Here is a 113,379-nt window from a genome sequence, read left to right as displayed (position 1 = left end):
CGACGCGGGCGACCTGCAGCTCGGCATTGGCCGGGCTGATGTCCGGATCGAGGCCGGAGGCCGAGCTGGTGACCATGTCGGCCGGCGGGGTTTCGATGCCCTGCGCCGCCAGCGCGTCGACATCGGCCTTCACCCGGTCGGCGAGCGCCCGGGCGGTGGGGCCGAGATTGGAGCCGGCCGAGCTGGCGGCGTTGTACGGCGTCGGCGCCGTCGCCGACGGCCGGCCGTGGAAGTACCTGTCGCCGGCGAACTCCTGGCCGATCAGCGACGAGCCGATGACGGTGCCGTCGGACCGCTTCACCAGGCTGCCATCGGCCTGGTTGGGGAACAGCCCCTGGGCAATGCCGGTCATGGCGAGGGGATAGGCGAGGCCGGTGAGGATCGTCAGCAGGACGACCATCACCAGGGCGGGTCGGATCTGGTTCAGCATGGTTGCCTCACGCCAGGCCGAGGGCGGTGACGATCAGGTCGATCGCCTTGATCCCGATGAACGGGACGACGAGGCCGCCCAGGCCGTAGATCAGAAGGTTGCGCCGCAGCAGCGCGGCCGCGCTCAGCGCCCGGTAGCGCACGCCGCGCAGCGCCAGCGGGATCAGGGCGATGATGATCAGCGCGTTGAAGATGATCGCCGACAGGATCGCGCTCTGCGGCGAATGCAGGCCCATGACGTTGAGCACGCCGAGCTGCGGGTAGAAGGCCAGGAACATCGCCGGGATGATGGCGAAGTACTTGGCCACGTCGTTGGCGATCGAGAAGGTGGTCAGGGCGCCGCGGGTGATCAGCAGCTGCTTGCCGATGCCCACCACCTCGATCAGCTTGGTCGGGTCGCTGTCGAGGTCGACCATGTTGCCGGCCTCGCGCGCCGCCTGGGTGCCGGTCTGCATCGCCACGCCGACATCGGCCTGGGCCAGCGCCGGCGCGTCGTTGGTGCCGTCGCCGCACATCGCCACCAGCCGGCCCTTGGCCTGCTCCTCGCGGATCAGCGTCAGCTTGTTCTCGGGCGTCGCCTGGGCCAGGAAGTCGTCGACCCCGGCCTCGGCCGCGATCGCCGCCGCGGTCAGCGGGTTGTCGCCGGTGATCATGATGGTGCGGATGCCCATCCGCCGCAGCTCGGCGAAGCGCTCGCGGATGCCGCCCTTGACCACGTCCTTCAGGTGGATGACGCCGAGCGGCCGGCCGTCCTTGGCGACGGCCAGCGGCGTGCCGCCGGATTTGGCGATGCGCTCGGCGATCTGCTCCAGCGCCGCCGGCATGGCCAGGCGCGGGTTGCCGGCGGCCTCGCGGACATGGGCGACGATGGCATCGACCGCGCCCTTGCGGATGACCGAGCCCTCGACGTCGACGCCGCTCATCCGCGTCTGCGCGGCGAAGGGCACGAAGCGCGCGTGCATGCGGCCGACCTCGCGGGCGCGCAGCCCGTATTTCTCCTTCGCCAGCACCACGATCGACCGGCCCTCCGGCGTCTCGTCGCTGAGCGAGGAGAGCTGGGCGGCGTCCGCCAGCTCGGCCTCTCCGATGCCGGGCAGCGGCACGAACTCCGTGGCCAGGCGATTGCCGAGGGTGATGGTGCCGGTCTTGTCCAGCAGCAGCGTGTCGACGTCGCCCGCCGCCTCCACCGCGCGGCCGGACATGGCCAGCACGTTGAAGCGCACCAGGCGGTCCATGCCGGCGATGCCGATGGCCGAGAGCAGCGCGCCGATCGTGGTCGGGATCAGGGTGACGAACAGCGCCACCAGCACGACGACCGGGATCGCCCCGCCGGCATAGGCGGCGAAGCTGGGGATGGTGACCGTGGCGAAGACGAAGATGATCGACAGGCCGGCCAGCAGGATGTTCAGCGCGATCTCGTTCGGCGTCTTCTGGCGCTGCGCGCCTTCCACCAGCCCGATCATGCGGTCGAGGAAGGTCGACCCCGGGGCCGCGGTGATGCGCACCTTGACCCAGTCCGACAGCACCCTTGTGCCGCCGGTGACGGCCGACCGGTCGCCGCCCGACTCGCGGATCACGGGGGCGGATTCGCCGGTGATCGCGCTTTCGTCGACCGAGGCGATGCCCTCCACCACCTCGCCGTCGGAGGGGATCAGGTCGCCGGCCTCGACCAGCACGACATCGCCCTGGCGCAGCGACAGCGCCGGCACCGGCTCCCACGCCTCGCCGGCCGGGTCGGCCAGGCGCTTGGCGGTGGTCTCGGTCCGGGTCCGGCGCAGGGTCTCGGCCTGGGCCTTGCCGCGGCCCTCGGCCACCGCTTCCGCGAAATTCGCGAACAGCACGGTGAACCAGAGCCAGAGCACGATCTGGAGGGTGAAGCCGATGCCGGAAGCGCCGGCGGCGATGTCGCGCAGCAGCAGCACGCTGGTGAGGGCGGCGACGACCTCGACCACGAACATCACCGGGTTGCGCCACATGACGCGCGGGTCGAGCTTGCGCACCGCGTCGATCGCGGCCGGGCCCAGGATCTTGGCGTCGAACAGCGACGCCGGAGAGTTGGCTTTCATGACGGACAGGTCCGATCAGAACAGGGTGCCGGCGGCGCCGGCCAGGTGTTCGGCCACCGGGCCCAGCGCCAGGGCCGGGAAGAAGGTCAGGCCGCCCATGATCAGCACCACGCCGATCAGGAGGCCGACGAAGAGCGGCCCGGTGGTCGGGAAGGTGCCGGAGGACGGCGGCAGACTGCGTTTTGCGGCGAGCGACCCGGCGACGGCCAGCATCGGCACGATCATCAGGAAGCGGCCGATCAGCATCGCGAAGCCGAGGGTGACGGTGTAGAACAGCGAGGTCGCCGTCAGCCCGCCGAAGGCCGAGCCGTTGTTGGCGGTGCCCGAGGTGTAGGCGTACAGCACCTCGGAGAAGCCGTGCGGGCCGGGGTTGAGGATGCCGGCGAGGCCGGGCTGGATCGACACCGCCAGCGCGGTGAAGCCCAGCATCGAGGCCGGCAGGATCAGGAGGGCGAGCATGGTCATCTTGACCTCCTTCGCCTCGATCTTCTTGCCGACGTACTCCGGCGTGCGGCCGACCATCAGCCCGGCGACGAAGATCGCCTCGACGACGAAGAGCAGCATGCCGTAGAGGCCGGCGCCGACGCCGCCGATCACCACCTCACCCAGCATCATGTTGACCAGCGGCACCATGCCGCCGAGCGCGGTGAAGCTGTCATGCATGGCGATGACCGCGCCGCAGGAGGCGGCGGTGGTGACCACAGCGAACAGGGCCGACAGCGCCTCGCCGAAGCGGATCTCCTTGCCCTCCATGTTGCCGAGCGCGGGGTCGACGCCGAGCGAGGCCAGGAGGTGGCCGCCGTTCGCTTCCTGCCAATAGGCGACGAAGACGCCGGCGAGGAACAGCACGCCCATGGCGGCGAAGATCGCCCAGCCCTGGCGCTCATTGCCGACCATGCGGCCGAAGGTGTTGGTGAGGGCAGCGCCGATCGCGAAGATCAGCACCATCTGGACCAGGTTCGACAGCGCCGTCGGGTTCTCGTAGGGATGGGCCGAATTGGCGTTGAAGAAGCCGCCGCCATTGGTGCCCAGCATCTTGATCGCCAGCTGCGAGGCCACCGGCCCCTGGGCGATCGTCTGATGCGCGCCCTCCAGCGTCGTGGCGTCGACATAGGCGTTCAGGTTCTGCGGCACGCCCTGCCAGACGAAGAAGACCGTGGCGACGACGCAGATCGGCAGCAGCACGTAGAGCGTGGCCCGGGTCAGGTCGACCCAGAAATTGCCGATGGTCTGGGCCGAGCGCCGGGCGAAGCCGCGCACGAGGGCGATGGCCAGCGCGATGCCGGTCGCGGCCGACACGAAGTTCTGCACCGTCAGCCCGGCCATCTGCACCAGATAGCCCATGGTGCTTTCGCCGCCATAGGACTGCCAGTTGGTGTTGGTGACGAAGCTGACCGCGGTGTTGAAGGCGAGGCCCGGCTCGACCGCCGCCATGCCCTGCGGGTTGTAGGGCAGCGCGGTCTGCAGGCGCTGCAGCCCATACAGCAGAACGAAGCCGGCCAGGCTGAACAGCAGCATGCCGAAGGCATAGCCGGTCCAGTGCTGCTCGCGCTCCTCGCGCACGCCGGCGGCGGCGTAGAGCACGCGCTCGACCGGCCGCAGCACGGGGGAGAGAAAGGTGCGCTCGCCGGCGAAGACGCGGGCCATGTAGCCGCCGAGCGGACGCACGAGGAGGATGACGATCGCGCAGTAGAGCGCGATCTGGATCCAGCTGTTGAGGGTCATGGCCGCCTCAGAACTTCTCGGGACGGACCAGGGCGTAGACGAGGTAGCCGAGCAGCAGCACGGACACCACGCCGCCGAGGACGAGGTCGAAGGTCATCGCCGCCTCACAGCCGGTCGCAAAGCAGCACGTAGCCCAGGGCCACGGCGAAGAACGCCGCGGCCAGGGCGAGCATCAGGACGTCGAGCACGAAGTCTCCTTTCCGCAGATGGCCTGCGGACTCGTGTGATCGCGGCCGATCACACGCCCTGAGCGCATAAAAATTCGATCAGGATTTGGGGCCGGCGGGAACGCCTCACACGGGTCTCATGATCGTCATGGCGAGCCCCGAAGGGGCGCGGCCATGCAGGGCCGCTCGCACCGGCCCCTGGGATGGCCACGTCGCTGCGCTCCACGCCATGACGACATAGGGAAGCCGGGTTCGATCTCAATGGCCGTTGATATGGGCCGCAAACGCCGGCTCAGCCCGCCCGGTCAGGCGAGCGTGAGGTAGATTTCGGCCTCGATCACCCAATCCGCGCCGGTCTTGCGCCATTTGGCGGTGTAGGTGCCGGATGCGAGCGGCAGGCCGCCGGCGGCGGTGACGCCCTGCCAGCGTCCGTGCTCCAGGGCGATGGGCTCGACGGGCGAGACCAGGATGGTGTCGGGGGACCGGGTGTAGATCGTGCGCAGGGATGCCGCGAATTCGCGCTCCCATGCCGCGAGCTGGGCCTTTCGGCCGGAGATGACGGCGCTGTCCGTGCCCGTGACCAGAATGGCGCCCTGGGCCAGAAGCGGGCCGATGGCCTCGAGGTCCGCCTCGGCCAGAGCCCGATTGAAGGCCTCGCGCCGCAGGCGGATGGCGTGATCGGCAGCTTGGGTCATCTTGCGGTGTCCGGCAGAAAGATCGATTGCGGGGATATTGCCTCCGCACGCGACGGGGGTCGACGTCCGACTTTCGACGGGGCTGCCGATGGATTGAGGCGCCACGCGATCCTGGCCCCGCGCCACCCAGACCAGCCCGCGCCACGCGGCGCCATCATAGGTCGCGGTGAAGTCGCGCGACGGGTCCCGCTGCAGCCGCAACCGCGCCATCACCGCCTGCGAGTGGAGGTTGTCGGGCGCGGTAAAGGCCAGGATCTCGCGGAAGCCGAGCCGCCCGAATCCGTCCCGCAGCGCCGCCCCGGCGGCCTCGGTCGCATAGCCATGCCCCCAGGCGTGCCGCATCAGCCGCCAGCCGATCTCGACGCCGGGGCCGAGCGGATGGTCCGGCCCCAGCGGCATGATCCCGGCATAGCCGAGGAACTCCTCCGACAGCGTCTCGACCGCCCAACGGCAGAAGCCGTGGCGGTCGAAGGCTGTACGGTAGCGGTCGAGCTTGGCGTCGCTCGCCGCCCGGTCCAGCGGCCCGCCGAGGTCGCGCATGACCTCGGGATCGGCGGTCAGGGCGGCGAAGCCGTCGCGGTCGCCCTCCCGCCAGGGCCGTAGCCTGAGGCGCGGGGTGGCGAGGATCACCGCCTCAGCCCTTCAGCCGCGCCAGCGCCATCATGGCGCCGCCGGCCAGGAGACCCCAGAAGGCGGCGCCGATGCCGAAGGGCGCCAGGCCGGAGACGGTGGTGACGAAGGTGACCACGGCCGGCAGCCGCTCCTCCTCCCGCGCCAGCGCCGTCGACAGGGCGCCGCCGAGGCTGCCGAGCAGCGCGAGGCCGGCCACCGCCTGGATCAGCAGCGGCGGCGAGGCGGCGATGAAGGCGGCGGCGAAGCCGGCGAACAGGCCGATCACGACATAGGCGGCGCCCGCCACCACCGCCGCCGGCCAGCGCCGCGCCGGGTCGGGATGCGCCTCGGCCGAGGCGCAGAGCGCGGCGGTGATCGCCGACAGGTTCACCGCATGGCCGCCGAACAGCGCCGTCAGGCCGCTGGTCGCGCCGGTGGCAACGAAGAGCGGCCCGACCGGCGGCCGGTAGCCGTTGGCGTTCAGCACCGCCAGGCCCGGCACGTTCTGCGACGCCATGGTGACGATGAACAGCGGCACGGCGATGCCGATGATCGCGCCCGTGGAGAAGGCCGGGGCGACGAAGACCGGCGCCGCCCAAGCATGGGCGAAGGCATCCGCGGGCACGGCGGTGGTCAGCGCGATCAGCACGACCGCCGCGGCCACTGCGGCGGGCACGGCGTAGAGCCGGGCGAAGCGCCAGGTCAGCGCCCAGACCAGCAGCACCGGCAGGGCCAGCATCGGCATGGCGCCCACCGCCCGGGCCGGCGCCAGGCAGAGATCGAGCAGCACCCCGGCCAGCATGGCGCCGGCGAGAGGCGTCGGGATCGCGGTGACGAGGCGGCCGAAGGGCCGCCACAGCCCGGCCGCCACCACCAGCGCCGCCGCCACCAGGAAGGCACCGACCGCGACGGGGAAGCCGCCCGCAGGCACACCGGTGGCGATCAGCAGCGCCGCGCCGGGGGTCGACCAGGCGATGCTGATCGGCTGCCTCGACCGCCAGGACAACGCCATCGCCAGCAGCCCTTGGCCGATGCACACGGCGAGCAGCCCGGAAGCCGCCTGGGCCGGGCTGGCCCCGGCCGCCGCCAGGCCCTGCAGCACGATGGTGAAGGCGCTGGCGAAGCCGACGATGGCGGCCAGGAGGCCGGCCGCGACCGGCTGCAGCACCGAGCCGCCGCCGCGCGGCGCCGCGGGCGCATCGTCGAAGGTGGAGGAAGACGTATCGGTCCGCATCGCCGGCTCTCTGCATCGGCCGGAAGACGGCTGCCGCCCGGCGGCTGCCCAAGCTAAAGGCAGCTGCCCAATTCCGAAACGGATCAATTGTTTGGATACAAGCGCCGGCTACTGCCCGATCGCGGGCCGGTCAGGCTCCGAGCCGTCGCAGAAGATCCGGTTCCGGCCGCCCATCTTGGCGGAGTACAGCGCCTTGTCCGCCCGCGCATAAAGGCTGGCGACGGTGTCTCCGGGGCGGCCGTCCGCCAACCCGGCGGAGAAGGTGTAGGTGACGTCGCGACGGTCCGGCAGCGGCTCTGCCGTGCGGATCGTGGCCAGCATCCTTTCGACGATCAGGGCCGCCTGCTCGATCGGGGTGCGCGGCAGGACCAGCAGGAACTCGTCCCCGCCCATCCGGCCGAAGCAGTCGGACCGCCGGACCATTCCGGCGATCCGCTGTGCGAAGTCGCGCAGGATGAGATCGCCGGCCTGATGGCCGTGCCGGTCGTTGACGGGCTTGAAATGGTCGATGTCCAGCAGCGCGACGCAGCCGAGGACGCCGTCCTCGGAAGGCGGCCGGCGCAGCATCTCCTCGATCCGCTCGGTCATGAACCGGCGGTTGGCGACACCGGTCAGCTCGTCGGTGTAGGAAGCCTTGACCGCGAAATCCCTGTCCTGCCGCACGGCGCGTTCTTCCACCCGCAGGCCGGTGATGTCGCTGGCGATGCAGAGCATCCAGCCGTCGCCCTGGACGGTCTCGGTCATCCACAGCCACCGCCCGTCGATCAGATCGGTCTCGTAGGCCCGGAAGGCGGTCTTGCCGCGGCGGGATTGCGTCGAGATCAGCCAGGCCTCGAAATCCTCGGCCTGGATGACGGAACCTCGGCCGGTCCGATGGTTCCGTCGCATGATCTCGGACCACAGCGGCGTCTCGTCCGGCTCGATGAAGAAGGCGGCGCGGAAGGCCGGGTTGGCGTAGCGAAGCCGGTCGAAGCTGTCGTAAACGGCGACGAGAACCGACGTCCCGTCAAGCATCCGGACAAGGCCTTCGACAACATCGTCCATGGTGCCTGCTATCATGACCGAGATCCGGTCGCGGGGCGAGCCTCGTCGATCGCGGCGCGGATGCGGCCTTGCGGAGGACGGCGGCGAGTAGGATCGTAGAACGAGGGGCGATGCCGTCGGACGGCGACGGCCACCAGGAGGAGTGCGGATCATGCGGAATCCGGCGCGGGCGTTCCTTCCGATGGTTCTGGCGGGCCTCGCCATGGCCGCGTGCTCGATGGACGAGGTCAGGGACAATTTCAACCTGTCGGTCCACAACCCGACACCGGCGGCGGAGGCCCGGACCCAGCCGACCCATGAGCCCGGCGACGATCCCTACAACCGGACCATCCCGCAGCCCTGAAGGGCTCTACTCCATCCGTCTGCGGAACATCCATGCGGCCGCGCTCAGCGTCACCAGCGCGATCAGCGCCAGCGGCACCGTGTTGCGCAGCATCTCGTCGACCGGCAGCCCCTTCAGGAACACGCCGCGGACGATGACCAGGAAGTAGCGCAGCGGGTTGGCGTAGGTCGCCGGCTGCAGCCATTCCGGCATGTTCTCGATCGGCGTGGCGAAGCCGGACATCAGCGTCGCCGGGATCATGAACAGGAACGATCCGAGGATCGCCTGCTGCTGCGTCGCCGAGAGCGAGGAAATGAACAGCCCGACCCCGATCAGGGCCAGGAGGTAGAAGAACACGCCGGTGTAGAACATCCCGAGCGACCCGCGCAGCGGCAGGCCGAACCAGACCAGCGCGACCAGCAGGTAGAAGCTGCAATGGGCGAAGCCGATCAGCAGCGACGGGACGGTCTTGCCGAGCAGGATCTCGTGCACCCGGAGCGGCGAGACGAGCAGCTGGTCGAAGGTGCCGAGCTCACGCTCGCGCGCGATGGTCAGGCCGGTGACGATGAGCCCGATCAGCACGGCGATCACGGCGATCAGGTTCGGCACCATGAACCATTGCGTGTCCAGCGCCGGGTTGAACCAGAAGCGCGGCACCGCCGCGTCCGGCCGGGCCGCGACGCCGCTGGGGCTGGCCGCATCGGCCGCCATGCCGCTGACGATCTGCGACAGGTAGTTGCCGGCGAGCTGCGAAGCGTTGGAGCGGCGGCCGTCCAGGATGATCTGCAGGTCGGCCGGCCGTCCGGCGGCGATGTCGCGCGAGAAGCTGGGCCCGATCTGGACCGCGGCCAGCACGCGCTGCCGGTCGACCGCCTCGCGCAGGGCCTCCGGCGTCTCGACCGGCAGGATGGCGCGGAAGGTCGGCGTGCCCTCGATCCGCCGCACCAGCTCCTGGCTCCAGGCGCCGCGGTCGCGGTCGAGCAGCGCGATGTCGACGTTCTTCACCTCCATCGTCGCGGCATAGGCGAAGACGAAGAGCTGCAGGATCGGCGGCACGATCAGGATCATCCGGCTGCGCGGGTCGCGCAGCACGGCCAGCAGCTCCTTGATGATCAGGGCCTTCAGGCGGCGCAGCATTGCATATTCCTCCGCGCCATCCCTGAAATCGTCATGGCGCTGCGCGCCTCGCCATGACGGCTCGGGTAAGAGGACAGGCCCGTTCTGCCCCGGCCCGACATCACGCCAGCCTCTTCCGGGTCAGCCGCGCCGCCAGGGCGAACAGCACTGCGCCCTCGAACAGCAGCACCGCCATGTTGCGCAGGTAGAGCGGCCAGATGTCCCCGGCCAGGAACACGGTCTGCAGCGCCGGCACGTAATAGCGCGCCGGCAGGATGTAGGTGATCAGCTGGATCGGCCGCGGCATCGAGTTGATCTCGAACAGGAAGCCCGACAGCAGGAAGGCCGGCAGGAACCCCGCCACCAGCGCCAGCTGCGACGCCAGGAACTGGTTCTTCGTCGCCGAGGAGATGATCAGGCCCAGCCCCAGCGCCGGGCACAGGAAGGCGGCGGTGGTCAGGTACAGCGCCCCGACCGAGCCGCGGAACGGCACCCCGAACAGGAACACGGCGACGAGCGCGCAGAGGGTCAGCGAGGCCAGGCCGAGCAGGAAATAGGGCAGGATCTTGCCGGCCAGCAGCTCCGCCGCCGTCACCGGCGTCGCCATCATCGCCTCCATCGTGCCGCGCTCCCACTCCCGCGCCACCACCAGCGCGGTCAGGAGGGTGCCGATCATGGTCATGACGATGGCGATGGCGCCGGGCACCAGCGTGTTGCGGCTGACCAGCTCCTGGTTGAACCAGACGCGCTGTTCGACATCGATCGCCGGCGTCCCGTCGGCGCCGGTCCCGGCGGCCCGCTGCGCCTGCCAGGCCGAGAGCGTGCCCTGGGCATAGGCCATGACGAAGTTCGCGGTGTTCGGGTCGGTGCCGTCGACCAGGATCTGGATCTGCGGCGTCCCGCCCGGCCGCGCTGCCTCGGCGGCGAAGCGCTCCGGGATCACGACGATGCCCTTGACCCGATTTGTCACCAGATCCTCGGCGAACTCCCGCCGGTCGGTGCCGATCCGGGCGTCGAAATAGCGCGAGGCCTGGAAGCTGGCGGCGAGGTCGCGCGCCTCCGGCCCCGGGCTCTCCACCGCGACGCCGACCTGGGTGTGGTCGGCGTCGAGCGACAGGGCGTAGCCGAACAGGAACAGCAACAGCACCGGCAGCACCACGGCGATCAGCAGGCTGGACGGGTCGCGCAGGATCTGCCGTCCCTCCTTCCACAGCAGCGCCCCGAAGCGCCGCAGCCGGTCGGCGCGGGAGGAGGCGGCGCCGGCGTCGTGGGCGGCGGCGGTCATGGATGGCCCCCGAAGGGATGGCTGGCTGCGTCGCCCCCTTCACGCCGGGCCCCCTTTTTGTCCCCCCTCCCCTTGCGGGAGGGGGATAGGGGGAGGGGTCTGCGCGCGTCCGCGCGCGAATGCCATCCGAGCGACCCGGCCGCCCAAGCCGGCTTCCCGAGATCCGGGGCAGGCTCGGGCCGAGAGAACCCCCTCCCCCTACCCCCCTCCCGCGAGGGGAGGGGGGACTCGTTTTGCTTGGATCGATGGCTGAGTTCGACCTTCACGCTCACGGAACGGAGACTCATCATGCCGCCTCCTGCCGAACATCCGAGGCCTCGACCAGGGCAATGAAGGCGTCCTCCATCGTCGGATCGGGGCGGTCCGGGCCTGCGACCCGGGCCTTCAGCTCGTCCGGCGAGCCGAGGGCGATCGAGCGGCCGCGATAGATCAGCGAGATCCGGTCGCAGTACTCGGCCTCCTCCATGAAATGGGTGGTGACCAGCACCGTCACGCCCTTCTCGACCAGGCCGTTGATGTGGGTCCAGAACTCGCGCCGGCTGATCGGGTCGACGCCGGAGGTCGGCTCGTCCAGGAACAGCACCTCGGGCTCGTGCATCACGGCGCAGGCCAGCGCCAGGCGCTGTTTGAAGCCGAGCGGCAGGATGCCGGCCGAGCGCGGCAGCAGGTCGCCGAGCGCGAAGATCTCCGTCATCAGGTCGATCTGCCGCCGCGCGCGGCGCCGGTCGAGCCCGTAGACCCCGGCGAAGAAGTCGAGGTTCTGGGCGACGCTGAGATCGCCGTAGAGCGAGAACTTCTGGGCCATGTAGCCCAGGCGGTTGCGCGCTTCGGCGGTGTCGCGGCGCAGGTCGAAGCCGGCCACCCGCCCCTCCCCCGCCGTCGGCCTCAGGAGGCCGCACAGCATTTTGAAGGTGGTCGACTTGCCGGCGCCGTTGGGGCCGAGCAGGCCGAAGATCTCGCCGCGCGGGATGTCGAAGCTGATATCGGCCGCCGCGGTGAAGTCGCCGAAGCGCTTGGTCAGACCGCGCGCCTCGATCACCGGCCCCTCGCGCGGTGGTAGCGGCTCGCGCGCCTCGGCCAGCTTCGACCGGCCGCCGGGGCCGCCGCCCAGGATGTCGATGAAGGCGTCCTCGAAGCGCGGCGCCGCCGGGTCGATCCTGGCGGCCGGGCCGGCCCCCTCCGGCGGGGACGGCGCGGCCGCCTCCTTCGTCACCAGCCGGATCGCGGTTCCCTGGATCACGCCGTCGATCACGCCCGGCCGGTCCAGCGCGGCCGCGAGCACCTGCCGGCGGCGGCCCTCGATGTCGCTCAGCCGGAACACCCGGCCTTCGACCCGCCCGGTCAGCCCGTCCGGCTCGCCCTCATAGAGCAGCTTGCCTTCGTTCAGCAGCAGCACCCGGTCGCAGCGCTCGGCCTCGTCGAGATAGGCGGTCGACCAGACCACGCCGATGCCCTCGCGCGTCAGATCCTGCACCATGGCCCACAGCTCGCGCCGCGAGATCGGGTCGACGCCGACGCCCGGCTCGTCCAGCAGCAACAGGCGCGGCTTGCGCAGCAGGGCGCAGCCGAGGCCCAGCTTCTGCTTCATGCCGCCGGACAGCTTGCCGGCCAGGCGGCCGGTGAAGCGTTTCAGGTCGGTGAAACTCAGGATCTCGTCGAACACCGCCGGCCGCTCACCCCGCGGCAGGCCCCGGAGATCGGCGTAGAGGTCGAGATTCTCCTGCACCGTCAGGTCCTCGTACAGGCCGAAGCGCTGCGGCATGTAGCCGATCCCGGCCTGGATCGCCGCCGGCCCGGCCCGGCTGTCGTGGCCGAGGACCGTCAGCGTCCCTTCCTCCGGCCACATCAGCGCGGTCATCAGCCGGATCAGCGTGGTCTTGCCCGCCCCGTCCGGCCCGACGAGGCCGGTGATCCGGCCGCCGCCGATCGCCGCGGTGACCGCGTCGAGCGCCGGCCTGCCCGGCCCGAACCGCTTGGTCACGGCGTCGATCCGGACGAGGTCCGCAGTTGCCGGGGCGGGGCTGGGATTGCTCGATGGCATGACCCTCACCCCGCACCGGCCGAAAATAACTGAGTCCCCCCTCCCCCCGCGGGAGCTACGGCATTCACACATCGATCGGCGATATCGACGGGGGGCGTGGGAACAGATTGCCTCTCCCGCTTGCGGGAGAGGTCGGACATCCGAAGGATGTCCGGGTGAGGGGACGGCTCGGTCTCGCCGAGGCCGTGGCCTTGCCGTAGGCGAGCGGATGATCCGTTCACACTTTCGGCGCTCCAGCTCTGGTGATCGCGGCCGTAGGCCCTCACCCGGAGCCGCTTCGCGTCTCCGACCTCTCCCGCAAGCGGGAGAGGCAACGCGAACGACGCCCGAGAGATGCGTGAATCCGGTCGCCCGCAAGGGGAGGGGGGACAAGGAAAGGACGGGCTCAACCGGGCGTTTCTGGTCACCTCACCCCCTCCCTGGGTACCCGCACCGTCACCGGCATGCCCTGACGCAGCCCCTGGTCGGCGTCGTCGACGATGATGCGCAGGCGGTAGACCAGGTCGGTGCGCAGCTCCGGCGTCTGCACCGTCTTCGGCGTGAACTCCGAAACCGGAGAGACGAAGCCGACGCGGCCGCGATAGGGCCGGTCGGGTCTCGTATCGGTGACCACCTCGACCGCGAGGCCCGGATGGACGCGGCCGAGATCGGGCTCGGCGACATAGGCGCGGACCCAGACCGGCTTCGTCAGCGACAGCACATAGGCGACGCTGCTCGCCGACATGATCGCGCCCGGCTCCGCCACCCGCGACAGGATGATGCCGTCGGCCGGCGCTTCGAGCGTCGCATCCGCGAGAGAGGTCTCGGCGGAGGCGAGCTCGGCCTGGGCTGCGGCCAGGGCGGCGCGGCCGGCGGCGATGTCCTCGGCCCGGTTGCCTTCCAGCAGCAGCTCCAGCGCCTGCCGCGACAGCTCAAGCCGGGCCTGGGCCATGTCGCGGTCGGCCTGGGCCTGGTCCAGCGCCGATTGCGGCGCGTTGCCTCTCTGGCGCAGCTCCTGCGTGCGGTCGAAGGCCAGCCTGGCGTTCGCCAGATCGGCCTCGCGCTCCGCCACCGTGGCGCGGGCCTGGGCGATCTCGGCGGCGCGCGGGCCGGCGATCAGCTTGTCGAGATCCGCCTGGCGCGCCGCGACATTGGCCCTGGCCGCCGCGACGCTGTCCTGGAACGGCCGATCGTCGAGCCGCGCCAGCACAGCGCCGGCGGTCACCGCCTCACCCTCCTCCAGCTTCATCTCGGTGAGCCGGCCGGAGACGCGGAAACCGAGCTCGGCCTGGCGGATGTCGACATTGCCGTAGAGCGTCAGCGTGCCGTCCTGCGCTTCGCGCCAGCCCAGCCGGCCCGGCAGGTCGAACCACCAGCCGGCGGCGACGGCGGCCCCGAGCAGAAGGACGATGACGATGCGAAGGCCCGCCTTCATGGCTGCGCCTCCGCCGCGATGCCGCGCAGATAGATGTCGAGATGCCGGTCGATGAAGACGCCGAGGTCGAAGCTCTCGTCCTGGCGCACGAAGGTGCTGCCCCAGATCACCGCCATCAGCAGCGGCGCGATCAGCAGCCTGCCGGCATCCGCCGGATCGACCGGCCGGATCTCGCCGGCGGCGATGCCGCGTTCGATCAGCCCGACGACGGTGCCCAGCATCCGGTCGATCACCGTCGCCCGCCAGAACTGCGCCAGCTCGGGAAACTGCGGGGCTTCGGCGATGATCAGCCGGGGGAACTGGCGCAGCGGCGACCCGGCCACGGTGTGCATGATGGCGCGCAGCAGCCGGGCCAGGATCTCCGGCACCGGCATCCCCGGCTGCGCCGTCTCGCCGATCAGCCGCTCGACATTGGGCAGCACCGCCTGGCGCACCAGCGCCTCGAACACCGCCTGCTTGCTGGGGAAGTAGAGATAGACCGTGCCCTTGCTGACCCCGGCCCGGGCGGCGATGTCCTCCATCCGCGTGGCGGCGAAGCCGCGCTCCACGAACAGGGCGAAGGCGGCGTCCAGCAGTTCCGCCGGCCGCGCCTCCTTGCGCCGTTTCCTCGCCGCCTGGGCCATATCGGTCCGCTCGCCTTCGTTAATGACTGACCGGTCAGTTATTATCTGGGCAGGCGGCGGGAGTCAAGGCCGGCCCCGAATGCGAGGGTCGCCCAAGGCCGGTCGGATAAAGGCGAAAGGGCCTCTCCCATCGGGAGAGGCCCTTGATCAGCTTTCATCGGAAGAGGGTTCGGATCGCGCTACTGCCCGATCTCGTCCAGCTCGGGCGGCACGGCGCCGGACTCGATGACCCATTTCGTGCCGTCGAGGCGGGCCACCGCCTGCTCGCTGCGCTTCCGGCCCTTGTTGGTGACGGCGAAGCTCAGCGCCATGCGACCGGCGGCGGGCTTGTCGAGGTCGTAGCGCCCCTCGACCTGGACGATCTCCCCCTCCTGCTCCACCGCCCCGCCGTTGCTGGCGCCGATCCGCAGCGGCTCGGCCGCGGTGATCCGGTCGTTCTCGAGCAGGTATAGGTTGATATCGGTGAAGGAGAAGCCCTGATAGACCGCCACGCTGCGGATGACGAAGGCGTCTCGTCCGTTGAACCTCGCCGCCTCCAGCTCTCCGGGGTTGCCGTAGGTCCCGACATCGGTGAAGTCCGGGATGGCGGTGACGAAGCCGGGCCCGTCGAGAGCCGGACGCGAGGGGTCGGGTCGCAGGATATAGGCCGAGAGGCGCGCCGGCTCGCCATGCCCCATGCCGCCGACGCGGCCCCGGGCCATGATCAGCAGATCGAAGCCGTCATAGGTCAGCGCCTGGACCGGCCACAGGCAGTCCACGCCATCGTCGGTGTCCTTGGCCATGATGTAGGACGAGTTGAGCGCCGCCTCGACCAGGACGCCGAGCATCGCGTCGTCCTGCAGCATCCCGTCGGCCTCCGGGCACAGGACCGGCTTCGTTTCCGCCAGAGCCGACGAAGCGGCAGTCGCGAGCATGCCGGCGGCCAGAACCGCAAACAGAAGTCTCATGACAGATGTCCCCCTTTCGCCCAATCTCAAGCCGGAAATCGCGGCGGCACCATGGCAGCCGCGACCGGCCTGCGGGCAAAGGGCTACACGCTCATGCGCATGGGCGCCGCCACCTGGTCCCGCCCCTCCTCCACCGCGTGGCAGGCGACCAGGGCGTCGCCGGCGGCGAGCGGCCGGGGCACCTCGCTCCGGCAGCGGTCGTTCGCCAGCGGGCAGCGCGGATGGAACGGGCAGCCCGGCGGCGGTGCGATCGGGCTCGGGATCTCGCCTTCCACCATCTTGCGCGGCCGACCGGTCATCTCCAGGTCCGGCAGGGCGTCGAGCAGCATCCTGGTGTAGGGGTGCCGCGGCGCCCGGAACAGCGACCGGGCCGGCGCCAGCTCGACCATCCGCCCGAGATAGACGACGCCGATCCGGCTGGCCATGTGCCGGACCACCGCCAGGTTGTGGCTGATGAACAGATAGGTCAGGCCGAACTGGTCCTGCAGGTCGCGCATCAGGTTCAGGATCTGGGCCTGGACCGAGACGTCGAGCGCCGAGGTCGGCTCGTCGCAGACGATGAACTCCGGCTCCGACGCCAGGGCCCGGGCGATGCAGATGCGCTGCCGCTGGCCGCCGGAGAATTCGTGCGGGAACTTGCGCCCGTCGCGGGGATCGAGCCCGACCCGCCGCAGCAGCTCCGCCACCCGCTCGGCGGTCTCGGCCGGCGACGAGGCCAGACGGAAGGCGCGGATCGGCTCGGCCACGATGCGGTCGACCCGCCAGCGCGGGTTCAGGCTGGCATAGGGATCCTGGAAGATCATCTGGATCCGCCGCCGCAGCTTCTGCAGCTGCGGCTTCTTGGCCGGGTCCGACAGGTCGATGCCGTCGATCAGCACCGCGCCGTCGCTGGGCGGCAGGAGGCCCACCGCCATGCGGGCGATGGTCGATTTGCCGGAGCCGGATTCGCCGACGAGGGCCAGGGTCTCGCCCCGGGCGATGGCGAAGCTGACATCCTGCACCGCCTTCAGCGTCAGCCGGGGCGAGCGGTCCAGGAGCCGCGCCAGCCAGGGCCTGGACAGGTCGAACCGCCGGCTGAGCCCGACCGCCTCGACCAGCGTCTTCGTCGTCATGTGCGAACCCCCTCGGCCAGCCAGCAGGCCGCCGCCCCCTGTCCGGCCGCCATCAGCTCCGGCCGGTCCCGCCGGCAGCGGTCGAAGGACGCGGTGCAGCGCGGATGGAAGGCGCAGCCGGCCGGGATCGCGTCCAGCCGCGGCATGGCGCCCGGAATCTGCTGCAGCCGGTCCGCATCGGTCGCGACCGTCGGGATCGAGCCCATCAGCCCGCGGGTGTAGGGGTGGTGTGGCTGCTTGATCACGGTCCGCACCGGGCCGATCTCGGCGATCCGGCCGGCATACATCACCGCCACCCGATCGGCGGTCTCGGCGATCACGCCCATGTCGTGGGTGATCAGCATCACCGCCGTGCCGCGCTCCCGGCACAGCCGCTTCAGCACCGCGATCACCTGGGCCTGGACCGAGACGTCGAGCGCCGTGGTCGGCTCGTCCGCGATCACCAGCTCCGGCTCCGCCGCCAAGGCCAGGGCGATGACCACGCGCTGGCGCATGCCGCCGGAGAATTCGTGCGGATAGCTGTCGATCCGCTCCGCCGCCGCCGGGATGCCGACCTCCTCCAAGAGGGCGATGGCGCGGCGACGGGCGCCGTCGCGGCCGAGCGGCAGATGGGTGGTGATGGTCTCGGTCAGCTGCCGGCCGACGGTGTAGAGCGGGTTCAGGCTGGTCAGCGGGTCCTGGAAGATCATGCCGATGCGCCGGCCGCGGATCCGCCGCATCGCCTCGGGCCTGAGATTGTCGATGCGCTCTCCCTTCAGGCGGATCTCGCCGCCGGCGATGCGGCCGGGCGGGTCGATCAGCCCGATCACCGCGGTGCCGGTGATCGATTTGCCGGCCCCGGATTCGCCGACCACGCCCAGCACCTCGCCGGGCGCGATGTCGAAGGAGACGCCGTCGATCGCGGTCAAGAGGCCGCGCCGGGTGCGGAACTGGACCTTGAGGTCGCGGACGCTGAGGGTCGGTTCGGTCATGGCCCTCACCGCAGCTTCGGGTTCAGGGCGTCGCGCAGCCAGTCGCCCAGCAGGTTGACCGACAGCGCCAGCACCGCCAGCGCCGCGCCGGGGAAGATCGTGATCCACCACTCGCCCGAGAACAGGAAGCGGTTGCCGATGTTGATCAGCGTGCCCAGCGAGGGCGAGGTCGACGGCACCCCGACGCCGAGGAAGGACAAGGTCGCCTCGGTGATGATCGCCAGCGCCAGGTTGATGGTGGCGATCACCAGCACCGGGCCCGTCACGTTCGGCAGCACGTGGCGGAACATGATGGTCCAGTCGGACAGGCCGATCAGCCGGGCCGCCTGGACGTATTCCTTGCGCGATTCGACCAGGGTGGAGCCGCGCACGGTGCGGGCGTACTGCACCCAGTAGGACAGGCCGATGGCGACGACGATCACCCCGATCTGAACATCGGTGCCGCCGCCCTTGCCGACCAGCGCCAGGGCGATGCCGTTGATCAGCAGCGCGATCAGGATCGCCGGGAAGGTCAGCTGCACGTCGGCGACACGCATGATCACGGCGCCCAGCCAGCCGCCGTGATAGCCGGCGACCAGGCCCAGGGTGACGCCGATCAGCATGGCGAGAGCCACCCCGGCGAAGCCCACCATGAGGGAGATCCGGGTGCCGTAGAGGATGGCCGAGAACAGGTCGCGCCCCTGGTCGTCGGTGCCGAGCGGGAATTGCGGGTCGCCCTGCGCCTCGAAGGCCGGCGGGATCAGCGAGTTCATCAGATCGAGGCTGGCCGGGTCGAACGGGTCCTGCGGCGCGATCAGCGGCGCCAGCACGGCCCCGGCGGCCATCAGCAGCGTGACCAGCAGGGCGAGGATGGCGAGCGGCGAGCGGCTGAAGCGCCAGGCGAGATCGCTGTCGAGGAGGCGCCGCATCGCTCAGGTCCCCGCCCCGACGCGGATCCGCGGGTCGACCACGGCGTAGAGGATGTCGACCACCAGGTTGATGGTGACGAAGATGAAGGCGCTGAGCAGCAGGTAGGCGGCCATGATCGGGATGTCGACATTGGCCACCGCCTGGATGAACAGGAGGCCCATGCCCGGCCACTGGAACACCTGCTCGGTGATGATGGCGAAGGCGATGATCGAGCCGAGCTGCAGCCCGGTGATGGTGATGACCGGGATCAGCGTGTTCTTCAGCGCATGGCCGAAATGGATCGCCCGGTCGGTCAGGCCGCGGGCGCGGGCGAAGCGGATGAAGTCGGTGCGCATCACCTCCAGCATCTCGCCGCGCACCAGCCGCATGATCAGCGTCATCTGGAACAGGCCGAGCGTAATCGCCGGCAGGATCAGCGAGCGGATGCCGGACAGGGTAAGGAAGCCGGTGCTCCACCAGCCCAGCCGCACCACTTCGCCGCGGCCGAAGGAGGGCAGCCAGCCGAGCTCGACCGAGAACACGAAGATCAGCAGGATGCCGATCAGGAAGGTCGGCAGCGACACCCCGACCAGCGAGGCGCCGAGGAACAGGCGCGAGACCCACCGGTTGGGATAGAGGCCGGTGAACACGCCCATCGGCACGCCGACCAGCAGCGCCAGCAGGGCGGAGGTCAGCGCCAGCTCCAGCGTCGCCGGCGCGCGTTCGCCGATCAGGTCCGAGACCGGCTGCTTGAACTGGTAGGAGTTGCCGAAGTCGAACTGCGCGGCATGGCCGGCATAGCGCGCGAACTGGACGATCACCGGGTCGTTCAGGCCCAGGCTCTCGCGCAGCGCCTCGCGCTCCGCCTCGGTGGTCTCCTGCCCGACCATCTGGTTGATCGGGTCGCCGACGAAGCGGAACATGGTGAAGGCCAGCAGGGCCACCACCAGCATCACCAGGACCGCCTGCGCCACGCGCGTCAGGATGAAGGCCAGCATCGCACCCCGCTGCCGTTGCTGCCGTTGGGATGACGGGCGGCGGCTCGCCGCCGCCGCCCGGCGGGACCGCTAGTTCTTCTTGATCCAGTCGAAGATCAGCCAGTTGTCCGGCCGCTGGACCACGGTGAACTTCTTCGACACGCCCCAGGACAGCGCCTGCTGGTGCAGCGGCAGATAGCCGACATCCTGGTTCAGCAGGATGTCGTAGGCCTGGGCGATCAGGTCGTCGCGCTTGGCCTTGTCGCCTTCGACCGAGAAGGCGTCGACCAGCGCGTCGACCTTGGGGTTGCAGTAGCCGCCGTCGTTCGAGACGGCGACTCCGGGCGCCCGGCAGCGCACCAGGTTGTTGAAGACGCTGAGCGAATCGTAGCCGTCCGGGGTCCAGCCCAGCAGATAGAAGCTGGTGCTGTGGCCGCCGGCCTCGCCGATCTGGGTGAAGTGCTTGGCGCGCGGCTGGGCGTTCAGCGTCACCTTCACGCCGATCCGGGCCAGCATCGACACCACCGCCTGGCAGATCGCCTCGTCATTGACGTAGCGGTCGTTCGGGCAGTCCAGCGTGACCTCGAACCCGTCCGGATAGCCGGCCTCGGCCAGCAGCTTCTTCGCCGCCTCCGGATCATAGGGGTGCCGCTTGAACTCGCCGGCCCGGTCGAACAGCTTGGGCGAGATCATCAGCGCCGTCGGCGTCGCCTGGCCGCGCATGATGCGCTGGGCGATCGCGTCCTCGTTGATCCCCTGATAGAAGGCCAGGCGCACCCGCCGGTCCTTGAACGGGTTCTTGCCCTTGACGCTGGAATACAGCAGCTCGTCGCGGCTCTGGTCCAGGCCGAGGAAGATGGTGCGCAACTCGGGCGCGGTCAGCAGCGCGGTGTCGGGATTGTTGGCGACCCGGTCCTGGTCCTGCACCGGCACCGGATCCACCCAGTCGACCTGGCCGGACAGGAGCGCGGCGACGCGGGTGGCCGAGGACGCGATCGGCGTGAACTCGACCCGGTCGATGTTGCCCTCCGGCTTGCCCCACCAGTTCGGGTTGCGCACGAACACCGTCTTCACCCCGATCTCATGGCTTTCGACCATGAAGGGGCCGGTGCCGTTGGCGTGCAGCACCGCATAGCCCGGGTTCTTGTCGGCCGTGGAGGACGGCGCCAAGGCGTTGTTCGCCTCCGACCACTCCTTGTCGAAGATCGGCCAGGAATCCCAGGTGCCGTTCAGCAGCGGGTTGGGTTTCGTCAGGACGAAGTCGACCGTATGGTCGTCGACCTTCACCGCCTTCATGTCCGAGGGGACGCGGCCCTTGATGTCCGAGCCCGGGGCGCGCAGCCGGTCGAGCGAATACAGCACGTCGTCGGCGGTGAACGGGTTGCCGTTCTGGAACTTGACGCCTTCGCGCAGATGGATGCGCCAGCGCAGCCCGTCGTCGGTCACCTCCCAGCCCGTCGCCAGGGCCGGCTCGATCTTCATGTCCTTGTCGCGCCGCGTGAGCCCCTCATAGACGTTGCTCATCGTCGCCGTGGTGAAGGTCTCGTTGTACTGGTACGAGTCCAGCGTGTTCAGGTTGCCCTGGAAGGCGAAGCGGAACACGGTCTCCGCCCGCGCCGTGGCGGAGGCCGCCAGGATGGCCGCCCCCACCAGAAGACCGGCCGCGGCCCATCGCAGCGGCGCGGGCGCCGCCAGGGCCAGGGATCGCCGTCTGCCTCTCTGTCTCACATCCGCCATCGCTGCCTCTCGTTCGGTTCTTGGTTGCGGGGAGCCGAGCAGGGCCGGCCGGGACCGGGCGATCGAAAGCGCGCCCGTCCGGTCTCCGCCGGCGCGATGTGTTGCCTCCCGCCCGGATGATTGCGCGAGTTTCGCTCCGGGTCGAGCCGGATCGGGACGCGATGCCCAATTCGAGGGCAGCGGCCGGCGCGCTTGCCGGCAGATCGGCCTGCAATCCCGTGATTCCTTTCCCGGCTTCGTGCCCCGGGACATCCGACGCAACCGCCGTGCCAAAGCCGCCGGGCTGGGATGCGACTCCGCCTCCCGTGGCCGCGGCCGGCCGGCTTGCGCGGTATCCGCCCAGGCCCTAGGGTACGCCGCTTCTGTCCTGGAGAATGCCGCGGTGCGCTATATCAGCACCCGGGGGAACGCCCCCGCCCTTGCCTTCGACGACGTGCTGCTGGCCGGCCTCGCCCGCGACGGCGGGCTGTACCTGCCCGAGACCTGGCCCACCCGTTCGGCCGAGGAGTGGCGGCGGCTGCGCGGTCTGTCCTATGCCGAGCTGGCGACCGAGGTGATGCTGCCCTTCGTCGAGGGATCGCTGACCCGGCAGGAGCTGGGGGCGCTGGCGGCCGAGACCTATGCCGGCTTCGACCATCCGGCGGTGGCGCCGCTGGTCCAGATCGACCACGACCTGTGGCTGCTGGAGCTGTTCCACGGGCCCACCATCGCCTTCAAGGACTACGCTCTGCAGCTGCTGGGCCGGCTGTTCGACCATGTGCTGACCAAGCGCGGCGAAAGGGTGATGATCGTCGGCGCCACCTCGGGCGATACCGGCTCCGCCGCCATCGAGGCCTGCCGCGACCGCGCCGCGGTCGACATCGTCATCCTGCATCCCGAGGGCCGCACCTCCGAGGTGCAGCGCCGGCAGATGACCACGGTGCTGTCGCCCAATGTCCGCAACGTCGCGCTGAAGGGCAGCTTCGACGACTGCCAGGACCTGGTGAAGGCGATGTTCGCCGACGCCGCCTTCCGCGACGAGATGCATCTCTCGGCGGTGAACTCGATCAACTGGGCCCGGATCATGGCCCAGATCGTGTACTACGCCGCCGCCGCCCTGGCCCTCGGCGCGCCGGACCGGCCGGTGGCTTTCGCCGTGCCGACTGGCAATTTCGGCAACGTCCTCGCCGCCTATGCCGCGCGGCGCATGGGCCTGCCGATCGCCAGGCTGGTGGTCGGGTCGAACCGCAACGACATCCTCGACCGCTTCTTCAAGTCGGGCGAGATGCGGATGGACGGCGTGGTGCCGACCTTGAGCCCGTCGATGGACATCCAGATCTCCTCCAATTTCGAGCGGCTGCTGTTCGAGCTGTGCGACCGCGACGCCGAGCGGCTGGGCGCGCTGATGGCGGAGTTCCGCGGCACCGGCCGCTTCGCCGTGACCCCGGCGATGCACCGGACCGCGACCGAGCTGTTCGCCAGCCACCGCCTGGACGACGAGGGCACGCTCGCGGTCATCGCCGAGACGCGCGCGAAGACCGGCCAGACCATCGACCCGCACACCGCCTGCGGCCTGGCCGCCGCCCGCGCCAACCCGGCCGGCCGCGGCATCCCGATGGTGGTCGCCGCCACCGCCCATCCCGCCAAGTTCCCGGACGCGGTCGAGCGCGCCACCGGCTGGCGCCCGCCCCTGCCGCCGCATCTCGCCGACCTGTTCGAGCGGGAGGAGCGGCTGACCGTGCTGGCCAACGACCTCGCCGCCGTCGAAGGCTTCGTCCGCCAGGCCCGCACCAACGGGGGGCCGCGATGATGCCGGTCCGGCAGAGCACCCTGTCGAACGGCCTGCGCGTCGTCACCGACCCGATCGGCACGGTCGAGAGCGCCTGCGTCGGCCTCTGGGTCGGGGCCGGCACGCGGCACGAGACCGCCGAGGTCAACGGCGTCGCCCATCTGCTGGAGCACATGGCGTTCAAGGGCACGCGCCGGCGCAACGCCCAGGACATCGCCCAGGAGATCGAGGCCGTGGGCGGCCATCTCAACGCCTATACCAGCCGCGAGAACACGGCCTATTACGCACGCATACTGAAGCAGGACGCGCCGCTGGCGCTCGATATCCTCGCCGACATCCTGCAGAACTCGGTGTTCGACGAGACCGAGCTGGGGCGCGAGCGCGCCGTGGTGCTGCAGGAGATCGGCCAGGCGATCGACACGCCGGACGACATAATCTTCGACCAGTTCCAGGAGGCCGCCTTCCCGGACCAGCCGATCGGCTGGCCGGTGCTGGGCACGGCCGAGATCGTCGGGTCGCTGCCGCGCGAGGCGATCGCCGGCTATATCGGCCGCAACTACGGCGCCGAAACCATGGTGCTGGTCGCCTCCGGCAACATCGACCACGACCGGCTGGCCGAACAGGCCGAGCGGCTGTTCACCGCCCTGCCGGCCAAGGCCGAGGCGCGCACCGCCCCCGCTGCCTATCGTGGCGGCGAGCACCGCGAGGAGCGCGACCTGGAGCAGCTGCACCTGGTGCTGGGCTTCCCGGGCCTCGCCTATGCCGATCCGGATTTCTACGCCGGCTCGGTGCTGTCGACCCTGCTCGGCGGCGGCATGTCCTCGCGCCTGTTCCAGGAGATCCGCGAGAAGCGCGGCCTGGTCTATTCGATCTACTCCTTCACCAGCGCCTATCAGGACGGCGGGCTGTTCGGCATCTATGCCGGCACCGGCGAGACCGAGGTGCGCGAGCTGATGCCGGTGCTGTGCGGCGAGATCGGCCGGGTGACGGAGGATGTGGCGGAGGACGAGGTCGCCCGCGCCCGTGCCCAGATCAAGGCCGGGCTGCTGATGAGCCTGGAATCGACCATGGCGCGGGCCGAGCAGCTGGGCCAGCAGATGCTGATCTTCGGCCGCCCGGTGCCGCCGGAGGAGGTGGTGGCGCGGATCGACGCGGTCGACGGCGCCGCGGTGCGCCGGGTCGCCGAGCGCCTGTTCCGCACGGCCCCCACCCTGGCGGCGCTCGGGCCGGTCGGACAGCTCGAGAGCTACGACGCGATCCGGGCCCGGGTCGGCTGACGGCGTTGAGCGGGGCGGCGGTGATCGGCTTCTTCCGGACGGGGCTCGGCACCCTTCCGCCGGTCCGGATCGAGGGCCGGCGCACCTTCCTGCGGCCGCCGCGGCTGCGCGACTGGCGCGCCTGGGTGACGCTGCGCGGCGAGAGCCGGTCCTTCCTGACGCCGTGGGAGCCGACTTGGCCGGAGGACGCGCTGAGCCGCGCCGCCTATCTGCGCCGGCTGCGCCGCCAGATCTACGAATGGCGGCAGGACGAGGGCTACGGCTTCCTGATCTTCGAGCGCGAGAGCCGGCAGCTGGTCGGCGGCATCGGCTTCTCCAATGTCCGCCGAGGCGTCGCGCAGTCGGCCTCGATCGGCTACTGGATCGGCGAGCGGTTCGCCCGGCAGGGGCTGATGACCGACGCGACCGCGGCGGCGGTCGCCTTCGGCTTCAACCAGCTCGGCCTGCACCGAATCGAGGCGGCCTGCCTGCCGCACAACGAGGCCAGCCAGCGGCTGCTGACCCGGCTCGGCTTCACCCGCGAGGGCTATGCCCGAGCCTATCTCAAGATCGACGGCGACTGGCGGGATCACTTGCTGTTCGGGCTGGTGGACACCGAGTTTCACCCGGGACCGTGACCATCCGGCTTGATGCCCTTCGTCTGCGCGCCTAGGTTCAGCGAAATTTCAAGCGGAACGCGGCACGTGGCATTGGACTGGGACACCCTCTCGCGCACCCTGCGCCCCGAGAACAGCCCCGGCTTCCTGCTGTGGCAGGTGGCCAATCAGTGGCAGCGGCTGCAGCGATCGACCCTCGAGCCCCTCGGCCTGACCCATGTCCAGTTCGTGCTTCTGGCCGGCCTCGCCTGGCTGAGCCGGAAGGAGAACGACGTCACCCAGGCCCGGCTCGCCGCCTTCTGCAAGACCGACGCGATGATGACCAGCCAGGTGGTGCGGTCGCTGGAGGCCGGCGGCTTCATCGCCCGGGCGCCGCACCCGACCGACAGCCGGGCCCGGCAGCTCAGGGTCACCGCCAAGGGCGCCGAGGTGCTGAACGCGGCCATGCCGCGGGTGCGCGAGGCCGATGCCCAGTTCTTCGGCGCGCTGCAGGAGAGCCAGGGCTTCGTCGAGCAGCTGCGCCGGCTGTGGGCCAGCGGCGCCAAGCGGGAACCGTAGAGCGTTACGCCAGCAGCCACGCCGGGATCAGGAACACCAGCGGCGCGAACAGGGCGATCCGCATCCGCGGCAGTGCCTCGCCATGCCGCCACAGCAGGGCCAACTGCGCCTGCAGCGCCACGAACAGGGTGCAGGCGAAGACCAGGGCCGCGACCGGCAGCGTCAGCAGGCCGAACGCCTGCAGCACCGCCAGGGCGGCGACCATCAGCGCCGCGCTGGTCAGCAGCCACATCGTCGCCTGCCGCGAGATCAGGGCCCGGTTGATCCGCAGCTCGACCTGGGCCAGCGACACCCACCAGATCGTCTGCATGCAGACGATGGGCAACAGCTGCGACATCTGCGGGAAATAGGCGGTCCAGGCCGGCAGCAGCCTGTCGCCGAACAGCTCGAAGCCGGCCAGGATCACCGCCGCGCCGGCCATCGTGACCGCCAGCAGCTTCAGGTAGTAGCGGTCGAACCACCCGGCGGAGGATTCGTAGAGCTTGGCGAAGTGGACGGTGGTGACGAGCTGGTGCACCAGGAAGATCGCCGCCGCGGTGCGGAGGCAGACGGAGTAGATCGAGACCGCCTCGACCGACAGGAACCAGCCGACCAGGATGCGCGAGCTGCTGACGATGGCGAAATAGACCAGCGAATTCACCATCATGAAGAAGCCCATCTTCCGGGCATCGACATGGGCGGCCAGGAAGCGGGGCCGGATGGTGCGCACCAGGCCGGCCAGGGCGAACAGGGTGAGCCCCAGCGAGACGGCGCCGCAGCCGATGATCACCGCCCACAGCGGCACCTGCCGCAGGGCCGCGAAGACCAGCGCGCCGACGATCAGGAAGACGTAGAGCGCCAGATTGTCCGCCACCAGGATGCCGAAGCGGCGCCCCTTGGCCCGGTAGAACACGCTGGCGGTGAGCTGCGCCCCGGCGCCGGCGATGGCGACGCCGGCGAAGACATGCAACAGCGGGCCCGAGACGGCATAGGCGATCGCGGCGAATCCCAGGCCGATCAGGCCGATCGAGGCGGTGACGAAGAACAGCAGGTCGAGGACATGGTCGTCCTTGCGGATCAGCACCAGCTGCGGGATCGCGCCCGGCACGCCGAGGCTGAGCAGCTGCGCCGCGATGAGGCCGATGCTGAGCCCGAGCTCGGCCGTGCCGTAATCCTGCACGGTCATGATCTGCGACAGCAGCAGCGGTCCGAAGAAGGCCGAGCCCTTGCCGAGGGCGAAGGCGAGCAGGAACAGCATCGCCTGCCCGCTCATCGCCCTCACCCGGGCGAGGTTCATGGTGAACGCCATGTCCGCTCCCGTGGCGCGGTCCGATCCCCCTCACCCTCCCGCCGCCTTCGGCGTCGGGCCCCTCCCTCTCCCCAACTAGGGCATCTACACATCGGTGGGCAGGGCGAGGCAGCGAGCATACGAACAGATTGCCTCTCCCGCTTGCGGGAGAGGTCGGGCTCGCGCAGCGAGACCGGGTGAGGGCGACCCGGCTGCGACACCAGGGCCAGCGTTTCAGGACAAGGGCAGGTCATGTGCTCGCCCGCCGCAAGGCTGTGCTTTCGGCAGCGCCGCCATCCCCTCACCCGGACATCCTCCGGATGTCCTCTCCCGCAAGCGGGAGAGGCAAAGGAAACTGCGCCCCGAAGATCTGTAGATGCCCTCCCTCTCCCAAGGAGAGGGAAAAGGAGCGCCCCCGTTTACCTCTCCCCGGGGAGAGGTCGAAATCGCGTCAGCGATTTCGGGTGAGAGGGTGGCCCCGGCCCATCCACATGGCTCCATAGGCCAACCCTCGATCAGGCCCGGAGATAGACGCGGTTGATGTGCGGGTCGAGCGTCAGGCCCTGGGCCACCCGGCCGGCCTCGACGATCGGGCGCAGCGGGCCGTACAGGATCGGGCCCTGGCAGTAGACCACCTGGAAGATCAGCCGCGGCGTCTGCCGCGCCGGCAGGCCGCGATGCAGGCCGAAGGTGTTCTCCAGGAAGCTGGTGCCGGCCGCCCCCTCGAACTGGACGAAGCGCTCGCGCCCGAAGGCGGTCTCGACCTCGGCGTCGGAATAGCGGCGGATCGGCATCAGCCGGTCCTCGCGGTGCGAGCCGCGGACATAGATGTGCGGCCCGGCCCCGGCATCGACATCGGTCAGGTAGACGAACAGCTTGATGAAGCGCCAGTCGTCATAGTCGCGGTGGAACAGCTCGGCGTGCTGCCCCTGCTCGTGCCCGGCGATCGACCACCAGGCGGCCATGTAGCTGATCGTCGGCTTGCAGCCGAGGGCGCCCTGCACCGCCTCCAGCACCGCCGGATCGTTGGCGATGGCGAAGGCATGCGGCGCGTTCACCACCACATCGGGCCGGAAATGCGCGATATGGGTGCCGGCCGGAGCCTGCTCCGGCGCCTGGAAGGTGCCGTGCTCGGGCTTGTAGGGATTGAAGGACGGATGTCCGGCGAAATAGCGCCGCATCTCCTCGACCCTCTCCGGCGTCATCAGCCACGGCGTCATGGCGAAGCCGTCGGTGTCGAGGGCTGCGGCCGCGGCCTGGGCCTGCGGCGAGCCGGAGATCGGGCCGCGCCCGACCCGGCTGGCGATCCGGTCGGCCACCCAGTCCCGCCAGGCGACGCGCCGGAACCGGCGCTGCAGCAGGAACCGGGTCATCAGGCCGGCCTTGGCCGCGTGTTCGGAAAGGGCTGCCATCAAAATCTCCTCGCGCCGAGCGCTGCACGCCGTCGACGGCGGCCCGGAACGGATCCGTCCCGGGCCGCCAGCGGTGAAATTCCGCTGCGAGTCCTATACCGGTCGTCCCCGTGCGGACCAAGAATGATTTTCATCTCGGTCCGCACGGAACGCCGGCTGCGGTCACTCGGCCGCGCGGTAGATCTGCCCGCCGCCCTCGCGGAACCGCGTCGCCATCTCGGCCATCCCCGCCTCGGCGGTGGCCCGGATCTCCTGCGTGATCTTCATCGAGCAGAATTTCGGCCCGCACATCGAGCAGAAATGCGCCGTCTTGGCGCCTTCGGCCGGCAGCGTCTCGTCATGAAAGGCGAGCGCCGTGTCCGGGTCGAGCGACAGGTTGAACTGGTCGCGCCAGCGGAACTCGAACCGGGCGCGGGACAGGGCGTCGTCGCGTGCCTGCGCCGCCGGATGGCCCTTGGCCAGGTCGGCGGCATGGGCCGCGATCTTGTAGGTGATGACGCCGGTCTTGACGTCGTCGCGGTTCGGCAGGCCGAGATGCTCCTTCGGCGTGACGTAGCAGAGCATCGCGGTGCCGAACCAGCCGATCATCGCGGCGCCGATGCCGGAGGTGATGTGGTCGTAGCCCGGCGCGATGTCGGTGGTGAGGGGGCCCAGCGTGTAGAACGGCGCCTCGCCGCAGGCGGCGAGCTGCTTGTCCATATTGGCCTTGATCTTGTGCATCGGCACATGGCCGGGGCCTTCGATCATCACCTGGACGTCGTGCTCCCAGGCGATCTTGGTCAGCTCGCCCAGTGTCTCCAGCTCGGCGAACTGGGCCGCGTCGTTGGCGTCGGCGATCGAGCCGGGGCGCAGCCCGTCGCCCAGCGAGAAGGCCACGTCATAGGCCCGCATGATCGCGCAGATCTCGCGGAAATGGGTGTAGAGGAAGCTCTCGCGGTGGTGCGCCAGGCACCATTTCGCCATGATCGAGCCGCCGCGGCTGACGATGCCGGTGACCCGCTTCGCCGTCAGCGGGATATAGGGCAGCCGCACCCCGGCGTGGATGGTGAAATAGTCCACCCCCTGCTCCGCCTGCTCGATCAGCGTGTCGCGGAAGATCTCCCAGGTCAGGTCCTCGGCGACGCCGCCGACCTTCTCCAGCGCCTGGTAGATCGGCACCGTGCCGATCGGCACCGGGGAATTGCGCAGGATCCATTCCCGGGTGGTGTGGATGTTGCGGCCGGTCGACAGGTCCATCACCGTGTCGGCGCCCCAGCGGATCGCCCACACCATCTTCTCCACCTCCTCCGCGATCGAGGAGGTGACGGCGGAGTTGCCGATATTGGCGTTCACCTTCACCAGGAAGTTGCGGCCGATGATCATCGGCTCGGATTCCGGGTGGTTGATGTTGGAGGGGATGATCGCTCGCCCCCGCGCGACCTCGTCGCGCACGAATTCCGGCGTGACGTAGTCCGGGATCGCGGCGCCGAAGCTCTCGCCGTCGCGCGCCGCCTGGTCCCTGAGGCGCTCGCGGCCGAGAGTCTCGCGGATCGCGACATATTCCATCTCCGGCGTGACGATGCCGGCGCGGGCATAGGCCATCTGGGTCACCGCCGTGCCGCCGCGGGCCCGCAACGGCCGCCGGTCACCGCGCGGGAACTCGAACAGATTCGCCGCTTCGCCGGGGCGGCGGCCGTCGTCCTCCGGCCGCACGGCGCGGCCGTCATAGGCCTCGACGTCGCCGCGGGCGGCGACCCAGCCGGCGCGCAGGGCCGGCAGGCCGGCGCCGATGTCGATCAGCGCCGCCGGGTCGGTGTAGGGGCCGGAGGCGTCATAGACCCGGAGCGGCGGTTCGCCCGATTCCGGCGACAGCGCGATCTCGCGCATCGCGACGCGCAGGTCGGGGTGACGCTCGCCGGGCACATGGATCTTGCGCGACGCCGGCAGCGGGCCGGTGGTGACGGTTGTAGGGATGATGTCCTTGGGCATCCGCGTCCTCCTCGATCGAACGGATTGAGGGCGTGCCAAGGACGGAAAGCTGGAAAGAAGGCGGCTGAGCGCGCATGTGGTTCCATTCCCTACGCCGGCACGACCCGGATCAGGTTCGAAGGGTTCCCACGTCGCGAATGGTGTGGTGTCTCAGCTCCCTACCGGAGCTCCCCTCGGAACACCCCGATCAGAGCGCGCCCGGGGACGGGATGTCAAGCGGGGTGGCCGAGACGTCTCTCTACCGTCTCGAAAACTCGCGCTCCCACCGCTTCGCCTCGACCTTGACCCCATTCCTAAAAACATCTATATTCCAACGCATTGGGGTGGATTTCTGAGCTTTCGGTTGAGAACGAGCATGCCGCGACGTGCCTGGGTGCTGTCGGCCGCGCTGGCCCTCGCCGCCTGCGGCGGCGGGCCCGACATCGTTCGCAACCCGACCGGAACCGGCGTCGCCCGCTATGTCACCGCCAACGCGCCGGAAGAATGCGTGCCCTATGCCCGCGCCGTCTCCGGCATCCAGATCCGGGGCGACGCCTGGACCTGGTGGGACCAGGCCGACGGGGTCTACGGCAAGGGCAGCGCACCGCGCTCCGGCGCCGTGCTGGTGCTGGGGCGGTCGGATCGGCTGAGCGCCGGCCACATCTCGGTCGTGGTCTCGGTGCGCAATTCGCGCGAGATCACCGTGTCGCACACCAATTGGGGCAATGACGGGCCGACCCGGCGCCGGATCTACCGCGAGCAGTCGGTGATCGACGTCTCCGCCGACAACGACTGGACCGCGGTGCGCTTCTGGAACCCCGACACCGGCGCCTATGGCGGCGTCTACGAGGCGGACGGCTTCATCTACCCGACCACCGCCTAGAGACCGAAGTCCCCCTCTCGACGATCCGGGGGCGCTTCGGCTATAAGCCCGCGCGCGACCGCGGCACGGCCGCGGCGCTTCGGACGTTTCATCCCATGACACTGCCCTTTCCCACCCCCGACCCGCGGGCGCGCCGGCGCCTGGAGATCGGCCTTGCCCTGCTGGCGGAGGGCCAGCCGGCCGAGGCCGCGGACGCCATCCGCGCCGCGATCGAGATCGACCCCGGCGATATCGAGAGCCACTACGCCCTGGGCCAGGCGCTGGAAGCGGCCGGCGGCGACGCCGCCGCGGCCTATCGCGCCACGCTGGAGCTGGACCCGGACGACCGCATGGGCGCCGCGGTGCGGCTGGCGCTGATCGGCGCCGCGCCGGTGCCGGCTCAGTTGCCCGAAGCACATGTCCGCACCCTGTTCGACCAGTACGCCCCGCGCTTCGACGCGGCGCTGGTCGAGGCCCTGCGCTACCGCGGGCCGGAGCTGCTGCGCCGCGCCGTCGACCGGGCAGCACCGGAAGGAAGCCTCGACATCCTCGATCTCGGCTGCGGCACCGGCCTGGCCGGCCTCGCTTTCGCCGACCGCCGCCGCCGGCTGGACGGCATCGACCTGTCGCCCGGCATGATCCTGCAGGCGATGGCGCGGAAGCTGTACGACCGGCTGGAGCCGGGCGAGATCGTCGCCGCCCTGGCCGATTGGCCGATCCGGTACGACCTGGCCCTGGCCGCCGATGTCGCGGTCTATATCGGCGATCTCGCGCCGCTCTTCGGCGCGACCCGCCGGGTGCTGCGGCCTGGCGGCCTGCTCGCCCTGACCCTGGAGGCGCATGACGGCGCCGACGGCGAGGGCTGGCGCCTGGGCGACCACCACCGCTACCAGCACTCCGCCGGCTATGTCCGCGCGGCCGCGGCCGGCGCCGGCTTCGCCGTAATCGAGATCGAGTCCGCCTGGACCCGCACCGAGAAGAAGGTGCCGCTGCCCGGCTGGGTCGCGGTGCTGCAAGCGGCATGAACTATCGCCACGCCTTCCACGCCGGCAACCACGCCGACGTCGTCAAGCACGTGGTGCTGGTGACGCTGCTGGAGGCGCTGCGCGGCAAGGACAAGCCCTTCTCCGCCCTCGACCTCCATGCCGGCATCGGCCGCTACGTCCTGGCCGCTGAGGCGGCGAAGACCGGAGAATATGTCGACGGCATCGCCCGGATCGAGCGGGCGCCAGAGGCGCCGGCCACGGTCGCCCGCTATCTCGAGCTGGTCCGCGGCTTCAACCCGTCCGGCCGGCTCGAGATCTATCCCGGGTCGCCGCGGCTGGTCCGGGCGCTGATGCGGCCGGAGGACCGGCTGACCCTGATCGAGCTGCATCCGGAGGACCACGCGACGCTGCGCGCCGAATTCGCCGGCGACGGCCAGGTCGCGATCCATCGCCGCGATGCCTGGGAGGCGCTGCGGGGCCTGCTGCCGCCGCAGCCGCGGCGCGGCCTGCTGCTGCTCGACCCGTCCTATGAGCGGGCGGACGAGCTGGCGCGCCTGGCCCGCGGCATCGCCACGGCGCATCGGCGCTGGCCGGAGGGGGTGATCGCCGGCTGGTATCCGATCAAGGACCGGCCGCCGGTCGATACCATGCTAGCGGCGCTGCCGCCCCTGCCCCGCGCCTGGGTGGCCGAGCTGACCGTGTTCAACACGCTGTTCCCGGCCCGCCTCAACGGCTCCGGCCTCGTCCTGGTCAACCTGCCCTGGGGCGTGGAGGAGGCGCTGCGCGAGGCGCTGGCTTGGCTGCAGCCCCGCCTGGCCCGCCAGGGCGGCAAGTGGCGGTTGGAGCCGCTGCCTGGCTGAGCGGAATCCGGCTCGCCGTCGGGTCGCCGCCGCGCTAGGCTTCCCCGATTGCGAGGGAGATTTCACGATGCGGTTGTTCGGACTGGCCGTCCTTCTCGCGGCCCTTTCGGCGTGTGCCGACCAGGCGCCTCGAAGCATTGTCCCAACAGTGCCCACCCATATGGTCGCCGCAGTCTCGCCGCAGACTGCCTCCCTCCAGCCGATAGCACCAAGGGGCTACTGTCTATCGGATGAGGCGGATGCGCTCGGCTTCAAGCTTCGGCAGCAGTTCCTAGACCAGCCCACCGAATCCAATCGGCTCCTCGGCATCTTCCGCCCATGCGATGAGCCGATCGTCCGGAGGGGAGCTCCGGCGATCAATGCCGACAGGCTGGCCTTCCTGGCCTCGCCGATGCCGTCGTCGCCTGCCGACGAACTCGACACGGACCGCCAGCTGTTCCTGGCGATGATGGCCAATCCGAAGGTTACGGCGGTGCTGAGCGAGCGGATCATTCCCCCCGCCCGCGAGAAGTATGCCGGCCGGCCGGGCCGGATGACGCTCAGCGATCTGCGTTATCTCGGGGCAGATGCCGATGCCGTCTACAATGGCGGGATCATTTCCTATACCGGCCCAGCCGACGGCCCGGCGCAGAGAGTCCAGGGGGACCTCCGACTCGTCATGGGTATGACCGTCGTCGGCCAGGAGTTGCTGACGGTTTTTGTCGTGAATCTCTCGATCCGCGGAACGCCGAAGGACTGGAAGGCTCTCCAGGCCACCGCAGCCGAGGCGATCCGCGGCACGATCGCCGCCGCGGAACGGCGGGCTCCGCGGACGCCCGCGCCCACCGCGGCGCCACCACGAGGATCGGGCGTTTCGACCTGATCCGCGCTCACACCGCCTCTTTCCTCTGCCGCTCGATCTTCTTGCGCTCGTTCGGGTCGAGGATCTGCTTGCGCAGGCGGATGGTCTTCGGCGTGACCTCGACCAGCTCGTCGTCGTTGATGTAGGTCAGCGCCCGCTCCAGCGTCATCTGGATCGGCGGGGTCAGGCGCACCGCCTCGTCCTTGCCGGCGGCGCGGATGTTGGTCAGCTGCTTGCCCTTCAGCACATTGACCTCGAGGTCGTTGCCGCGGGTGTGCTCGCCGATGATCATGCCCTGATAGACCTTGGCCTGCGGCTCGATCAGCATCGGCCCGCGATCCTCCAGGTTCCACAGAGCATAGGCCACCGCCTCGCCCTGGGCGTTGGAGATCAGCACGCCGGTGTGGCGCGACGCGATCGCGCCCTTGTGCGGGGCATAGCCGTGGAAGATCCGGTTCAGGACGCCGGTGCCGCGGGTGTCGGTCAGGAACTCGCCCTGATAGCCGATCAGGCCGCGGGTCGGCACCAGCATGACGAGGCGCTGCTTGCCGCCGCCGGAGGGCCGCATCTCCAGCAGCTCGCCCTTGCGCTCGGACAGCTTCTGCACGACGACGCCGGAATGCTCCTCGTCGACGTCGATCGTGACCTCCTCGATCGGCTCCAGCAGTTGGCCGGCCTCGTCCTTCTTGAACACCACGCGCGGCCGGCTGATCGACAACTCGAAGCCCTCGCGGCGCATGGTCTCGATCAGGATGCCGAGCTGCAGCTCGCCGCGGCCGGCGACCTCGAAGGCATCCTTCTCGGCGGTCTCGGTGATCCGGAGCGCGACATTGCCCTCGGCCTCGCGGAACAGGCGGGCGCGGATGACGCGGCTGGTGACCTTGTCGCCCTCGGTGCCGGCCAGCGGGCTGTCATTGACCGAGAAGGTCATGGCGATGGTCGGCGGGTCGATCGGCTGAGCCGCCAGCGGCTCGGTCACCGACGGATCGCAGATGGTGTCGGCGACGGTCGCCGTCTCCAGCCCGGCGATGGCGACGATGTCGCCGGCCTCGCCGGCCTCGATCGGTTGCCGTTCGATGCCGCGGAAGGCCAGCACACGGCTGATCCGGCCGGTCTCGATCGTCTCGCCGCTGCGCGACAGGGCCTTGACCGCCATGTTCGGCCTGACCGTGCCGGACAGGACGCGGCCGGTCAGCACCCGGCCGAGATAGGGGTTGGCCTCGACCGTCGTCGCCAGCATGCGGAACGGCTGGTCGGCTTCCACCTTCGGCGCCGGCACATGCTTGACGACCAAGTCGAACAGCGGCGCCATGTCGGTCCGCTCCGCCTCCAGGCTCTCCGCCGCCCAGCCCTGCTTGGCCGAGGAGAACAGGGTCGGGAAGTCGAGCTGCTCGTCATTCGCGTCGAGCGCGGCGAACAGGTCGAACACCTCGTCATGCACCTGGTGCGGGCGGGCGTCGGGCCGGTCGCACTTGTTGATCAGCACGATCGGCCGCAGGCCCAGCTTCAGCGCCTTGCCGGTGACGAACTTGGTCTGCGGCAGCGGCCCCTCGGCCGAATCGACCAGCACCACCACGCCGTCGACCATGTTCAGGATGCGCTCGACCTCGCCGCCGAAATCGGCATGGCCCGGCGTGTCGACGATGTTGATGCGCACGCCCTTCCACACCAGCGAGGTGCATTTCGCCAGGATGGTGATGCCGCGCTCGCGCTCCAGGTCGTTCGAGTCCATCACCCGCTCGGCGACCTGCTGGTTCTCGCGGAAGGCCCCGGACTGGCGCAGCAGCACGTCGATCAGGGTGGTCTTGCCATGATCGACATGGGCGATGATGGCGATGTTCCGGATATCCATGGTCCGTCCAAGGGGCGGGAGGGCGGGAGGCGTGCGGGCAAAACAAAGGACGGCGGACGGGTCGCCTTGCAACGCCCCAGCCGCCGTTGCAGCGCAATATAGGCAGATCCGCGCCGAGTGCAAGCCGGGCCCGGCAAATCGTTGAAAAGTCGAGAGAGAATTTAAGGCAACGAAACGCGCGTGGTATGTGTTCCCATCACGGTACAACCGAAGCGCGAGCGGCGGGCACGTCCGCGCGTGCTGCGTAAGGGGGAGCGCGGGATTGCGGGCAAGACTGGGCAGGATCGGGTGGCTCGGCCTCCTCGCCGCATTGATTCCATCGGCAGGGCTGCTGGCCCAGGACGAGCCGGCCACCGACGGCGACGCGCCGGCCGAGGCGACGCCGCTGCCCGGCGAGCTGCCTTACACGGCGACGCTGGAGCCGATCCCGGACGAGAACGCGACCGCGGCCCTGACCGGCGCCTCCAACCTGCTGAAGCTGCAGTCCAGCCCGCCGTCCGGCCCGGTCGGGCTGGTCCGCCGGGCGCTGGCGGACCGCGACCGGCTGTACGGCGCGCTCGGCGCCCTCTCTTACTACGGCGGCGAGGTCCATATCACCATCGACGGCGTGGACCTGGACGATCCGGGGCTGATCGACCGGCTGACGGCGCGGCAGAGCAAGGATCCGGTCAAGGTCTCGATCAGGATCGATCTCGGTCCATCTTATAAGTTCAAGACCGTGCGGCTGACCGACACCACGGGGTCGGAGCAGCTGCCGGTGACGATCGACCGGGCCCCACTCGGCCTCGACCCCGGCCAACCGGCGCTGTCGGCGACCATCCTCAGCGCCGAGGGGGCGATGGTGGCGCAGATGAACGACCAAGGCTATCCGCTGGCCAAGGTGCCGTCGCGCGACGCGGTGGTCGACCACGCCGACCGGACCATGGACCTGACCGAGGTTCTGGATCCGGGGCCCAAGGCCGGCTTCGGCCAGGTCACGGTGGAGGGCGAGGAGACGGTCGACGAGAGCTTCATCCTCAGCCGCGTGCCCTTCGTCACCGGCCAGACCTATTCGCCGGAGCAGATCCAGGACCTGCGCAAGGACCTGGCCGATCTCGGCGTGTTCGGCAATGTCCGCGTCACCACCGCCGACCAGGTCGACGCCCAGGGCAATGTCCCGGTGACCATCGCGGTGAAGGAGCGGCCGCTGCGCTTCATCGGCTTCGGCGCCAAGTACGAGACCAATTACGGCGCCGGAGTCAACGCCTATTGGGGCCACCGCAACCTCTGGGGCGGGGCCGAGCAGCTGCGGATCGACGGCGAGGTCAGCGGCCTCGGCTACAACGAGGCGGCCGAGCCGAACTTCAAGTTCGGCGTCAGCCTGAAGGTGCCGGGCTTCCTGGACCGCAAGACCACCCTCGACGCCAAGGCCGAAGCGGTGCGCGAGGTGCTGGACGCCTACACCAGCACCCGCGGCACGGTGCAGGGCATCGCCACATACCATTACACCAAGCAGATCGATCTTCTGGCCGGCCTCAGCTTCGAGACCGGCCATGTCGAGAACGAACAGGGCGAGTGGGACTACACCTTCGTCGGCATCCCGCTGGGCGCCAAGATCGACACCACCGACAACCTGCTGAACCCGACCAAGGGCTACCGCGCCTCGGTGTCCTTCACCCCCTACCCCACCTTCCTCGGCTCCTCGGTCGACATGATCGTGACCAAGGCGCTGGGATCGGCCTATCTCGACCTGTCGGGCGGCGACGGCGACATCGTCCTCGCCGGGCAGCTGGGCATCAGCAGCATCGCCGGCCCGACCCTGGACGAGGTGCCGCCCGACAAGCGGCTCTATGCCGGCGGCGGCGGCAGCGTGCGCGGCTACAAGTATCAGAGCATCGGCCCGCTGGACGAGCACGACAACCCGACCGGGGGCCTGAGCTCGATCATCGGCAGCCTGGAGCTGCGCTACAAGATCACCGACACGATCGGCATCGTGCCCTTCTTCGACGCCGGCGGCGTCTATGAGGAGAGCTTCCCCGACTTCAACAGCGACATCCAGTACGCAGCCGGTCTGGGTGCCCGCTATTACACCGGCATCGGGCCGATCCGGGCCGACGTCGCCTTCCCGCTGAACAAGCGCAAGAGCGACGACAGCTTTCAGCTCTACATCAGCATCGGGCAGGCCTTCTGATGCGGGCATTGCGCATCCTCCTCATCCTCCTCGCGGTCGCCATCGGCCTGCCCGTCGCGCTGCTGCTGATCGTCTTCGCGGCGGCGCAGACCGGACCGGGCAAGCGCCTGATCGCCGACCAGGCCGGCAGCCTGGCGAGCTCGCCCGAGATGCAGGTCTCGGTCGGCGCGATCGAGGGCTTCGTGCCCTTCGACATGACCGTGCGCGACGTCGCCGTGTCCGATCCGGCCGGCAAGATGATCACGGTCGACTGGGCGCGGCTGGCCTGGAGCCCGGCGGCGCTGCTGCGCCGCACCCTGCGGATCGACGCGGTCGAGGCCGGCACCGTGACGGTCGACCGCCTGCCCGCCGGCGGCGCCGAGCCGGAGCCCGAGCCGAGCCCGGGCGGCTTCTCGCTGCCGCGGCTGCCGGTCGACATCCGGCTTCTGTGCGCTGCGACACCAGGGCCAGCGTTTCAGGACAAGGGCAGGTCATGTGCTCGCCCGCCGCAAGGCTGTGCTTTCGGCAGCGCCGCCATCCCCTCACCCGGACATCCTCCGGATGTCCGGCCTCTCCCGCAAGCAGGAGAGGCAAAGGAAACTGCGCCCCGAAGATCTGTAGATGCCCCAGCCTCGCGGGAGGGGCACGGGGAGGGGGTTGCCGCGGCCGGGGCCAACGCCGGCCTGATCCGGCGCCCGGCCGAGCCGTTCGCGCTCGGAGCGGCCGTCGTCAGCCGGCCGATGCGGCCGTGAACACCGCCAGCTGGGCGGCGAAGGCACGCTTGTAGGCAGGCCGCGCTTCGCCGCGGGCGACATAGGCGGAGAGGTTCGGATAGTCCTCCAGCAGGTCCGATCCCTGCAGCCGGCGCAGCACCGTCACCATCAGCAGGTCGCCGGCGCTGAACGCGCCGTCGAGCCAGTCGGCATCGCCGAGACGGCGGGACAGGTGGCCCAGCCGTGTCCGGATGCTGTCTTCGAGGAATCGCAGGCGCTGCTCGTACCAGGGCTCGTCGCGCTCGAGGATCCTGGCGAGGGCGCGGTCGAAGATCGGCGGCTCCACCGTGTCGAGCGCGGCGAACATCCACGCGATCGCGCGCGCCCGGGCATTCGCGTCGTCCGGCAGCAGGCCCCCGTGGCGCTCGGCGATATGGAGCACGATCGCCCCCGACTCGAACAGGGCGAGATCGCCGTCCTCATAGGTCGGGATCTGCCCGAACGGATGCAGCGCGAGATGCGCGGGCTCCTTCATCGCCTTGAACGAAAGAAGACGGACGTCGTAAGGCTGGCCCACTTCTTCCAGCGCCCAGCGGACGCGCATGTCGCGCGCCAGCCCCTTGCCGCGATCGGGCGAGCGTTCAAAGGCGGTAATCGTGGCCGTCATCGTCGTTCTCCAGAGCCTGTCTGTCTTGAAGACGATCGGCGGAACGGGAGTCCGACACCGCATGCTCGCGATCATCCGCTCGGACTCCTTCATTGACTCCCGCCGGTAGCCCGTCGGCCGCTTGTCCCCGTTTCGGGTCGGGGGCGCGGCAGCCGGTTGTCAGCAGTGAAGTGCCGACGGCCGGATACGGCTCGGTGCGGACCGTTCCCGCAATGCCTCTGGAAGCCGCTCCGTCCCATTGCCGCCGTTCGGAGGCCGCGCGGGCTTCCCCGAAGCGGACATTCCAGCCGCTGCGCCCATGATCGTATCTCAGGTGGTGGGTGTTGTCGCTCTTTACTAATTTGGGCCGGTCGGCTCTGATTAGATAATGGAACTGATTCCTCGATGATTGCTGCTATGCGCTGGGATTGCCTCATACCTTAGTCTCGGCTCCGTCGCGCCAGCGACAATAGATCAAGAAGAGGTCATCGTCGTCCCGAACCGGGCCGGTATCTCGACAGCTTACATGTTATGTCTGGAGTCATGGGTACCCCTTTCGTCTCGAAGCCCAGCGATGTGCCTCAAGGAGATCCGGCCGGTCAGGCCGTCGCCTCGCTAAAGGGTTATGCCTATCAACTCTACGTTTCGGCTCTGGCCTGGCTAAATTTAGGTGGCGACGAGGAGCTCTATTTAGAAGTGGCGCAAGATTATGCGACAGCCGCCAAGGGGGCACTCAAGGCTGTCCAGGTGAAAGATACTCGAGCAAAGGTCACCATTAAATCATCCGATATCCGACAAGCTATCGATGATTTCGTGGATTTGATAAAGCGTAATCCTGAAAAAGAAATAGCGCTGCGATTCCTCACGACTTCGAAGATCGGGACCGAACAGAAGGTCGAGGACCGGGCCGCCGGCGAACCGACACTGAAATACTGGGAAAAGGCAGCAGGCGGCGCCGATATTGGCCCCCTGCGCAAAATTTTGGAGCGGATTGATCTAAACGACATAACCAAGCAGTACATCAAGGCTTTTACCGACGAACAATTGAGAAATCAACTGTTGCGCCGTATCTTCTGGGACTGCGGAGCTCCTGGTTTTGATCAAGTCAAGCAGCAGCTAGAAGATCGCGTTATCGTATTTGCGAATGAACACTTGAAAATTCCACCGTCTACCGCGATGCAAGCGGTTGGGGCAATCCTCCAGCACGTTTTGGAAACAGTCGTCGAGCCGGAGACATCCAAACGCGCGCTCACACGGGCAGCCCTCCTCAAAATACTTGAGAAGGCAACCTACATATCCATTCCACGCAGTGGCCTCGAAACTCACCTCAGTACCGCGTTCTCGGAAGTGTTGGATTCCATCCGGAAGCCCAGTCTGGAAATCAATCCCAGCCCGCAGTTCGACATAGCAAGGGATGCTTTAGAGCGGGATTTTTCATCTCGATACAAGCAGGCACAGCAACGAAGCTTTTTTCCGGAGTTGCAGAAGCAAGATCAGTTTCAACCTCTAGCGCAGCAAATTCTGGATGGCAACTTGGTCCCTTTGTCGGAGGGGTTGCGTCGACGTATTTTCCTTCGCGCAACCAGAAGTGCTGCCGTAAAAGGAGATCTGCCGGCCGCTGAGCGTTTCATGGACGCCGCGGCTGGACTCAGAGGGCCAGACACCGACTCTCCCGCGCGAGCTCGGCTCGCCGAAGCACACGGCGACATTGATGCCGCGATACAAATCCTCCGGGACGAGATCGATCCTGATTCGCAGGCGACCTTGCTCTCTATCGTCGCGAAGGCCCATGGTGTCGACGCCGCTGTCCGTTGGCTCGAGGGTCAAAGGCTCCGCATCCGCGATCTTTCAGCCAGTGGCATCTTTACCATCTGCAATTTCCATCTCGCCAAAGAAGAATACGAGCAGGCCAAGGAGCTACTTGAAAGCCTTTGTAAGCAGAACTTCGAAGATTGTCCGTATTTGCTGCTCTTGCGTGGTGCCATACGCTTCGCCTCGGTCCTTGCCAAGCCAGAGCAGCGCCTCGCTCTGATGGGGCTGCAACTCGACATCCGGCGAGTCCGCCCGGTCACGCCGAGCGAGCAAACAGCGGCAACGCTCGATGGAGCCATTGAGGACATCCGCCGGTTTATTCCCATTGTCAAGGAACTCGGGCTGCCCGAAACCACAAGAGTCGCTGAAGACTATGTCTACTGGTTCGAGCTCCTTCACCCTTCTCACCGCCAAGCGGCTCGGGCGCGGCTCGAGTCCGACATGCAGGATCCGGCCATAGCCCTGAAGCGTATTCAATTCGCATTGGCGTATCTGCCAAATTTCAACCCGGCCCCCATTCTCAAGCACCTAGAGAACAGAGCTGCATTCGGCGGATTGAATGAGGACGAACTTCGGGCTGGTCTTGCAATTCTCATGGAGGATCATGGGAATACAGCCCCGCTGGCTGCCTTCATCGCGCGGCACCGGGGGAGGCTCGACGACGCGTTTGGAAAGCCCTCGATCCGCATGATCGAAGTTCAGGCACTCGCCCGTGCGGGTGACGCGAGCGGCGCCAGGGCTGTCCTCGATGCCAATCGCGATGCTATCGAGCCTGATGAACTTGCTCGCCTGAGTGCCGAAGTGTCGACGGCCGAGGGAGCGGATCCCGTGACCGAGTTCAAGCGGGCCTATGACACGACCGGCACAACGGGAGCGCTTCGTGATCTGATTGCTGTTCTCAGTCAGCGCCACGACCATCGATCTATTGGTCCCTGTGCCGAGGAGCTCTTTGAGAGGACCGGTGATCCGATGGACCTTGCGTTCGCGGCGCATTCCTATGCTAAGGCTGGGGACGATGACAGCTTCATGCGGGTGCTTGAAGCCAATAATGCTGTAGTAGACCGCGACAGCGGGCTTCGACGCCATTACGCCTGGCAACTGCTTAGCCGCGGCCGCCTCGCTGAAGCGCTCGCCGAAGCCCGGCGGCTTGCTCAAGAAGCCACAACACGCGATCTCGATCTTGAGATTGCGATTGCCATCGAAAGTGGCGAGTGGGAAGCGTTGTCACAACCGCTGAACGCCTATCTTCAGGCCGCCCCTAACATGCCCGCCATCGCATTGATCCGGGCAGCTCGTTTGTCCCAGGCGGCAGGACAGGGCCCGCACAGGGATTTGGTGTCGGCTGCGCTTGCCAAAGGTGCTGACGACCCGAATGTCTTGCTCGGGGCCTATACTGTCTATGTCGAAGAAGGTCTGGAGGACACTAAAGAGGAAGCGCACCAATGGTTTCGTCGCGCTTTGGACCTCTCAGGGCCCGATGGTCCCATTCGCCGGTTTGAGCTAAAGGACCTTCTGGAAAGACAAACGGAATGGAATGAGCAGACGAGTCGTATCCAAGAAGGCGTCGTGCGAGGCGAGATCCCGCTGACTATAGCTATTCTGGGTCTTCGCACGACTCTTGTTGATGTTCTATTGCGCAACTTTACTCGCAACGCCGCGCTTGCAGATGCACGGCGTAAGGTTGCGGTTCCTGTTTTCTCGGGTCGCAGACAGCCTGGAGCGTTCGGTGAGATCAAGCGACTAGCATTGGATTTCACCGCGCTCCTCGTGCTTGGCTGGCTCGGTTTGCTCCCCAAGGTGTTTGATATCTTCCAAGAAGTTGTCCTCCCAAGTGGGGTTTTCCGTGAGCTCTTCGAGGGCCGGAGGCGCATCCGTGAGTTTCAGAAATCCAGGCTGAGGCGTGCCGAACGGCTTCAGCAAGCAATCGCATCTGGGAGGATCAAAGTCGTTCGAACATCACTTTCTCGGCACGATCCCCTTGTTGTCGAAGTTGGCGATGAGCTAGCGGGGCTTTTGCGTGCAGCAGAGTCGACCAATGGCGTCGTTCTTCGTCCGGCCCCCGTTCACAAGCCAGGAGTCCTCAATCAGAACGCAGATATTTCGCCCTATGCACAACGGCTTGCCGACATGCACAGCCTTTTGGGAGTTCTGCAAGACAATGGCCTAACCGATCAAAGCACGGAAGAGACGGCGCAGCATTACTTCACGCTACAGGACAGCGGCTGGCCTAGCCCGGCTCGTCCAGATCCAAAATATCCACTGTACATTGATGATTTGGCATTCAACTACCTGCACTTCGTTGGCCTGCTTGACACAGTCCTCAAGGCCTTTCCTCAGGTCTTTATCGCTTCAAGCACGGCTGACGAAGCAGCTGCACTGGTAGAGCACGACAAACACACGATCGACGTTCTTCTGGTCATCGATACGATTCGCGAGTCCGTTCGAAAGGCGCAAATCGCGGGCAAGATCGTTTTTGGCCCACAGCGCTCACGAAAGTCAGAGAGAGCCAACGGTGATGACGACAATGACGATGATGAGACGTTTGCTTCATCCACACTCAATCTCGTAGCGAACCTGGGGCAGGCGGACGTTGTTGTGATCGATGACCGCGCTCTTAACAAAGAGCCCTTCGCTATGGATAGCTATGGTCATCGCGCGCGAGTGGTGACCTCGCTCGACGTGATTGAAGAGCTGAACAGCCGACGAGCCATCTCAGATGGTGAGAGGCACGCGTTTCGGCACCGGCTGAGGATTGCCGGGGCAAGTTTGATTCCCCTCGACACTGAAGAAGTTGTTTCCGCAACTCTACGCCGTAGAGGTTCTGACCCGGCCGAACTTCGTGCGATGAAAGAATCTATGCTGCTGGCAAGGGTCGCCGCACTTCCCCGCTTTCCCTCAGAGATTCCGTGGTTCGCTACCACGATGATCGCTATTAATCATGCAATACTAGCCGTCTGGGGACGGGAGCGGGATAGCCAACGGGCCGCCACTCTGGCCGATACCATTCGCGACTTGCCGGCGCATCCTGAGGACTGGGTTGACCAGTGGGATGGTCAAGTGCCACCCCGTTGGGTGAATGCGGTCAGCGTAGCCCTAGCGGCACGGCTCACCCTGCCCCTGGAGCTGAAAGACAAGAAGCGGATGCAGGCCTACAACCGCTGGATCGAGAATCGCGTTCTCGATCCGCTTCGTGGCCAAGCCCCAGAGACCTATGCGGCAGTTGTGGAGGGGGTTCGCTTCTTTATCAACTCCCTCGCGAAGGACAGCGATGGCTAGGAAGAAGATCGTCATCTCCAAACGGGCTCGCGTCCTTTTTACACTGGATAAGCTGTCGAGCGAGCTGCAGCGCGACGTTCTGAAAGATCTCGAAACGGTCAAGCGGTGGGATATTCCGACCAGACGCACGATGCGGCTTTCGGAGGATCTGACAGTTCAATGGGAAAGCCTTTTGTCGGTCTTCAGAGCAGCTGTCGATGGCCTACCGGCCCCGTCGCTTCTTGACGAAGGCAACAATGAGCTTTCCGTCACGGCGTCAATCGACTCACAAGGCGCAGGTTTCCTTGAAGTTGGTCGGCATCGATTTAGGTTCTCGCACGCCGTTTTGATGTCTGGTTCGCCGAAGAGGCGGCTTCGTGAGCTTGAGCGCATCTTTGATTCCGTAACAATTCATTCCGGCTTGCAGGACGAACTGCGACGGATTGTTGGTGGCCACGATTTTGGCCTGGACGAGTTTGTGGCGGTGGCCGAAGCGCTGGCGTCGTCACCGGAAGAGTTCCAGGCCCGTCTCTCCGAAGAAACCTCGACGAGACAGCCTACCTTAGGCGAGATCCTGCCAGCTGATGGCCGGCACTGGGACAACCTGACCGTGCCGCCCACTAAATCCGATGCGCTTGCTGATTTCATCAGAGAAGAGCTCGCGTCAGAATGGACTGCACGGGTAGATAGAAATCCGACTTCGGCCTTTCGCTCCATCGCATTGACATTTTCAGCCCCTACCCTAGTACCGCACAATCTCTTCGAGGCTCTCGACAATGAAACGAAGAAGCGGATTCTCGAAGAAGCTCTTCTTCTCGACGACCACTTCTCGCTTATTGGCGCCTTCGAACTTTGCGCAGACTGGGTGGCGGATGACCCGGAGTTTTCTGAACTAGGTGAACGCCTTCTTGTTCGTCTCTTCGGGGATCTTGAGTGGCTTGAGATAGCTTGTGGGATGTTCGGAGCAGCACTTGTCCTCACCGTTGCCAAGATCGCAAAGGATGAGAAGGTGAATGCTAGACCTGCGTTCTGGCGAAGGCTAGCTGCAGCAAGTCATGCTTTGCTTTTAGTGCGGACCTTTGGGGTATCCAAGATCGATCATAAGAGCCTGATACAGTGGTCTTTGCAGGAGGCTGGACAATCCTATTTTCTTTCAGTGTTTTGTGACTTTAGGACTGATCCCCAATGGCGACCGGAGTGGATAGATCCGCGGATTTTGCTCGCTGACGTCTGTGGTCGCGCAATCGGCGTTTTCGCAAGAATTCCAAAAGAGCAAATCCCACCAGCCTGGGCCGAGCGCATCGACAAGTTGCGTGCATGGGTTAGCGAGGAACATTATCAACTCTTGACGGTCCTTCCAGCCATTATGGAAGGAGCGCGAAGGCCGCATCTGCCAATTGTTTCCGAAATGCAAGACATTGGCGAACTATATGAAGAGCTCATGCAGGAGCCAACCGTCGATCATCTTTTGAGTATGAGGTTGGCAATTCCAGCATTCGGTCCCCCACGCGAAATCGTGGAAAGCCTTCACAAGTTGGTTGGCATCATTCGGTCCGACTCTTCAGCGGATCCAGAAGGGCGACTCGCAGATGCACTCACACTTCTTGGCCATGTCGCGGCCTTACTGCAGGATACAACTCTTGCTAACGCTGTCGCAGAAGCATGTATCGAGCGCCTAGTCATAGAAGAGAGACGGGAGACAGCTATTGAAGCAATCTATCGCTTCCTTGAGTGTTCTGCAGCGGAGGCAGAGAGGGTTGCCGCGAACTCCTTCCTTTCAAGAAAACTGGAACAACTTTGTTACACCATCAAGAATCCTGAGTTGCTTGCCGAAGTTGCGACTTGGATTGGAGAACTCAAGCTGGTCAGTCCTGAATTGAGATTCACTGTCGGCCGAGCGCTTGCCATCGCAAAGCTTGGCGCTCTTTCAGCTGCAGCAGGCTAGGGTTCGCGCCATCACGCCGATCTCCGCTATAGAGCTACGCTGGTATGACCGCATATGGCGCGAACCGGATACGTCTGGAGCGCTGCCATAAGCTCCGATGGCCACCCTTCACGGACCACCGCTGGTCGGTGAGGCGCTGTCCAGAACCGGGCGCCCCGTCATCCAAGAGCACGCGCCCGGCTCTGTCTGCAAGGCCGTGCCGGAACCCTTCACCCGTTCCCGAGGCTGCCGATCAGGCCTTCGAGGCCGTTCTGGTCCAGCTCCTGCTTCGCCGGCTGCACCGTCGGGACGGTGGCGGTGGGCGGCACCAGCACCTTCGGCGCACCCGGAGGCGTGGCGGTCGGCGCGATCGCGGCCGGCGCGGGGGCGGCGGCCCCGCCGCCCGGCCCCGCCGTCGCCACCGCGGCGGGCAGCGAATCGTCGACGCCCAGCAGCGGCCTGGCCGGCTTGCCGCGCTCGGCCTCGACCATGAAGTCGTGCCAGATCTTGGCCGGCAGGCTGCCGCCGGTCACCTTGTCCATCGGCGTGCCGTCGTCGTTGCCGACCCAGACGCCGACCACATAATCGGCGGTGAAGCCGATGAACCAGGCGTCGCGGTAGCCCTGGCTGGTGCCGCTCTTGCCCGCCGAGGGCCGGTCGTCCAGCCGGGCGCTGCGGCCGGTGCCGATGGTCATGACCGAGCGCAGCATGCGGTTGATCGCCTCGACATGCCAGGGCAGCACCGCCTCGCCCGGGCCGCCGCCGTAGCGGGTGTAGATCGGGTCGCCGCCCGGCGGGCCGATCCGCTCGACGCCGTAGGGCCAGACGCCGTTGCCGCTGTTGGCCAGCGCGGCATAGGCCGCGGTCAGCTCCAGGAGGTTGACCTCGCTGGTGCCGAGCGCCAGCGACAGCTCCGGCCGCAGCGGCGAGGTGATGCCGAGGCGCCGGGCCAGCTCGATCGTGCGGTTGATGCCGGCCCGCTGCAGCACCCGCACCGCGGCGGTGTTGTACGACTTGGCCAGCGCCTCGCGCGCCGTCACCTCGCCGTGGAACTTGCCGTCGTAATTGCCCGGCGACCAGTTCTTGATCGTGATCGGCCCGTCCAGCACCAGGCTGTCCGGCGTCATCCCCTGCTCCACCGCCGCCAGATAGGCGAACATCTTGAAGGAGGAGCCCGGCTGGCGCTGCGCCGTCACCGCCCGGTTGAACTGGCTCTGGCTGTAGCCGCGGCCGCCGACCATGGCGACCACGGCGCCGTCCGGCCGCATCGCCACCAGGGCCGCCTGGCTGGCGCCGACCTTGCCGCCATCCTCCGCCATGCGGGCGTCGACGATGCGCTCGGCGGCGCGCTGCAGCGACGGCACCAGCGTGGTCTCGACCCGGAGCGCCGGGGCGGCGGTGTTGACGAAATCCGGCACCTGGTCGGCGATCCAGTCGGCGAAGTAGCGGCTGCCCGAGCCGCCGCCCGGCCGGCGCGGCGGCACCGGCGGCTGGTCGTCGGCGGCCTGGCGCTGCTTCTCGGTCAGGAAGCCGGCATCGACCATGGCCGACAGCACCACGTCGGCGCGCTGCCGCGCCGCCTCGGGGTTGCGGTCCGGCGAGTAGCGCGACGGCGCCTTCAGGAGGCCGGCCAGCATCGCCGCCTGCTCCAGGTTCACATCCTGGGCCGGCACGCCGAAATACGCACGGGCGGCGGCGTCGATGCCGTAGGTGCCGGAGCCGAAATAGACCCGGTTGAGATAGGCGGTGAGGATCTGGTCCTTGGAGAAGTTCATCTCCAGCCAGACCGCCAGGATCGCCTCCTGGATCTTGCGGCGGACCGTGCGCTCCGGCGTCAGGAACAGGTTCTTGGCCGCCTGCTGGGTGATGGTCGAGCCGCCCTGCACCGCGCGGCCGGCCTGCCAGTTCACCCACAGCGCCCGGGCCACGCCGATCGGGTCGATACCGTAGTGACCGTAGAAGCGCCGGTCCTCGATCGCCAGCACCGCGTTCACCAGGTGCTTCGGCAGGGCCGAGGCCTGGACCATGTCGCCGGTCATGTCGCCGTAGCGGGCGATCTGGCCGCCATCGGCGGCGACCACGGTGATGGCGGTGCGCCGCTCCGGCATCGCCACCTGGCGGATGTCGGGCAGGTCATAGGCGAAATAGGCGATCACGACGCCGAGGCCGATCGCGGCCCAGACCGACAGCACCGCGCCCCATTTGGCGACGCCCCAGAGCCAGTGCCGCCGGCCCGGGGACTTGCGGCCTCGCGGACTCGACTTGCGGCGTCCGGGCGAGGACTTGCCGGAGGACGCGCTCGTCCGGGTGCGGCCGCCAGTCGCGCGCAAGGCAGGTCTGCCGGAGGAGCGGGTCGTCATGATGCGAAACTTATCTCGCGAGAATCCCGCAATATCAAGACGAAATGAGGCGGAATTTAGAAATCGGCTGAGGCTGTGGCGCCACGGCGACGGGATAAATTCTTCATCGATAAAATTTCACTTGCATCAGGGGGGCACCGACCGTATTTGACGCCTCGGAACGTATTCGCACGTGCCCCGGCCCACCCGGTCGAACCAAGCACCGACCCAAGGTGGGCACAGCAACGACGTCACGCGTCTCCTCGGTCTGTCCGGCTTCGGCCGGCTGGGTTGAAGAGAAGTTTTTCGGTTGCATGTGCGGAGAGGGTTCCTCTTCCGTGATTGTCTGGATGGTGTTCCCGGGTGGCGCCCATGGCGTCGTCCCGCGATCCCGTCTCTGCGATCCGGATCCGCATGTGCCGCCGGGTTTCGTCGCCGGTGAGCAGAGGCGGGGCGCCTCAGGCAACGGTTGGGTTTGAACTGGCTTGCCGTGGGGGAGTGCCTCACCGATGAACACCAAGATCGCTTCCTTTCTCGAAGAGCGACGTCCGGAGACGCCGTGCCTCGTCCTTGACCTCGACGTGGTCGCCGGCAACTACCGGGCGCTGGCCGAAGCCCTGCCCGACAGCCGCATCTTCTACGCGGTGAAGGCCAACCCGGCGCCGGAGATCCTGTCGCTGCTGGCCTCGCTGGGCTCGTGCTTCGACACGGCGAGCGTCGTGGAGATCCGCGACGCGCTGGCCGCCGGCGCCACCCCGGACCGCATCTCCTTCGGTAACACCATCAAGAAGCGGGTCGACATCGCCACCGCCTATGCGCTCGGCGTGCGCCTGTTCGCCTTCGACAGCGAGGCGGAGCTGCGCAAGATCGCCGAGGTCGCGCCGGGCAGCCGCGTGTTCTGCCGCATCCTGACCTCGGGCGAGGGCGCCGAGTGGCCGCTGTCGCGCAAGTTCGGCTGCGAGCCGTCGATGGCGCGCGAGCTGCTGGCGATGGCGCCGGGCCTCGGCCTCGACCCCTATGGCGTGTCGTTCCATGTCGGGTCGCAGCAGCGCGACACCGGCGCCTGGGACCAGGCGCTGGAGTCGGCGGCCGCGATCTTCCGCGACCTGGCGGCCAAGGGCGTCGAGCTGAAGATGGTCAATCTCGGCGGCGGCTTCCCGACCAGGTACCTGAAGGAGGTGCCGACGCCGGAGGCCTATGGCCGGGCCATCGACGCCAGCCTGCGCCATCACTTCGGCAACCGCCTGCCCGAGACCATCATCGAGCCGGGCCGCGGCATGGTCGGCAATGCCGGCGTGATCCAGACCGAGGTCGTGCTGATCTCGAACAAGTCGGCGAACGACAACACCCGCTGGGTCTATCTCGACATCGGCAAGTTCGGCGGCCTGGCCGAGACGATGGACGAGGCGATCCGGTACCCGATCACCACCGCGCATGACGGCGATGCCGCCGAGCCGGCGATCCTGGCCGGCCCGACCTGCGACAGCGCCGATGTGCTGTACGAGAAGACGCCCTACCCGATGCCGGTTTCGCTCGCGATCGGCGACAAGGTGCTGATCCACGGCACCGGCGCCTACACGACGACCTATTCGGCGGTCGCCTTCAACGGCTTCGCGCCCCTCAAGGCCTACTACATCTGAACCTCATACGGGTGGGGATTCGGGTCATGGACATCATGCGGGAGCGGCCGCGCCACGCGGCCGCCATCGAGGAGCTCGTGGCCGACAGCTTCGGCGAGGGGCGCTTCGGCAAGACCGTCTACCGGCTGCGCGACGGGGTCCGGCCGGTCAACGAGCTCGGCCTCGTCGCGCTGGAGGATGGCGAGCTGGTCGGCACGCTGCGCTTCTGGCCGATCCATGTCGACGGCGTCGGCGAGACGCTGCTGCTCGGCCCGCTCGCGGTCGCCGAGGGGCTGCGCTCGAGCGGCATCGGCTCGCGGCTGATGCGGGCCGGGCTGTCGCGCGCCGCGGCCTTCGGCCACCGGAGCGTGATCCTGGTCGGCGACGAGCCCTACTACCGCCGCTTCGGCTTCCGCCGCGACCTGACCCTCGGCCTGATGCTGCCGGGGCCGGTCGACTACAGCCGGCTGCTCGGGCTCGAGCTGGTGCCGGGCGCCCTGGCCGGCGCCCGCGGCATGATCGGCCGCGCCGACGGCCTGCCGGTACGGTACGAGCCGGCCGAGATGGCGGTGGCCTGATCCTGTTTTGAGTCCCCCCTCCCCTCGCGGGAGGGGGTAGGGGGAGGGGGTTTTCACCGCCAGAGCCGGCCTGACTTTTGCGCTCCGGTCTCGACGGCGAGGCCTGTGCTTTGCACATTCGCGCGCGGACGCGCGCAGACCCCTCCCCCTGCCCCCCTCCCGCAAGGGGAGGGGGGACTTGAAAACGCTCAAGTCGCCGCCCGCATCGCCAGATAGTGCCCGTACAGCGCCAGGCTGGCGGCGACGGTGGCGTTGAGCGATTCGACCGCGCCGGTGGTCGGGATCGCCAGGCGCTGCACGGCCAGACCAGTCGGGACGCCAAGCCCCTCCTCGCCCAGGACCAGCCGAAGGTCGCGCGGCCAGGCGAAGCCCGACAGATCCTCCCCCTCCGCGTCCAACGCCAGCAGCGGCCCGGCGGCCTGCGCCAGACCGGCCCAGGCCGGGCCGCGCCGCAGCTCCAGCGCGAACTGCGCGTTCGACGCCGCGCGCAGGCATTTCGGGTGGAACGGATGCGCCGCATCGGCCAGCAGGATCACCCGCGACACGGCGAAGGCGGCGGCGCTGCGCAGCAGCGCGCCGAGATTGCTGGGGTCGCCGAGGGCGCAGACCAGCTCCAGCCCCTCGGGCGGCCGGGCCAGGTCGATCGCCGGCATCTCCGGCACCAGCCCGACCAGGATCGGCAGGCCGGTGCCCGAGACGTCGAGCCGGTCGAACAGCGCCCGGCCGAGACGGATGCGTTCCAGCTCGGGCGGTGCCGACAGATCCTCGGCGCCGGGCGGCAGCAGCAGGGACTCGAACTGTTCGGGATGCCGCGCCAGCGCCTCGCGCACGGTCTTGCGCCCGGCCAGCAGGAAGCGGCGATGCTTGCGTAGGCCGCGGCTCTCCAGCAGCGCCGCCCACAGCTTGGCGCGCGGATTGTCCGGGCTCTCGATGATGCGCTCGGCCATCGCCCCTCCTGCCGGAAGAGGCGCCTACCGGATCTCGAAGATCGCCTCGACCTCGACGGCGCAGCCGAGCGGCAGCTGGGCGACGCCGACGGCGGCGCGGGCATGCTTGCCGGCATCGCCGAAGGCCTCGGCCATCAGGTCGGAGGCGCCGTTGACCACCTTCGGCTGGTCGGTGAAGTCCGGCGTCGAATTGACGAAGCCGCCCAGCTTCACCACCCGGACGACGCGGTCGAGGTCGCCCAGCGCCGCCTTGGCGGCCGCCAGGATGTTGATGGCGCAGATCCGGGCGCAGGCGTAGCCGTCCTCGACCGCGAACTCGGCGCCGAGCTTGCCGGTGTGGCTGATCTTGCCGTCGACGAAGGGCACCTGGCCGGAGACGTAGAGCATATTGCCGGAGATGACGGAGGGGACGTAGTTCGCCGCCGGCGCCGCCACCGCGGGCAGGGTGATGCCCTTCTCCCGCAGCCGCGCTTCGATGCTTCCTGCCATGGGTCGGTTCCCGCTCGCTTGAGTGAATCGGAGGCCGCACCATAGCCAGCGGCGGCGGGCGGCGAAAGCCCGGCCCCGACCCGATCGATCCTCGATGCGACGGATCGTGCCGCTGCAGGGAGTCGTTGACGGGCGCAAAGTTTCGTGACGTTATTATTACAGTTTGTCTAAAGTTGTGTGGCACCTGCCATGTCCTGGCCGGGCGGAGGTCGCTCGATTACGGAGATTTCATCGGGACTCTCCTTGACAAGGACTGGGCAGCGCAACACAGTCCCGCCGCGTCCGCGCCGGAATCCGGATTTGACCGCGCGCTCGACTTCGAATTCGGAAATTTTCCTAAAATCCGGACAACAGACTGGTGAACAACGGGGGTTGTGACATGAAGGCGACGTGGACATCCGTGCTGTCGATCTCGGCCCTGGCGCTCGTCGCCTCCGCCGCCCGGGCCGAACCGTCGGCCGAGCTGATCGCCGCGGCGAAGGCGGAGGGCGAGCTGACCACCATCGCCCTGCCCCACGACTGGTGCGGCTACGGCGCGATCATCGACAGCTTCAAGGCCAAGTACGGCCTGAAGGTCAACGAGCTGAACCCCGACGCCGGCTCGGGCGACGAGATCGAGGCGATCAAGGCGAACAAAGGGAATCGCGGCCCCCAAGCCCCCGACGTGATCGATGTCGGCCTGTCCTTCGGGCCGTCGGCCAAGGCCGAAGGGCTGATCGCGCCGTACAAGGTGTCGACCTGGGACACGATCCCGGACAGCGCCAAGGATCCGGAGGGCTACTGGTACGGCGACTATTACGGCGTGCTGGCCTTCGAGGTGAACAAGGACATCGTCAGCAAGATCCCGGCCGACTGGAAGGACCTGCTGGCCTCCGATTACGCCAACTCCGTCGCCCTCGCCGGCGACCCGCGCACCTCTAACCAGGCGATCCTGGGCGTCCTGGCCGCCGGCCTGTCGACCGAGAAGGACCCCGAGAAGGCCGCCGAGGCCGGGCTGAAGTTCTTCGCCGATCTCAACAAGGCCGGCAACTTCGTGCCGACCATCGGCAAGGCCGCCTCGCTGGCCCAGGGCGCCACCCCGATCGTGATCCGCTGGGACTATCTCGCCCTCAACGACCGCGACACGCTGAAGGGCAATCCGCCGATCGAGATCGTGGTGCCGAAGACCGGCGTCGTCGCCGGCGTCTATGTTCAGGCGATCAGCGCCTATGCGCCGCATCCGAACGCCGCCAAGCTGTGGATGGAGCATCTGTATTCGGATGAGGGCCAGCTCGGCTACCTGAAGGGATACTGCCACCCGATCCGGTTCCAGAACCTGGTCGACACCAAGAAGATCCCCGAGGATCTGATGAAGGCCCTGCCGCCGGCCGAGGCCTATACCGCGGCCGTGTTCCCGAGCCTCGAGGACCAGAACAAGGCCAGCGCGATCATCACCAAGGAATGGGACAAGGTGGTCGGCGCCAACGTCAAGTGATGTGCTGGAGGCCGCGCCCTCCCCTGCCCTATGCTGAGGCCGGAGGACGGCGCGGCCTTCCGCGTCTTCACCCGTCGCGGCAGGTTTCCTTCAAAAGGCGCCGATGACCCAGGCCTCGATCGCAGCCCCCCTCGCCGCGCCGGCCCGATCGGGCGGGATCCCCTGGGCTTGGCTCGGGGTGGCGCCGTTCTTCCTGTTCGCCCTGCTGTTCCTGGTGCTGCCCACCGGCTATCTGCTGGTCGGCAGCTTCCAGACGCCGGACGGGGCGTTCACGTTCAAGAACATCGGCGACCTGTTCCAGCAATCGATCCTCGACGCCTACTGGATCTCGATCCGCGTCAGCGCCGCCTCCGCCTTGCTGGGCGCCCTGATCGGCTTCTTCCTGGCCTATGCCGCGGTGATAGGCGGGCTGCCGGGCTGGATCCGGCCGACGCTGATGACCTTCTGCGGCGTCGCCTCGAACTTCGCCGGCGTGCCGCTGGCCTTCGCCTTCATCGCCACCCTCGGCCGGCTCGGCCTGGTGACGATCCTGTTCGACACCTATCTCGCCCCCGTCCTGGGCTTCCGGCTGTACCAGACCGGCTTCAACCTGCTCAGCTTCTGGGGCCTGACCCTAACCTATCTCTACTTCCAGATCCCGCTGATGGTGCTGATCCTGGCGCCGGCGCTGGACGGGCTGAAGAAGGAATGGCGCGAGGCCTCCGCGATCCTCGGCGCCAGCACCTGGCAGTACTGGCGCATGGTCGCGCTGCCGATCCTGTGGCCCAGCCTGGTCGGCACCACGCTGCTGCTGTTCGCCAATGCCTTCGGCGCCATCGCCACCGCCTATGCCCTGACCGGCAGCTCGCTCAACATCGTGCCGATCCTGCTCTACGCCCAGATCCGCGGCGACGTGCTGCACAACCCCAATCTCGGCTACGCCCTGGCGCTGGGCATGATCCTGATCACCGGCCTGTCCAACGGTCTCTACATGCTGCTGCGCGCCCGCAGCGAACGGTGGCTGCGATGAGGCAGAGCCGCATCGGCGCCTGGATCGCCCTCATCGTCGGCACGCTCTACTTCCTGGTGCCACTGATCGGCACGCTGGAGTTCTCGCTGCGCATGCGCCGCGGCGAATACAGCCTGGACGCCTACCGCATCGTGCTGGCCGATCCCGGCTTCCAGGCCAGCTTCCTCTATTCCTGCGTGCTGGCCCTCGCCACCATCGTGGTCGGGGTGCTGCTGGTGGTGCCGACCGCCTATTGGGTGCGGCTGCGCCTGCCGAAGCTGCGCCCGGTCATCGAATTCATCACCCTGCTGCCCCTGGTGATCCCGGCGATCGTGCTGGTGTTCGGCTACATCCAGCTGTTCAACACCTCCTCGATCCTGCCGCTGCTCGGCTCCGAGCGCGGCACCGACCTGCTGCTGACCTTCGGCTACGTCACCCTGGCGCTGCCCTACATGTACCGGGCGGTCGACACCGGCCTCGGGGCGATCGACGTCCGCACCCTGACCGAGGCGGCGGAGAGCCTGGGCGCCGGCCGGGCCCGGATCCTGTTCCGGGTGATCCTGCCGAATGTCCGCGCCGCGGTGCTGAGCGGCGCCTTCCTGACCTTCGCCATCGTGATCGGCGAATTCACCTTCGCCAGCCTCCTCAACCGACCGGCCTTCGGTCCCTATCTGCAGCTGGTCGGCGCCAACCGGGCCTATGAGCCGGCGGCGCTGGCGATCATCGCCTTCGCCGTCACCTGGGCCTGCATGGGCCTGCTGCAGCTCTTCGGCCGCGGTCGCCGCGGTGCCTCCCCGGCGATGCAATGACCTTCTCGACCGCATATGCGCCGCAAGCAGGTGAACGGATGGATCCGGCGACCGACTTCCTCGAGATCAGCGGCCTGCGCAAGAGCTACGGCCAGAACACCGTGGTCCATAATTTCGACCTGGCGGTGAAGCGCGGCGAGTTCATCTCCTTCCTCGGCCCTTCCGGCTGCGGCAAGACCACGACGTTGCGCATGGTGGCGGGGTTCGAGACGCCGACCGGCGGGGCGATCAGGATCGACGGCCGCGACGTCACCCGCCTCCGGCCCAACCAGCGCAATGTCGGGATGGTGTTCCAGGCCTATGCGCTGTTCCCGAACATGACGGTGGCCGACAACGTCGCCTTCGGCCTGAAGGTGGCGAAGAAGCCGGCGGCCGAGATCGGCCGGCGGGTCAAGGAGATGCTGGAGCTGATCAAGCTGCCGCATCTCGCCGACCGCTATCCCTATCAGCTCTCCGGCGGGCAGCAGCAGCGCGTGGCCCTGGCCCGGGCCTTGGCCAACCAGCCGAAGGTGCTGCTGCTGGACGAGCCGCTGTCGGCGCTGGACGCCAAGATCCGGGTGTCGCTGCGCGGCGAGATCAAGGCGCTGCAGCGCGACCTCGGCATCACCACCATCTTCGTCACGCACGACCAGGAAGAAGCCCTGTCGATGTCGGACCGGATCGTGGTGATGAACGAGGGCTACGCCGAACAGGTCGGCACGCCCTTCGAGATCTACAACTATCCGCGCACCCGCTTCGTCGCCTCCTTCGTCGGCACCTTGAACATCCTGCGCGGCCAGGTGACCGACGCCGCCGGGCAGCGGATCCGCATCGACGGGCAGGAGATCATCGCCGCCCGGGGCGTCGGCGACGCCCGGGACGGCGAGGTCCGCTCAGTGGCGCTGCGGCCGGAGGCTATCGCACTCGCCGGTTCGGCCGAGGACCGCGGCGCCGACCGCAACCGCATGCAGGGGACGATCGAGGATGTGAACTTCCTCGGCTCCGTCGTTCGCATTCGCGTCCGCTTCCAGGAGAACGCGGTGTCGCTCGACACCTTCAACAGCCCCAGCCTGGCGCCGCCCGAGCGTGGCCAGCCGGTCACCGTCACCTTCGGCCGCGAGGATGTGCTGGTGCTGGAGGGCGAGGCGGCCTGAGACGCGAACGCACGACCCTGGCCGACGTCTTCGGCCCGGGGTCGACGCCACGGTCCCCGGCCTTCACGTCTTCGTTCGCGCTTCGAGATCTTCGGACGAGCGATTGGCTGCGATGAGGATGCAGATCTCGTCGACGGCGTCGCGAGCCGCGTCCTCGATCCTCCGGAATGATGGATTGTCGGCTGCCACGAAACCGGGCCTGACGGTGCCATCCGGCATCGCCACGAGGACGCCGTCGATCGCAGAATGGCAATCCACGGAAAGCCCGTTCGCCATGTCGCCGTGCTCCTCGACAGGCACGACGGAGCGCACGAAGGCCGCTAGCATCAACTCGAGTCCGAGTTGCCTCCCCTTCAGGTGATCGATCGACTGCTGGAGTTTCTGGGGCGTCGACACAGGGCGTTTCATTGGTGTTCTCCCATGTGACACGCAGGCTGGACCAGGCGATCAAATCGCGTTCTGCTGCGCATAAGGGCCGCAGTCATGGGTCGCGTCTCCCAGATCGCCCAGGTGTCCGATACCGGGACCCCGGTCCATCTGTACCTTCTTGATTTGGGACCGATCGGCCTTCCGGTCCACCACCTGACGCTGGGTTCCATGGACGGCGGCGCTGCGGCGCGTCGCGCCGCAGCGAGCACGGAATGACGATCAGTTCTTGGACTCGCCGGTCTCAGAGCCCGTACTTGGCCAGGTCTGGCCGATTGGCCAGCGCGGTGCGGACGATGGTCTCGACCCGGTCGCGCTCCGCCCCCTGCAGTTCCAGCCGCGGCTGGCGCACCACGGTCGAGGTGCCGCGCACGATCGCCTCGGCCAGCTTGACGTTCTGGACGAAGCGCAGCGACACGTCGAGGTGCAGCAGCGGCATGAACCAGCGGTAGATCTCCAACGCCTCCGGGATCCGACCGGCCGCGACCAGCTTGTGGATCGCCACGGTCTCGCGCGGGAAGGCGCAGACCAGGCCGGCGACCCAGCCCACGGCGCCGAGCATCAGGCTTTCCAGCGCCAGGTCGTCGACCCCGGTGAAGATGGCGTAGCGGTCGCCGACCGTGTTCAGGATGTCGGTGATGCGGCGGACATCGCCCGAGGATTCCTTGATCGCGACGAAGTTCGGCTCGTCCGCCATCTCGGCGAACATCTCCGGCGTGATGTCGACCGAATAGGCGATCGGGTTGTTGTAGACCATAATCGGCAGGCTGGTGGCCCGGGCCACGGTGCGGAAATGGTGGATGGTCTCGCGCCGGTCGGAGACGTAGCGCATCGCCGGCAGCAGCATCAGCCCGTCCATGCCCGCGGCCGTAGCCCGTTCCGCCAGCGCCACACCGGCGCGAGTCGAATCCTCGGCCACGGTCAGCAGCACCGGGCGGCCGCCCGCCGCTTCCTTCGACGCCACGGCAATGGCCATCTTCTCATCGGCGGTCAGCGTGCTGGCCTCGCCGATCGAGCCGCAGCAGATGATGCCGTCGACGCCGTTCTCGATCTGGAACGCGACATCGGCGCGCACCGCCGCCAGGTCGACCTCCTGCGCCGCGTCCATCTTGGTGGTGATCGCCGTGTAGACCCCGGTCCAGCGCTGCCCCGCCATCGCCTGCCTCTCTCCCTGTGATCAGCCGCCGATCCGCGGCGGCCGGTCCAGGATACCGCCTGTATTTAATTTGTCGACAGACATGTGCCGGACCGAAGCGAGCCCTTCGCTGGCGACATTGCACCGCAGCATTTCCTGCAAACCTATGTTGCACCGCAAAATGGTATGATTATTCTCATCAGGTGCAGGGAGGCACGGCCAAGCCCGATCCGGGCCGCAGCTCCGCCCTCTTTGCACCACATTTTACGGGCATTTGACCGGCCCGGCCGACGCAGGGCCGGATCGAATGTCCAGAGCAACGGGTGAAGGTTTACGGGAGCGATCCAATGCCTGCCGTCAAGAACGTCCGCTATGTCACCAAGCGCGAGCTGCCGACGGTGGAAGACGCGCTGTACGCCGCCGAGGGGCTGACCGCCGACTACGAGGAGCGGCTGCAGATCGCCGCCGAGCTGAGTGGCCTGTCGCTCGACGAGGTCCGCGCCGCGGCCGAGGCCCAGGCGGCGGAGATGGCGAAGAAGTCGACCCTCCGCATCACCTCGACGATCCGCTCGAACACCGGAAGCGCCGTGGTGGTGGAGCGTCGCCGCACCCGCAGCGTGGCGATGCCGCGCTCGCTGACCCTGGCCTGAGTCGCCAGATCCGGACGATAGCCGTCCGGCCGAGATTTCGATCCCGTGCCTGCATGGCGCCCAGCGCCGCTGCGGGCACGGGATTTTGATTCCGGCAGACCGCTTCCGCCAGCGTAGCCTTTCCCATCCGAGATCCGGCTCCATATGATCACAGCCGCGCCGCGGCGTGGCCGAGGGGAAGGGTCTTGTTTTGGATCTTGTGGACGACGCCTTGCGCGACCGGGCCCGCCGGGCCGGCATCGCGCCCGACTGGACTGACGTCACCGGCAAGGCCCGTAGCGTGGCGCCGGAGACGCTGAAGCGGCTGCTGGCGCTGATCGGTGCCGACGAGCCGGCGTCACCCGTCCCGCCTCTGGTCACCGGCCAGATCCATCAGGCGATCCCGCTTCCGCCGGCCGCCGGCACCGGCGCCGCCGTCCTGGTGCTGGAGTCGGGCGACCGGACCGACATCACCGTGCATCCGGGCGACGACGGCCGCTGCTGGGTCCCGCCGGTCGACCGGACCGGCTATCACCGGCTGCTTCTGGGCGACCGTGAGATCACGCTGGCGGTGGCGCCACCGCGCTGCTTCGGCCTGGACGAGGTCGCCCGCGGCGGCCGGATGTGGGGCCTGGCCGCGCAGATCTACAGCCTGCGAAGCGCGGGAGACGGCGGCATCGGCGACAGCCGCGGCATCGTCGAGCTCGCCCGGGCCGCCGGCCGCGCCGGCGCCGATGCGGTGGCGCTGAGCCCGATCCATGCCCTGTTCACGGCGGAGCCGGGGCGCTTCGGCCCCTACTCCCCCTCCAGCAGGCTGTTCCTGAACCCGCTGCTGGCCGATCCCGCCGCGCTGTTCGGCGCTGGTCGAGTCGCCGCCGCGATCCGGGCGGCGGGCGTGGCCGAGGCGCTGCGGCGCGGCGAGTCCCGGACGCTGATCGACTGGCCGGACGCGGCGTGGGCGAAGCTGGCGCTGTTCCGGACCCTGTTCGACGGCTTCGATGCCGAGGCCGGCGGCGGTCTGGCCGAGGAGTTCGCCGGCTTCGTCCGGGCCGGCGGATCGCTGCTGCAGGACCATGCCCGGTTCGAGGCGCTGCACGCCGCCCGCTTGGCCGCCGACCCGGCCGACCGGGACTGGCGGCGCTGGCCGGCGGCGCTGCGCGACCCCCGCAGCAGCGCGGTGGCGGAGTTCGCCGCGGCGCAGGATCGCGAGGTCCGCTTCCACCTGTTCCTGCAATGGCTGGCCGACCGCGCCTTCGCCGCCGCCCAGGCTGAGGCGCGCTCGGCCGGCATGCGGCTCGGCCTGATCGCGGATCTCGCGGTCGGGATGGACGCCACCGGCAGCCATGCCTGGAGCCGTCCGTCGGACGTGCTGGGCGGCGCCAGCATCGGGTCGCCGCCCGACGCCTTCAACGCCGACGGCCAGAACTGGACCCTCGCGGCCATCTCGCCACGGGCGATGGTCGAGACCGGCTTCGCCCCCTTCCTCGACACGCTGCGGGCGACTCTGCGCCATGCCGGTGGCATCCGCATCGACCATGTCATGGGGCTGGCCCGGCTGTGGCTGGTGCCGGACGGGATGGCCCCGACCGAGGGCGCCTACCTGTCCTATCCGGTGGAGGATCTGCTGCGGCTGGTGGCGCTGGAATCGCACCGCCACCGCGCCGTGGTGATCGGCGAGGATCTCGGCACCCTGCCCTGGGGCTTCGCGGGGCTGCTGGCCGACCGCGCCGTGGCCGGCATGCGGGTGCTGTGGTTCGAGCGCGAGGGCGAGGGCTTCAAGCCGGCCGAGCGCTGGGACGCCGGCGCCGTGGCCATGAGCTCGACCCACGACCTGCCGCCGGTGGCCGGCTGGTGGCGCGGCACCGACATCGCGGCTCGGGCGGAGCTCGGACGATATGCCGACGGCGGAGCTTCCGAGCGGGCGCAGCGCGACGCCGATCGGACCCGGCTGTGGCAGGCGGTCGGCGCCGGCCCCGAGCCGGACCAAACGGGGCCGGTGGTCGACGCGGCTTTGCGCTTCGTCGCCCGCAGCCCGTCGCGGCTGGCGCTGATCCCGCTGGAGGACGCGCTGGGGCTGGAGCAGCAGCCGAATCTGCCCGGCACGATCGACGAATACCCGAACTGGCGCCGGCGGCTGGACCGGACGGCAAGCGAAGCGCTGGCCGAGCCCACAGCGGCCGCGCGCCTCGCCGCCCTCCGCCGCGAGCGCCAGCGCTGAGCGTCAGCTCGCGGCCATCCGGCCGCTGTGCCGGCCTTCGGCGAACTCCTCGACCATCTTGGCGTTGAAGGCCGGGATGTCATCTGGCGACCGGCTGGTGACCAGGCCCTGGTCGACCACCACCTCGCGGTCATGGACGGTGGCGCCGGCATTCTCGAGATCGACCTGGATCGCCTTGTAGCCGGTCATCTCGCAGCCATCGACCACGCCGGCGCTGATCAGCAGCTGCGGGCCGTGGCAGATCGCCGCCACCGGCTTGCCGGTGTCGAAGAAGCCGCGCACGAAATCGAGCGCCCGCTGGTTCATGCGCAGCTGGTCCGGGCTGTGCACCCCGCCCGGGATCAGCAGGCCGTCATAGCCCTCGGGCGCCGCGCGGTCGAGCGTCACGTCGACCGGGAAGCTGTCGCCCTTATCGAGATGCTTGTGGCCGGTGACCTGGGAGGATTCCGGGCTGACGATCTCGACCGTGGCGCCGGCCTCCTTCAGGGCCTTGACCGGCTCGGTCATCTCCACCTGCTCGAAGCCGTTGGCGACGAGCACGGCGATCCTGCGTCCGTCGAGACGTTCGGGCATGCCAACCTCCATACCTGAGAAGGACGGCCGCGGAAGCGCGGGCCGTCATCCCGGGCAATGGCATCCGGCGAAGGGTGGTTCCGGAAGACCGGACTACGCCGCCGCGACCTCGATCAGGGTCGGCTTGCTGTCGTCGAAGGCGGCGGCCAGACGCTGCGGCAGGTGGCGCGGGTCGTCGACTGCGGCATAGCCGCAGCCATAGGTCGCGGCCATGGCGTCGAAGGCCGGCGGGTCGATCTCGACGCCGAGGCGCGCGATCCCCGCCTTGTCCATGCCATAGGCGATCTGGCCGAGGCCGCGGTTGTTCCAGACCACGACCGGCAGCCCCAGGCCGAGATCGGCGGCCGTCCCCAGCTCCTGGCAGGTGAAGCCGAGGCCGTAATCGCCGGCCAGCGCCACCACCTGCGCGTCGGGCCGCGCCAGCTTGGCGCCGACCGCCGCCGGCAGGGCGTAGCCCAGCGTGCCGAAGCCGACCGGGTGCAGCCAGCCGCGCGGCTGCCGGGCCGGGAAGACGACGTTGGCGGTATAGGCGATCTGGGTCATGTCGGTGACCACCACGGCGTCGTCCGGCAGCGCGTCGCGCAGCCGCGACAGGAACGCCAGATGGCCGGGCTTGTCGCCGAACTCGGCCGCGTCGGCGGCCCGGCGCACCGGCTCCAGATCGCCCGCCCAGACGGAGCGGCCGCCGAGATCGGACAGGGCCGCGGCCAGCCCCTCCAGCGCCAGCCCGGCGTCGCAGAGCAGCGGCACCGCGGGCCGGTGGTCGCGCACCAGCACGTCGGGATCGATGTCGACCCGGATCAGCGCGCCCGGAACGCGCAGCGGCGCCCAGCGGTCGGTCATCGACAGCTCGGTGCCGACCGCCAGCACGACATCGGCCTCGACGATCAGCTTCTGCCCCTCCGCGGTGCCGATGCGGGCGCCGATCGAATGCGGCCCGTCATCGGGCACGATGCCCTTGCCGGCGATCGAGCAGGCGACGACCGCGCCCAGGCTTTCGGCCAAGCGCCGGGCCGCGGCGGCCGCATCCACGGCGCCGCCGCCGAGCAGGATCAGCGGCCGCTTCGCCCCGCGCAGCAGCGCGGCCGCCTGCGCCAGCGCCGCCGGGTTGGGCGCGGGCAGAGGCAGGGCCGGCAGCGCGCCCGAATCCTCAGGCGCCTCGGCGGTGGCGACGTCGAGCGGCAGCTCGATATAGACCGGCCGCGGGCGGCCCAGCGCCATCCGGGCCAGGCTGAGATCGGCCGCGGCACGGGCCTGGGACGGATCGACCACGGTGAGGGCGGAGGCGACCAGCCCCTCCATCGCCAGGCGCTGGTTGCGCATCTCGTGCAGCTCGCCGCGGCCGAGGCCGAGATCGGCGCGGGCATTGACGGTGGACAGCACCACCATCGGCACGCTGTCGGAATAGGCCTGGCCGATGCCCGTCGCGGCGTTGAGCAGGCCGGGGCCGGTGATCAGCACGCAGATCGCCGGCCGGCCGCTGGCCCGGGCGTAGCCGTCGGCCATGAAGGCGGCCCCCTGCTCGTGCCGCACAGCGACATGGCGCAGCCCGTTGCGGCCGAGGGCGCGGTACAGCTCGAGCGTGTGCACGCCGGGGATGCCGAAGGCCGTGTCCACGCCGCTGCGGGTGAAGGCGTCGATGATCGCCTGGGCGCAGTTGTCCGCCATGAAGTCTCTCCCCGGATTGCGACTCGTTGCCGGAGAGACTGCCCCGCGGAGCGGCCGATGACCACCCCCGCGGCCGTCGGGGCAGGGCTTCGCCCCACCCCGTCGCGATGGTCAGGCGGCGGCTTCGGCCAGCCGGCCGGCGGTGGGACGCGGGCCGCGGCCGATCGCCAGCACCATGAAGGCGGTGCCGACGCAGATGATGCCCGCGACCAGGAAGGCCAGGAGATAGCCGTCCATGGCGGTGCGGATCACCCCGGCGCCGAAGGCGGCGGTGGCGGCGCCGACTTGGTGCGCCGCGGCAATCCAGCCGAACACCACCGGCGCGTCGTCCTTGCCGAAGGCGTCGTTGGTCAGCTTCAGCGTCGGCGGCACCGTCGCGATCCAGTCGAGCCCGTAGAACACGGCGAAGACCGACAGGCCGTAGAAGGTGAAGCCGGAGAAGGGCAGGTAGATCAGCGACAGGCCGCGCAGCCCGTAGTACCAGAACAACAGCCAGCGGCTGGAATAGCGGTCGGACAGCCAGCCCGAGGCTGTGGTGCCGATCAGGTCGAAGATGCCCATGGCGGCCAGAAGGGCGGCGCCTGTCGTCACCGGGATGCCCTGGTCCAGGCAGGCGGCGATCAGATGGGTGCCGATCAGCCCGTTGGTGGTCAGGCCGCAGACGAAGAAGCTGCCGGCCAGCAGCCAGAAGTCGCGCTTCTTGCTCGCCCGGCCGAGGATGCGGAAGGCGGTGACGATCGGGTTGCCGGTGGCGGCGGCCGGCGCGGCGCCCGGCGCCTCGCCGTAGCGCGAGAGGCCGACATCCTGCGGCCGTTCGGGCAGCAGCAGGGCGACCAGCGGGATCATCGCGGCAACGGCAAGGGCGACCACCCAGGCCACCGGCTTCCAGCCGAAATCCTCCGCCACCGCGGCCAGAATCGGCAGGAACACGAGGGATCCGGTGGCGGTGCTGGCGGTCAGGAGGCCCATGACCAGGCCGCGCCTCTCCTGGAACCAGCGGTTGACGATGGTGGCGCCGAACACCATGGCCGCGATGCCGCTGCCGAAGCCGACCAGGAGGCCCCAGGTCAGCACCAGCTGCCATTCCTGCGTGATCAGGGTCGAGCCGGACACCGCGGCGGCCAGCAGCGCCAGGGCGAAGATGATGACCGGACGGATGCCGAAGCGCTGCATCGCCGCCGCGGCGAAGGGCCCCATCAGCCCGTAGAGGAAGATGTTCACGCCGATGGCGAAGGAGATGGTGTCGCGGCTCCAGCCGAAGGCCTGCTCCAGCGGCACGATCAGCACGCTGGGCGTGGCCCGGACGCCGGCGGCCGAGAGCAGGACGAAGAAGGCGACCGCGGCCGCGATCCAGCCGTAATGCGTGCGGCCTGACACCAGGCGGGCGACGAGGGCGGTCATCGGCGGTACCCCTACAGCTCCGGCGGATGGTCGTTGCGACTGGACAACGGCGGCGATCCGGCCCAAATGTAACCGATCGGTTCGTCGGCCGGAAAGACGTACGAACCGGTCGGTCACATGTCAACCCCGAGAGGTGGGATGATGGCGCAGACGAAGACGACCCGGGAGGCCGCGGCGGCGGACGGCGCCGCGCCGAAGCGGGCGCGCGACCGGATCTTCGCGGTCGCCGACGAGCTGTTCTACCGCCAGGGCATCCGCGCGGTCGGGGTCGACGCCATCGCCAAGGAGGCGGGCGTCGCCAAGATCAGCCTGTACCGCGCCTTCCCGTCGAAGGACGACCTGGTCGTCGCCTATCTCGAGGACCGCAACGCCGACTACTGGCGCCGCTGGGACAAGGCCTTCGCCAAGCATGAGGGCGATCCGAGGGCGCAGCTGCGGGCGCTGATGGAATATCTCGCCGACCGCACCACCGCCCCGAACTATCGCGGCTGCCCCTTCACCAACGACGCGACCGAGTTCCCCGACCCGAGCCACCCCGGGCGGCGGGTGGCCGAGGCGAACAAGCGCGAGCTGCGCCGCCGGATGCTGCAGCTGGCCGAGACGCTCGGCGCGCCCGACCCGAAGGCGCTGGCCGACGGCCTCGTGCTGCTGGTCGAGGGCGCCTATGCGATCAGCCAGACCCTGCGCGGCCGGGACGGCCCCGCCCAGGCGATCGTCTGGGCCGCCGAGGCGCTGGTCGACGCGCAGCTGGGCAAGGGCGCCTGAACCTCCCTACCGCCGGTCCAGCCCCAGCTGCTTCAGCTCCGCCTCCCGCCGCGGCGCGTCGGAGGCGAGGAAGAACTCGTCGAGCTGCGGCGGCTTCACCCGGGTTCCGGACAGCATGGCATGGGCCTGGCCGCGGTGATGGATCTGGTGCTGGAACAGGTGGGCCAGGATGGCGGTGACCGTCTCGCGATAGGCGACGCCGTCGCGGCGGTCGATCGGCACCACCCGGTCGAGGCCAGCGGCGTCGAGCCCGTCGCAGAAGCGGACGAGATCGCGGTCGGTCTGGGCCTGGACCGCGGCCAGGTCGACCGCGTCGGGATAGGGGACCGGATCGACGGGGTACTGCCGGCCGGTGCCCTTGAGATCGGCGAGGTAGGCGCGGTCGACGACCAGGATGTGGTTCAGCGTCCGCCGCAGCGACGGGAAGAAGCCGGTGCGCGGCGCCGCGAACTCCTCCGGCGTCAGCCTGAGGCAGGCCGCATGCAGCCGGGCATTGGCCCAGGCGTTGTTGCGGGCCATCTGGCGGAAATGGTCGGCCAGCGACATCGCCATGCGGTCCTCCCTGTCCTTCATTGCCGGAAAGTCTTCGCGGCTTTCCAGGTACCGACTGGAGGCTTCTGAGCGGACGCCCTCGCCTCGCCTGCCGGGATCTGAGAGAATACTGACATGTTCTGGCACTTCTTCCAGTCTGTCCGGCTGCGCTCCGCCGCCCGGCGTTGGGCCCGAGAAGCCTGGCCGCAGTTGCAGAAGGACTACGGCAGCGGCGAGAGCTTCACATCGGATCAGATCCGAGCCGCAGCCCGGCGGGTCGGCCTGTCTGACCGGTACCTGGTGATCGGATATGCCGTTTTCCTGCCGGAGGAAGCGTTCGCGGAACTCGCAGGCCCCAATCCGATCCCGGATCGAGACTCGCTACGAGCCCTGTTCTGGGAACATGCGGATGTCGGTATCGAATCCGAGGGCACCGATGGGATTGCCTATCCCGTTCCCCGCTATCTGGGTGGCGACCTGCTTCGCTGATAATCTTCGAAGCCTTGCCAATCCGCGGCAGCCCCGGCGCCGTGGCGCCGGTTCCGCCGATGCCCTAGGCTCTCCGTCCGGCGGCGACGAGACGGGCCGGAACGGGATGATCGAGCGGGAACCCTATAGCTGGCGGCAGGATCCGGCGGTACCGCGCTTTCCGGACGACCGGCCGGTCATCATCTTCGACGGTCTCTGCGTGCTGTGTTCCGGCTGGGCCCGCTTCATCCTGCGGCACGACCGGGCGAAGCGGTTCCGGCTGCTGCCCGCGCAGTCGCCGACCGGGCGAGCGCTCTACATCCATTACGGCCTCGACCCCGAAGATTACGAGACCAACATCCTGCTGGCCGACGGCATCGCATGGTTCAGATCCGAGAGCGTGATCCGGACCGCGCTGGGGCTCGGCTTCCCATGGTCGCTGGCGGCGGCGCTGCGACTTCTGCCTTTCGCCTGGCGCGAACGGCTGTACGGCCTGCTGGCGCGCAACCGCTTCCGCCTGTTCGGCCGGCGCGACGCCTGCATGGTGCCGGCGCCGGGTCAGGAGGACCGTTTCCTGACATGACCGGGAGAGCCCGGCGGAACGTTCCGTCCGCCGCGCCGTTGCTCAGGCAGGATCTGCGTCTCCGCATGCAGGAAGTGCATCGCCATGCCGCCCGATGTGGCGGGCATCGCCCTTCGCGCCGCCGTCGCCACCCTCAGCGCCGTCTCCGTCGTCGCCCTCGTGCTGCTGGTCTGGCGGATCGCGGACATCCTCCTCCTGGTCTTCGCCTCGGTCCTCCTGGCCCTGCTGCTGCGCGGGCTGGCGGACTGGATCGCACGGCGGACGGGCGCCCCGATCGCCGTCGGGCTGGGCGCCGCCATCGGCCTGATCCTGCTGGCCGCCATCGGCAGCTTGTGGCTGTTCGGCGCGGAGATCGCCGGCCAGTTCGATCACCTGACCCGGATGGTCCCCGATGCCTGGGCGCGGACGCGGGACCTGCTCGAGGACCATCGCTGGGGGCTTGCCCTGGTGCGCCTGATCGAGGATTTCGAACCGTCGGACATCGCGGGCGGCGTGCTGCGCAATGTCCGCGGCGCCACGATGGCTCTGGCCAGCTTCGTTGCCGCCATGGTGCTCGTGGTGGTCGGCGGTGTGTATCTGGCGGTGGAGCCGAGCCTCTACCGCCGGGGTCTGCTCCACCTGCTGCCACGTCGGGGACGGGCTCGGGCGGAGGCGGTGCTGGACCATTGCGGCGCCGCCCTCCGCCAATGGCTGAAGGGGCAGGTCCTGGCGATGGCGATGATCGGCACCCTGTCCGGGCTGGGGCTGGGGCTGCTGGGCGTTCCCTCGGCCGCGGCGCTCGGCCTCATCGCCGGACTCGCCGAGTTCGTGCCCTTCGTCGGCCCGATCGCCGGCGCCGTCCTCGCCCTGCTCGTCGCCTCCGCCCTGGGCCCCGCGACCATGCTCTGGGTCCTGATCCTGTTCCTGGCGATCCAGCAGATCGAGGGCAACCTGGTGACGCCGCTGATCGAGCGCCGGCTGGTCTCGCTGCCGATGGCGCTGACGCTGTTCTCGATCGTCGCCATGGGGGTGGTGTTCGGCCCGCTGGGCGTGCTCCTCGCCACGCCGCTGACGGTGCTGCTCTACGCGCTGGTGGCCAAGCTCTATGTCGAAGGGGTGCTCGGCCGCCGCGTCCCGCCGCCGGGCGGTTGAGCCGGCCGGCCCGTCACCGCGCCAGCCGCAGCACCGCGTCGAACACCGGGGTGCCGGGACGGCCGATCTCCTCCACCACGTCGAAATGGTGCCGGCCGGGGACCGGGACCGGCGTGCGGGTGAGGGTCGGCCAGGCCGCCGCCATCAGCGCCGACTGGCGGTGGAACTCTGCCGTCTCGTCGCCGCCGACCAGCAGCTCCAGCGGCGCGCCCGGCCGCGGCTCCGGCACCTCGTGCAGGCTCCAGGCCTGCGCCTGCTCGGGCGTCAGGCGGATCAGCTCGTTCATGCTGGTGCGCAGCAGCGGCCGCAGGTCGAACACGCCGGAAATCGAGACGCCGCCGGCGAAGGGCGCCGCCGGAAGGCCGCGCACCGCCCAGTCCGTCGCCAGCATCGAAGCGGTCAGGTAGCCGCCGGCGGAATGGCCGCTGGCGATCAGGCATCGCCGCTCGGCTTCGTCCAGCAGGTTCGCCCAGGCGAAGGCGACGGCGCGGCGGCAGCAGTCCGCGATGCCGGCGATCGTCACTTGCGGGCACAGCGGATAGTTCAGCACCAGCGTGGTGAAGCCGGCCGGCACCAGCGCCGCCGCGGCCCAGGACACCTCGTCCTTGGACGAGGCCCGCCAGTAGCCGCCATGGATGAACACCACGGCGCCGCGCGGCCGGTCGGCGCGGAACAGGTCCAGCGTCTCGCGCGGGTCCGCGCCATAGGCGATGCCGGCCTGATGCGGCAGCCGCTCCCTGGCGGCCGCGGCGGTGTCGAGCCAGCGGCCGAAGACGCCCGGCAGGTCGGGGACGGTGACCCGCGGGTTGTACTCCCGCTCGCACCAGTCCGGGTCGTCGTAGCGGAGGGTGATCATCGCCGCCTATCCGCCACAAGCAATTTTTTACTGTCATGCCCGGGCTTGACCCGGGCATCCAGGGGCCACGAAGAGCCGCTCTGGCTGCCCCTGGATTGCCGGGGCAAGCCCGGCAATGACAAGAAGGAGAAAGCGGGAGAGGCAATCATCCGCGTCACTCCGGCAGCACGGCGGTGGCCTCGATCTCGACCAGCGCCGCCGGCTCGACCAGCTCGACCACCCGCATCACCGCCATGGCGGGGTAATGCGCGCCCATCACCTCGCGATAGGCGCGGCCGAGCGGCTTCAGGCTGGCGCGGTAGGCCTCCATGTCGGTGACGTACCAGGTCAGCCGGGCGATGTGCTGCGGCCCCGCCCCGGCCTCGGCCAGCACCGCCAGGATGTTGCGCAGCGCCTGCGCCACCTGTTCGACCAGACCGTCGGCAAAGCGGCCCTCCGCGTCCCAGCCGATCTGGCCGCCGACGAAGACCACGGGCCCGCGCCCCATCACGCCGTTGGCATAGCCCTTCGGCGCCGGCCAGCCCTCCGGCTGCAGCGTCACCAGGCCGCCTGTTCCTGCCCGCCCGGCGCCGTCCGGTCGACCGATCATCGTCACGTCGCGCATCTCCGCTGATAGGATTCCACCGCTTCCCGGATGTCCGCCGGGATCGGGATCGCCGCCGCCTCGTCGAGATCCGTCGTCACCAGCACCAGCCGCCCGGCCAGCACCGGCTCGCCGTCGCGATGTCCGTGGAGGACGAGGCCGATCGAGCTGCGGCCCATTGCCTCGACCAGCACGGTGAGATCGAGCCGGTCGCCCATCCGCAGCGGCTTCAGATAGTCGCATTCGGCCCGGACGTAGCCGAGCCCGACGCGCCGGTCGCGGATGATGCCGTGGTAGTCGAGGCCGAGCCCGGCGACGAACCAGTCCTCCACCGCGATCTGCATCATGCCGAAAGTGCGGGCGAAGAAGACGATGCCGGCCGGGTCGCAATGCTCGAACCGGATCGGCTGCGCCGCGGTGAAGGCTGCAGCGGGCAGGTCGGCAGCGGCGATCGCCGGGGCACGGGCGGGGCGGGTTGCAGTCACGATGCTTTCGCCTCGGTTTCGGCGGCCATGCGGCGCAGCTGGAAGCGCTGCAGCTTGCCGGTCTCGGTGCGCGGCAGCCGGTCGAGGAACTCGATCGCCCGCGGGTACTTGTAGGGCGCGATCTCGGCCTTCACATGGTCCTGCAGGGCCTTGCGCGTCTCGGCCGAGGCCGGGACGCCGGGCTTCAGCACGACATAGGCCTTCACGACCTGGCCACGGTCCGGGTCCGGCGCGCCGACCACGCCGCATTCCTGCACCGCCGGGTGGGTCAGAAGCGCGTTCTCCACCTCCGGCCCGGCGATGTTGTAGCCGGAGGAGACGATCATGTCGTCCGACCGCGCCTGACCAGAAATAGCCGTCGGCATCGCGGCGATAGGTATCGCCGGTGACGTTCCAGCCGTTGCGGACATAGACGCGCTGGCGGTCGTCGGCGAGATAGCGGCAGCCGGTCGGGCCGCGCACCGCCAGGAACCCGGCCTCGCCGTCCGGCAGCTCGTTGAAATCGGCGTCGACGATCCTGGCCTCGTAGCCCGGCACCACGGTGCCCGTCGCGCCCGGCCGCACCGCGCCGGGGCGGGAGGCGATGAAGATGTGCAGCATCTCGGTGGCGCCGATGCCTTCGGTGATCTCGATGCCGGTGGCGTCGCGCCAGGCCTCGAAGGTGGCGGCCGGCAGCGCCTCGCCGGCCGAGACGCAGCGGCGCAGGCTGGACAGGTCGCGCCCCGGCTTCTGCGCCAGCATGGCGCGGTAGGCGGTGGGCGCGGTGAAGCAGATGGTCGGGCGGAAGCGCTCGATGCCTTCGAGCAGATCCGGCGGCGACGCCCGCTCCAGCAGCACCGAGGAGGCGCCGGCCCGCATCGGGAACAGCACCAGGCCGCCGAGCCCGAAGGTGAAGGCCAGCGGCGGGCTGCCGATGAAGCGGTCGGACTCGTTCGGTTGCAGCACCTGGCCGGAATAGGCGTCGCAGATCGCCAGAATGTCGCGGTGATTGTGCATCGTCCCCTTCGGCACCCCGGTGGTGCCCGAGGTGAAGCCGATCAGGCAGATGTCCTCCGCCGCCGTGTCGACCGGAGCGAACTCGGCCGGAACCGTCGCCATGCGGGCCTCGAGATCGGCCTCGGTCCCGCCGCCGAAGGTCAGGATGTGCTCGAGCGCCGGCGCCTGGGCCCGCGCCGCCTCCAGGTCCGGCAGCAGCCGGGCGTCGCAGATGGCGAGGCGCACTTGGGCCTTCTCGATCATGAAGGCCAGCTCCTTCGGCCGCAGCAGCGGCATGGTCGCGACCACCACCGCCCCAGCCTTCAGCGCGGCCAGGTAGCAGGCGACCATCATCGGGTTGTTGGCCGAGCGCAGCAGCACCCGGTTCCCCGGCACCAGTCCCGCGTCCCGCACCAGCACCCGGGCGATGCGGTTCACCCGGTCGAGCAGCTCGGCATAGGACCATTCGACGCCCGGCGCGATCAGGCAGGGCCGGCCGCCGCGGCCTTCGGCGACGTGCCGGTCCAGCAGCTCGGCGACGCAGTTCAGCCGCGGCGGATACTGCAGCGCCGGCAGGGTGAAGCGGAATTCCGGCCACTGGTCCCGCGGCGGCAGGTTGTCGCGGGCGAAGCTGTCGACATGCGCGCTCTTCGTCTCCATCTCGCCTCTCCCGTTTCTTGCGCCGTCATTCGGTTTCCGCCAGCAGCTGGCGGGCGATGACGATCTTCTGGACTTCGGTGGCGCCCTCGTAGATGCGGAGCGCCCGGATCTCGCGATACAGCTCCTCGACCTTGACGCCGCGGGTGACGCCGAGGCCGCCGAACAGCTGCACGGCACGGTCGATCACGCGCTGCGCCGCCTCGGTCGCATGCAGCTTGGCCATCGCCGCCTCGCGGGTGACCCGCGCGGCGCCGCGGTCCTTGGCCCAGGCGGCGCGATAGATCAGGAGCGCGCTGGCGTCGATCTCGGTCGCCATCTCGGCCAGCGCCGCTTGGCTGAGCTGCAGGTCGCCCAGCGACCCGCCGAACATCTTCCGATCGCGGGCCCGGCCCAGCGCCTCGTCCAGCGCCCGGCGGGCGAAGCCCAGCGCCGCGGCGCCGACGGTGGAGCGGAACACGTCCAAGGTCGCCATCGCGACCTTGAACCCCTCCCCCGCCCCGCCGATGCGGTTCTCGAGCGGCACCCGGCAGCCCTCGAAGCGCAGCGTGGCCAGCGGGTGCGGCGCGATCACCTCGATCCGCTCCGCCACCGTCAGCCCGGGTGCGTCGGCCGGCACCAGGAAGGCGGAAAGGCCGCGGGCGCCCGGCGCCTCGCCGGTGCGGGCGAAGACGACATAGTGGTCGGCGATGCCGCCATTGGAGATGAAGGTCTTCACCCCGTCGATCCGCACCGCATCCGGCCCGTCCGGCACTGCCGTCGTGCTCGTGGCGGCGACATCGGATCCGGCCTCGGGCTCGGACAGGGCGAAGGCGGCGATGGCGCGGCCGTCGCGCACCGGCGGCAGGATCCGGTCCTTCAGGGCGTCCGTGCCGAACAGGGTCACCGGGCCGGTGCCCAGCCCCTGCATGGCGAAGGCGAAATCGGCCAGCCCGTCGTGCCGGGCCAGGATCTCGCGGACCAGGCATAGGCTGCGGACGTCCAGCCGCTCCGACGCGCCGCCATGGCTGGCCGGGACCGCGTGGCGCAGCCAGCCGGCCTGGCCCAGCGCCGCGACCAGGCGGCGGCAGGAGCCGTCGACGTCGTGATGGTCGACCAGCCCCGGCAGCGTCCGCCCGGCCCAGTCGTCGAGCGCCGCCGCCAATTCCCGGTGGCGGTCCTCGAAGAAGGGCCAGTCGAGGAAGCTGCGGTCGGGCATCGCTAATTCCCCTCGAACACCGGCCTGGTCTTGGCGGCGAAGGCCTCGTAGGCGCGGCGGAAGTCACGGGTCTGCATGCACACCGCCTGGGCCTGGGCCTCGGCCTCGATCGCCTGGTCGACGCCCATGTCCCATTCCTGGTGCAGCATCCGCTTGGTCATGGCGTGGGCGAAGGTCGGGCCGTCGGCCAGCGACCGCGCCAGCGCCATGGCCTCCTCCAGCAGCGCCTCCGGCTCGACCAGCCGGTTGAGGAAGCCCCAGCGCTCCGCCTCCGCCCCGTCCATGCTGCGGCCGGTGTAGAGCAGCTCCGACGCCCGTCCCTGGCCGATGATGCGGGGTAGGATCGCGCAGGCGCCCATATCGCAGCCGGCCAGGCCGACGCGGCTGAACAGGAAGGCGGTGCGGCTGCGCGCCGTGCCGAGGCGCAGATCGGACGCCATGGCGAGGATCGCCCCGGCACCGGCGCAGACGCCGTCGACCGCGGCCACGATCGGCTGCGGGCAGGCGCGCATCGCCTTGACCAGGTCGCCGGTCATCCGGGTGAAATCGAGCAGCCCGGCCATGTCGCGGTCCAGCAGCGGCCCGATGATCTCGAACACGTCGCCGCCGGAGCAGAAATTGCCGCCGGCCCCGGTCACCACCACCGCCTTGATCGCACCGTCGGTGGCGAGCGCCCGGAACAGCGCCACCAGCTCGGCATAGCTGTCGAAGGTCAGCGGGTTCTTCCGCTCCGGCCGGTTCAGGGTGATGGTGGCCACCTTGCCCTCGACCGACCACAGGACGTGCTCGGCCTGATAAGCGGAGAGCGGCGGGGCGATGGTGAACTGGGTCATTGCGGCCTCACATGACCTCGCCGCCGGCGACCGGCAGGGCGATGCCGTTGACGCTCGCGGCCTCCGGCCCGGCCAGCCAGGCGACGGCGGCCGCCACCTCCTCCGGCCGGATCAGGCGGCCCTGCGGGTTGCCGCGGATCAGTTCGGCCCGGATCTCGTCGGGGCTGCGGCCGGTCTTGCTCTCGATCCGGGCGACGGCGCCTTGCACCAGATCGGTGTCGGTGTAGCCGGGGCAGACGGCGTTGACGGTGACGCCTTTCGTGGCGACCTCGCGGGCCAGGGCCCGGGTCAGCCCGACCACGCCGTGCTTGGCGGCGCAATAGGCGGCGACGTAGGGATAGCCGGTCAGCCCGGCGATGCTGGCGATGTTGATCACCCGGCCCCAGCCGCGCTCGGCCATGTCCGGCAGCACCAGCCGGGTCGCCTCGTAGACCGCGCCGAGATTGAGATCGATCATCCGGTCCCACAGCGCCCGGTCGGTGCGGGCGAAGGGCGCGCTCTCCGCCGCCCCGGCATTGTTGACCAGGATCTCGACGGGGCCGTGATCCGCGGCCAGCCGCGCGACGGCGGAGTCGAGCTGGTCCGGCCTGGTCACGTCGGCCACGGCATAGGCGCGGGCCCGGCCGGCGGCGACGGCTTCGGCGAGACGAGATTCGGTGCGGCCCAGCACGGTCACGACGGCGCCCCGCGCCGCCAGCGCCGCGCTCACCGCGGCGCCGATGCCGCCGCCCCCGCCGGTGACCAGTGCATGCTTACCCGTCAATCCGTCCGGTACAGGCATGGCGACCTCCCACGAGAGATACTTTAAGCTTGAAGCATCTCGTGGGCAAGGACCTGTCGGGATGGAGAATGGCACGCGCGTTTGCATTGCCTTTTCCGCGTGACGAAGCCCTCTCAGAACCAAACGCCGTCATTGCGAGCGCAGCGAAGCAATCCAGAGCGGCTCGCACCGACCCCTGGATTGCTTCGTCGGCTTCGCCTCCTCGCAATGACGGTGTGGGATCGAACCGCCGCTACTTCTCGGCCGGCTCGGCCAGCCCGAGCTGCTGCATCAGACGGGCGAGATAGTCGCGCAGATCCTCCGCCGTCGGCGGCGCCGGGTCGATCAGCAGGCGGTGCAGCATGGCGCCGCCCATCATGTCCTGCAGCATGGCCGTGTCGGCCGAAGCCGGCAGCTCGCCGCGCGCCTTCGCCCGCTCCAGCAGCACGCCGAAGGCCTCGCGCCGCGGCCGCAGATAGGTCTCCCAATAGATCTGCATCAGCCGCGGATGGCTCTGCACCGAGCCGATCAGCCGGGCCAGCAGCTTGCGGTTCTCCGCACTCGCCATCAGCTCGGCCCCCGCCTCCATCATCCGGCGCAACGTCGGGGCCAGCGGCATCTCGGCGAAGTCGCGGAAGTCGGTGACGCCCATGTCGCGCTCGGCGTCCTCGCGCACCCGGCCGACCGCCTGGGCCAGCAGCGTCTCCTTGGAGGACCAGCGGCGATAGATGGTGGTCTTGCCGACCCCGGCGCGCCGGGCGATGCGCTCGATGCTCGCCCCCTCGACCCCATGGTCCAGGAACAGCGCCAGTGCCGCCTTCAGGATCGCCTCCTCCGCCGCCCGGCTGCGCGGCCGCCCCGGCGTCCGCCGGCCCCCGGTTTGCGCTGTCGTCACATCGACCTCTCCAACTCCGCCTCGGAACCGTATATCGAAACGATACTGTTTCGTATATATATTCTCGCCGACTCGCAGCCGTCGGAGCCGGAAGTGAAGACCGTCCGCATCCTGTCCGCCGTCCTGGTGCTCGCGCTGATTGTCGGCGGCGCCTATTGGCTGTTCGCCCGCCCGACCCCGGTCCAGACCGTGGCGCCACGGCGCGGTGAGGCGGCGCAGATCGTCTACGCCACCGGGGTGGTCGAGCCGCGCGTCTGGGCGAAGGTGACGCCGCTGATCCGCGAGCGCATCGTGTCCCTGTGCGACTGCGAGGGTGAGCCGGTGGAATTCGGCGCGGAGCTGGCCCGGCTGGACAGCCGGGAGGCCGAGGCGACGCTGGCCGAGCTGAAGGCGCGGCAGAAGCTGGCGGCGGCGGAGCACGAGCGGCAGCTGGTGCTGGCCGGCCGCAACGTCGCCAGCGTCCGGGATCTCGACCAGGCGCGCAGCGAGCTGGCGCAGCTGGAGGCGCTGATCGCCGGCCAGACCGCGAAGCTGGAGAACTACGTGCTGCGGTCGCCCATGCAGGGCCTGGTGCTGCGCAAGGACGGCGAGGTCGGCGAGATCGTCGACCCCGGCACCATCCTGTTCTGGGTCGGCGAGCCGAAGCCGCTCTGGGTCATCGCCGACGTCAATGAGGAGGACATCCCCCAGGTCGCGGTCGGGCAGAAGGCGCTGCTGCGTTCCGACGCCTTCCCCGGCCAGGCGCTGCCGGCCACGGTCGACAGCATCACGCCGAAGGGCGACCCGGTGGCCAAGACCTATCGCGTGCGTCTGGCCCTGCCGGACGACACGCCGGTCCGGATCGGCATGACGGTCGACGTCAACATCGTCAACCGCACCGTGCCGAACGCCCTGCTGATCCCGACCGAGGCGGTGAACGGAGACGCCGTCTTCACGGTCGATGCCGACAACCGGGCCCGGCGCCGGACGCTCGAGATCGGCATCCGCGGCATCCGGGATTTCCAGGTGCTGTCCGGTCTGGCCGAGGGCGACCGCGTGATCACCCCCTTCCCCGAGACCCTGGCCGACGGCGCCCGGGTGGCGCCGGAGGGAGGCTGAGCCGTGCGGCTGCTGCTCGACCTCGCCGTCACCCACATCATTGGCCGCGGCCGGCAGACCCTGGTCGCGATCCTGGGCACGGCGCTGGGCGTCGGCTTCTCGATCGCCATGGCGGCGCTGATGCAGGGCGGCGAGGACGATTTCGTCGCCCAGCTGATCGACACCATGCCGCATGTCCAGATCACCGACGAGCGGCGGACGGCGGCGCGGCAGCCGGCGGAGGACATCTTCGACGCGGTCGAGATCGCCGGGCTTCGGCCCCGCGACGACCGGCGCGGCATCCTGAACCCGACCGCCGCGGTGGCGGCGCTGAACGCCTGGATCCCGGGCCGGATGTCGACCACCCTGAAGACCCAGGGCGTGGTGCGCTATGGCGGGCGCGACATCGGCATCACCATCTTCGGCATCGAGCCGCAGCAGGAGGCCCGCGTCTCCTCGATCGCCCAGGACTTCCGGCAGGGCAGCTTCGATTCCCTGATCGCCGGCGGCAACAACATCGTCGTCGGGGACAGCCTGGCGAAGCGGCTGGGCGCCGATCTCGGCACCACCGTCACCCTCGTCTCCGCCACCGGCCAGAGCCGGGCGGTCAAGATCGTCGGCCTGTTCCACACCGGCGTCACCGCCCGCGACGAGGGCGAGGGCTACGTCCTCTTGAAGATCGCGCAGATCCTGAGCGAGCGGCCGAACGCCATCAACGAGATCCGGCTGCGCCTCGACGACCCGAACGTCGCGCCGGCCGTGGCCAAGCGGGTGGAGGCGCAGATCGGCTACAAGGCAGTGGCCTGGCAGGAGGCGAACGAGTCGCTGCTCGAGGCCTTCGTCATCCGCAACATCATCATGTACACGGTGGTCGGCGCCATCCTGCTGGTGGCCGGCTTCGGCATCTTCAACATCGTCTCCACCATCACCCATGAGAAGGCGCGCGACATCGCCATTCTCAAGTCGCTCGGCTTCGAGGCGCGGGACATGCGCCGGCTGTTCCTGCTGGAGGGTCTGACGCTCGGTCTCGCCGGCTCGCTGGTCGGATGGGTGCTCGGCTTCGGCCTGTGCTTCGCCCTGTCGCAGATCGAGCTGCGCCTGTCCGGCGCCGCCGTTGGGCGCGAGATCACGCATCTGCCTCTGACCTGGAGCCCCTGGCACTACTTGATCGCCGCCGCCTTCGCCCTGGCCGCCGCCGGGATCGCCGGCTACCTGCCCGCCCGCCAGGCGGCGAGGCTGAACCCGGTCGACATCATCCGGGGGGCGACATGAGCTCGCTGATCGAAGCCGTCGGCCTGACCCGGGTGCTGCCGGAGACGGTCCCGGTGACGCTGGTGAAGGACGTGTCGCTGACCATCGGCGAGCGGGAGCTCGTCGCCGTCACCGGCCCGTCCGGCTCCGGCAAGTCCTCGCTGCTCTACCTGCTCGGCCTGCTCGACCGGCAGACCGAGGGGGAGCTGCGCATCGCCGGGCAGGAGGCGGCGGCGCTGGATGAGCGCGGCCGCGCTCGGCTGCGCCTGGAATCGATAGGCTTCGTCTTCCAGTTCCATTTCCTGCTGCCGGAGTTCACGGCGCGCGAGAATGTCGAGATCCCGATGCGCAAGCTCGGCCGCCTCTCCGCCCGCCAGAGGCAGGAGCGCGCCGACGCGCTGCTCGACGCGCTCGGCCTCGCCGACCACCGCGGCAAGCGGCCGGACCAGCTGTCCGGCGGCCAGCGCCAGCGGGTGGCGGTGGCGCGGTCGCTGGCCAACGACCCGCCGCTGCTGCTGGCCGACGAGCCCACCGGCAGCCTCGACTCGCACAGCTCGGAGCAGGTCTTCGCCATCCTCTCGGGGCTGGTGCGCGACCGCGGCAAGACCGTGGTGGCGGTGACCCACGACATTGACCTGGCATCGCGGATGGACCGGCGCATCCACCTGGTCGACGGCGCCGTGACCAGCGACGAGAGGACGGGCGGCTGATCGGTGGCGGGGGACGGTCCGCGTGTTCGTGCTTCGACGGTGTCGCTCAATCCGTCTGCGGCGGCCGCTCGACAGCCCAGCTCGCATCGGCGCCAAACGGATGATCGATGAAGAAGTACCAAGTGCCGTCTTCGCCTTTCCGGTGAACCTCCATGCCGTGATGATGGATGTCGATCGGCCTGCCATCCATGTCCTGACCGGTGATCCGCCACTGCGAGCGCGTCATCGCGAAGTCGCCGGCGATGGTGACATGGTGGGTGACGACATCCATGTGCGGCTTCAGGCCGACATAGGCCGCCATCGTCGCCCGGATCGCGTCGGCGCCACGCGCAATTGTGGTGCCGCCATGGACCTCGTTCACCTGCACGATCGAGGCCTCGGGATGGTACAGCGCGGCGGCCGCTTCGACGTCCTGCGCATTGAAGGCGCGCGCGAGCCACAGGTTGGAGAGATCGGGGGAGGGAGCGCCCATGGTTCGTTTCCTTTCAGGTTGCGGAGGCGACTTGGTGAATGGCTCTCCAGACCGGAAGACCGCGTTCTTGCAGTCTTCCTGTGCGCGGGCGCACAGTCCGCCCTTGCCCGGTCCGGCTAAGACTGTCGCCCACCTGGCTCACGAAGCCTCACCGAACGCCGTCCGCATCGGGTATCGTCGCCGCCATGCCGCCGATCATCACCGTCACGAATCTCGCGAAGACCTACGCTTCGGGCTTCCAGGCGCTGAAGGGCGTCGATCTGGAGATCCGCCGCGGCGAGATCTTCGCTCTGCTGGGCCCGAACGGCGCCGGCAAGACCACGTTGATCAACATCATCTGCGGCATCGTCCGGCCAAGCGGCGGGACGGTGACGGTGGACGGGCACGACATCGTGACCGACTACCGCGCCGCCCGGTCCAGAATCGGCCTCGTCCCGCAAGAGCTGACGACGGACGCCTTCACCACCGTCTGGGCCAACGCCGCCTTCAGCCGGGGCCTGTTCGGCAAGCCGGCGAACCCGGCCCATATCGAGAAGGTGCTGCGCGACCTGTCGCTGTGGGAGAAGAAGGACAGCAAGATCATGACGCTGTCCGGCGGCATGAAGCGCCGGGTGCTGATCGCCAAGGCGCTGGCGCATGAGCCGCAGATCCTGTTCCTGGACGAGCCGACGGCGGGGGTGGATGTCGAGCTGCGGCAGGATATGTGGCGGCTGGTCCGCACGCTGCGGGACCAGGGCGTGACCATCATCCTGACCACCCATTACATCGACGAGGCCGAGGAGATGGCCGACCGGATCGGAGTGATCCGCAAGGGCGAGATCGTCCTGGTCGAGGAGAAGGCCGAGCTGATGCGCAAGCTGGGCAAGAAGCAGCTGACCCTGCAGTTGCAGGGCCCCCTGGACAGACTTCCCGAGGCGCTGGCCACGCATCAGCTGTCGCTGTCGGCCGACGGCACGGAGCTGGTCTACACCTACGACACGCAGGGCGAGCGGACCGGCATCACCGCGGTGCTGCAAGCCGTCGCCGATGCCGGGATCCGGTTCAAGGACCTCCACACGAGCCAGAGCTCGCTGGAGGAGATCTTCGTCAGGCTGGTGAGCGAACGGCGATGAACCTCTATGCGATCCGCGCGATCTACCTGTCGGAGATGGCGCGCACCGGGCGCACCCTGATGCAGAGCATCCTGTCGCCGGTGATCTCGACCTCGCTGTACTTCGTCGTCTTCGGCTCGGCCCTCGGCTCGCGCATCGAGGAGATCCACGGGGTCAGCTACGGCGCCTTCATCGTGCCCGGGCTGATCATGCTGTCGCTGCTGACCCAGAGCATCTCCAACGCCTCGCTCGGCATCTATTTCCCGAAATTCATCGGCACGATCTACGAGCTGCTGTCGGCGCCCGTCTCCTATCTCGAGATCGTCGTGGCCTATGTCGGGGCGGCCGCCACCAAGTCGATCATCCTCGGCCTGATCATCCTCGCGACCGCCGGCCTGTTCGTGCCGCTGCAGGTGGTTCACCCGCTCTGGATGCTGCTGTTCCTGGTGCTGACGGCGGTCACCTTCAGCCTGTTCGGCTTCATCATCGGCATCTGGGCCGACGGATTCGAGAAGCTGCAGCTGGTGCCGCTGTTGATCATCACGCCGCTGACCTTCCTCGGCGGCAGCTTCTACTCGATCGCCATGCTGCCGCCCTTCTGGCAGACGGTCGCGCTATTCAACCCGGTGGTCTACCTGATCAGCGGCTTCCGCTGGAGCTTCTACGGGATCGCCGATGTGAACATCGCGGTGAGTCTCGCCATGACCCTGGCCTTCCTGGCGATCTGCCTGGCGGTCGTGGCCTGGATCTTCAAAACCGGGTATCGCCTCAAGACCTGAGCGTCCGATTTTTGCAACGGAACATTGCCGGGCCAGCACCGGCAATGTTCGGACACGAAACGCACTGCCCCGTTTGCATCGGGAAACATGCGGACCAACCGCAGCCATGGCTTCGTCTTAGTGTCGCGGCCCAATCGCGGCCCGCACGCCCCGGGTATCCCGAAGACCATGCCGATGCATCGACACCGACGCGCCATCCCGTCCCGCCTCCTCCCGATCGTCCTCGCGCTCGCCGCCTGCCATGACTCCACCCCGGCCGAGGAGGCCTCCGCCTCGGAAGCGGTCGCGGCGTCGGCGGCCCTGACAGTTGCGGTCGAGCCGGCGCGGACCGAGCGCCTGGCCCGCACCGTCTCCGCGACCGGCAGCGTCGCCGCGTGGCAGGAGCTGACGGTCAGCGCCGAGCTGAGCGGCGTCGCCATCGTCGAGATCCCGGTGCGGGAGGGCGACCGCGTCGAGCAGGGGCAGCTGCTGGCCCGGCTGGACGACCGCACGCTGCGGGCGCAGATCGCCGAGCAGCAGGCGGCGATCGACCAGGCGCAGGCGACGCTGGACAATGCCGAGCAGGTCGACGCGCGGTCCCGCCGCATGCTGGCGGCCAAGGCGATCAGCCAGGAGACGGCGGACCAGAACGCCGCCACGGTGCGGACCAGCCGCGCGGCCCTGGCCCAGGCCCAGGCCGTGCTGCAGCGGCTGCAGGTGCAGTTGGACCAGACCCGCATCACCGCCCCGGTCGCCGGCATCGTCGCGGAGAAGCCGGCCGTGCTGGGCACCGTGGTGCAGAGCGGCACCGAGCTGGTGCATCTGATCCGCGACGGCCGCCTGGAGGTCCAGGCCAAGGTGCCGGAACGCGATCTCGTCGCGATCCGGCCGGGCCAGGCGGTGACGGTGACTGATGCCGCCGGAACGGTGACGAAAGCCACCGTGCGGGCGGCGGCCGAGAAGGTCGACGCCACCACCCGGCTCGGCACCGTCTATGCCGACCTTCCGGAAGGCACCGCGCTCAAGCCCGGGATGTTCGCGCGAGTCTCCATCAGCGTGAACGGCGGCAGCGTGCTGACCGTGCCGGAGGCGGCGCTGGTCTGGCGCGAGGGCCAGCCACGGGTCTTCACCGTCGACGCCGACGGTACCGCCCGGCTGCGCGCCGTGCGCACCGGCAGCCGCGGCGACGGCCGGGTGGCGATCGAGGACGGGCTGTCGGAGGGCGAACGCGTGGTCACCGCCGGCGCCGGCTTCCTCGACGACGGCGGCCATGTCCGCATCGCCGAGGCGGTGGCGGAGGCCGCGCGATGAACGCGATCTCCTCCTGGTCGATCCGCAACCCGGTCCCGACGATCGTGCTGTTCCTGCTGCTGACCGCGGGCGGAATCTTCGGCTTCGGCCAGCTGCGCACCAACGACATGCCGGACATCGACCTGCCGACGGTCACGGTGACGGTGGTGCAGACCGGCGCGGCGCCGAGCGAGATGGAGACCCAGGTCACGCAGCTGGTCGAGAACGCCGTCGCCGGCCTCGGCAATGTCGACGACATCTCCTCCACGGTCAGCGAAGGCAGCTCGGTCACCACCATCGAGTTCAAGTTCGGCACCGACATCGACCGCGCCACCAACGACGTGCGCAACGCGGTTTCGGGCATCGAGGCCGACCTGCCCGCCTCTGCCCAGACGCCGGTAGTCGAGCGGGTCGACGTCACCGGCGGCGCCATCATCACCTTCGTGGTCGACGCCCCGGCGATGAGCCCCGACCAGCTGAGCTGGACGGTCGACAACGACATCGGCAAGGCACTGCTCGGCGTCGACGACGTGTCGAAGATCGAGCGCTCCGGCGGGGTCGACCGGATGATCCGGGTGAGGCTCGACCCCGACCGGCTGCGCGCGCTCGGCGTCACCGCCGCCGAGGTCAGCCAGACCCTGGCCGAGACCAATGTCAACCAGCCGGGCGGCCGGGTCGGCCGCAGCGAGCGGGAACAGTCGATCCGCACCCTCGGCAGCGCCGGGTCGGTCGAGGCTCTGGCCGAGGCCCGGATCCCGCTGTCCGACGGCCGCGAGGTGCGGCTCGGCGACCTCGGCACGGTCGAGGACAGCTGGGACACGCCGCGCCAGCGCGCCCGGCTGGACGGGCGGGAGGTGGTGGCCTTCAGCGTCTACCGCACCACGGGGTCGAGCGAGACCGACGTCACCGACGCGGTGCGCGCCAAGGTCGCCGAGATCGGCGCAGCCCGCCCCGATCTGCGCTTCCAGGAGGTCAGCTCCTCCTCCGGCTTCGTCCTGGAAAGCTACGACGCGGCGCTGGAGGCGCTGTGGCTCGGCGCCCTGCTGGCCATCGGCGTGGTCTGGCTGTTCCTGCGCGACATCCGGGCGACGCTGGTCTCCTCGGTCGCGCTGCCGCTGTCGCTGATCCCGACCTTCGCGGTGATGGCGCTGTTCGACATCTCACTCAACACCATCACCCTTCTGGCGCTGTCGCTGGTCGTCGGCATCCTGGTCGACGACGCCATCGTCGAGATCGAGAACATCGTCCGGCACATGCGGCAGAGCGGCAAGCGTGCCTTCGACGCCGCGATCGACGCCGCGGACGAGATCGGCCTCGCCGTCGTCGCCACCACCGGCACCATCGTCGCCGTGTTCCTGCCGGTTGCCTTCATGCCCGGCATTCCCGGGCAGATCTTCAAGGATTTCGCCGTCGCGACCTGCGTCTCGGTCGCCTTCTCGCTGGTCGTCGCGCGCATGCTGACGCCGCTGATGGGCGCCTATCTGATCCGCGCCGGCGGGCATGAGGACGACGCGCCGCGCTGGGTGCCGGCCTATCTCTGGCTGCTGCGGCTGGCGCTGCGGCACCGCTGGGTCACGCTCGGCCTCGGCGTCGCCTTCTTCGTCGGCTCGGCGGTGCTGGCCTCGCAGCTCTCCACCGAATTCATGCCGGCGACCGACCGCGGCCGCTCCGTCGCCTCGGTCGAGCTGCCGCCCGGTGCCACCCTGGCCGAGACCGACGCGGCGGTGATCGAGATCTCGCGGCGCTTGAAGCAGGAGCCGGAGGTGGCGAGCGTCTTCGCCGCGATCGGCAGCGCCACCACCGCCGGACAGGGGCCGGGCAGCAAGGCCACCGGCGAGGTGCGCTCCGCCACCCTGACGGTGGATCTCGTCCCGCGCGGCGAGCGCAGCGTCACGCAGCAGGCTTTCGAGGCCCGTGCCAGGACCTTGCTGCAGGACATCCCGGGCATCCGCGTCCAGTTCGGCGCCGACGGCCAGTCCGGCGCCAAGGTCTCGGTCACCCTGGCCGGCGACGACCCGGCGGCGCTGCAGGCGGCGAGCCAGTCCCTGCTGCGCGAGATGCGCGGCGTGCCCGGCCTCGCCAATGTCGAGTCGACCGAGACGATCGCGCGGCCGGAGATCATCGTCACTCCCGACACCGCCCGGGCCGCCGAGGCCGGGGTGACGCCGCAGACCATCGCCTCGACCGTCAGCGTCGCCACCGTCGGCGACATCGACCAGAACCTGCCGAAATACAATCTCGGCGACCGGCAGATCTCGATCCTGGTCACCCTGGCCGACGACGCGCTCGACGACCCGGCGATGATCGCCGACCTGCCGGTCAAGGGCAGCAACGCGACCGTGCCGCTGGGTGCCGTCGCCGACATCGCCTACGGCGCCGGGCCGAACAGCATCACCCGGGTCGACCGCAGCCGCAGCGCCACGATCGAGGCGGAGCTGGCCGGCATCCCGCTCGGCGAGGCGACGGAGCGGATCGCCCAGCTGCCGACCATGCGGAACCTGCCGGCCGGCGTCACCGAGCTGAAGCGCGGCGACCAGGAGCGGCTGCAGGAGCTGTTCCGCGGTTTCGCCATGGCCGTCATCGCCGGCGTGTTCCTGATGTATGTGACGCTGGTGCTGCTGTTCCGCGGCTTCGTCCAGCCCGTCACCATCCTGATCGCCCTGCCGCTGTCGATCGGCGGCGCGCTGGGCTTCCTGCTGATCACCGGCCATGCGATGGGGATCTCGTCCTTCATCGGCCTCCTGATGCTGCTCGGCATCGCCGCCAAGAACTCGATCCTCCTGGTCGAATACGCGATCCTGGCGCAGCGGGGCGGGATGGACCGCGCCTCCGCGCTGATCGACGCCGCGGCCAAGCGGGCCCGGCCGATCGTCATGACGTCCATCGCCATGGCCGCCGGCATGCTGCCGATCGCGCTGGGCATCGGCGCCGACGCCGAATCCCGGGCGCCGATGGCGATCGCGGTGATCGGTGGCCTGATCTCCTCGACCGCGCTCAGTCTCGTCTATGTGCCGGTGTTCTATACCGTGATGGACGACCTGCAGCGTGTCCTCGGCCGGATTCTGGGCCGGCTGCTGGTCGAGGAGGCGCCGAACGACGGCAGCGTTCCGGCTGGAACCGAGTAGGCCCGTGGCGGCAGTGCCGCCATGCGTTCATTCCGGTTAACATATCCGGGGACGATGGCAGGTTGACCGGCGAATCGGGCCCGGGGAGATCCGGGCCTGCGACGGAAGGATTTGCCATGCCTGAGCGTTCACGGCGGCGGCCCGTCTTGTGGCTGCTGCTCCTGCCCTATATCGGGCTCCTGTGGGTGCCGTTCTACAACTGGCGCGAGCCGGAGATCCTCGGCTTCCCGTTCTTCTACTGGTACCAGTTCGCCTGGGTGCCGCTGACCGCCCTGATCATCTGGATCGCCTATCGGAGCGTGCGCCATGACGACTGAGCTGGATGTCGTCGCGCTCGCCGTCTTCGCCTTCTTCTTCATCCTCGTCACCGTCATGGGCTTCGCCGCCGCCCGCTGGAAGCGGGGCGAGACGCTGGCCCATATCGACGAGTGGGGTCTGGGCGGGCGCCGCTTCGGCACATGGATCACCTGGTTCCTGGTCGGCGGCGACTTCTACACCGCCTACACCGTGATCGCGGTGCCGGCGCTGGTCTATGCGGTCGGGGCCTACGGCTTCTTCGCCCTGCCCTACACCATCATCGTCTATCCCTTCGTCTTCCTGGTGATGCCGAAGCTGTGGCGGCGCGCCAAGGATCGCGGCTACGTCACCGCCGGCGACGTCGTCTACGGCCAGTACGGCTCGCGCGGGCTGGAGCTGGCGGTCGCCCTCACCGGCGTCCTCGCCGTCATGCCCTATATCGCGCTGCAGCTGGTCGGCATGGCCGCGGTGATCAAGGCGCTGGGCCTGACCGGCGAGCTGCCGCTGACCATCGCCTTCGTCATCCTGGCGCTCTACACCTATTCCGCCGGCCTGCGCGCCCCGGCGCTGATCGCCTTCGTCAAGGACATCATGATCTACATCGCGGTGATCGCCGCGGTGGCGCTGATCCCGTGGGAGCTGGGCGGCTATGCCAGCGTCTTCCAGGCGGCCGACCAGGCGTTCCAGGCCAAGGGATCGGGCGGGCTGCTGCTCGGCGACAGCCAGATCGTCGCCTATGCCACGCTGGCGCTGGGCTCGGCCCTCGCCGCCTTCATGTATCCGCACACCCTGACCGGCATCTTCGCCTCGGCCAGCGCCAACACCATCCGCAAGAACGCGGCGCTGCTACCGGCCTATACCCTGCTGCTCGGCCTCCTGGCCCTGCTCGGCTATATGGGCCACGCCGCGCATCTGCAGGTCGCCAGCCCGAACGACGTGGTGCCGGCGCTGTTCCAGACGCTGTTCCCCAGCTGGTTCGCCGGCTTCGCCTTCGCCGCCATCGCCATCGGTGCCCTGGTGCCGGCGGCGGTGATGAGCATCGGCGCCGCCAACCTGTTCACTCGCAACTTCTGGAAGGCCTATGTGGCGCCGGACGTCAGCCATGCCGGCGAGGCCCAGGTGGCCAAGATCACCTCGCTGGTGGTCAAGGTCGGCGCCCTGCTAGTGATCGTGTTCCTGCCGACCCAGTTCGCGCTGGACCTGCAGCTGCTCGGCGGCGTCTGGATCCTGCAGACGCTGCCGGCGCTGGTGTTCGGGCTCTATGTCGGCTGGTTCCGGGCGCCAGCGCTCCTGGCCGGATGGGTGGTCGGCTTCTTCGGCGGCAGCTGGATCGTCTGGCAGAACGGGCTGAAGCCGCTGCAGGCGCTGAGCCTCGGCGGCAGCACGGTCACGGTCTATGCCGGCCTCCTGGCGCTGGCGGTCAACATCGCGGTCGCCGTGGTGGTCAACCTGGCCGTCGCACCGCGGGTGGCGCGGGCGACCTGAGAACCGCCGGGCGAGGCAGGGCTATTCGGCCCTGCTTCGCCCCCGCGGCCGGGTGGCTTCGGCCACCGACGCCTTGGTGCGGCCGAGGAGATCCATCAGCCGTTCGATCTCCCCGGTCTCGAGTCCGGCCGTCATCTCGGCCACCCAGTCGCCATGCGCCGCCGCCATCGCCGCGAACTGGCGCTCGCCCTCCTCGGTCAGGCGGATGACGTGCTTGCGCCGGTCCTCCGGCAACTGTTCGCGCACCAGCAGCCCGCCTTCGACCAGCCGCTCGACCAGCCCGGTCATGTTGCCGTTCGACACCATCAGCCGCTGGCTCAGCTCGCCCAGCGTCAGCCCCTCGCGCATCTTGTACAGCTGGGCCATCAGGTCGAAGCGCGGCAACGTGGTGTCGAAGCTCTCCGCCAGGCGGCGCCGGACTTCGCGCTCGATCATGGTGGTGCAGGTCAGGAGCCGCAGCCACAACCGCAATTCGAGGCGATGGTCCTTCGGCCGGTCGGCGACGGCGGTCTCTGCGTCGATCATTCTGCTTCGGTCCTGAGAGCGGCCGGTGGCCACCCGATCTGCTTTAAGTTTAAAGTATAACCGCGGACGGCGCAGCCCCGATGCCATGCCGCCTTCCGGAGCGAGCGAGGATCAGCGATGACCAGCAGATGGGTCGACATCACGGCCGATGACGGCGGCCGGTTCCAGGGCTATCTCGCGGTGCCGGCCAGCGGCTCCGGCCCCGGCATCCTGCTGCTGCAGGAGATCTTCGGCGTCAACGCGCATATCCGGGCGGTCGCCGACCTCTATGCCGAGGAAGGCTATGTGGTGCTGGCGCCGGACCTGTTCTGGCGGCTGGAGCCGCGGGTTGAGCTCGGCTACGGCGAGGCCGATGTGGCCCGCGCCCGCGAGCTGCTGGGCCGCTTCGACGTCGACCGCGCCGTCGCCGATTGCGGCGCCGCCCTGGCGACGCTGCGCCGCCTGCCGGAATGCCGCGGCAAGGTCGGCGCGCTGGGCTTCTGCCTGGGCGGCCGGCTGGCCTATCTCGTCGCCGCACGCAGCCATGTCGACGCCGCGGTCAGCTATTACGGCACCGGGCTGGAGCCGCTGCTGGGCGAGGCCGATGCGATCCGCTGCCCGATGGTGTTCCACGTCCCGGAGAAGGACCGCCACCTGCCGCCGCAGACCCGGGACGCGATCGCCGCCGCCTTCGAGGGCCGCGAGGACGTGCAGCTGTTCCTCTATCCGGGCGCCGACCACGGATTCAACGTGCCGGAGCGGGCGGCCTACGACAAGCCGGCGTCGCTGATGGCGCATTCCCGCAGCCTGGCCCTGTTCCGCCGGGTGATGGGGCCGCATTACGACCTGTCGGCGCTGTGGGAGCGGCACACCGAGCTGGAGTTCGCCACCCGCGACGCCCGCGCCACCATGACGACGATGGTGGCCGAGCCTTACGTCAACCACGTCCCGACCATGACCGGCGGCGTCGGCCAGGACGACCTGTACCGCTTCTACGCCAACCACTTCATTCCGAAGACGCCGAAGGACACCAAGCTGATCCCGATCAGCCGCACCATCGGGGTCGACCGGCTGGTCGACGAAATGCTGTTCTGCTTCACCCACGACATCGAGATCGACTGGATGCTGCCCGGCATCCCGCCGACCGGGCGCTATGTCGAGATCCCGCTGGTCGCGATCGTCCGCTTCCGCGGCGACAAGCTGTACAACGAGCACATCTACTGGGACCAGGCTTCGGTGCTGGTCCAGATCGGCCTGCTGGACCCGAAGGGCCTGCCGGTCGCCGGGATCGAGACGGCGAAGAAGCTGGTCGACGAGAGCCTGCCGTCCAACACGCTGATGGCCCGCTGGCAGGAGAGCGCGCCGAAGGACTGAGCGCAGATTTCTGACCGGCCCCGGAACGATCGGCATCGACAGCGGGGCCGGTTTCGATAAGATGGTGTGAACAAGGAGATTCTTCGCACCGCCATTTCGTATGCGCATTCATGGTTTCGTGCTGGGGCTTCTGCTGGCGTCGCCGGCGGCCCTGGCCTCTCCGTCGCCCCTCATTTCGTCCGGGCCGGCGGATCTCACCGAGATCGTCGCCCTCAGATCGGCAGGACCGGAAGAAGCACGGCTGCGCGGCCTGCGGCTGACCGCCGAATCCGGGAATGCCGAGGCCCAGCTCCGGCTCGGCATCCGCTACGAGGCCGGGGACGGCGTCGAGCGGGACCTCGCCGAGGCGACGCGTTGGTACCGGCTGGCGGCCGAGCAGGGCCATGCCAGGGCCCAGGCCTATCTCGGCGACATGTACCGCGACGGCGCCGGGATCGCGCGGGACGATGCCGAGGCCGTGCGCTGGTATCGCCTGTCGGCGGCCCAGGGCTTCGACCGCGGCCAGACCTATCTCGGCTACATGTATCAGGATGGGCGCGGCGTCGAGCGCAGCGAGGCGGAAGCGGTGCGCCTCTACCGTCTGGCCGCCGAGCAGGGCTATACGCCGGCCCAGGCCAGCCTCGGCTACATGTGCGAGAACGGCCGCGGCGGCCCCGTGGACACCGCCGCGGCGGCCTATTGGTACGGTCGTGCGGCCGACGCCGGATACGCGGTCGGCCAGCGCCTTCTCGCGGATCTGTACTTCGCCGGCCGCGGTGTGCCGCAGGACGATGCCGAGGCGGTGCGCCTGTACCGCCTGGCCGCCGAACAGGGCGATGCCTCGGCCCGCACCGATCTCGGCTGGATGTACGAGGCCGGACGCGGCGTGGCGATGGACAAGGCCGAGGCCGTGCGGCTGTACCGCCTGGCGGCCGACCAGGGGCTGGCCCGGGCGCAGACCAACCTGGCCTTCATGCATGACGGCGGCCGCGGCGTGGCCGAGGACGCGGCCGAGGCGGTGCGCTGGTATCGCCGGGCGGCGGCGCAGGGCTATGCGCGGGCCCAGGCCGAGCTCGCGGCCATGTACCACCACGGCCGCGGCGTGCCGAAGAACGGCGGCAAGGCGATGCGCTGGTACCGCCTCGCCGCCAAGCAGGGCTATGCCGCGGCCCAGAACGACGTCGGCATCCTGTACGACACCGGCCAGGGCGTGGCCGAGGACGACGCCGAGGCCGCGCGCTGGTACCGGCTGGCGGCCGAGCAGGGCTACGACCACGCCCAGGCCAATCTTGCCTGGCTTTATGAGAACGGCAGCGGCGTGGCCCTGGATCTGGCCGAGGCCGCCCGCCTCTATCGCCTCGCCGCCGATCAGGGGCTGGCGCGGGCCCAGATCGATCTGGGCGATCTCTACCGTGACGGGCTGGGCGTGGCGCAAGACGATGCCGAGGCCGTGCGCCTCTATCGCCTGGCCGCCGACCAGGGCGATGCCCGTGCCGAAGCCAATCTCGCCTGGATGCACCAGCAGGGCCGCGGCGTCGCCAAGGACGAGGCCGAGGCGGCGCGCTGGTACCGCCGGTCGGCCGATCAGGGCTATGCCTACGCCCAGGTCAGCCTCGGCCGGATGTACGAGGAGGGCCGCGGCCTGGCGCAGAGCCACGTCAAGGCGCTGCGCCTGTACCGCCTCGCCGCCGATCAGGGCGATGCGCGGGCCGCCTATCATCTGGGCAGCCATTTCAAGGCCGGGCGCGGCGTGGCGCAGGACGACGCCGAGGCCCTGCGCTGGTTCCGCGTCGCCGCCGAGAAGGGCCACACCGATGCTCAGCGCGAGCTGGGCATCGTCTACGAGACCGGGCGCGGCGTCACCCGCGACGAGATCGAGGCGGTGATCTGGTTCGCCCGCGCGCTGGCGGAGGAAGAGGACGCGCCCCGCCACGCCGTCCTGTTCCTCAGCGCCCGGTCGGAGGCGGCCAAGGTTGCAGCGGCGCTGCGCCTGCTGGCGGCGCTGGGCTATGCCTCGGCCGACGCCTTCCGCCGCGCCGAGGGGCTGCCGCCCTCCGACGCCGTCGACGACGCGCTGCTGATCGCCCTGGCGCGGAAGGAATGGCAGGCCGGCCACCGGTCCTGAGACGGAATTCATGTAACCGCCGGGCGGGTCCGGGCGTACGGCATCCGAGGGGGATGTCGACGCACGAGGATTCCCATGACGCGCAGCGCGATGGCCAGCCTGGCTTTGTTCACTCTTCTGGTGGCCCTTCCGGCCGCGGCCCAGACCGCGCCGCAGCAGCGTATCCGTGGCACCATCAAGGCGGTCGACGGTCCGGTGCTGACCATCGCCCCTCGTGGCGGCGGCACCGCGACCGTCACCTTGGCCGATGACGCCACGGTGCGGACCATCGCCCCGGCCGACATCCGTGACATCAAGCCCGGCAGCTACATCGGCAGCGCCGCCATGCCGCAGCCCGACGGCAGCCTGCGCGCCCTGGAGGTGCAGGTGTTTCCGGAGAGCATACGCGGCGTCGGCGAGGGCCAGCGCCCCTTCGACCTGCAGCCGGGCAGCACCATGACCAACGCCACGGCCGGCGCGGTCGAGGGCACCGACGGCCGAGTGGTGACGCTGCGCTACCAGGGCACCGAGACCAGGCTGGTGGTGCCGCCCGACGTGCCGGTGATCACCTATGAGCCGGGCAGCCGCGACCAGCTGACCAAGGGCGCCCATGTCATCGTCAGCGCAGTCAAGGGCGCCGACGGGTCGCTGGTCTCGCATGCGATTCAGGTCGGCAAGGACGGGCTGGTGCCGCCGATGTAGGCACGGCGCCGGGCGGAGCGTCAGATCAGCTTGCTCCGCCCGAGTTCGACCTTCAGATAGGCGTAGAAGACCGGCGCCGCGATCACGCCGGGCACGCCGAACGCCGCCTCCATCAGCAGCATGGCGATCAGGATCTCCCAGGCCTTGGCATGGATCTGGGTGCCGACGATCTTGGCGTTGATGAAGTATTCCAGCTTGTGGATGATCACCAGGAAGGCCAGCGACGCCGCGGCGACATAGACCGACAGGCTCAGGCTGATGATCGTGATGACGGTGTTCGAGATCAGGTTGCCGATCACCGGCAGCAGGCCGCAGACGAAGGTGACCACGATCATGGTCTTGGTCAGCGGCAGGTGGACGCCGAACAGCGGCAGGACGCCGACCAGGTAGATCGCCGTCAGCGCCGTGTTCAGGGCGGAGATCCGCACCTGGGCGAAGACGACGCGGCGGAAGGACAGGGCCAGGAGGCGGGCCCGCTCCGCCAGCGACCGGGCGAGAGGGCCGCGGCCCGGCCGCTCCGTCAGATCGGCGATGGCGATCATGCCGCCGATCACCAGGCCGATGATGATGTGCACCAGGACGCGCCCGACATCGGTGGTGATCCGCAGCAGGTCCCGCGCGTGGTCGCGCAGGGACTGCGCCAGCATGGTGTCGAGGTCCTGGCCGCTGTTCGGGATATAGGCGACGATCCAGGGCGGCAGCTGCTGGCTCGCCCGCTCCACCGCCTCGGCCATCTTGCGCATCACGGCGACCAGCCCCTCCGGCCGGTCGGTGAGAACCGAGATCAGCTCGACGATGCCGAAGATCACGGCCAGGCTCAGCACCGCCGTCAGCAGGCCGAGGGCGATGATGCGGCCGGTCTTGTGCAGGGCGCCGAAGCGGCGGAACGCTGGCGCCACCGCATGCACCAGCTCGTGGATCAGGAGGCCCGCCAGCAGGGCCGCGAGCAGGCCGAACCACAGGCTGCCGAGCAGGGCCAGACCGGCCAGAATCTGGGCCGAAATCTCGATACGGCGATCCCGGGCGGAGGGATGAGGGGCCACGGGGACCACGGCCGCAACATCCTCGCTTCGGCCGGGCTGAAAATTCATGATGGGAAAGCCTGTTCTCGACGGGTGCGCGCGAAGGGTACCGGCCGACTCCGGACCTTTGGCGGACAAAAGTCAATCAAACGCTTCGGATGAGGTCCTGGCATGAACGACCCGATCGGCGACCGCTGCCTTGATGAGATCGAGCGGCTGCACTGCTTCTTCGAGCGCTGGCTGGGCAACACGGCCGCCGACCCGGCGGAGTTCGCCCGGGTCGAGCCGGCCTGGCCCTCCGACTTCACGCTGATCGCCCCGGACGGCGCGGTGCTGGACCGCGCCGCGGTGGTCGGCTGGCTGCGCGATGCGCGCGGAGTGCACGCCGACCCGGCAGCGCCGTTCCGGATCGAGATCCGCAACGCGGCCGTGCGCGTCGCCCTGCCCGGCGGCTTCCGCCTGTGCACCTATGACGAATGGCAGAGCATTCGCGGCTTCGAGAGCCTCCGGCGGTCGACCGCCCTGCTGGAGGCCCGGGAGGACGCAGTTCTGTGGCGGCACCTGCAGGAGACCTGGGTCGGCTGATCAGCGGGTCCCCACTTCATCGTCACTGCGAGCGCAGCGAAGCCATCCAGGGGCCGCTCGCACCGGCCCCTGGATTGCTTCGTCGGCTTCGCCTCCTCGCAATGACGGTTCCGAAAACCCGCCCTCAGAGCTTGTACGCCGTCTTCGGCAGCCGGTAGGCGAGGTCGACCGCCACCTCCGCCGCCTCGTCCTCGTCCAGCCGGTGCTCGGCGACCAGCTGGGCCAGGTAGCGGCAGTCGATCCGCCGGGCCACGTCGTGCCGGGCCGGGATCGACGGGAAGGCGCGAGTGTCGTCGTTGAAGCCGACGGTGTTGTAGAAGCCCGCCGTCTCGGTCGCCAGCTCGCGGAAGCGCAGCATCCCCTCAGGGCTGTCGAAGAACCACCAGGGCGGGCCGAGCCGCAGGACGGGATAGTGCCCGGCCAGCGGCGCCAGCTCTCGCGCATAGGTGCTCTCGTCCAGGGTGAACAGGATCACCGACAGCTCGCGCTCGTTGCCGAAGCGGTCGAGCAACGGCTTCAGCGCGTGGACATAGTCGGTCCGGGTCGGGATGTCGGCGCCCTTGTCGCGGCCGAACTCCTGGTGCAGCGCCGGGTTGTGGTTGCGGAAGGAACCGGGATGGATCTGCATCACCAGCCCGTCCTCGAGGCTCATCCGCGCCATCTCGGTCAGCATCTGGGCCCGGAACAGCTCGGCGTCCTTCGGCTCGAAATGGCCGGAGACGATCTTCTCGAACAGCGTCACCGCCGGCACCGGGTCGAGATCCGCGGTCGCCGCGGTCGGGTGGCCGTGGTCGGTCGAGGTCGCGCCCATCTCCTTGAAATAGACGCGACGCTGCTGCATGGCGGCGAGATAGCCGCGCCAGGAATGCGTGTCCTCGCCGGTGATCTCGCCGAGGCGCTGCAGCCCCTCGCGGAATCCGTCGAACTCCGGGTCCACCACCGGGTCGGGCCGGAAGGCGGTGACCACCCTGCCCTTCCACCCGCTGTCGCGGATCGCACGGTGGTGGTCGAGCGGGTCGAGCGGCGATTCCGTGGTGGCGATGACCTCGAGGTTGAAGCGCTCGAACAGCGCCCGGGGGCGATAGTCCGGCCGCGCCAGCCGCTCGGCGATGCGGTCGTAGATCCGATCGGCGCTGGCCGGAGTCAGCCGTTCCTCGACCCCGAACAGCGTCTCGAAGGTGTGGTCGAGCCACATCCGGGTCGGCGTGCCCCGGAACAGATGCCAGTGCTCGGCGAAGCGCCGCCAGATCGCCCGCGGATCGGTTTCGACCGGGCCGCCGTCGCGGCGCGGCACGCCCAGATCCTCCAGCCGCACGCCCTGGCTGTAGAGCATGCGGAAGATGTAGTGGTCCGGGATGATCAGCAGCGAGGCCGGGTCCGGGAACGGCTCGTCCTTGGCGTACCAGGCCGGGTCGGTGTGGCCGTGCGGGCTGATCAGCGGCAGGCCGGCGACCTCGGCATAGAGGCGCCGGGCGATGGCCCGCTGGGTCGGGTCCGGCGAGAACAGACGATCCGGATGCAGGCTCATGCGGCGGAGGCCTTCGGTTGCGGACGCCAGTCGGCGTATTTCGGGTGATCCCGGCCGATCGGCAGCTCGACCGGCCGGCCGGTCTCCGCAGAATGGAACAGGGCCGTCGCCAATTCCAGGGACCGCCGCGCATCGTCCAGCGTCACCGGCAGCGGTCCGCCGCTCTCCAGCGCCGCATGGTAACGGCCGAGCTGGCCGGCGAAGCGCGACGGCACCGGCTCCCAAGCTGCCAGTGCGCCTTCGATCCGCTGCGCGATCTCCGGCGAGGCCGGGACGATCTGCCACGGCGCGTCGCCCGGGGCATAGGGCTTGAGACCGCTTTCGAAGGTGACGTTCTCGAAGCAGAAGCGCAGCCGGCTGATCTCGACCTGCGAACCGAGGGTGGCGGCGAGCGAGACCAGGGCGCCGCTCTGCATCGCCACGCTGGCCACGGCGCAGTCCTCGACCTCGATCGGATTCACCCGGGTCGCGGTGCGGCAGTAGACCGAGGCCACCGGCCCCAGCATCCAGGTCATGATGTCGTGCGAATGGATGGCGTGGGTCAGCAGCACGCCGCCCAGCTCGGTGTCCAGCCGGCCGCGCCAGGGCACGGAATAGTACTTCGCGCCGCGGTTCCAGTGCGTCTCCACTGTGGCGAGATAGGGCTTGCCGGCGATCCCCGCATCGACGATGCGCTTGGCCTTCTGCAACCCGTCGCCGTAGCGGTACTGGAAGATCGGCATCACCCGGCCCGGGGCCGTCGCCTCGGCCTCGACCACCCGGTCGAGATCGGCCAGCGACCCGACCAGCGGCTTCTCGCAGATCACCTGCTTGCCGGCCTCGAGCGCCGCCAGGATCTGGCCGATATGCACCGTCGGCGGGGTGCAGATGTCGACCACCTCGATCTCCGGCATGCGCAGGATCTCGTCGAAGCGGGTGGTCCGCACCGGGATGTCGAATTCGTCGCCGATCTCGGCCAGGCGCTCCGGGTTCAGGTCGCAGATCGCCACGACCCGGAACTTGTCGGGATGGGCGGCATAGCCTTCGGCGATATGGCCACGGCCGACGCCCAGGCCGATCACGGCCACGTTTCGGATCGTCATTCTTACGCCCTCCGCCCGGCGGCCGATTCCGCCATCGCCTGCGCCGTCAGCGCCAGCTCCATCGCCTTGAAACAGTGCTCCTGGCTCATCGCCGTCTCCGTCCGCTCCAGCACGTCGGCCACCAGCTGCCGGCCGAAGGGCAGCTCGACGTTGCTGCAATCGATCCGCTGCATGCCTTTCTTGTCGACCAGGATCAGGTGGTCGGTGCCGGGCTGGCCGGTCGGGTCGACGTATTTGCGCAGCTCGATATAGCCCTCGGTGCCGAGGATGGTCAGTCGCCCGTCGCCCCAGGTCGGCAGCCCGTCCGGGGTGAACCAGTCGATCCGGATGTAGCCGGTGGCGTCCGGGCTGCGCAGCAGCGCCTCGCCGAAATCCTGCAGCTCGGGTGTCTCTGGGTTGCCGCGGTTGGCGACCGCGGCCGAGGCGACCTCGACGTCGAGCGTGCCGGCGAAGAACAGGAACTGCTCGAACTGGTGCGAGGCGATGTCGGTCAGGATGCCGCCGTAGCGGGCGCGCTGGAAGAACCAGTCGGGGCGCTGCCTGGCGTTGAGCCGGTGCGGCCCGAGCCCGACCGTGTTGATCACCCTGCCGATCGCGCCGGCCTGCACCAGCTCGCCCGCCTTCACGGTCGACCGGGTCTGGAAATGCTCGGAGTAGCAGATCGAGTAGATGCGCCCGGTCTCGGCCTGCACCCGCCGCACTTCGGCCAGCTGCTCCAGCGAGGTCATGCCCGGCTTATCGGAGAGGTAGTCCTTGCCGGCCCGCATCACCGCGATGCCAAGCGGCGCCCGGTCGGCCGGGATGCCGGCCGAGGTGACGAGCTGGATCGACGGATCCTCCAGGATCGCCCGCGGGTCGGACACGCGCCGGGCCTGCGGGTAGCGGGTCTGGAACGGGCCGGCCAGATCCTCCTCCGGCGCATGGAAGGCGACGAACTCGCCCCCGGCGCCGAGCAGCGCCTCGACCTGGCCGAAGATGTGGTTGTGGTTGATGCCGATGGCGGCGAAGCGGATGGTCATTCGGAGTCCCGGGTCAGCGTTTGAGTCCGGTGGTGGCGACGCCCTCGATCAGAAGGCGCTGGAAGAACAGGAAGAAGAAGAACACCGGCAGCAGGGTCAGGACGGACATGGCGAACAGCGCGCTCCAGTCCGACTTGCCGGTCGAATCGACGAAGTTCCGGAGGCCGAGCTGGACCGTGTAGGACCCCATGTCGTTCAGGTAGATCAGGGGGGCGAAGAAGTCGTCCCAGGTCCAGATGAAGGAGAAGATCGCCGCCGTGGCCAGCACCGGCTTCGACAGCGGCAGGATGATCTTCCAGTAGATCGTCCAGGGCTTGCAGCCGTCCATCATCGCCGCCTCGTCCAGCTCGCGCGGGATGCCGCGGAAGAACTGCACCATCAGGAAGATGAAGAAGGCGTCGGAGGCGAGGTACTTCGGCACCACCAGCGGCAGGAAGGTGTCGACCCACTCCAGGTTCAGGAACAGCACGTATTGCGGGATCAGGGTGACGTGATAGGGCAGCATCAGCGTGCCCAGCATCAGCGCGAACCAGAAGTTGCGCCCCGGGAATTGCAGCCGGGCGAAGGCGAAGGCGGTCAGCGAGCAGGCGAAGACGTTGCCGATCACCGACAGCACCGAGATCACCGCCGAGTTCCAGAAGAACTGGCCGAAGCTGATGTCGAGCCCGCTCCAACCCCGGACATAGGCGTCGAGGCTGAAGCTCTCCGGCCACAGCGAGGCCGAGGAGAAGATCTGCGCGTCCTCCTTGAACGAGCTGGCGAGCATCCACAGCAGCGGATACAGCATCGCCAGCGAGGCGGCGCAGAGGGCGATATGGATCAGGAGCGACCGCGACAGCGGGCGGCGGGTGGGGCTGCTGAGGACGAGGTCAGTCATCGTAGTGCACCCAGTAGCGCGCCGACAGGAAGGAAAAGGCGGTGAACAGCGCGATGATCACGACCAGCACCCAGGCCAGCGCCGAGGCGTAGCCCATGCGGAAGTTGCTGAAGGCTTCCTGGTACAGGTACAGGGTGTAGAAGAGCGTGGAGTCGATCGGCCCGCCCGTGCCCTCGCTGATGATGAAGGCCGGGGTGAAGGCCTTGAACGCCTCGATCGTCTGGATCACGGCGTTGAAGAACACGACGGGGGTCAGGAGCGGCAGGGTGATGCGCCAGAACCGCGCCCACGGCCCGGCGCCGTCGATCGCCGCCGCCTCATACAGGTCGCGCGGCACCTGCCGCAGCCCGGCGAGGAAGATGATCATCGGCGACCCGAACTGCCAGATGCTGAGGACGACCAGCGTCGACAGCGCGTAGTCCGGGTTGGAGATCCAGCTCGGCCCCTGGATGCCGAACAGGCTCAGAAACTGGTTGACCAGCCCGTTGCCGGCGAAGAGCTGCCGCCACAGCACGGCGATGGCGACGCTCGCGCCCAGCAGCGACGGCAGGTAGAACAGGGCGCGATACACCGGCAGGCCCGCGATGCCCTTGTTCAGCATCATCGCCACGGCGAGCGCGAAGGCCAGCTTCAAGGGCACCGCGAACAGCACGAACAGGAAGGTGACCTGCATCGAGGACAGGAACTTCGGATCATTGGTGGCGATCCGGACGTAGTTCGCCATCCCGACCCAGTTCGGAGCCTGCAGCAGGTCGAAATCGGTGAAGGACAGGTAGAGCGAGACCAGGATCGGCCCGGCGGTCAGGCCGATGAAGCCGATCAGCCAGGGCGTCAGGAACAGGTAGCCCGACAGGGCGCGGGAGGTCACCCGCCGCGCCCGCCGCACTCCCGCCGCCCGTCCCGAGGCCTGCACCGCAATGGTCATGTCGTCACCCGCGATCGAGGATGCTGTTGGCTTCGTCGACGAACTGCTTGGCGCCGTCGGCCGGCGACGCCTGGTCGAATCCGACCTGCTCGTTGACCCGCTTCAGCAGGAAGTTGATCTCGCCCGCGCCCTTCGGCGGCGACGGCGGCAGGTCGCCGACCTTGTCGGTGATGAAGGAGACATAGTCGAGCATCGCCCGGCTGAGATCATCGAGCGTCGGCGCCACCGCCTCGCGCAGCGCCTTGGACGCCGGGACGCCTCGCTCGACGCCCAGCACCTTCCCGGCCTCGACGTCGGTGACGTAGAAGTTGGCGACGCGCACCGCCTCCTCGGCGACCTGGCTGCGCGCCGAGATGCTGAACAGCATCGACGGCTTCAGATACTGCCCCGGCTTGGCGCCCGGCCCGCCGCTCGGCTGCATCGTCATCTTCAGCTTGGTCTTGCTCAGCACCTGATGCGCGACGAGCTGGTTCGAGTTGGTGATGATCGCGGCGGAGTGGCCGAGCGCCAGCATGCTGGTCTCCGGCGACTGCTTGTCCAGCGCCTGGACGTCGGCCGGCGGGATCGCCTTCTTCTGCCGCAGCTCGTGCCAGAAGCCGAACCATTCGGTCATCACCTCCGCATCGAAGCCGGGCTTGCCCTCGGCGGTGTAGAGCGCCTTCCCCTTCTGCCGCAGCCAGCAGTCGAGCGCCGGCTCGATGCCGCCGCAGTCGCCGATCCCCCAGAACCCGTCGCGCTTGGAGGCCTGGGCGACCTTGAGCGACCAGTCGCCCCATTGCGTCCAGCTCCAGTCCCATTTCGGCTCCTCGGCGCCGATCTGCTGCAGCGTCTCGATGTCGTAGACGATGGCGGTCGAGTTGTTGCCGAGATTGACACCGTAGAGCTTGCCCTCGACGCGGCCGCAATCGATTGCAGGCTTGCCGAAATCCTCGATCTTCAGGACCGACGGCATGTACTCGTCGAGCGGCAGCAGCGCGCCGCGCCGCGCGTATTCGACGATGTAGCGGTAGTCCATCTGGATCACGTCGGGCGCGTTGCGGCCCGCGGTCTGGGTGGCGAGGCGCGGCCAGTAGTCGGGCCAGCCCAGCGTCTCGCCGTTGATGGTCGTGCCGGGGTGGGCGGCTTCGTAGAGCTTGTTGACCTTGTTGGTGCGATCGGCGCGCTCCTTGGAGCCCCACCAGAACATGCGGATGCGCTTGTCCTGGGCCCAGAGGGGGCCCGGAGCGCCGGCCAGCGCCAGGCCGGCCGCGGTCCCGCCCCATCCGAGAATCTGCCTGCGGTTCATGCGCAGCGTCGCCATTCGTTTCCTCCTTGCGCTGGTGCCCTTCTTCGCGAGGGACCGTGACACTGGGCGGCCGGTCGTCCGGCCGAATCGTCGTTCCTCCGATCGCCGTCAGGAGGTGAAGTTATAACCAGTTGGTTACAAGCTTGATCGATGCGATGATGGCTGTCAACACGAACACCGGCGGGTGCGGCGCTGCCGCCCGGCCGCAATCGAGGCCCGCCCACCGTGAGCATCAGCGACGAGACCGCCGACACCCTGACCGCCGAGAAGCCGAAACGCCCCGCCGCCAAGGCCGTGCGCGACCCGGAGCGGACCAGCGCCGCGATCCTGGCGGCCGCCGTGAAGGAGTTCACCGAGAAAGGGTACAGCGGCGCGCGGATCAACGAAATCGCCAAGCGCGCCGGCGCCAACAAGCGCATGCTGTACCACTATTTCGGCGACAAGGAGGCCCTGTACTTGGCGGTGCTGGAAGGCGCCTATGTCGCCATCCGCTCGGCCGAGAGCAAGCTGCACCTGGCCGACCACGACCCGGTCGACGGCATCCGCGAGCTGGCGCTGTTCACCTGGCGCTACTTCATCGACCACCCGGAATTCCTGAGCCTCCTGCAGACCGAGAACCTGATGAAGGCGCGGCACCTGAAGCGCTCGGCCCGCATCTTCGATCTGCATTCGCCGCTGGTCGCCGTGATCTCCGAGCTGCTCAAGCGCGGCGCGGCCAAGGGCGTGTTCCGGGCCGATGCCGACCCGGTCAAAGTCTATGTCAGCATCGCCTCGCTGGGCGCCTTCTACCTGTCGAACCGCTACACCCTGTCGACCATCTTCCGGCGCGAGCTGACCGAGCCCAAGGCCCTGGCCGATTGGGGCGAGCACATCGCCCAGATGATCCTGGCGTCGCTGCGCCCCTGATCCTCGCCGCGGCCTCTTGACGCGCAGGCCCTTTCCGTGATCCGCTAGTAACCAGTTGGTTACAATCAAGGCCCGGGATCGACGCCCGTGCCGCAACGGGAGGGAAGACCGGAATGGGCACCCAGCGCCTCGGCATCATCATGCACGGCGTCACCGGCCGCATGGGCTACAACCAGCATCTGGTGCGCTCGATCTGCGCCATCCGCGACCAGGGCGGCGTGCCGCTGCCCAATGGCGACAGGGTGATGCCCGACCCGATCCTGGTCGGCCGCAACGCCGAGAGGATCGAGGCCCTGGCCAAGCGCCATGGCATCGCCCGCTGGGGCACGGATCTGGACCGCGCGCTGGCCAATCCCGACGACACGCTGTTCTTTGACGCCGGCTCGACCCAGATGCGGGCCGAACTGCTGACCCGCGCCATCGACGCCGGCAAGCACGTCTATTGCGAGAAGCCGATCGCCGAGACGCTGGAGGTGGCGACGAAGCTGGCCCGCCACGCGACCGCCCGCGGCATCCGCCACGGCGTGGTCCAGGACAAGCTGTACCTGCCCGGGCTGCAGAAGATCCGCATGCTGCGCGATTCCGGCTTCTTCGGCCGCATCCTCTCGGTCCGCGGCGAGTTCGGCTACTGGGTGTTCGAGGGCGACTGGCAGCCGGCGCAGCGGCCCAGCTGGAACTACCGCAAGGGCGATGGCGGCGGCATCATCCTCGACATGCTGTGCCACTGGCGCTACGTGCTGGACAACCTGTTCGGCGAGGTGAAGTCGGTCAGCTGCCTCGGCGCCACCCATATTCCGGAGCGGGTGGACGAAGCCGGCAAGCGCTACCAGGCCGATGCCGACGATGCCGCCTACGCCACCTTCCAGCTCGAGGGCGGGGTCATCGCCCATATCAACTCCTCCTGGGCCGTCCGGGTGCGGCGCGACGACCTGGTCACCTTCCAGGTCGACGGCACCCACGGCTCGGCCGTGGCCGGGCTGACCCGCTGCTGGACCCAGCACCGGGTGAACACGCCGCGCCCGGTGTGGAACCCGGACCAGCCGCAGACCATGAACTTCTTCGACCAGTGGGACGAGGTTCCGGACAACGTGGTCTACGACAACGGCTTCAAGGCGCAGTGGGAGGATTTCATCCGCCACGTCGTCGCCGGCACGCCGTGGAAATACGATCTGTGGCAGGGCGTGAAGGGCGTGCAGCTGGCCGAGGCCGGCCTCCGCAGCTGGGCCGAGCGGCGCTGGATCGACCTGCCGGCGGTGGAGGGCTGAGCCCGTGGCCTCCCTCACCCTCCCCCGCGCCGGCGGCGGTCTCGAGACCTACAGCATCCGCAACGCACCGCTGCCGATTCCGGCGCCGGGCAGCGCCCCGGCCTTCAACCGGGTCGCCTATGCCGCGGCGCATGTCGTGGCCGATCCGCTGGCCGACAACGACCCCTGGCTGGACGCCGCGGTCGACTGGGACCGCACCATCGCCTTCCGCCATTATCTGTGGGACCTCGGCCTCGGCGTGGCCGAGGCGATGGACACCGCCCAGCGCGGCATGGGCCTCGACTGGCCGACGGCCAAGGCGCTGATCGGCCGGGCCTTGGCCGGGGCGAAGGAGCGGCCGGGCGCCGTGATCGCCTGCGGCGCCGGCACCGACCATCTGCCGCCGGGTCCCGGCGTCACCATCGCCGACGTGATCGCCGCCTATGAGCAGCAGGTCGAGGCGGTGGAAGGCCTGGGCGGGCGGGTGATCTTGATGGCCAGCCGGGCGCTGGCCGCCGCCGCCAAGGGGCCGGACGACTATGTCCGGGTCTATGGCCGGATCCTGTCGCAGGTGAAGCAGCCGGTGATCCTGCATTGGCTGGGCGAGATGTTCGACCCGGCCCTGGCCGGCTATTGGGGCGACGCCGACCACGACCGGGCGATGGACACCTGCCTGGCCGTGATCCGAGACAGCGCCGCCAAGGTCGACGGCATCAAGATCTCGCTGCTGTCGAAGGAGAAGGAGATCGCGATGCGCCGCCGGCTGCCGGCGGGCGTGCGCATGTACACCGGCGACGACTTCAACTATGCCGAGCTGATCGCCGGCGACGAGCAGGGCTATTCCGACGCGCTGCTGGGCATCTTCGACGCCATTGCCCCCGCCGCCTCGGCCGGGCTGGCGCGGCTGACGGCCGGGGACGAGGCCGGGTTCCACGAGATCCTGGCGCCGACCGTGCCGCTGAGCCGCCACATCTTCAAGGCGCCGACCCGCTTCTACAAGACCGGCGTGGTGTTCCTGGCGTATCTGAACGGCCTGCAGGACCATTTCCTGATGATCGGCGGCCAGCAGAGCACCCGGTCGCTGACACATCTGGCCGAGCTGTTCCGCCTGGCCGACGCCGCCCGCGTGCTGCGTGATCCGGACCGGGCGGTGCATCGGATGCGCAAGGTGCTGGCGCTGGGTGGGGTGGAATGAGGCTGCCGTGACCGCCCCCCGCCTGCGTGTCGTCGAGGCCCGGCTGTATGAGCGGCCGGTGCGGTTCCGCCTGCCCTTCCGCTTCGGCGCCGCCACCGTCACCGGCGCGCCGCAGGCCTTCCTGCGGCTGACGGTCGAGGGCGAGGACGGCCGCCGGGCCGAGGGGCAGTCGGCCGAGCTGATGGTGCCGAAATGGTTCGACAAGGACCCGGCCCTGACCGAGGCGCAGAACTTCGATCAGCTGCGCCGGTCGCTCGCCATCGCCCGTCCGTTCTATCTGGAAGCGGCCCCTGCCCCGGCCTTCGCGCTGAGCGCCGCGATCGAGGAGCGGCAGCATGCGGCCTGCGCGGCGGAGGGGCTGGGCGGGCTGATCGCCTCCTTCGGCCTCGCCCTGTTCGACCGCGCCGTGATCGACGCGCTGTGCCGGATCGATGGGATCGACGCGGTCACGGCGGTGCGGGCCAACCGGATCGGGCTGACCACTGCCACCGCGCCCGACCTCGGCGATTTCGATCTGGACCGTTTCCTGGCCGGACTGTCGCCCGCCGACCACATCCATGCCCGGCACACCGTCGGGCTGGCTGACCCGATCACCACCGCCGAGATCGCCGAGCGCCTGGAGGACGGGCTGCCGCAGAGCCTGGAGCAGGCGATCGCCGCCTATGGCCACACCCATTTCAAGCTGAAGCTGAGCGGCCAGACCGATTCCGACCTGGACCGGCTGCGCCGGATCGCCGCCGTGCTGGACCGGCTGCCCGACTACCGCGTCACGCTGGACGGCAATGAGCAGTTCGCCGAGGCCGGGCCTGTGGCCGAGTTCTGGGACCGCCTCAAGGCCGATCCCGCCCTGGCCCGGCTGCGCGCCGCCGTGCTGTTCCTGGAGCAGCCGATCGCCCGCGCCCGGGCGCTGGCCGAGCCGATCCACACCCTGGCGGAGCGCATCCCGGTCGAGATCGACGAGTCGGACGCGGGCATCGACGCCTTCCCGCGCGCCCGGGCGCTGGGCTATCGCGGCGTGTCGTCGAAATCCTGCAAGGGGTTCTACCGCTCGCTGCTGAACCGGGCCCGGATCGCCAAGTGGAGCGCCGAGGACGGCGGCCGTTACTTCCTGTCGGCCGAGGATCTGACCACCCAGGGCGGCGTCGCCCTGCAGCAGGATCTGGTGCTGGCGGCGCTGGGCGGCACCGGCCATGTCGAGCGCAACGGCCACCACTATGTCGACGGCATGGCCGGCGCGCCGGCGGCGGAGCAGCGCGCCTTCCTGGCCGCCCATCCCGACCTCTACGCCGAATCCGGCGGCCGTGCCCGGCTGGCGATCCGCGGCGGGCGGCTCGCCCTCGGCTCGGTGCTGGCCGCACGCGGCCTGGGCACCGCCCTCACCCCTGACTGGTCGGCGATGGCCGACGGAGCTTCGGAGATCTGACCCATGGCGACCGGCACGCCTATTGGGGGCCTGTCCATCAACCTCGCCACCGTCCGCCAGCAATGGGACATGCGCCAGGCGGCCGAGGCCTGCCTGGGCCACGGCATCACCGCCATCGCCCCCTGGCGCGACCAGGTGCAGAAGATCGGCCTGGCCGAGGCCGCGCGGATCGTGCGCGACAACGCCTTCCAGGTCACCGGCCTGTGCCGCGGCGGCATGTTCCCGGCCGGCGACCCGGAGGCGCGGAAGGCCGCGATCGACGACAACAAGCGCGCGGTCGACGAGGCGGCGGAGCTGGGGGCCGACTGCCTGGTTCTGGTGGTCGGCGGCCTGCCGCCGGGATCGCGCGACATCGCCGCCGCCCGGCAGATGGTGGCCGACGGCATCGCCGCCATCCTGCCGCACGCCCGGGCCTGCGGCATCCCGCTGGCGATCGAGCCGCTGCATCCGATGTACGCGGCCGACCGCGCCTGCGTGAACACGCTGAAACAGGCGCTGGACATCTGCGACCTCTTGGGCGACGGCATCGGCGTCGCCATCGACGTCTACCATGTCTGGTGGGACCCGGAGCTGATGCCGCAGATCGCCCGGGCGGGCGCGGAGGGACGCATCCTGGCGCATCACATCTGCGACTGGCTAGTGCCGACGAAGGACCTGCTGCTGGACCGCGGCATGATGGGCGACGGCGTGATCGACCTGCGCGGCATCCGCGCCGCGATCGAGGCGGCCGGCTTCTTCGGGCGGCAGGAGGTCGAGATCTTCTCGGCCGAGACCTGGTGGAAGCGCCCGGGCGACGAGGTCCTGAAGACCTGCATCGAGCGCTACGAGACGCATTGCACCCTGTAACGGGGGTTGGAGGCGGAGATGGGCGAAGGCAAGACGAGGGTCTCGCTGGTCGGAACCGGCCATCGCGGCGCCGGAACCTGGGGCAAGGAACTGCTGGCCCAGGTCGGCGACGTGGTCGAGATGGTAGGGCTGTGCGACCAGAACCCGCTGCGGCTGGAGCGGGCGCGGGCGGCGATCGGCGTCGAGGCGCCGGTCTTCACCGATCTCGGCGCGATGCTGCGCGAGACCCGGCCGGACCGGCTGATCGTCTGCAGCCGCGACAGCGTGCATGACGAGCACATCGTCACGGCGCTGGAGGCGGGGGTCGACGCCATCACCGAGAAGCCGATGACGACCACGGCGGAGAAGTGCCGCCGCATCCTGGCCGCCGAGGCGCGCACCGGCCGCCGGGTCGACGTCACCTTCAACTACCGCTACGCCCCGACCTCGCAGCGGATCAAGCAGCTGCTGCTGGACGGCGCGATCGGCGACGTCGTGTCGGTCGATTTCCACTGGTATCTCGACGTCAAGCACGGCGCCGACTATTTCCGCCGCTGGCACGCCTATCGCCGCAACTCCGGCAGCCTGTTCGTGCACAAGGCGACGCATCATTTCGACCTGCTGAACTGGTATCTGGCCGCCGAGCCCGAGGAGGTCTTCGCCCGCGGCGAGCTGCGCCATTACGGCCGCAAGGGCCCGTTCCGCGGCACCCGCTGCAAGGACTGCGCCCGCGCCGGGGAGTGCGACTTCCATTTCGACGTCTCGGCCGATGCCTGGCTGACCATGCTGTACGAGGACCCGTCGCGCGAGGACGGCTATGTCCGCGACGCCTGCGTGTTCCGCGAGGACATCGACATCCCGGACACGATGAGCGCGGCGCTGCGCTACCGCAGCGGCGTCCAGGTCTCCTACTCGCTCAACACCTTCATGCCGATCGAGGGTCACCACCTGGCCTTCAACGGCACCAGAGGCCGGATCGAGGTGCGGCAGTACGAGCGCCAGCCCTGGGCCGTGCCGCCGGCCGACGAGATCCTGCTGATGCGCAACTTCAAGGGTGTCGAGCACGTCTGGGTGCCGCAGGAGCATGGCGGCCACTGGGGCGGCGACCCGAAGATGCAGGCGATGCTGTTCCGGCCCGGCCTGCCGGACCCGCTGGGCCTGCGCGCCGACGCCCGCGCCGGCGCCCTGGCGGTGCTGTGCGGCGTCGCGGCGCTGGACAGCATCGACAGCGGCCGCAGCGTCGCCGTGGCGCCGCTGCTGGAGGGCTGAGCGGCAGCCGGTGGCTACGGCAATCCGCGAAAACAGTGGTACCAACGCTATTGAGATCGACTCTCCGGCCTTTCTTCGTCATGACGAGCCCCGAAGGGGCGTGGCCATCCAGCGGCACCGCCCCCCTGGATGGCCACGGCGCTCCGCGCCTCGCCATGACGGGTCAATATTTCGGGCCGTCGGCATAAATAGGCGGGCATCTCTTCACTCGATTGCCCTCGGTCGGTGACCGCGGCTACTGCCGGGCGATCTCGGCGACCCCGGACAGCCCGCACCAGCCGGGCTTCCTGGACGTCCAGTAGGCCCGGGCCGGCGGCTCGAAGCCCGGATCGGCGAAGCACCCGACCGATACCGAGATCGCGCCGGGGAGGCCTTCGGCGCGCATGAACACCAGGCCGCCGCAGCCCGGGCAGAAGACGTGCTCGAGCCAGCGGCCGACCTCGCTGCCGCGGCGCCACTGCCGGGTCTCGCCTTCGACCGACACGATCGCGGACTCCGCGAACCGGGCCCGGACGGCGAAGGCGCTGCCCGTGGCCCGCTGGCATTCCAGGCAGCAGCAGGCATAGACGCCCAGCGGCGGGCCCGCGACCGTCACCCGCAAGCTGCCGCAGGCGCAGGACGCGACCCGCGTTTCTTCCCCTCGATCATCCATGGCCTCGGCCTCCCCGGCCCTAGCTTACAAAGCGGCTGAGCACGGCGAAATCGTCCGCGTCATGGCCGGCCGCGATCGCCGCCCGGAACACCCGGTCGAAGGCATCCGGCACCGTGCCGTCCAGACCGCGTTCGCGATACAGCTCAAGCAGCTGCCGGAAGGCGGCGTGATGCGCCCCGACCGAGGCCAGCGTCGCCTCGTCGCCGACGAGGCGGCCCTGCCGGACCCGGCCGACGAGATCGGCCACGGCCAGGTCCACCACCGGCTTGAACGCCGGCATCTGCGCCTCGTAGGCGGCGAGCGGGATCCCCTCCGCCCCGCACACCGCGATGCCCTGCAGGGCGCCGAACAGCGCGCCCCACATCTGCACCAGGAGGGCGGCGTCGAGCGCCGAGGCATGGCCGGGATCCTCGCCGACATGCTGCGGGTTGCCGCCGAACGCCAGGAGGACCGGCCGGTGCCGCTCGAACAGCGCGGCCGGGCCGGAATAGAGGATGGTCGCGCCGGGCTCGCCGATGAAGTTCGGCGTCGCCATGATCGCGCCGTCGAGATAGTCGATGCCGTGCCGCGCCGCCCAGGAAGCCGCCTCGCGCGCCTGGCCCGGCGAGCCGGAGGTCAGCTGCAGCAGCAGCCGGCCGCGCAGCGCCGCCTCGACCTCCGCCGTCCGCAGCAGGCGGCCGCTCGCCGCGTAGTCGGATACGTTGACGATGACGATCCGCGCCGCATCGGCCGCCGCCGCCACCGTCCGCGCCGCCTGCGCCCCGAGCGCCAGCAGCGGCGCCGTCCGCTCCGCCGTGCGGTTCCAGACACGGGTCGGATAGCCCTGCTTCAGCAGGGCGCGCACCAGGGCGGATCCCATCCGCCCCGTGCCGATGACGGAAATCTCAGGCTCCATGTGCAATCTCCGGATGAAAGATCGGCCCGAAATCTACGCTCGACTTGATCCCCATCAAGTACTTACAATGAAATCAGTCACGCACACCGATGTAAGTATTACGGAAATGAAGCCTCATCGAAGCGACGGCTGCGGCTGGAGCACCGCCCTGGCGGTGATCGGCGGCAAGTGGAAGACCGACATCCTGTGGGAGCTGCATCTCGGCCCGCGCCGATTCGGCGAGCTGAGGCGGCTGCTGCCCGGCATCAGCGAGCGGATCCTGACCCTGCAGCTGCGCGAGATGGAGGCCGACGGCATCATCCGCCGCGAGGTCTTCGCCGAGGTGCCGCCGCGGGTGGAGTATTCGGTGACCGAGTTCGGCCTGACCCTGAACGACGCCGTCACCGCCATGTCGCATTGGGGCAAGGCCTACGAGGCGCGGATGGCGGCGACACCATCGGCCGCCTGATCGACCGGACAGCCTGAGCACCCAGAAGCCAGCCTCTTCCCGCGGAACCGGATTTCCGCCACCTTGCCGGCCCAGCGGGAGGAAGCGACCAATGATTGATCTCGACACACGGCCGGCGCCGGACGGGCGCGCATGAGTTCGTCGTCCGCCGACGTCGCCGCCAAGGCCTCCGGCAGCGCCCCGCTGCTGGGCCTGCTGCTGCTGTGTTCCTTCCTGTGGGCAACCGCCTATCTGCTGATGAAGGTGCTGGGCACGGACTTCGCCCCGCTGCCCCTGGCCGCCATCCGCGGGGTGATGGGCGGCGGCCTGCTGGCTCTGTGGCTGCTGGCGCGGGGCCGAAGCATTCTCCCGCGCGGCCGGGAGTGGCGCGACTGGATGGTGCTGGGCGTCCTGCAGGGCATCATCCCGAACACGCTGACCGCCTATGCCCTGGCCGACACCGAGGCCGGGCTGGCGGCGCTGATCGCGGCGTCGAGCCCGCTGATGGTGGCGGTGCTGGCGCATCTGATCTTCCCCGACCAGCGGCTGACCGGGCGGCGCGGCGCCGGCGTGCTGGTCGGATTCGCCGGCATGGCGATCCTGCTCGGCCCCGCCGCTTTCGCCGACAGCCCGGCCGGGCTGTTCGGCCCGCTGGCGATGGCGGCGACGGCCGCCAGCTATGCCTTCGGCGTGATCTATGTCCGCAGCATCCCGTCGCCGCAGCCGGTGCGGCTGGCGCTTGGGCAGCAGGCTTTCTCCGGCCTGCCGAGCATGGCCGTGGTGCTGGCCGTCACCGGCCCTTCCGCCTTCGCCGCGGCGCCGGCGCATGGGCTGGAGCTGCTGGCCTTCGGCATCTTCTCCACCGCCGTGCCGATCGCGCTGTACATGCAGATATTGCGCCTGGCCGGGCCGACGCTGGGGTCGATGAACGCCTATCTCACCCCGGTCTGGACCGTGCTGCTGGGCGTGCTGGTGCTGCACGAGACGGTGGGCCCGCGCGAGATCCTCGGCGGCCTGGTGGTGCTGGGCGGGATCGCCATCGCCTCCTCGGCCAACCGCCGCCGCGGTGCCGCCTGAGGCTTCCGCCGGCTGCACCGCGGGCTATGCTGGTCCGCAACCCGCAGGGAGGGACCGCCATGCCCAAGATCGACATCACCGCCGTGCCGGAAGTCAAAGGCACGGGGTATCCGCCACCCTTCGACGTGCCCTGTGCCGAACGCGTGCGACAGCGGCTGGGCAATGCCGGCGGCCTGACCGATTTCGGGGTCAACCTGATGCGCCTGCCGCCGGGCAACTGGTCGAGCCAGCGCCACTGGCATTCAGCCGAGGACGAGTTCGTCTATGTGCTCGAAGGCGAGCTGACGCTGATCGAGGATGACGGCGAGACGGTGCTGCGGGCCGGCGATTGCGCGGCCTTCGCCAAGAACTCGGGCAACGGCCATCACATGATCAACCGGTCCGGCACGACGGCGGTCTATCTCGAGGTCGGCTCGCGCTCGCCCGCCGACGTGATCACCTGCTCCGACATCGACATGATGAGCCCCAGCAGCGACGGCCGGTTCCTGCACAAGGACGGCACGCCCTATCCCGGGCGCTGACGTCGCCGGGGTCAGCCGGAGCGGGCCGCCATCCCGGCGTGCGGATGGCCCCTATCCCGGGCGGCGCAGCGCCTCGATGAAGGCGCGCAGCGCCGGCGGCATCTGCCGGCGGCCGGGATGGTACACATAGAAGCCCGGGAAGCGCGGCGACCAGTCCCGCAGCACGCGCTGCAGCCGCCCGGCCTCGACATCGGGCCGGACCTGGCAGTCGAGCATATAGGCGATGCCGACGCCGCCCAGCGCCGCCTGCAGCATCAGCCCGGTGTCGTTGACCACCAGCGGGCCTTCGACCGCCGCCTCGAAGCCGCGGCCGTCGCGCTCGAACTCCCAGCGGTAGAGGTCGCCGCCGCCGGGCCAGCGGAAGCGGATGCACCGGTGGCGGGCGAGATCGGCGGGCGTCGCCGGCACGCCGTGCTCGGCCAGATAGTCCGGCGAAGCCACCGCCGCCAGCTCCAGCACGCCGGTCAGCGGCACGGCCACCATGTCGCGCTCCAGCGTCTCGCCCAGCCGGATGCCGGCATCGAAGCGGCCGGCGACGATGTCGGTGATGGTGTCGTCGACCACCACCTCCAGCTCGACGCCCGGATGGGCGCGGTGAAACCGGCCCAGCATCGGCCCGACGAAGAGGGCGGCGGCAAGGCGCGGCACGGTGATCCGCAGCCGGCCGGCCGGTGTGTCGCGGAATCGGTTCACCTCCTGCACCGCCTGGTCGAACTCGGCGAAGAGCGGACGCAGCCGGTCCAGCAGGCGCTCTCCCGCCTCGGTCGGGCCGACACTGCGGGTGGTGCGGTTCAGCAGGCGCACGCCCAGCCGTTCCTCCAGCCCGCGCAAGGTCTGGCTGAGGGCCGAGGGCGACACGCCGAGATGCCGGGCGGCGCGGGAGAAGCTGGCTGCTTCCGCCACTGCCGCGAAGGCCTTCAGCTCGGCGAAGTCGCTGCCGCGCATTCTGCATCACTTCCTTCAAAGCTATTGAAGATTATGCGCCATTCTCTTCAAGAAGGCGAGGCCGCATCCTGACCCCGTAACACCGAGGGGACAGCCATGAAGATCCTGATCGTCCATGCCCATCCCGAGCCGCGCAGCTTCAACGGCGCGCTGACCGATACGGCCCGGCGCTGCCTGCCCGAGGCCGGACACGAGTTGGTGGTCTCCGACCTCTATGCCATGGGCTGGGACCCGCGTTCCGGCCGCGCCAACTTCACCGGCGTGCTGGACCCGGATTATTTCAGGCAGCAGCAGGAGGAGGTGCACGCCACCGAGACCGGCGGCTTCGCCCCTGATGTGCGGGCGGAGTTGGACAAGCTGTTCTGGTGCGACGCGCTGGTGCTCCAGTTCCCGCTGTGGTGGTTCTCGCTGCCGGCCATGCTGAAGGGCTGGGTCGACCGGGTCTTCGCCATGGGGGCGGTCTATGGCGGCGGGGTCTGGTACGACCGCGGCCGCTTCGCCGGGCGCCGGGCCATGCTGTCGCTGACCGTGGGCGGCCCGGCCAGCATGTACGGGCCGGACGGGCTGAACGGCGACATCCACCAGCTGCTCTATCCGATCCAGCACGGCATGCTGCGCTTCACCGGCTTCGACGTGCTGCCGCCCTTCATCGCCTGGCAGCCGGCCCGGATCGGCAAGGAGGGCCGGACGGCGTATCTGGAGCAGTACCGGCAGCGGCTGCTGACGCTGGCGACGGTCGAGCCGCTGCGCTTTCCGAACCTCGACGACTACGACCCCGAGACCTACAGGCTGAAGACGGGAGTAGCGGCATGAAGATCATCGTCATCGGCGCCAGCGGCACGATCGGCGCGGCGGTCGCCGCGGCGCTCGAGGAACGGCACGAGGTGGTGCGGACGTCACGCACCGGGTCACCTGCGGTCGATATGGAGGACCCGGAGTCGATCGCGGCGCTGCTGGCCGCGGTAGGCCCGGTCGACGCGGTGGTCTGCTGCGCCGCCAGCGCCCGGATGGCGCCGCTCGATGCCCCGGATGCGGAGTTCTTCCGGGGGCTGCAGGGCAAGCTGCTGGGCCAGGTGAGGCTGCTGCGCCAGGCCCTGCCCCATCTGCGCGACGGCGGTTCGGTCACCCTGACCGTCGGGACCTTCGATCCGCCGATGGCCGGCGCCGCCTTCGGCGCCCTGGTCAATGCCGGTCTGGAGGCCTTTGTCCGCGCCGCGGCGCTGGAGCTGCCGCGCGGCCTCAGGGTCAACGCCGTCAGCCCCGGCTGGGTGCGCGAGACGCTGCTGGCGATGGGCCGGGACGGCGGCACGCCCGCGGCCGATGTCGCTCGCGCCTATGTCGAGGCGGTCGAGGGCACGATCACTGGCCAAATGATCAGACCCTGACGCTGCTGCCAGCATCTGGCAGTATCGCCTCTTCGAAGAGGAGGGGCCGTGTCGCGATCCGAGCGCCTGCTGGGGCTGATCCAGGTGCTGCGCCGGCACCGCCGCCCGGTCAGCGGGCGCGTTCTGGCGGCCGAGACCGGGGTCAGCCTGCGCACCCTGTACCGCGACATCGCCACGCTGCAGGCCCAGGGCGCCGACATCGAGGGCGAGCCGGGGCTGGGCTACGTGCTGCGGCCCGGCTTCATGCTGCCGCCGCTGATGTTCTCGGAGGACGAGATCGAGGCGCTGGTGCTGGGCTCGCGCTGGGTGGCCCAGCGCGCCGACGGCCGGCTGGGCGAGGCCGCGCGCAACGCCCTGGCCAAGATCGCGGCGGTCCTGCCGGAGGATCTGCGCCGGGAGCTCGACGCCACCGCCCTGCTGGTCGGCCCCGGCTTGGTGATCGCCGGCGGCAGCATCGACCTCGCCGACGTGCGCCGGGCGATCCGGGCCGAGCGCAAGCTGGCCATCGCCTATCGCAGCCCGCAGGGGGCGGAGACGCGGCGCGTGATCTGGCCTTTCGCCCTCGGCTTCTTCGACCAGGTCCGCATGGTGGTGGCGTGGTGCGAGCTGCGCCAGGGCTTCCGCCACTTCCGCACCGACCGGATCCTGGAGGCGACGGCGCAGGAGGCGCGCTATCCGCGCCGGCGCCAAGCGCTGCTGAAGGAATGGCGCGAGAGCCAGGGCATTTCGGTTCGCGATTGATTGCTGCCGGAAATTGACAGCATGGGGCGTCCATCCTGGGCCGGTCGCCACGAAGA

102 protein-coding genes, 1 pseudogene and 1 riboswitch (1 of these 104 only partly in view) are annotated in these 113,379 nt (G+C 69.2%); of the genes and pseudogenes, 50 read left to right on the top strand and 53 right to left on the bottom strand.

The genetic code is table 11. The features are described from left to right. From kdpC to G537_RS0109155, 7 genes are all read right to left on the bottom strand, one after another. A protein-coding gene (gene kdpC / locus G537_RS0109190) for a potassium-transporting ATPase subunit KdpC (protein ID WP_026869869.1) crosses the window boundary here: on the bottom strand, positions 1 to 430 show its 5' portion. The gene continues 143 nt to the left of window position 1, outside the view; 430 of the gene's 573 nt are visible here — the first part of the coding sequence; the start codon lies at positions 428 to 430; the stop codon falls past the left edge of the window. Positions 431 to 437: 7 nt separating this feature from the next. Continuing rightward, positions 438 to 2,495 carry a potassium-transporting ATPase subunit KdpB gene (gene kdpB, locus G537_RS0109185; RefSeq protein WP_026869868.1) on the bottom strand — a complete coding sequence of 686 codons (2,058 nt, stop codon included), beginning with the start codon at positions 2,493 to 2,495 and terminating at the stop codon, positions 438 to 440. Positions 2,496 to 2,510: 15 nt separating this feature from the next. Next, entirely contained in the window at positions 2,511 to 4,220 is a 1,710-nt protein-coding gene (kdpA, locus tag G537_RS0109180) for a potassium-transporting ATPase subunit KdpA (protein ID WP_026869867.1), read from the bottom strand. Positions 4,221 to 4,227: 7 nt separating this feature from the next. Further along, complete coding sequence (gene kdpF, locus G537_RS42665) at positions 4,228 to 4,317, bottom strand: K(+)-transporting ATPase subunit F (protein WP_064742096.1); 90 nt, start codon at positions 4,315 to 4,317, stop codon at positions 4,228 to 4,230. 375 nt (positions 4,318 to 4,692) lie between these two features. Further along, entirely contained in the window at positions 4,693 to 5,712 is a 1,020-nt protein-coding gene (locus tag G537_RS43595) for a GNAT family N-acetyltransferase (RefSeq protein ID WP_155888553.1), read from the bottom strand. 4 nt (positions 5,713 to 5,716) lie between these two features. After that, entirely contained in the window at positions 5,717 to 6,928 is a 1,212-nt protein-coding gene (locus tag G537_RS0109160; protein ID WP_026869865.1) for a benzoate/H(+) symporter BenE family transporter, read from the bottom strand. A 108-nt stretch (positions 6,929 to 7,036) separates the two neighbouring features. Beyond that, positions 7,037 to 7,987, bottom strand: coding sequence for a sensor domain-containing diguanylate cyclase (locus G537_RS0109155; RefSeq protein WP_245578984.1), 951 nt, complete (start codon positions 7,985 to 7,987; stop codon positions 7,037 to 7,039). A 136-nt stretch (positions 7,988 to 8,123) separates the two neighbouring features. Here G537_RS0109155 and G537_RS0109150 point away from each other — a divergent pair, with 136 nt between their 5' ends. After that, positions 8,124 to 8,315, top strand: a complete 192-nt coding sequence (locus tag G537_RS0109150; RefSeq protein ID WP_026869863.1) for a hypothetical protein — start codon at positions 8,124 to 8,126, stop codon at positions 8,313 to 8,315. A 6-nt stretch (positions 8,316 to 8,321) separates the two neighbouring features. Here the strand turns inward: G537_RS0109150 and G537_RS0109145 are convergent, their stop codons facing one another. From G537_RS0109145 to G537_RS0109095, 11 genes are all read right to left on the bottom strand, one after another. Next, a complete protein-coding gene (locus G537_RS0109145) occupies positions 8,322 to 9,431 on the bottom strand; it encodes an ABC transporter permease (RefSeq protein ID WP_026869862.1) in 1,110 nt (369 codons plus the stop codon). Between the two features lie 100 nt (positions 9,432 to 9,531). Beyond that, positions 9,532 to 10,695 (bottom strand): ABC transporter permease, encoded by a 1,164-nt coding sequence (locus G537_RS0109140; protein WP_034851053.1) that lies wholly within the window; start codon positions 10,693 to 10,695, stop codon positions 9,532 to 9,534. 286 nt (positions 10,696 to 10,981) lie between these two features. Continuing rightward, positions 10,982 to 12,676, bottom strand: coding sequence for an ATP-binding cassette domain-containing protein (locus G537_RS0109135; RefSeq protein WP_425402281.1), 1,695 nt, complete (start codon positions 12,674 to 12,676; stop codon positions 10,982 to 10,984). A gap of 463 nt (positions 12,677 to 13,139) precedes the next feature. Continuing rightward, complete coding sequence (gene hlyD / locus G537_RS0109130) at positions 13,140 to 14,150, bottom strand: secretion protein HlyD (RefSeq protein ID WP_026869859.1); 1,011 nt, start codon at positions 14,148 to 14,150, stop codon at positions 13,140 to 13,142. Next, complete coding sequence (locus tag G537_RS0109125) at positions 14,147 to 14,773, bottom strand: TetR/AcrR family transcriptional regulator (RefSeq protein ID WP_034851051.1); 627 nt, start codon at positions 14,771 to 14,773, stop codon at positions 14,147 to 14,149. Before G537_RS0109125 ends, hlyD begins: the two co-directional genes overlap by 4 nt. Positions 14,774 to 14,952: 179 nt before the next feature. Then, complete coding sequence (locus G537_RS0109120; RefSeq protein WP_026869857.1) at positions 14,953 to 15,720, bottom strand: hypothetical protein; 768 nt, start codon at positions 15,718 to 15,720, stop codon at positions 14,953 to 14,955. An 83-nt stretch (positions 15,721 to 15,803) separates the two neighbouring features. Continuing rightward, complete coding sequence (locus G537_RS37110) at positions 15,804 to 16,832, bottom strand: ABC transporter ATP-binding protein (protein WP_034851049.1); 1,029 nt, start codon at positions 16,830 to 16,832, stop codon at positions 15,804 to 15,806. Continuing rightward, a complete protein-coding gene (locus tag G537_RS0109110; protein WP_026869856.1) occupies positions 16,829 to 17,803 on the bottom strand; it encodes an ABC transporter ATP-binding protein in 975 nt (324 codons plus the stop codon). Before G537_RS0109110 ends, G537_RS37110 begins: the two co-directional genes overlap by 4 nt. 5 nt (positions 17,804 to 17,808) lie before the next feature. Beyond that, on the bottom strand, positions 17,809 to 18,711 hold the full coding sequence (locus tag G537_RS0109105) for an ABC transporter permease (protein ID WP_026869855.1): 903 nt from the start codon (positions 18,709 to 18,711) through the stop codon (positions 17,809 to 17,811). Positions 18,712 to 18,714: 3 nt separating this feature from the next. Beyond that, the gene (locus G537_RS0109100) at positions 18,715 to 19,689 is read right to left on the bottom strand and encodes an ABC transporter permease (protein WP_026869854.1); all 975 of its coding nucleotides are present in this window, start codon (positions 19,687 to 19,689) and stop codon (positions 18,715 to 18,717) included. Between the two features lie 69 nt (positions 19,690 to 19,758). After that, positions 19,759 to 21,405, bottom strand: coding sequence for an ABC transporter substrate-binding protein (locus tag G537_RS0109095; RefSeq protein WP_081688695.1), 1,647 nt, complete (start codon positions 21,403 to 21,405; stop codon positions 19,759 to 19,761). 382 nt (positions 21,406 to 21,787) lie between these two features. On the opposite strand from G537_RS0109095, the gene thrC reads away from it, so the two are divergent. The 4 genes from thrC (at position 21,788) to G537_RS0109075 (ending at position 25,604) form a co-directional block, all read left to right on the top strand. Further along, on the top strand, positions 21,788 to 23,194 hold the full coding sequence (gene thrC, locus G537_RS0109090) for a threonine synthase (RefSeq protein WP_026869852.1): 1,407 nt from the start codon (positions 21,788 to 21,790) through the stop codon (positions 23,192 to 23,194). Continuing rightward, complete coding sequence (locus tag G537_RS0109085; RefSeq protein WP_026869851.1) at positions 23,191 to 24,450, top strand: M16 family metallopeptidase; 1,260 nt, start codon at positions 23,191 to 23,193, stop codon at positions 24,448 to 24,450. Before thrC ends, G537_RS0109085 begins: the two co-directional genes overlap by 4 nt. Positions 24,451 to 24,470: 20 nt before the next feature. After that, on the top strand, positions 24,471 to 25,067 hold the full coding sequence (locus G537_RS37105) for a GNAT family N-acetyltransferase (RefSeq protein ID WP_034851165.1): 597 nt from the start codon (positions 24,471 to 24,473) through the stop codon (positions 25,065 to 25,067). Between the two features lie 66 nt (positions 25,068 to 25,133). Next, the gene (locus tag G537_RS0109075; RefSeq protein ID WP_081991322.1) at positions 25,134 to 25,604 is read left to right on the top strand and encodes a MarR family winged helix-turn-helix transcriptional regulator; all 471 of its coding nucleotides are present in this window, start codon (positions 25,134 to 25,136) and stop codon (positions 25,602 to 25,604) included. 4 nt (positions 25,605 to 25,608) lie between these two features. Here the strand turns inward: G537_RS0109075 and G537_RS0109070 are convergent, their stop codons facing one another. The 3 genes from G537_RS0109070 to thiC all read right to left on the bottom strand — a co-directional run bounded on the left by G537_RS0109070 (position 25,609) and on the right by thiC (position 30,251). Next, complete coding sequence (locus G537_RS0109070; protein ID WP_026869849.1) at positions 25,609 to 26,892, bottom strand: lipopolysaccharide biosynthesis protein; 1,284 nt, start codon at positions 26,890 to 26,892, stop codon at positions 25,609 to 25,611. Between the two features lie 494 nt (positions 26,893 to 27,386). Then, positions 27,387 to 28,283, bottom strand: coding sequence for a phytanoyl-CoA dioxygenase family protein (locus tag G537_RS37100; protein ID WP_051248216.1), 897 nt, complete (start codon positions 28,281 to 28,283; stop codon positions 27,387 to 27,389). Positions 28,284 to 28,445: 162 nt separating this feature from the next. Beyond that, positions 28,446 to 30,251 (bottom strand): phosphomethylpyrimidine synthase ThiC, encoded by a 1,806-nt coding sequence (gene thiC / locus G537_RS0109060; protein WP_026869848.1) that lies wholly within the window; start codon positions 30,249 to 30,251, stop codon positions 28,446 to 28,448. Between the two features lie 68 nt (positions 30,252 to 30,319). Next, positions 30,320 to 30,435: riboswitch (TPP riboswitch) on the bottom strand. A 171-nt stretch (positions 30,436 to 30,606) separates the two neighbouring features. Here thiC and G537_RS0109055 point away from each other — a divergent pair. The 4 genes from G537_RS0109055 (at position 30,607) to G537_RS0109040 (ending at position 33,800) form a co-directional block, all read left to right on the top strand. Then, positions 30,607 to 31,113, top strand: coding sequence for a CHAP domain-containing protein (locus G537_RS0109055; RefSeq protein WP_034851047.1), 507 nt, complete (start codon positions 30,607 to 30,609; stop codon positions 31,111 to 31,113). 95 nt (positions 31,114 to 31,208) lie between these two features. Beyond that, on the top strand, positions 31,209 to 32,117 hold the full coding sequence (locus G537_RS0109050; RefSeq protein ID WP_026869846.1) for a class I SAM-dependent DNA methyltransferase: 909 nt from the start codon (positions 31,209 to 31,211) through the stop codon (positions 32,115 to 32,117). Further along, positions 32,114 to 32,938 carry a 23S rRNA (adenine(2030)-N(6))-methyltransferase RlmJ gene (locus G537_RS0109045; RefSeq protein ID WP_026869845.1) on the top strand — a complete coding sequence of 275 codons (825 nt, stop codon included), beginning with the start codon at positions 32,114 to 32,116 and terminating at the stop codon, positions 32,936 to 32,938. Before G537_RS0109050 ends, G537_RS0109045 begins: the two co-directional genes overlap by 4 nt. Before the next feature lie 67 nt (positions 32,939 to 33,005). After that, positions 33,006 to 33,800: a hypothetical protein gene (locus tag G537_RS0109040; RefSeq protein WP_026869844.1), complete on the top strand. Its 795-nt coding sequence runs from the start codon at positions 33,006 to 33,008 to the stop codon at positions 33,798 to 33,800. A gap of 7 nt (positions 33,801 to 33,807) precedes the next feature. On the opposite strand, the gene typA is transcribed toward G537_RS0109040, so the two are convergent. Beyond that, entirely contained in the window at positions 33,808 to 35,631 is a 1,824-nt protein-coding gene (typA, locus tag G537_RS0109035) for a translational GTPase TypA (RefSeq protein ID WP_026869843.1), read from the bottom strand. A 262-nt stretch (positions 35,632 to 35,893) separates the two neighbouring features. On the opposite strand from typA, the gene G537_RS0109030 reads away from it, so the two are divergent. Further along, positions 35,894 to 37,801, top strand: a complete 1,908-nt coding sequence (locus G537_RS0109030) for an autotransporter assembly complex protein TamA (protein WP_155888552.1) — start codon at positions 35,894 to 35,896, stop codon at positions 37,799 to 37,801. Further along, positions 37,801 to 38,532, top strand: a complete 732-nt coding sequence (locus tag G537_RS0109025; protein ID WP_155888551.1) for a hypothetical protein — start codon at positions 37,801 to 37,803, stop codon at positions 38,530 to 38,532. The genes G537_RS0109030 and G537_RS0109025 overlap by 1 nt, the downstream gene beginning before the upstream one ends. On the opposite strand, the gene G537_RS0109020 is transcribed toward G537_RS0109025, so the two are convergent. Further along, complete coding sequence (locus G537_RS0109020; RefSeq protein ID WP_211230335.1) at positions 38,510 to 39,253, bottom strand: glutathione S-transferase family protein; 744 nt, start codon at positions 39,251 to 39,253, stop codon at positions 38,510 to 38,512. The two genes, G537_RS0109025 and G537_RS0109020, sit on opposite strands and share 23 nt — an antisense overlap. 417 nt (positions 39,254 to 39,670) lie before the next feature. Between G537_RS0109020 and G537_RS43590 the strand changes: the two genes are divergently transcribed. Then, complete coding sequence (locus G537_RS43590; RefSeq protein WP_155888550.1) at positions 39,671 to 44,227, top strand: HTH domain-containing protein; 4,557 nt, start codon at positions 39,671 to 39,673, stop codon at positions 44,225 to 44,227. Then, positions 44,220 to 46,151 carry a hypothetical protein gene (locus tag G537_RS43585; protein WP_155888549.1) on the top strand — a complete coding sequence of 644 codons (1,932 nt, stop codon included), beginning with the start codon at positions 44,220 to 44,222 and terminating at the stop codon, positions 46,149 to 46,151. Before G537_RS43590 ends, G537_RS43585 begins: the two co-directional genes overlap by 8 nt. A 209-nt stretch (positions 46,152 to 46,360) precedes the next feature. Here the strand turns inward: G537_RS43585 and G537_RS37095 are convergent, their stop codons facing one another. Continuing rightward, the gene (locus G537_RS37095; RefSeq protein ID WP_162146095.1) at positions 46,361 to 48,460 is read right to left on the bottom strand and encodes a transglycosylase domain-containing protein; all 2,100 of its coding nucleotides are present in this window, start codon (positions 48,458 to 48,460) and stop codon (positions 46,361 to 46,363) included. A 518-nt stretch (positions 48,461 to 48,978) separates the two neighbouring features. On the opposite strand from G537_RS37095, the gene G537_RS0108995 reads away from it, so the two are divergent. Both G537_RS0108995 and G537_RS37090 read left to right on the top strand, forming a co-directional pair. Next, positions 48,979 to 50,109, top strand: a complete 1,131-nt coding sequence (locus G537_RS0108995; RefSeq protein ID WP_026869837.1) for a type III PLP-dependent enzyme — start codon at positions 48,979 to 48,981, stop codon at positions 50,107 to 50,109. 26 nt (positions 50,110 to 50,135) lie between these two features. Continuing rightward, positions 50,136 to 50,666 (top strand): GNAT family N-acetyltransferase, encoded by a 531-nt coding sequence (locus G537_RS37090; RefSeq protein ID WP_051248209.1) that lies wholly within the window; start codon positions 50,136 to 50,138, stop codon positions 50,664 to 50,666. A 188-nt stretch (positions 50,667 to 50,854) separates the two neighbouring features. Here the strand turns inward: G537_RS37090 and G537_RS0108985 are convergent, their stop codons facing one another. After that, complete coding sequence (locus G537_RS0108985; RefSeq protein WP_026869836.1) at positions 50,855 to 51,613, bottom strand: TrmH family RNA methyltransferase; 759 nt, start codon at positions 51,611 to 51,613, stop codon at positions 50,855 to 50,857. A 24-nt stretch (positions 51,614 to 51,637) separates the two neighbouring features. Beyond that, positions 51,638 to 52,102 (bottom strand): RidA family protein, encoded by a 465-nt coding sequence (locus G537_RS0108980; RefSeq protein WP_026869835.1) that lies wholly within the window; start codon positions 52,100 to 52,102, stop codon positions 51,638 to 51,640. A gap of 379 nt (positions 52,103 to 52,481) precedes the next feature. On the opposite strand from G537_RS0108980, the gene G537_RS0108975 reads away from it, so the two are divergent. The 4 genes from G537_RS0108975 (at position 52,482) to G537_RS0108960 (ending at position 56,506) form a co-directional block, all read left to right on the top strand. Further along, positions 52,482 to 53,576, top strand: coding sequence for an ABC transporter substrate-binding protein (locus G537_RS0108975; RefSeq protein ID WP_026869834.1), 1,095 nt, complete (start codon positions 52,482 to 52,484; stop codon positions 53,574 to 53,576). A gap of 103 nt (positions 53,577 to 53,679) precedes the next feature. Then, entirely contained in the window at positions 53,680 to 54,585 is a 906-nt protein-coding gene (locus G537_RS0108970; RefSeq protein ID WP_026869833.1) for an ABC transporter permease, read from the top strand. Beyond that, positions 54,582 to 55,373 carry an ABC transporter permease gene (locus G537_RS0108965; RefSeq protein WP_026869832.1) on the top strand — a complete coding sequence of 264 codons (792 nt, stop codon included), beginning with the start codon at positions 54,582 to 54,584 and terminating at the stop codon, positions 55,371 to 55,373. Before G537_RS0108970 ends, G537_RS0108965 begins: the two co-directional genes overlap by 4 nt. A 38-nt stretch (positions 55,374 to 55,411) precedes the next feature. Further along, positions 55,412 to 56,506, top strand: a complete 1,095-nt coding sequence (locus G537_RS0108960) for an ABC transporter ATP-binding protein (protein WP_026869831.1) — start codon at positions 55,412 to 55,414, stop codon at positions 56,504 to 56,506. A 63-nt stretch (positions 56,507 to 56,569) separates the two neighbouring features. Here the strand turns inward: G537_RS0108960 and G537_RS0108955 are convergent, their stop codons facing one another. Continuing rightward, complete coding sequence (locus G537_RS0108955; RefSeq protein ID WP_026869830.1) at positions 56,570 to 56,914, bottom strand: hypothetical protein; 345 nt, start codon at positions 56,912 to 56,914, stop codon at positions 56,570 to 56,572. A gap of 262 nt (positions 56,915 to 57,176) precedes the next feature. Next, positions 57,177 to 58,088: a dihydrodipicolinate synthase family protein gene (locus tag G537_RS0108945; RefSeq protein WP_026869829.1), complete on the bottom strand. Its 912-nt coding sequence runs from the start codon at positions 58,086 to 58,088 to the stop codon at positions 57,177 to 57,179. Positions 58,089 to 58,414: 326 nt separating this feature from the next. Between G537_RS0108945 and G537_RS0108940 the strand changes: the two genes are divergently transcribed. Together G537_RS0108940 and malQ are read left to right on the top strand one after the other, a co-directional pair. After that, on the top strand, positions 58,415 to 58,717 hold the full coding sequence (locus tag G537_RS0108940) for a hypothetical protein (protein WP_026869828.1): 303 nt from the start codon (positions 58,415 to 58,417) through the stop codon (positions 58,715 to 58,717). Between the two features lie 199 nt (positions 58,718 to 58,916). Beyond that, positions 58,917 to 60,914, top strand: coding sequence for a 4-alpha-glucanotransferase (gene malQ / locus G537_RS37085; RefSeq protein WP_034851156.1), 1,998 nt, complete (start codon positions 58,917 to 58,919; stop codon positions 60,912 to 60,914). Between the two features lie 3 nt (positions 60,915 to 60,917). On the opposite strand, the gene G537_RS0108930 is transcribed toward malQ, so the two are convergent. From G537_RS0108930 to G537_RS0108920, 3 genes are all read right to left on the bottom strand, one after another. Next, positions 60,918 to 61,487, bottom strand: coding sequence for a type 1 glutamine amidotransferase domain-containing protein (locus tag G537_RS0108930; protein ID WP_026869827.1), 570 nt, complete (start codon positions 61,485 to 61,487; stop codon positions 60,918 to 60,920). Between the two features lie 93 nt (positions 61,488 to 61,580). Beyond that, complete coding sequence (locus tag G537_RS0108925; protein WP_026869826.1) at positions 61,581 to 63,155, bottom strand: 5-guanidino-2-oxopentanoate decarboxylase; 1,575 nt, start codon at positions 63,153 to 63,155, stop codon at positions 61,581 to 61,583. A 111-nt stretch (positions 63,156 to 63,266) separates the two neighbouring features. Beyond that, positions 63,267 to 64,556, bottom strand: coding sequence for an MFS transporter (locus G537_RS0108920; RefSeq protein WP_026869825.1), 1,290 nt, complete (start codon positions 64,554 to 64,556; stop codon positions 63,267 to 63,269). Positions 64,557 to 64,694: 138 nt separating this feature from the next. Here G537_RS0108920 and G537_RS0108915 point away from each other — a divergent pair, with 138 nt between their 5' ends. Beyond that, positions 64,695 to 65,321, top strand: a complete 627-nt coding sequence (locus G537_RS0108915) for a TetR/AcrR family transcriptional regulator (protein ID WP_026869824.1) — start codon at positions 64,695 to 64,697, stop codon at positions 65,319 to 65,321. Positions 65,322 to 65,327: 6 nt separating this feature from the next. Here the strand turns inward: G537_RS0108915 and G537_RS0108910 are convergent, their stop codons facing one another. Beyond that, positions 65,328 to 65,873: a DinB family protein gene (locus G537_RS0108910; protein ID WP_211230334.1), complete on the bottom strand. Its 546-nt coding sequence runs from the start codon at positions 65,871 to 65,873 to the stop codon at positions 65,328 to 65,330. Positions 65,874 to 65,987: 114 nt separating this feature from the next. Between G537_RS0108910 and G537_RS0108905 the strand changes: the two genes are divergently transcribed. The 3 genes from G537_RS0108905 (at position 65,988) to G537_RS0108895 (ending at position 68,034) form a co-directional block, all read left to right on the top strand. Beyond that, the gene (locus G537_RS0108905) at positions 65,988 to 66,341 is read left to right on the top strand and encodes a DUF6559 family protein (protein ID WP_026869822.1); all 354 of its coding nucleotides are present in this window, start codon (positions 65,988 to 65,990) and stop codon (positions 66,339 to 66,341) included. A gap of 106 nt (positions 66,342 to 66,447) precedes the next feature. After that, positions 66,448 to 66,903 (top strand): thiol-disulfide oxidoreductase DCC family protein, encoded by a 456-nt coding sequence (locus G537_RS0108900; RefSeq protein WP_211230333.1) that lies wholly within the window; start codon positions 66,448 to 66,450, stop codon positions 66,901 to 66,903. Between the two features lie 84 nt (positions 66,904 to 66,987). Beyond that, positions 66,988 to 68,034: an AI-2E family transporter gene (locus G537_RS0108895; protein WP_026869820.1), complete on the top strand. Its 1,047-nt coding sequence runs from the start codon at positions 66,988 to 66,990 to the stop codon at positions 68,032 to 68,034. 13 nt (positions 68,035 to 68,047) lie between these two features. Here G537_RS0108895 and G537_RS37080 read toward each other — a convergent pair whose 3' ends face one another. The 9 genes and pseudogenes from G537_RS37080 to G537_RS0108855 form a co-directional block, all read right to left on the bottom strand. Beyond that, positions 68,048 to 68,890 carry an alpha/beta hydrolase gene (locus tag G537_RS37080; RefSeq protein WP_034851044.1) on the bottom strand — a complete coding sequence of 281 codons (843 nt, stop codon included), beginning with the start codon at positions 68,888 to 68,890 and terminating at the stop codon, positions 68,048 to 68,050. A gap of 154 nt (positions 68,891 to 69,044) precedes the next feature. Continuing rightward, on the bottom strand, positions 69,045 to 69,479 hold the full coding sequence (locus G537_RS0108885; protein WP_051248230.1) for a RidA family protein: 435 nt from the start codon (positions 69,477 to 69,479) through the stop codon (positions 69,045 to 69,047). A 2-nt stretch (positions 69,480 to 69,481) separates the two neighbouring features. Further along, positions 69,482 to 69,958: an acyl-CoA thioesterase gene (locus G537_RS0108880; protein ID WP_026869818.1), complete on the bottom strand. Its 477-nt coding sequence runs from the start codon at positions 69,956 to 69,958 to the stop codon at positions 69,482 to 69,484. Continuing rightward, a complete protein-coding gene (locus G537_RS45555) occupies positions 69,955 to 70,284 on the bottom strand; it encodes an AMP-binding enzyme (RefSeq protein ID WP_342665199.1) in 330 nt (109 codons plus the stop codon). The genes G537_RS0108880 and G537_RS45555 overlap by 4 nt, the downstream gene beginning before the upstream one ends. Before the next feature lie 181 nt (positions 70,285 to 70,465). Continuing rightward, positions 70,466 to 71,593: pseudogene (locus G537_RS37075) on the bottom strand (AMP-binding protein); the annotation flags it as partial. 25 nt (positions 71,594 to 71,618) lie between these two features. Then, positions 71,619 to 72,788, bottom strand: coding sequence for an acyl-CoA dehydrogenase family protein (locus G537_RS0108870; protein WP_026869817.1), 1,170 nt, complete (start codon positions 72,786 to 72,788; stop codon positions 71,619 to 71,621). 2 nt (positions 72,789 to 72,790) lie between these two features. After that, entirely contained in the window at positions 72,791 to 73,621 is an 831-nt protein-coding gene (locus tag G537_RS0108865; RefSeq protein ID WP_026869816.1) for an enoyl-CoA hydratase family protein, read from the bottom strand. Between the two features lie 7 nt (positions 73,622 to 73,628). Further along, positions 73,629 to 74,402: an SDR family NAD(P)-dependent oxidoreductase gene (locus tag G537_RS0108860; RefSeq protein WP_026869815.1), complete on the bottom strand. Its 774-nt coding sequence runs from the start codon at positions 74,400 to 74,402 to the stop codon at positions 73,629 to 73,631. Between the two features lie 232 nt (positions 74,403 to 74,634). After that, entirely contained in the window at positions 74,635 to 75,276 is a 642-nt protein-coding gene (locus G537_RS0108855) for a TetR/AcrR family transcriptional regulator (RefSeq protein WP_034851041.1), read from the bottom strand. A gap of 93 nt (positions 75,277 to 75,369) precedes the next feature. Here G537_RS0108855 and G537_RS0108850 point away from each other — a divergent pair, with 93 nt between their 5' ends. The 3 genes from G537_RS0108850 to G537_RS0108840 are packed head-to-tail and all read left to right on the top strand — an operon-like array spanning position 75,370 to position 78,314. Continuing rightward, positions 75,370 to 76,374, top strand: a complete 1,005-nt coding sequence (locus G537_RS0108850; protein WP_026869814.1) for an efflux RND transporter periplasmic adaptor subunit — start codon at positions 75,370 to 75,372, stop codon at positions 76,372 to 76,374. Between the two features lie 3 nt (positions 76,375 to 76,377). Further along, on the top strand, positions 76,378 to 77,625 hold the full coding sequence (locus tag G537_RS0108845) for an ABC transporter permease (protein WP_026869813.1): 1,248 nt from the start codon (positions 76,378 to 76,380) through the stop codon (positions 77,623 to 77,625). Continuing rightward, entirely contained in the window at positions 77,622 to 78,314 is a 693-nt protein-coding gene (locus G537_RS0108840) for an ABC transporter ATP-binding protein (RefSeq protein WP_026869812.1), read from the top strand. The genes G537_RS0108845 and G537_RS0108840 overlap by 4 nt, the downstream gene beginning before the upstream one ends. A 46-nt stretch (positions 78,315 to 78,360) precedes the next feature. On the opposite strand, the gene G537_RS0108835 is transcribed toward G537_RS0108840, so the two are convergent. Continuing rightward, positions 78,361 to 78,786 (bottom strand): YybH family protein, encoded by a 426-nt coding sequence (locus G537_RS0108835; RefSeq protein ID WP_026869811.1) that lies wholly within the window; start codon positions 78,784 to 78,786, stop codon positions 78,361 to 78,363. Positions 78,787 to 78,971: 185 nt separating this feature from the next. Here G537_RS0108835 and G537_RS0108830 point away from each other — a divergent pair, with 185 nt between their 5' ends. From G537_RS0108830 to mctP, 6 genes are all read left to right on the top strand, one after another. Then, the gene (locus G537_RS0108830) at positions 78,972 to 79,898 is read left to right on the top strand and encodes an ABC transporter ATP-binding protein (protein WP_026869810.1); all 927 of its coding nucleotides are present in this window, start codon (positions 78,972 to 78,974) and stop codon (positions 79,896 to 79,898) included. After that, positions 79,895 to 80,656, top strand: coding sequence for an ABC transporter permease (locus G537_RS0108825; RefSeq protein WP_026869809.1), 762 nt, complete (start codon positions 79,895 to 79,897; stop codon positions 80,654 to 80,656). The genes G537_RS0108830 and G537_RS0108825 overlap by 4 nt, the downstream gene beginning before the upstream one ends. 174 nt (positions 80,657 to 80,830) lie before the next feature. After that, on the top strand, positions 80,831 to 81,946 hold the full coding sequence (locus G537_RS37070; protein WP_162146094.1) for an efflux RND transporter periplasmic adaptor subunit: 1,116 nt from the start codon (positions 80,831 to 80,833) through the stop codon (positions 81,944 to 81,946). After that, positions 81,943 to 85,050, top strand: a complete 3,108-nt coding sequence (locus G537_RS37065; RefSeq protein WP_051248207.1) for an efflux RND transporter permease subunit — start codon at positions 81,943 to 81,945, stop codon at positions 85,048 to 85,050. Before G537_RS37070 ends, G537_RS37065 begins: the two co-directional genes overlap by 4 nt. Before the next feature lie 116 nt (positions 85,051 to 85,166). After that, complete coding sequence (locus G537_RS0108810; RefSeq protein ID WP_026869808.1) at positions 85,167 to 85,367, top strand: DUF3311 domain-containing protein; 201 nt, start codon at positions 85,167 to 85,169, stop codon at positions 85,365 to 85,367. Then, positions 85,357 to 86,832 (top strand): monocarboxylate uptake permease MctP, encoded by a 1,476-nt coding sequence (gene mctP, locus G537_RS0108805; protein ID WP_026869807.1) that lies wholly within the window; start codon positions 85,357 to 85,359, stop codon positions 86,830 to 86,832. Before G537_RS0108810 ends, mctP begins: the two co-directional genes overlap by 11 nt. A gap of 21 nt (positions 86,833 to 86,853) precedes the next feature. Here mctP and G537_RS0108800 read toward each other — a convergent pair whose 3' ends face one another. Continuing rightward, on the bottom strand, positions 86,854 to 87,357 hold the full coding sequence (locus G537_RS0108800; protein WP_026869806.1) for a MarR family winged helix-turn-helix transcriptional regulator: 504 nt from the start codon (positions 87,355 to 87,357) through the stop codon (positions 86,854 to 86,856). A 117-nt stretch (positions 87,358 to 87,474) separates the two neighbouring features. On the opposite strand from G537_RS0108800, the gene G537_RS0108795 reads away from it, so the two are divergent. From G537_RS0108795 to G537_RS0108785, 3 genes are all read left to right on the top strand, one after another. Beyond that, positions 87,475 to 88,710 (top strand): dienelactone hydrolase family protein, encoded by a 1,236-nt coding sequence (locus tag G537_RS0108795; protein WP_026869805.1) that lies wholly within the window; start codon positions 87,475 to 87,477, stop codon positions 88,708 to 88,710. 118 nt (positions 88,711 to 88,828) lie between these two features. Next, complete coding sequence (locus tag G537_RS37060) at positions 88,829 to 90,814, top strand: tetratricopeptide repeat protein (RefSeq protein ID WP_162146093.1); 1,986 nt, start codon at positions 88,829 to 88,831, stop codon at positions 90,812 to 90,814. Positions 90,815 to 90,889: 75 nt separating this feature from the next. Next, positions 90,890 to 91,495, top strand: coding sequence for a hypothetical protein (locus tag G537_RS0108785; RefSeq protein WP_026869804.1), 606 nt, complete (start codon positions 90,890 to 90,892; stop codon positions 91,493 to 91,495). A 20-nt stretch (positions 91,496 to 91,515) separates the two neighbouring features. Here the strand turns inward: G537_RS0108785 and G537_RS0108780 are convergent, their stop codons facing one another. Next, entirely contained in the window at positions 91,516 to 92,547 is a 1,032-nt protein-coding gene (locus G537_RS0108780; protein WP_211230332.1) for an AI-2E family transporter, read from the bottom strand. A 141-nt stretch (positions 92,548 to 92,688) separates the two neighbouring features. On the opposite strand from G537_RS0108780, the gene G537_RS37055 reads away from it, so the two are divergent. After that, positions 92,689 to 93,102 carry a hypothetical protein gene (locus tag G537_RS37055; RefSeq protein ID WP_034851037.1) on the top strand — a complete coding sequence of 138 codons (414 nt, stop codon included), beginning with the start codon at positions 92,689 to 92,691 and terminating at the stop codon, positions 93,100 to 93,102. 124 nt (positions 93,103 to 93,226) lie between these two features. On the opposite strand, the gene uxaC is transcribed toward G537_RS37055, so the two are convergent. The 6 genes from uxaC to G537_RS0108745 are packed head-to-tail and all read right to left on the bottom strand — an operon-like array spanning position 93,227 to position 99,833. Next, positions 93,227 to 94,630 carry a glucuronate isomerase gene (gene uxaC / locus G537_RS0108770; protein ID WP_026869802.1) on the bottom strand — a complete coding sequence of 468 codons (1,404 nt, stop codon included), beginning with the start codon at positions 94,628 to 94,630 and terminating at the stop codon, positions 93,227 to 93,229. Continuing rightward, entirely contained in the window at positions 94,627 to 95,712 is a 1,086-nt protein-coding gene (locus G537_RS0108765) for a Gfo/Idh/MocA family protein (protein ID WP_026869801.1), read from the bottom strand. The genes uxaC and G537_RS0108765 overlap by 4 nt, the downstream gene beginning before the upstream one ends. A gap of 2 nt (positions 95,713 to 95,714) precedes the next feature. Next, on the bottom strand, positions 95,715 to 96,731 hold the full coding sequence (locus G537_RS0108760; protein ID WP_026869800.1) for a Gfo/Idh/MocA family protein: 1,017 nt from the start codon (positions 96,729 to 96,731) through the stop codon (positions 95,715 to 95,717). Positions 96,732 to 96,744: 13 nt separating this feature from the next. Further along, positions 96,745 to 97,608, bottom strand: a complete 864-nt coding sequence (locus G537_RS0108755) for a carbohydrate ABC transporter permease (RefSeq protein ID WP_026869799.1) — start codon at positions 97,606 to 97,608, stop codon at positions 96,745 to 96,747. Then, positions 97,601 to 98,533 carry a carbohydrate ABC transporter permease gene (locus G537_RS0108750; protein ID WP_026869798.1) on the bottom strand — a complete coding sequence of 311 codons (933 nt, stop codon included), beginning with the start codon at positions 98,531 to 98,533 and terminating at the stop codon, positions 97,601 to 97,603. Before G537_RS0108750 ends, G537_RS0108755 begins: the two co-directional genes overlap by 8 nt. A gap of 4 nt (positions 98,534 to 98,537) precedes the next feature. Beyond that, on the bottom strand, positions 98,538 to 99,833 hold the full coding sequence (locus G537_RS0108745; protein WP_034851034.1) for an ABC transporter substrate-binding protein: 1,296 nt from the start codon (positions 99,831 to 99,833) through the stop codon (positions 98,538 to 98,540). A gap of 210 nt (positions 99,834 to 100,043) precedes the next feature. On the opposite strand from G537_RS0108745, the gene G537_RS0108740 reads away from it, so the two are divergent. From G537_RS0108740 to G537_RS0108715, 6 genes are all read left to right on the top strand, one after another. Next, positions 100,044 to 100,724 (top strand): TetR/AcrR family transcriptional regulator, encoded by a 681-nt coding sequence (locus G537_RS0108740; RefSeq protein ID WP_155888547.1) that lies wholly within the window; start codon positions 100,044 to 100,046, stop codon positions 100,722 to 100,724. A gap of 113 nt (positions 100,725 to 100,837) precedes the next feature. Beyond that, a complete protein-coding gene (locus tag G537_RS0108735; protein WP_026869795.1) occupies positions 100,838 to 101,989 on the top strand; it encodes a Gfo/Idh/MocA family protein in 1,152 nt (383 codons plus the stop codon). Positions 101,990 to 101,993: 4 nt separating this feature from the next. After that, entirely contained in the window at positions 101,994 to 103,163 is a 1,170-nt protein-coding gene (locus G537_RS0108730) for a dihydrodipicolinate synthase family protein (RefSeq protein WP_026869794.1), read from the top strand. 7 nt (positions 103,164 to 103,170) lie between these two features. Next, positions 103,171 to 104,586, top strand: coding sequence for an enolase C-terminal domain-like protein (locus G537_RS0108725; RefSeq protein WP_026869793.1), 1,416 nt, complete (start codon positions 103,171 to 103,173; stop codon positions 104,584 to 104,586). A 3-nt stretch (positions 104,587 to 104,589) separates the two neighbouring features. Beyond that, entirely contained in the window at positions 104,590 to 105,432 is an 843-nt protein-coding gene (locus G537_RS0108720; RefSeq protein WP_026869792.1) for a sugar phosphate isomerase/epimerase family protein, read from the top strand. Between the two features lie 18 nt (positions 105,433 to 105,450). Further along, positions 105,451 to 106,680 (top strand): Gfo/Idh/MocA family protein, encoded by a 1,230-nt coding sequence (locus tag G537_RS0108715; protein WP_026869791.1) that lies wholly within the window; start codon positions 105,451 to 105,453, stop codon positions 106,678 to 106,680. Positions 106,681 to 106,915: 235 nt separating this feature from the next. Here the strand turns inward: G537_RS0108715 and G537_RS0108710 are convergent, their stop codons facing one another. Beyond that, positions 106,916 to 107,332: a GFA family protein gene (locus G537_RS0108710; protein ID WP_026869790.1), complete on the bottom strand. Its 417-nt coding sequence runs from the start codon at positions 107,330 to 107,332 to the stop codon at positions 106,916 to 106,918. A 19-nt stretch (positions 107,333 to 107,351) separates the two neighbouring features. Beyond that, a complete protein-coding gene (locus G537_RS37050) occupies positions 107,352 to 108,227 on the bottom strand; it encodes an NAD(P)-dependent oxidoreductase (protein WP_034851031.1) in 876 nt (291 codons plus the stop codon). Positions 108,228 to 108,333: 106 nt separating this feature from the next. On the opposite strand from G537_RS37050, the gene G537_RS0108700 reads away from it, so the two are divergent. The 3 genes from G537_RS0108700 (at position 108,334) to G537_RS0108690 (ending at position 110,252) form a co-directional block, all read left to right on the top strand. Continuing rightward, positions 108,334 to 108,675: a winged helix-turn-helix transcriptional regulator gene (locus tag G537_RS0108700; RefSeq protein WP_026869789.1), complete on the top strand. Its 342-nt coding sequence runs from the start codon at positions 108,334 to 108,336 to the stop codon at positions 108,673 to 108,675. Positions 108,676 to 108,807: 132 nt separating this feature from the next. Then, entirely contained in the window at positions 108,808 to 109,731 is a 924-nt protein-coding gene (locus G537_RS0108695) for a DMT family transporter (RefSeq protein WP_026869788.1), read from the top strand. A 59-nt stretch (positions 109,732 to 109,790) separates the two neighbouring features. Next, positions 109,791 to 110,252 carry a cupin domain-containing protein gene (locus tag G537_RS0108690; protein ID WP_026869787.1) on the top strand — a complete coding sequence of 154 codons (462 nt, stop codon included), beginning with the start codon at positions 109,791 to 109,793 and terminating at the stop codon, positions 110,250 to 110,252. Positions 110,253 to 110,303: 51 nt separating this feature from the next. On the opposite strand, the gene G537_RS0108685 is transcribed toward G537_RS0108690, so the two are convergent. Continuing rightward, positions 110,304 to 111,197 carry a LysR family transcriptional regulator gene (locus G537_RS0108685; RefSeq protein WP_026869786.1) on the bottom strand — a complete coding sequence of 298 codons (894 nt, stop codon included), beginning with the start codon at positions 111,195 to 111,197 and terminating at the stop codon, positions 110,304 to 110,306. Between the two features lie 96 nt (positions 111,198 to 111,293). Here G537_RS0108685 and G537_RS0108680 point away from each other — a divergent pair, with 96 nt between their 5' ends. From G537_RS0108680 to G537_RS0108670, 3 genes are read left to right on the top strand one after another with little or no spacing between them, the layout of a single operon-like run. Next, positions 111,294 to 112,010 (top strand): NAD(P)H-dependent oxidoreductase, encoded by a 717-nt coding sequence (locus G537_RS0108680; protein WP_026869785.1) that lies wholly within the window; start codon positions 111,294 to 111,296, stop codon positions 112,008 to 112,010. Continuing rightward, the gene (locus tag G537_RS0108675; protein ID WP_026869784.1) at positions 112,007 to 112,582 is read left to right on the top strand and encodes a short chain dehydrogenase; all 576 of its coding nucleotides are present in this window, start codon (positions 112,007 to 112,009) and stop codon (positions 112,580 to 112,582) included. The genes G537_RS0108680 and G537_RS0108675 overlap by 4 nt, the downstream gene beginning before the upstream one ends. Positions 112,583 to 112,630: 48 nt before the next feature. Continuing rightward, entirely contained in the window at positions 112,631 to 113,323 is a 693-nt protein-coding gene (locus G537_RS0108670; RefSeq protein WP_026869783.1) for a helix-turn-helix transcriptional regulator, read from the top strand. The last annotated feature ends 56 nt before the right edge of the window (positions 113,324 to 113,379 follow it).

Origin of the sequence: Inquilinus limosus DSM 16000, assembly GCF_000423185.1 — a bacterium.
GTDB classification, from domain to species: domain Bacteria; phylum Pseudomonadota; class Alphaproteobacteria; order DSM-16000; family Inquilinaceae; genus Inquilinus; species Inquilinus limosus.
Note: the sequence above shows the minus strand (reverse complement) of the source record. Positions and strands in the feature narration are given on the sequence as shown.

Bases quoted from the DNA above. Each gene is read 5' to 3' on its own strand.
- G537_RS0109020 (WP_211230335.1), bottom strand. From the start codon at position 39,253: ATGAAGGAGTCCGAGCGGATGATCGCGAGCATGCGGTGTCGGACTCCC.
- G537_RS45555 (WP_342665199.1), bottom strand. From the start codon at position 70,284: ATGATCGTCTCCTCCGGCTACAACATCGCCGGGCCGGAGGTGGAGAAC.
- G537_RS0108915 (WP_026869824.1), top strand. From the start codon at position 64,695: ATGATGGCGCAGACGAAGACGACCCGGGAGGCCGCGGCGGCGGACGGC.
- G537_RS0108690 (WP_026869787.1), top strand. From the start codon at position 109,791: ATGCCCAAGATCGACATCACCGCCGTGCCGGAAGTCAAAGGCACGGGG.
- G537_RS0109085 (WP_026869851.1), top strand. From the start codon at position 23,191: ATGATGCCGGTCCGGCAGAGCACCCTGTCGAACGGCCTGCGCGTCGTC.
- G537_RS37110 (WP_034851049.1), bottom strand. From the start codon at position 16,832: ATGACGACGAAGACGCTGGTCGAGGCGGTCGGGCTCAGCCGGCGGTTC.
- G537_RS37080 (WP_034851044.1), bottom strand. From the start codon at position 68,890: ATGATCACCCTCCGCTACGACGACCCGGACTGGTGCGAGCGGGAGTAC.
- G537_RS0108865 (WP_026869816.1), bottom strand. From the start codon at position 73,621: ATGACCCAGTTCACCATCGCCCCGCCGCTCTCCGCTTATCAGGCCGAG.
- G537_RS0108745 (WP_034851034.1), bottom strand. From the start codon at position 99,833: ATGGCGACGCTGCGCATGAACCGCAGGCAGATTCTCGGATGGGGCGGG.
- G537_RS43585 (WP_155888549.1), top strand. From the start codon at position 44,220: ATGGCTAGGAAGAAGATCGTCATCTCCAAACGGGCTCGCGTCCTTTTT.
- thiC (WP_026869848.1), bottom strand. From the start codon at position 30,251: ATGCCCAAGGACATCATCCCTACAACCGTCACCACCGGCCCGCTGCCG.
- G537_RS0108680 (WP_026869785.1), top strand. From the start codon at position 111,294: ATGAAGATCCTGATCGTCCATGCCCATCCCGAGCCGCGCAGCTTCAAC.
- G537_RS37070 (WP_162146094.1), top strand. From the start codon at position 80,831: ATGCATCGACACCGACGCGCCATCCCGTCCCGCCTCCTCCCGATCGTC.
- G537_RS0108860 (WP_026869815.1), bottom strand. From the start codon at position 74,402: ATGCCTGTACCGGACGGATTGACGGGTAAGCATGCACTGGTCACCGGC.
- G537_RS0109145 (WP_026869862.1), bottom strand. From the start codon at position 9,431: ATGCTGCGCCGCCTGAAGGCCCTGATCATCAAGGAGCTGCTGGCCGTG.
- kdpB (WP_026869868.1), bottom strand. From the start codon at position 2,495: ATGAAAGCCAACTCTCCGGCGTCGCTGTTCGACGCCAAGATCCTGGGC.
- G537_RS0109050 (WP_026869846.1), top strand. From the start codon at position 31,209: ATGACACTGCCCTTTCCCACCCCCGACCCGCGGGCGCGCCGGCGCCTG.
- G537_RS0108930 (WP_026869827.1), bottom strand. From the start codon at position 61,487: ATGCCCGAACGTCTCGACGGACGCAGGATCGCCGTGCTCGTCGCCAAC.
- G537_RS0108980 (WP_026869835.1), bottom strand. From the start codon at position 52,102: ATGGCAGGAAGCATCGAAGCGCGGCTGCGGGAGAAGGGCATCACCCTG.
- G537_RS0108785 (WP_026869804.1), top strand. From the start codon at position 90,890: ATGACGCGCAGCGCGATGGCCAGCCTGGCTTTGTTCACTCTTCTGGTG.
- G537_RS0109100 (WP_026869854.1), bottom strand. From the start codon at position 19,689: ATGCTGGCCTTCATCCTGACGCGCGTGGCGCAGGCGGTCCTGGTGATG.
- G537_RS0108885 (WP_051248230.1), bottom strand. From the start codon at position 69,479: ATGATCGGTCGACCGGACGGCGCCGGGCGGGCAGGAACAGGCGGCCTG.
- G537_RS0108715 (WP_026869791.1), top strand. From the start codon at position 105,451: ATGGGCGAAGGCAAGACGAGGGTCTCGCTGGTCGGAACCGGCCATCGC.
- hlyD (WP_026869859.1), bottom strand. From the start codon at position 14,150: ATGAAGGCGGGCCTTCGCATCGTCATCGTCCTTCTGCTCGGGGCCGCC.
- G537_RS0109140 (WP_034851053.1), bottom strand. From the start codon at position 10,695: ATGACCGCCGCCGCCCACGACGCCGGCGCCGCCTCCTCCCGCGCCGAC.
- G537_RS0108755 (WP_026869799.1), bottom strand. From the start codon at position 97,608: ATGACTGACCTCGTCCTCAGCAGCCCCACCCGCCGCCCGCTGTCGCGG.
- mctP (WP_026869807.1), top strand. From the start codon at position 85,357: ATGACGACTGAGCTGGATGTCGTCGCGCTCGCCGTCTTCGCCTTCTTC.
- G537_RS0109105 (WP_026869855.1), bottom strand. From the start codon at position 18,711: ATGCGGCGCCTCCTCGACAGCGATCTCGCCTGGCGCTTCAGCCGCTCG.
- G537_RS0109125 (WP_034851051.1), bottom strand. From the start codon at position 14,773: ATGGCCCAGGCGGCGAGGAAACGGCGCAAGGAGGCGCGGCCGGCGGAA.
- G537_RS0108900 (WP_211230333.1), top strand. From the start codon at position 66,448: ATGATCGAGCGGGAACCCTATAGCTGGCGGCAGGATCCGGCGGTACCG.
- G537_RS37065 (WP_051248207.1), top strand. From the start codon at position 81,943: ATGAACGCGATCTCCTCCTGGTCGATCCGCAACCCGGTCCCGACGATC.
- G537_RS0108985 (WP_026869836.1), bottom strand. From the start codon at position 51,613: ATGGCCGAGCGCATCATCGAGAGCCCGGACAATCCGCGCGCCAAGCTG.
- G537_RS37100 (WP_051248216.1), bottom strand. From the start codon at position 28,283: ATGGCAGCCCTTTCCGAACACGCGGCCAAGGCCGGCCTGATGACCCGG.
- G537_RS0108675 (WP_026869784.1), top strand. From the start codon at position 112,007: ATGAAGATCATCGTCATCGGCGCCAGCGGCACGATCGGCGCGGCGGTC.
- G537_RS0108685 (WP_026869786.1), bottom strand. From the start codon at position 111,197: ATGCGCGGCAGCGACTTCGCCGAGCTGAAGGCCTTCGCGGCAGTGGCG.
- G537_RS37090 (WP_051248209.1), top strand. From the start codon at position 50,136: ATGGACATCATGCGGGAGCGGCCGCGCCACGCGGCCGCCATCGAGGAG.
- kdpA (WP_026869867.1), bottom strand. From the start codon at position 4,220: ATGACCCTCAACAGCTGGATCCAGATCGCGCTCTACTGCGCGATCGTC.
- G537_RS0108810 (WP_026869808.1), top strand. From the start codon at position 85,167: ATGCCTGAGCGTTCACGGCGGCGGCCCGTCTTGTGGCTGCTGCTCCTG.
- G537_RS0108905 (WP_026869822.1), top strand. From the start codon at position 65,988: ATGTTCTGGCACTTCTTCCAGTCTGTCCGGCTGCGCTCCGCCGCCCGG.
- G537_RS0109045 (WP_026869845.1), top strand. From the start codon at position 32,114: ATGAACTATCGCCACGCCTTCCACGCCGGCAACCACGCCGACGTCGTC.
- G537_RS0108960 (WP_026869831.1), top strand. From the start codon at position 55,412: ATGGATCCGGCGACCGACTTCCTCGAGATCAGCGGCCTGCGCAAGAGC.
- G537_RS37050 (WP_034851031.1), bottom strand. From the start codon at position 108,227: ATGGAGCCTGAGATTTCCGTCATCGGCACGGGGCGGATGGGATCCGCC.
- G537_RS0108970 (WP_026869833.1), top strand. From the start codon at position 53,680: ATGACCCAGGCCTCGATCGCAGCCCCCCTCGCCGCGCCGGCCCGATCG.
- typA (WP_026869843.1), bottom strand. From the start codon at position 35,631: ATGGATATCCGGAACATCGCCATCATCGCCCATGTCGATCATGGCAAG.
- G537_RS0108955 (WP_026869830.1), bottom strand. From the start codon at position 56,914: ATGAAACGCCCTGTGTCGACGCCCCAGAAACTCCAGCAGTCGATCGAT.
- G537_RS0108735 (WP_026869795.1), top strand. From the start codon at position 100,838: ATGGGCACCCAGCGCCTCGGCATCATCATGCACGGCGTCACCGGCCGC.
- G537_RS0109040 (WP_026869844.1), top strand. From the start codon at position 33,006: ATGCGGTTGTTCGGACTGGCCGTCCTTCTCGCGGCCCTTTCGGCGTGT.
- G537_RS0108945 (WP_026869829.1), bottom strand. From the start codon at position 58,088: ATGGCGGGGCAGCGCTGGACCGGGGTCTACACGGCGATCACCACCAAG.
- G537_RS0108700 (WP_026869789.1), top strand. From the start codon at position 108,334: ATGAAGCCTCATCGAAGCGACGGCTGCGGCTGGAGCACCGCCCTGGCG.
- G537_RS0108995 (WP_026869837.1), top strand. From the start codon at position 48,979: ATGAACACCAAGATCGCTTCCTTTCTCGAAGAGCGACGTCCGGAGACG.
- G537_RS0109110 (WP_026869856.1), bottom strand. From the start codon at position 17,803: ATGACCGAACCGACCCTCAGCGTCCGCGACCTCAAGGTCCAGTTCCGC.
- G537_RS0108765 (WP_026869801.1), bottom strand. From the start codon at position 95,712: ATGACGATCCGAAACGTGGCCGTGATCGGCCTGGGCGTCGGCCGTGGC.
- G537_RS0108910 (WP_211230334.1), bottom strand. From the start codon at position 65,873: ATGGCGATGTCGCTGGCCGACCATTTCCGCCAGATGGCCCGCAACAAC.
- G537_RS0109160 (WP_026869865.1), bottom strand. From the start codon at position 6,928: ATGCGGACCGATACGTCTTCCTCCACCTTCGACGATGCGCCCGCGGCG.
- G537_RS0108710 (WP_026869790.1), bottom strand. From the start codon at position 107,332: ATGGATGATCGAGGGGAAGAAACGCGGGTCGCGTCCTGCGCCTGCGGC.
- G537_RS0109120 (WP_026869857.1), bottom strand. From the start codon at position 15,720: ATGAGACTTCTGTTTGCGGTTCTGGCCGCCGGCATGCTCGCGACTGCC.
- G537_RS0108835 (WP_026869811.1), bottom strand. From the start codon at position 78,786: ATGGGCGCTCCCTCCCCCGATCTCTCCAACCTGTGGCTCGCGCGCGCC.
- G537_RS0109155 (WP_245578984.1), bottom strand. From the start codon at position 7,987: ATGATAGCAGGCACCATGGACGATGTTGTCGAAGGCCTTGTCCGGATG.
- G537_RS0109070 (WP_026869849.1), bottom strand. From the start codon at position 26,892: ATGGCGTTCACCATGAACCTCGCCCGGGTGAGGGCGATGAGCGGGCAG.
- G537_RS0108840 (WP_026869812.1), top strand. From the start codon at position 77,622: ATGAGCTCGCTGATCGAAGCCGTCGGCCTGACCCGGGTGCTGCCGGAG.
- G537_RS0108750 (WP_026869798.1), bottom strand. From the start codon at position 98,533: ATGACCATTGCGGTGCAGGCCTCGGGACGGGCGGCGGGAGTGCGGCGG.
- G537_RS0109150 (WP_026869863.1), top strand. From the start codon at position 8,124: ATGCGGAATCCGGCGCGGGCGTTCCTTCCGATGGTTCTGGCGGGCCTC.
- G537_RS0108925 (WP_026869826.1), bottom strand. From the start codon at position 63,155: ATGGCGGACAACTGCGCCCAGGCGATCATCGACGCCTTCACCCGCAGC.
- G537_RS0108760 (WP_026869800.1), bottom strand. From the start codon at position 96,731: ATGACCATCCGCTTCGCCGCCATCGGCATCAACCACAACCACATCTTC.
- G537_RS0108695 (WP_026869788.1), top strand. From the start codon at position 108,808: ATGAGTTCGTCGTCCGCCGACGTCGCCGCCAAGGCCTCCGGCAGCGCC.
- G537_RS0109055 (WP_034851047.1), top strand. From the start codon at position 30,607: ATGCCGCGACGTGCCTGGGTGCTGTCGGCCGCGCTGGCCCTCGCCGCC.
- G537_RS0109095 (WP_081688695.1), bottom strand. From the start codon at position 21,405: ATGGCGGATGTGAGACAGAGAGGCAGACGGCGATCCCTGGCCCTGGCG.
- G537_RS0109025 (WP_155888551.1), top strand. From the start codon at position 37,801: ATGCGGGCATTGCGCATCCTCCTCATCCTCCTCGCGGTCGCCATCGGC.
- G537_RS0108870 (WP_026869817.1), bottom strand. From the start codon at position 72,788: ATGCCCGACCGCAGCTTCCTCGACTGGCCCTTCTTCGAGGACCGCCAC.
- G537_RS0108830 (WP_026869810.1), top strand. From the start codon at position 78,972: ATGCCGCCGATCATCACCGTCACGAATCTCGCGAAGACCTACGCTTCG.
- G537_RS0108965 (WP_026869832.1), top strand. From the start codon at position 54,582: ATGAGGCAGAGCCGCATCGGCGCCTGGATCGCCCTCATCGTCGGCACG.
- G537_RS0108825 (WP_026869809.1), top strand. From the start codon at position 79,895: ATGAACCTCTATGCGATCCGCGCGATCTACCTGTCGGAGATGGCGCGC.
- G537_RS0108795 (WP_026869805.1), top strand. From the start codon at position 87,475: ATGACCAGCAGATGGGTCGACATCACGGCCGATGACGGCGGCCGGTTC.
- G537_RS0108895 (WP_026869820.1), top strand. From the start codon at position 66,988: ATGCCGCCCGATGTGGCGGGCATCGCCCTTCGCGCCGCCGTCGCCACC.
- G537_RS37055 (WP_034851037.1), top strand. From the start codon at position 92,689: ATGAACGACCCGATCGGCGACCGCTGCCTTGATGAGATCGAGCGGCTG.
- uxaC (WP_026869802.1), bottom strand. From the start codon at position 94,630: ATGAGCCTGCATCCGGATCGTCTGTTCTCGCCGGACCCGACCCAGCGG.
- G537_RS0108720 (WP_026869792.1), top strand. From the start codon at position 104,590: ATGGCGACCGGCACGCCTATTGGGGGCCTGTCCATCAACCTCGCCACC.
- G537_RS0108800 (WP_026869806.1), bottom strand. From the start codon at position 87,357: ATGATCGACGCAGAGACCGCCGTCGCCGACCGGCCGAAGGACCATCGC.
- G537_RS0108940 (WP_026869828.1), top strand. From the start codon at position 58,415: ATGCCTGCCGTCAAGAACGTCCGCTATGTCACCAAGCGCGAGCTGCCG.
- G537_RS43590 (WP_155888550.1), top strand. From the start codon at position 39,671: ATGTCTGGAGTCATGGGTACCCCTTTCGTCTCGAAGCCCAGCGATGTG.
- G537_RS0108920 (WP_026869825.1), bottom strand. From the start codon at position 64,556: ATGACCGCCCTCGTCGCCCGCCTGGTGTCAGGCCGCACGCATTACGGC.
- G537_RS0108975 (WP_026869834.1), top strand. From the start codon at position 52,482: ATGAAGGCGACGTGGACATCCGTGCTGTCGATCTCGGCCCTGGCGCTC.
- kdpF (WP_064742096.1), bottom strand. From the start codon at position 4,317: ATGACCTTCGACCTCGTCCTCGGCGGCGTGGTGTCCGTGCTGCTGCTC.